The sequence below is a fragment of the Enterobacter asburiae genome, from assembly GCA_011754535.1.
GTDB classification, from domain to species: Bacteria; Pseudomonadota; Gammaproteobacteria; order Enterobacterales; family Enterobacteriaceae; genus Enterobacter; species Enterobacter cloacae_N.
Window position 1 is genome coordinate 1 of record JAAQVN010000002.1, and the last position, 111006, is coordinate 111006.

Here is a 111006-nt window from a genome sequence, read left to right on the forward strand (position 1 = left end):
AAGCGAACTCTGTCTAAACGGCAGAGTTCGCTTTTTCTTGTCGATGAGAATACCAGTTACGTCAACCTATCTTACCTTTAATGTATGAACCGACATGGGTTAACAAACACCTCATAGTCGTTTAGGCTTAAAGGGTGTTATCCATGATGAGGAATAACGCTTTCCTTATGCAACCAGCGAACAAGAACCTCACACCCGACAGGTACAGCCGGCTCCCCTTTCATAATGGGTTGATACCAAGGCTGTAACTCATGGTTACTCATCGCGGTAATAAGCAGCTTTTCGGGAGTGAGAGGCCTTCCGGCCCATAGGTAATACGCAGAAGCTATTACCACATAAAAAAACTAAAAATATCAACAACATGAATCGATAAATTTCAGGGGAAAGGTGATGATATCGCGCGCATCAATGCTTGACGACAGCCAGTATCCATAGGCCTCAGAGTGTATCTTCGCACTTTGCTCTACCGTAAACGGAGAAGAATTAATGACACCGTCTTGCCCCATCCGGCCATGATCTGTCAATAGTACAACGGGTAAAAGCTCCGAAACCGACTCCAGAATGTTGCGGATATAGTAACCATCCGTGCTGGTATAAAGCCCATTGCTATTCTCGCGCAGATGAAACACGATAAAGGGATGCCCCTGAAGGGCGCGAGTACTGGCGGGTCAAGTAGAGATTTCTTTCAGTCCCAGGCAGAACTTCCCCTGGCAGCGAGGAGCTGTACACCTCTCCTGATTTCGCTAGCTCAATATTCCCTACATTCGGTGTAATGGCCAACTGGCGGCGCAACTCAGCTACAGTGCGTGGTGTGCAGGGGGCTCCAATCAATGGACGCATGGACTGAACCGATTTATTAACATGCGTCAACAGGGAATCCAGCTGTTGTTGTGCACGGGCCATATTGTCATGCTGCTGATTTTTAACCCAATGAACCGTTTGCAGATAGAGAAAGGATGTTGTACCCGTCAGGCAAATGATAAATACGAGAATAGTCAGTGCAATGCGATACATCTGATGCTGGGGATGAGTTTTCATTGGCGGTCAAAGATATGTCTGGAATATAACAGGAAGTGTGGCAAATTCTTTAGAAATGTCCACATGCACTCATTTTCGACACATGCACTCCAAGAAATTTCTGCTCTATCTTTACTCCCCCGGTCATAGTAGCCTGCCCGATATTCATTCGAACAACCGGATGCAGGGGGCGAACAGACTATGCATATTACAGAATAATTAAGCTAAAGAAGAATGAGCGACTCACATTAATAATGGGCGTTTTTTCCTGGGGCAAGATCCGAAAAAACAAAGCCACCCTGATTTATTCATGAAAATTCCCTGACACTCTGAGCGGGCTAGTGATGTTTAGAATGCGCCAGGCCATAATAATCCATGATTTGTTTTAAATGTTGATGCACTACAGCAATCTTATTAACCCTTTATTTAATGCCCGGGGCTATGATCTATGATGAGTGCTGAATTATCGTATTTAACGTTACGGAAAACTGCACTATGTCGTTGTCGCCAGTAAAATTCATCTCCCGCCGCGCGGTACTGCTTTGTATCTTCGCGCTGGCCATTGCCACTGTTTTACTGGCGGTATTTCTGCATAAGCCAGCACAACCTGCCTACATTGTAGCTACGGTGCGCCTGGGCAGTATTGAAAATGCCGTACTGGCTACCGGTCGGCTGGACGCAGTTGAACGCGTCAATGTAGGCGCACAGGTTTCCGGCCAGGTAAAATCACTGAAAGTCAAAGTGGGTGACAAGGTGACCAAAGGACAATCTGTCGCCGACATTGATGACCTGCTCCAGCGTAACGACCTGCGGACTGCAGAAGCCAGTCTGAATGAGATCAAGGCCGATATGCTCGCAAAACAGGCACAGCTCAAACAGGCTGAATCGAAATACAAACGCCAGCGCAGGATGCTCAGTGAAGAGGCCAGCTCTCAGGAAGACTACGAGGATGCGGAAACGACGCTTGCCACCCTGCGGGCGCAGATGCAGTCGCTTAATGCCCGACTTGTACAGGCGCAAATCACCGTCGACAAAAAGAAAGTCGATTTGAGCTACACGCGCGTGGTTGCCCCGATGGACGGGATTGTCATTGCGGTTGTCACGCAGCAGGGCCAGACCGTAAATTCCACCCAGAGCGCACCCACCATCATCAAACTTGCCCGCCTTGATGTGATGACAATTAAGGCCCAGATATCTGAAGCTGACATCACGCGTGTCAGACCGGGCCAGAAAGCCTGGTTTACTATCTTCTCAGAGCCTGAACATCGTTACGATGCCACACTGCGTTCCGTTGAGCTGGCACCGGAATCGATAATGAAAGACGATTCACTGGCCAGCAACAGCACGTCCTCGGGGTCGGGAACGTCAAATGCATCCGTTTATTATAACGCGCTCCTCGATGTCCCAAACCCCGGTAACCGCCTGCGCATTGCCATGACCGCTCAGGTCTCAATGGTGCTTGGCGAAGCAAAAAACACCCTCCTGATACCTGTCCAGGCAGTGCATAAAACAGCGGATAAAAAATCGCAGGTTCAGGTGCTGACCCCGGACGGACATACTGAGGCGCGTGAAGTCAAAACCGGTATCACCAACAATGTTGATGTGCAGATCCTCTCCGGACTGAAGGCAGGTGAAACCGTTACGCTGTCTCAGCCAGAGGCCAAACCTGCCGAGGGAGTATTCTTCCTGTGAAGGCGGTCATTGAGCTAAAAGGTATCAGCCGGACCTATTCAAACGGCAATCAGTCCCTCAGCGTACTGAAAGATATCAACCTGACTATCAGGGCCGGTGAAATGGTCGCCATCATCGGAGCCTCTGGCTCCGGTAAATCAACGCTGATGAATATTATGGGCTGCCTTGATGTACCTGACAGCGGCGACTACATAATCGGTGGCCAGAATGCAGCGCAGCTGTCTGCTGACGCGCTGTCACAGATACGCCGCGAGCACATTGGCTTTATCTTTCAGCGGTATCATCTGATGCCCGACCTCAGCGCACTGGGTAACGTGGAAATCCCGGCCATTTATGCCAACCGCCCCCGCGTTCAGCGTCGTCTGCGGGCAGCCCAACTGCTGGCCCGACTGGGGCTGAAAGGGTGGGAGCACCACCGGCCAGGCCAACTGTCAGGTGGACAGCAGCAACGCGTCAGTATTGCCCGATCGCTTATCAACGGCGGGGAGATCATTCTGGCTGACGAACCCACCGGCGCGCTCGATTCGCAATCAGGCCAGGAAGTTCTGGCTATTCTCAGTGAGCTAAACCAGCGCGGCCATACCGTCGTTATCGTTACCCATGATATGAACGTCGCGAAACGTGCCCGGCGCGTCATTGAACTTCGGGACGGTGAAATCATTTCGGACAGCGGACAAAACCCGGGCACGGGGCAACCGTTGCCACAATCGCCCCGAGTGTTGCAGACAGGCTGGCAGACCCTCCTGGATCGCACCCGTGAGTCGCTGCATATGGCGCTGAAATCGATGAATGCGCACCGCCTGCGCACCGCATTAACAATGACCGGTATCATTTTCGGGATTGCCGCCGTTGTCACCGTTGTCGCGCTGGGGGAAGGGGCCAAACAGCGAACGCTGGAAAACATCAAAGGGCTGGGGACCAATGTGGTCAGTATTTTCCCGGGAAGCGATTTCTTCGATGATGCCGCCGACAAAATCCGCACACTGGTCCCCGCCGACGCGGATGCCCTTGCAAAGCAGAATTTTATCGAAAGTGTCACGCCGGAGATCTACGCTCAGGACACTATCCGCTTTCGCGGAAAATCAGCTACAGCCACCATCAACGGCGTCGGGCGGGACTATTTTCACGTGAACGGCATCGAGATTATTCAGGGTGCCACGTTTCGCGATGACGGTCATGCCCTGCAGGAAGTCATTATCAATGATAACGCCGTACACTCCCTTTTTGGCGATCCGGGTGCCGATGCGCTGGGTCAGATCGTTTTTCTCGGATCTGTTCCGGCCCGGGTGATTGGTGTGGCAAAAAGTAACCGTGATTATCCTCCTAACCGAATCGCAGTCTGGATGCCCTGGAGTACCGTCATGTACCGCATGGTGGGAAAACCGACATTGAGTAGCATCAGCGTTCGACTGCGGGACGACGTCACCAGTGAGGCCGCGGTCAGCGCCATTACGCAGTTGCTGAATCAGCGTCATGGGGTAAAAGATTTTATGCTGTTCAACCGTGACCAGTTCCGAAAATCGGTTGAACACACGTCCATGACACTCAGCCTGCTGATCCTGATGGTCGCCTCAATCGCCCTGATTATCGGTAGCCTGGGGGTTATGAATATCATGCTGGTTTCCGTGACGGAACGCACCCACGAGATTGGCGTACGCATGGCGGTGGGAGCGAGACGAAGCGACATTATGCAGCAGTTTATGACAGAGGCTGTGCTGGTCTGCCTGACCGGCGGTGCACTGGGTATTGCCCTGTCATTCATCACCGGCCCACTGTTCTCTCTGATGGGGGGCGACATGCTCAACGCCATCTGGTCATGGCAAGCCGCCACCATTGCATTTTTCTGTTCAACATTAATCGGCATGGTTTTCGGTTATCTCCCTGCCCGCAAGGCAGCAAGAATGGATCCGGTCGCTTCACTGGCCAGTGAGTAAATGATGAAATTATTACCTTTTCCCTTATGCCTCGCCGTACTCCTCTGTGCTGGCTGCGGCAATATGTTAAAAAGGGAGTATCAACGCCCGCTCATTCAGTATCCGGACCACTGGCAAACTGAAACAGTCGGTACTGCGCCAGCCCCCTTTAACTGGCTGGATTTCCGCGATCCCGCACTCAACAATTGGCTGCATCAGGTGATGACCAGAAATAACGATCTGGCCCGGGCGGTGCTGCGCGTCTATCATGCGCAACTTAATGCCGAACGAACCGGTATACTCGCGGCACCAGACCTCAATGCCAGACTGAACAGCGGAGCAGAGCACGAGTTATCCGGATCATCATCCTGGCAGAATAAAAGTGGCGCATCACTGGATACCCGATATGAGGTGGACCTGTGGGGTAAGCTTGCCCGGGCGCAGGATGCTGCAGAGTGGCTAAGCCAGGCAAGCGAACAGGATTTACGGGCAGCAAGGCTCACGTTGCTGGCAAACGCCAGCACGAACTACTGGCGAATTGGCTACCTCAATGAACAAATCAGCATAAGCCAGGGAAGTCTTGAATATGCAAAGAAAACGCGCCAGCTGGCCAGCGCCCGATTCCATGCGGGAAAAATATCGCCCCTAGATGTGGTTAATGCAGAGCAAAATGTCCTGAAACAGGAAGCTCGCCTGCTGACGCTGCAGCACCAGCGCCAGCAGGCGCTGAATGGGCAGACCGTACTGCTGGGTGCCCCGCCAGGGAAAACGGTTGTTGAACCGGAAAACCTGCCGCAAGGACCACTGCCGCAGATTGACAGTGGAATTCCGGCCAGCATCCTGAGCCGCAGACCTGACGTGAATGCAGCAGAGATGCGCCTGCGAGCGGCCCTGTCCGACATTGATGCCAGACGCACACAATATTATCCGTCTTTCACCCTGACAGGTACGCTGGGCACAAGCAGCAGCGCATTACTGGCTTTTCTGGGCAATCCCGTCGCCGGCATCGGCGCCAGTCTGACCCTACCCTTCCTGGAATGGCGAAAAATGAATGTGGACGTCAAAATTGCCCAAAACGACTACGAACAACGTGCCCTGGAATTTACGCAAACCCTTTATAAGGCGATGTCTGATGTGGACAACGCCCTGTCTCTACGCGCACAACTGATGGCTCAGGAAACGCATCTCCACACGACACTGGCGCTGGCTCGCAAGTCTGAACGGCTGAATGAGGTACGTTACCGCGAGGGGGCTGTCACCATCACTGACTGGCTGAATGCTCAGGAACAACGCCGACAGATGGAATCAGCGCTCAACGAAAATCGCTTTAAACAGTACCAGAATATGATGAGCATTTATTTAGAATTTGGTGGAGAGGGAAAATGTGGCTATCAGTGAAAATAATAGTGACAGGTTATGCCTCTTATTTTTGTTACTACTTTTCTGATAGTTTAATAAGAATAAATACGGTGAGAAAGAAAAAATATAAACGGTCATCAGAACCAAGCGTCATTGGGTGAAAATAATATAAGGCAAGATATCTTGATGAAGAATATATCAATATATGGTCAAACTCACTATATGCGGTTATCGATATCAGAATTTTTGTTTCATTTAAAAGAAGAGATTGAAATGGTTGAAAACCTTTCAATTTTCGCATTTGAAGGGGCCTGGGTAAACCTGAAAGAGTTTTTGACTTTGATACAATGCACCTCGAGGCGCATCCTCATAATAGCTAAAGAAGGAATAATTGATTTTCTTTCAGCCATTTTAAGGTCTGGTAAAATCAGTTATGTATGCATCAATACCGATCTAACTCATTTGAAACAAGAAATAAAACGCTTTATACAATGCCTAACACCTCACATTAATAATTGTCCAGTGACACCCGCACTGGTTTTGCAGCCCAGGGAATACTGCATAATATCGCTATATCTCCAAGGTAGATCAATCAGCTATATTTCTAAAGTTATGGGTAAACCTATCAAGCAAGTACATAATTTTAGGCTCCACGCAATGAGAAAAACTGGTGTTTTTTCTGATGCTGCTCTGGTAAATCACTGGTGTATTATTGTTCATTGGTTATATTTAAAACCAAACTGTATAGTATAGAGTAATACATGGAGTTTATCGGAGATCATGCTGTCAGGCAGCGTCAAGCTGAGACAGATGCTCACCAAAATGTAAGCGTAGTGGGTCAAGGATCTGAGTTCAACTATTTCATAGCGATAACGAACTTTATAATTACTAAATCTCCCACGAGATCAGAGATCATCATTTATTCCTTTATGGGGTCAGTTTGGATATCGAAAATTATTGTACTATAAGGGCTTCCCCGGCATATCAACGCCGGTGTTTATGGTTTCTGTCTGCTTTTCAGTAAAAATAAAGGGGAGAGACTGCGGTACTATAAACGGCCATAATGAATCGTTATCGATTCGGACCCTGATGAAAGACGCGCGTGAGGCTCTTGTTCGTTAAGCGGATACGTATATCCTGTACAATATTCAGATATACCTCACGGGGTCTAACCCTTTATCATCAACGAGTTGCAGGTCAGATGGTCATACTGTTGCTTCGTACTTTAGCTGGCTGAGTACAGTCTGAAATCATCACCGTAATGCAATGATGCCCAGCACAGCCTTGCATTTTTGGCGGCGATGGCCACAACAGTGCGCCAGTATCCTCTGCGTTCGACCAGTGAACAGACCCAACGACTGAATGAGTCAGTCCTTTTCTCAGCGCCAATCAGTACTGAACGAGCTCCCTGTACCAGAAGCGTTCGCAGATACGAATCACCGGCTTTTGTGATCCTGCCGAGCTTCGACTTTCCACCGCTGCTGTATTGTGATGGCGTCAGTCCCAGCCAGGCCGCCAGTTGCCGTCAATTTTTAAATCATGTGCATTACCGATACTGGCATCCAGTGCACAGGCCGTTAACTCCATTAGCCGCTGACTGCGGTGATCTGTTTTGGCCATGCGCGACAAAATTCGGTCATATTCAGCGATGTTAGCTTCAATGCGATCAGCGTGTTCCAGCAAATCATCAACACATTGGTGAACCTGAAGAGGTAAAGAGCTCTTCTGCCCAGAAACCATGTGGCGCAGGGCATCTGTACTTTGTGGCGCGATGACATCGAATTCAGATATCAATCCTCGTAATCGATTATACGTTGCTGTTTTTTCTTCGATAAAACCCTGACGGGTACGATGTCAACACTGCATGGCCTGCAGGCTTTCGTCCTTCACTGGTACAAACCGCATATGCGGACGACGAACAGCTTCACATATAGCCTGAGCATCCGCTGCATCATTTTTCCCTGATTTACCGGCCATGCGGTAAGGCGATACAAACTTTGCAGCCATAAGGCGCGGTTCATGGCCATACTGCCGAAATAACCTTGCCCAGTAGTGAACTCCGGAACATGACTCCCCCCCGATAACACAGGGCGGTAAACCAACAATCAGTCCGGGAAGAGCGGCACGGGTTACTCTGGATTTAACCAGAACGGTTTTGCCATTCTGGTCAACGCAGTGAACCGCGAACATATTTTTAGCAAGATCGATACCGACAGTAGTGATGGTCATAACGAATCCCTCCGGGGCTGTGTTTACCCCATGATTGCACAAGAGTTAATCAAGCTCATTTCCAGGGGAAGTCCATTCCATTCGTTAAGCTCGTTTTTTGAGCGAATACAAAAAGCTTGCCATGAGCATACAGTGATAAAACAGACAGAAGGTTCTTCGCGCATGGAAGCAAAAAATTCTCACTGGAACACGCGGATGTAAAATAAAAATCAAATCATACCCCTAGACGAAAAATACGGCATTTTTTCGTATACAAGAATTTTATAAACCTTGACGCCTGGGAATTTCTACTTTTTTGAGGCCCCGGATAGGCATTAGTGCATGAACAAGCTCTACAGGACCGATTGCAGTTTCCATTCCTGTTGTTCAGGCAAATTTTACCTGTTTATTGCAGAGCGAAATATGATGATAACGGGAGGCCTTGCAGTGCTGCACCTTTTGCTAGCTCAGAACAACCAGCCCGACAGTCTTTTCCTACTCTTTGCTGACGGTCATAGGAAATGCTTTTGTTTTCAGCTAATTTGGTTTGAAAAATGAAATGCTGGTCGGTAAAGATAAACGAAATTTAGTTGTAGGTATTGTGGATAAGGTCTTTGCAATGATTGCAGCTAATGTGGGCCAGTAAGGGACGGTGAAAAGTATTACCGCCCGTATTCGGGCGGTAATAATTGAGATTACTGCTGCTTCCAGAGTGCACTCTGACCTGGGGTGGTGCCCTGAGCAATCCACTGACTCGCTTTCCAGACTTTACCGTCATGGCTGACTATGTTGCCCATCTGATAAACCATGGTAGAGAGCCAGGCAACAGGTTTGGCGTTATTATGCAGTTTCCAGCTGTCACCTTTTCCCGGTTCGGCGGTAGTCCAGTAGCTCGCCATATAGTTTACGCCGTTCCAGCTCACGGTATTACCCGCGGTGTAGGTTTTACCTGCCACCCAGCTTTCATAGGTCCCGGTACCTGGTTCGTCTTTGTCCATGACTTTTAGCGCGGCGGTTCCACTGGCTTTACGTTCACCGCTGTCCAGCTCGGCAGTAACTTTTACCAGATAATCACCTGCGGCCAGGCCGCTTTTCACGCTACCACTCTGATCAATACCCGGGACTTCATTGCCTGCTTTGAGCAGTGACCAGCTATAGCTTACTTTTCCTTGACTGTAGTCAAAGTTCGCCTTAGCGGTAAATTTACCGCCTTTGTCAGAGGTAATTATTGTCGGACCAGTAGGTGCTACCTGCGGAGCCTGTACATTCACTTTCAGCGTCGCTTTACCGGTCGCACCGTTTGCGGTTTTGCCGGTAAGCTCGAAGGTAGCCGAGGTACCGCCAGGGACGCCACCCTTTACAGTAATCTGCGTTTTAGCCTGATTTGCCGGGCTGGCGGTAATGCGGCTGTCGCCAGCTACTCGAGTCCATTGCCAGGATACGCCTGCTTTATCGCTGCTGCCGGTCACTGCGTAGCTATAGCCACTATTGGTGGTGGCAATTGGAGCGATGGTGTAACGATCGAGGCTTATCGCTGGCGCCTCGGCATTTTTCACGATCTCAATGGCGTAGCCATGGCTTTTATCGCTAACGAAAACTTGGTTTTCGCGTGGCTTTTGTTCGTTAAAGCGGATGGTACCGTCAGTCTGCTGCTGACCGATTTGTAATTCGTTGCCGTGATTACGGTTCAGTTCACGACCCAGTTCAAGTACCCACTGATTGTTATTGATGTTCTGTGCCGTTATCTTCAGATACACATCGACCAGATTATCGCCGCGGGTACCGCCCATCAGGCGGAAGCGAACTTGTTCCCCAACGGCAGGTTGATGCGCCATGGTGATGAAGTCGCCTTTGCTTACCCAATCGCTCTCATCGCCGCCGCCTTCTTCCTCTCCGCCGCCATCCGGGATTTCTGAGCCGTCACGGGGTTTGATGTTGACATCGCTACAGTTATAAAAGCCTTCGCCCACGGCATCAATGCGCTGCCAACGCGTAAAGATAACCGCAGTACCGGTCCTGTCTTCAGGAATGGTCACGTTCACCGTATGGCGATCGCTTGAATCGCCTGAAGCGATATCGAAGCGTTTAAGTAGCTCCACGTCGTTCCAGCCCAGTGCTTTTTTGGTCGGGTCGACGTTTTTCTTGTTGATGTAAAACTCAATAAAGGACGGGGTGTGCTTCGCCGTGTAGTAGTAAGTCATGCCGACTTTACCTTGCGAATCTGGCTGGAGGGTAGTCTTAGTCCAGTCTGCGCGCGGTAAGTTGAAGCCTGCAAATCCGCTGTTGCTACCGCTGCAAAGCATGCCATCTTTAACATCACTCTTGTCCACGGTGTGTGGGGCAGTCGCAAAACCGGTGAAGCCGTTCCAGTTGTCGAAGGCTGCCTGCTTTGACGGGCTAGCATCCAGTGCTGCTTTACAGGCAGCACTTTTCATTGTGGCTGGGTTCCAATGACCGCCTTGCGTATGGCATTCCCACTGGCGTGCTTTTGGGTTTTCCATTGCGCCGTGACCGAACACTGAGCCGGAGAAGGTCGACATGGCCAGGCTGCCGATGACAGCCGCCAGAACTTTCTTCTGAGGTATTAACATGAACGTTTATCCTTGTTCAACGAACATTAATAATGAAGGGCACAAGGTACCGTTCTGCAGTTGAGTGGGGAATAAGACGACAGAATAAGTGTATGAGAAACTTCTTTTTCACAAAGGATCGATAACAGCAGCTTTAAGATGTTTTTTATGTTATGTAAGTGCTTGTTGAAAATCATATTTCTCATTAGTTGCACTAGTACATAAATTCAGGCAGGTCTTTGATTTCGCAGTGCTAAATGGCCTAGTGAGAGCGAAGCTGCAAGATGCGACATCTGACTTTTTTGAACTGGATCGGATCTGACGCTCAGTGGAACGAAAACTCACGTTAAGAGATTATGGTTGACGTTTAAGGTGGATAGGTGCGCCGGTTATATCCGGGAAAGCGCATGAACCGGTATCCGGTGGCTCTGACTGCTCCTTCCGGAGCAGGACCTTCATCATTTATAATTCCCGCCGTTGTGATAGAATCGACCGGATATGTAAAGCAGCTTTCCAGCTGTCAACCGATCTCGGTGTTAATCAAAATATACTATCCCTACAAGAGGTTATAATGAAAAATCTATCGGCTTTGTCAGTTGTCTGTGCTGCACTGTTTTTCACCGTTCCTGTGTATTCCATGGAGGTTTCCGCTGATACGATTCAGACCATTCAGGAATATAAGGGAAACGTCCGTATTGTTTTTAAGCCAGCCGAGGAATTTAATATTACTTCGAAAAAAACATCAAAAGTTAATGACACTACCGTCTTCTCCGGGAACGTTGTCATTACATTTAAGGAAACCACGCTGAAAACGGACTCTGTTACTGTGAAAAAACAGGCAGATGGTTCTTCGCTCCTGGAAGCGAAAAAATTCTCACTGGAACACGCGGATGTAAAATAAAAATCAAATCATAGCCTCTGACGAAAATTACGGGATTGCATTCAGGCCTTCATAATGAAAGCCTGAATGCAATCCCGGCTGTACGTCTGAAGAATCTCGCTCGTTATGCAGGAATGACTTCGGTGTTCAATATCGCCAGGATGGCTCCGCAGAAAAGGACCGCGATACTGGTTGCCTTTGTCCTTGCATGAGAGACGCTGGCGCTGGATGATGCACTGGACGTTCTGGATGCCATGCTGGCTGTTATCATCCGTGACGCCAGTAAGATTGGGCAGAAAAAACGGTTCTGTCGCATTAAGGCGAGGTCGGGTAATAATTGTGTTTTTTTGTGATATTACCTGACCATGACTTTGATCCGGAACGCCTTCAGACGCCTGCATTACCCCGTTGATCTCATCGCGCAGTGTGTCCGCTGGTATCTGGCGTATTAGCTGAGCCTGCGTAACCTCGAAGAAATGATGGCAGAGCGCGGCATCATCGTTGACCATTCCACCCTGCACCGGTGGGTTATCCGCATGGTCCCCTACTGGATAAGGTTTTTCGTCGTTATAAACGGCGTCCTGGCGGACGCTGGCGAATGGATGAAACCTACGTGAAGGTCAATGGCCGCTGGCATATCTGTACCGGGCCGTCGATAACAGGGGCCGCACTGTCGATTTTTATCTCTCTTCCCGTCGTAACAGCAAAGCTGCATACCGATTTCTGGGAAAGATATTAAACAACGTGAAAAAGCGGCAGATCCCGCGATTCATCAACACGGATAAAGTGCCCACCTATGGCCGTGCGCTGGCTTTGCTCAAACACGAAGGTCGATGCCCGGCTGAAGTTGAACACCGACAGATTAAGTACCGGAATAACATCATTGAATGTGATCATGGCAAACTGAAAAGGATAATCGGCGCCATACTGGGATTTAAATCCATGAAGACGGCTTACGCCACTATCAAAGGTATTGAGGTGATGCGTGCACTACGCAAAGGCCAGGCCTCAGCATTTTATTATGATGATCCCCTGGGCGAGATGCATCTGGTGAACCGAGTTTTTCAAATGTAATGCCTTTCAATAAGAAAAAGGCTACCTTATCGCTAACTTTGCAACAGTGCCATTCGCTACATGTAGGGCTAGGGGCTGCCACGGCCGTGGGAAAGCAGCAGCGAAATAACCAGCGGCAGCTCTGCTCATGACGGTGTCCAGATGTTTCTGCATGGCGGCAATGGAGTACCGCATGAGTCTGAACGCCATATGCCTGTCGGGACTGTTCTGGTACTCAATGAGCGTATAAATGTATCCCTCACCCTCTGTGGTCTTCAGAGAGTACAGCACGTCGGCAAAATAGGTCCGCAGGTTTTCCTCAATAAAGGAGCCAGATTCCAGCAGCAGGTGGTCAGGTCACACAGCTGCAGCAGCATCTGCGGGCAGATGCAGGGCCAGAAAATCCCGGGCGGTATCCGTATGTGTCAGGAAGGCTTTAAACAGCCTGTCCTGGGGAACCGGTGACTTCCCGCACTTTCCTTTTCTGCCTGACATGCCGCGTCTCCGTTGGTTTAAGTGTGCTCATCTGGCAGTATTATACCGGAGCTGAGGTCCCAAACTGGCGGGCAACGGCGCTGATACTTGCACCTGCTTTCAGGTGTTCAAGCGCTGCCTGCCGCTGTTCACGTTGTCAGTAAATGAGGGGGGTTGTAAGAGGGAAGCCGCCAAAATTTTGCGGTCTACCATTTTTAGTGATCTTTCGGAACCTCGATAACTCCATCAGCAATCCCCTGAGCCAGTCGCTCCATCCATTTCGCAAAGCGAAAATAGCCAGGTTATTGCTGGCAGATGTAGTCCATCTGCACCTTTGATGTACTGTCCATCACTCGCTTTATCGTCCATGTAGTCGCTGTTGGGAAAAAATGCCCTGTCCTGTTCCGTACAGACAGGGTGCCTTAGCAGCCAACACCGGAGAAATGTAATGGATAGCTATTTTAACTACACTAAAGTATAGCCGCAGGTTTTTTGCAGCCTGAAGGAAGCATCGCCCTGCATGGAGAAAAGTCGCAATTTCTCTTTCCGGGAGTCTGTGCATGCATCAACGTCCGACTGAGCCGTTCTTCTCTGTTCAGAAAAGAATTATCCTCTATTATATCGTACCAGGCAGGTACATCATTACGTAGCTTTTTTCACAGAAAGGCATGACACAGTCGTTTTGTTAATGCTCCCGCAACAAAACGCTTATCATTTATAATGTAATGAGAGTATTCATGAAAATTGACAAACTGGCGCTGGCACTTGCTACACTCGTAGCCAGCGGTGCTGCCTGGTCCCACGGCTATGTAATGGATCCCCCTACCCGTGCTTATCAGTGCAACCTTGGGAAAAACACGAACTGTGGAATGATTCAGTATGAACCACAAAGCACAGAGGCCACCAAAGGTTTCCCTGCACGCCAGGTGATCCTCAACGGAATCACCATGCCAGTGGTGAGAGACGGTCAAATAGCCAGTGCAGAACACTCCCCCAACGGTAAATCAAACGGTGAACTGGATGAGCAGAGCAGCAACCGTTGGGTAAAAAATCCAATCAAACCAGGCTATAACACCTTTAAGTGGAAGTTTACCGCTAACCACCCGGCTTCCAAATTCGAATATTTTATTACCAAAAATGACTGGAACCCCGACAAACCATTAACCCGTGACTCCTTCGAATCCACCCCGTTCTGTACCGTTGACGGAGGCGGCGTAATGGTGAATGGGACGGCTACACATGAATGTGAAGTACCTGCGCATAACGGTTATCAAATTATCCTGGGCGTATGGACCGTCGCCGATACCACCAATGCATTCTACAGCGTAATCGACGTAGACTTTGGCGGTGATAACAAACCGGGTGTAGAAGAACACCAAAAACCAGTGATTGGTCTGGCGCAGAACAGCTATGTATTTAAGCAAAAAGATGTTTCAGAAGGCTATACGCTGGATGCCTCCACAACGAAGCACGCCACGCATTATAAATGGGAAGTGATTGGGGATGACTCCGGCTTCCGGCTCAAGAAAAAAGCCGATGCAGAACCATATAAGATGCTGGAAGGTAACACACTGAGCGCCCCGCTGGCCTGGGTTGATGCGGGGCACACGGGGCACACGACTTATCGTCTCACTGTGACCAACGAATGGGGTGAAGCAAGCAAAGACATCAAGGTAGAGGTGCTCCCCGGCAAACCAGATGAATCCGGCAGCTGGAAAGAAGGTCAGAGCTATAAAATTGGTGACACTGTGACTTATAAAGGAAAAATGTACCGCTGTATCAACGGTCATACTTCAAGAGCACACTGGGCACCGGGTGACGCCGCGTCATTATGGTCTATAGAGTAAATCCTTGAAGATTATATTCCCCCGTCGCTTGCGGCGGGGTTATTTTTTTCAAGTGTTGCCTTAAAGCTACAAGCTCAACCAAACCATTCGATTTGCATAGCCATTTCGGGTCTGTTCATAATAGGGGTCAGTTTGGATATCGAAAATTATTGTACGTTAAGCTCGTTTTTTAAGCGAATACAAATGCTTGCCATGAGCAACTTATGTGACTCATAGCAAATCCCTTAACTTTTAAGGTCGTATACAATCCTGGCATCCAGGTGGATGTCCTCCAATACCAGGAGTACTTCCTGCTCCTGAAGAAGCAGAACTGACACTTAACCTCCATTTTTGATTTGGTTCTTTAGTCAAATCTTTTACGAAGCGAAGTCGATCGCCCGGAGAATCACCAGGGCTGGTGAGATAAACGTTGTTTATCGCTTTTCTGATATAGAAAGACTCATCCTTATCACCCGTTGGAATAAATTCATAAACATAGCTGATATAGCCATGTGGGTCTGAAGTGCATATATCCTTTTTCGTACTAACGGCGGGTTCATTGTACCAGCTAAGGCAGGCATGTGTATCATCAATCCTGGTATAAAAAGGGTAGACGGGACCGTCAACACGGTGGTCTTTCCTGCGTTCAAAGCTCCACCACAAACTCATTGTGTTGTATTTTTGCTGAACAGCAGCATAGGTTTTTCCCTCCTCGTCTTCGTATATAAAGCCCCCAAGGGTCATGACCATGCCGTTACTGACTGAGCTGATCACGAAGGGTCCATATTCCAGGACGGGCTGGCCGGGATAGCTGAGCGTGTCACTGAGCCCTGTGATTCCGGAGGCCTCTTTCCAGGAGCCAGAGACAGATTCGGTAGTCTGGTCAGGCAGGATCCGCATATGCAGGTAGTGGTCGGTTGAAAACACCCAGTAATCGTTGTCATAACCGGGGATTTTCCATGAAGCCGGGATTTTCTGCTGGTTCTTCAGTAAATTCCAGTCAGAGAGGGGTTTCCACTGGTCCAGAGGGGTGTCGGTGCGGTTGGAGTCGATGGCTATCTGCATGGGACGGTACCAGTCGCCGCTGAAAACCCAGTACGTGTTTTCCTGGTCCGGCAGGGGAATGAAAGTATCTACGTGCCTGACCTCGTTGAGGGAGTTCCAGTTTCTGAGGGGTTTCCAGTTTTGTCCGTTGGGTGCAGAATCGTTGTTGTTCTGGTCCAGGGCTATGTGGAGATACTGGTCGCCCGAGAAGACCCAGTACTGGTATTTGTTGGTTCCTTCCCGGTGAGGAAGCTGGAGGAACGCATCGATGTGTTTTTTATCCTTCAGGGTCTTCCAGTCCTGAGAAAATTTTCGCCAGCCGGTGAGCGGTTTTTCTTCGTTGCCATACTGACCCACTTCGACTTTGCGGTAATACTCACCAGAGAACACCCAGAACTGATTATCCTCCCCCGGAACGGGAAGTACCGCATCCAGATAGGGTTGTATACGTGCAGGAGTCAAAGCCGGAATGGTCATTGCTGACGGGTTACCCTCTGAGTCAGTTACAGGAGTATTTGTCGCGGCAGTTCCGGAACTGAGTGGCAGTAAACCAGAGATGAGGAGGAATGCTCCGCCGATAATCGTTGTGAGATATTCCCGAGATCGCAAGAATTCGAATATTTCATTTTTAAAGCGGCTTAAACAACATACTTTTATATGTGGTTCAGGGGTAATAACAGAAATGAGGAACTTCAGGCCCGGAATATTGCTTATCATTGTCACTCCTTAACAGTTATGTTGCCGGAAAATCAACTCTCAGAAATTAAGTCCCTGAATTTCATCCTATCAGCTATAAGGCGAGGGGAATGAGATGTGCAGCGCATTATTCAGAATGCCGCCAAGCGGCATGGAGGCGCCAGCGGATGTTAATCAGGGCGTTGAAGGTCAGTGGCGCCGTAGCCCGGCGCAGCCGGTTACAGCTATGACAGGTTCTGCCAATCCATTCCTTCGCCCTGTCAGACCAAAACCCGCTGGAAGCGATACATAAGCTTTTGTGCGGCGTCGGAGTGGTCTCGACAAGGCGTAGCCGCAGTCGGGGCGTATCTCCGCGTTAGCGGGCCGTCAGGGCCGCTTACGGGCGTGTACTCAAAACTTCCAGCGACACTACTTACAGCCATTCAAATGTTTAGTTACATCATCCAGCATTAAAAGCGATGTTATTCCGGCCCTTTGGGCCGGGGCGGCCTCGCTTTTCAGTGGTGTGTTCCGGCTCAGGTGTTGCCGCTGTGCACGGTGAGGTATTCAAAGTTTTTTGCATGTTGTAACTACTGGTGTCAGTGATGCCCGACGCGTAGCGGAGGGTGCTACTTCTGGTTTTTCCGAACCGGCGCGGACGAAAGTCCGCTGCAAGGGCGGGCATTATTACGTTGTGCACAGATTTTTCAGGGACAGATAACTGCCCTGATTCGTTTTCAGGGGATTAATAAAAGGAATTAAGACTATATTGCGGGTTTCCTGATATACGTTTGTTGATTCTGACCATTATCTGTTTGCGGATTTTTGTGGATATCGTGGCGGCCGGAGAGAAAATGCGACGGCTGAGTAGGGTTATGCGGCCGGATATGGCCAGAACTGACGTCAGGGCGGCGATCGGGAATGAAAATCGCGAACCGGAACCAGCGCCAGAAGCCCCGAAAGGGGCTTCTGGCGAAAGAAATCAGTTTTCAGGTTGTCGCTAGTGAGGCGGCGGGGCCGTCAGCGAGAGCTGGAGCTGATACAGGTGATCGACGGCCAGCTTCTGCAGGCGGTCGTCAGAACACCAGTAGAGTTCATCTGCCGGCATGGTTTTGCGCAGGAATTCCGCCATCTCGTGAATCTGCTGGTCTTTGGGCAGTCTGGCCAGTCTGTTGGCGCGCTTGCGCGCTGCGCCCTTCTCCCGACGATATCTGAGTGCTTCAAGCGTGCGCTGCGCGTACCAGCGCTTTCTCGCCGCATGCACTGAAATCTCCTCATCCTCACGGATAATGCCGTCCCGGATAAGCGCACGTCGCTCCTCACACTCCCTGAGTTTGCGGGTCTGCTGCTCAATCAGCTTGTCCATGTCCACGCCCAGGAGCTGCCAGCCCGTAAGAGTGATCCACACATATTTAGGCAGGCGCTTACGGGACTCTTTGTCCCAGGAAGTCTGTTCTGAAACACCAAGCACGCCGAAGCGCACTTGCTCGGCAATCAGATTTGAAAGGCGTGATACGGTGACTTCCGTGCCGGCAATGACATTCCCTTTTGCATCCTTTGGGCTGAGTTCTCTGGCCAGCCTGGAGATGCACATTCCGACCGTGTGCTTGCCTGCATCACAGAAGCTGATGAGCACCGGCCACAGCGCGTCGAGCAGACGCTGTTTTTCAGGCCTGAAGGCGTACCTTCGCCCCGCCTGCCGCCGCTTCTGGACATAAAACGGGTGAAGGGACATATGCATGCGCAAGTTGTATTCACCGGTTTCAGGCTCCTTCCGGACAAGACGGTTATAGGCGCGGCCCAGCTGCCCACCGAGCGCCTTATAGCGGGCAGGACGGAACCAGAGAGGATTTTCGCATTTAGGTTTGGTGGAATGCTCGCCGCGATGACGCCGTGTACGCTTCTTTTCCGGGGCTACCAGAAAAGAATCAACGTGTCCGTCATCAACGCCCTGCCAGAAATGGATTTGGTCTTCCGTATCAAGCTGACTCCAATGAAATGGGTTAGTATTTTTACTCACTATCCCCCCCAGCATTCGACACCAGTCGGGTTTCAATCAACGCGAGCGGAGACACACCCAAAAACTCAAATAAGCGTGGTGTAAAGGTGATTATTGAGTGAACATACTGAGTATTATTAAACTCTGACGGCGCGAGACAGGCTATAAACCCAAAATCTTCCTCAAGTGACTTGATGGCACGAACAGCACGCTCAATGGACAAATAGCCACTAGCCGACTTTCTGGCTAATCCACATTCAAGAGCCAGCTCAGTCACTGAACGAATCACTGTATTTGATAGCGGATCATAATAGAAGCACATGGCCTTCAGCAGAGCAGATATAGCTTTACGCCGGAGTACTGGAGGTTTGCGTTTACGTTTACCACTGGCACACGAAAACGCAGAGGCGATGTCGAATGCAAATCCTTCAGTGAAACCGTCCGTTTTCTGCATCAATTTTTTACAGAATGACGAGGTCTCTTTTCCCTCCGGAACATTAAACACCGGATCAGGGTTTTGCACTTGGAGATATTGTGATAGGGGTTCAGCCACACCTTCCCGCACTTATGTTGCACGGAAGGAGTAAATGGCACAGAAACGGGTATTGCAGTTTTCTGAGCATAAAACTATACTCCCTGCATAGAGCAACAGCTTCTATACAGTTTAAGTAGGCCCCGTTAATCTCCTGACCCGCCAAGATTAGAGAGATTATCGGGGTTTTTGCTTTTCTGGTTCCGGGTAGACACCTCATCAGAACCAGTTCCCTGCCACCTTACGGCGTGGCCAGCCAAAATTCTTCAGACGATCAGTAATCTAGCATTGAACATCAAAAAGTAAAGCCTTTACTTCAGCAGCCCCTGTTCACTAAGTTCCCGCTCGATGAGTTTTTCAATGAACTGGGCCTGAGTTATCCCTTCCTGATCACAGAGCGCAATCATGCGATCTTTAAGAGGGTTACGGATAAAGACTTTCACTTCTTTGTGTGTAATCCGCTTTCGGGCTACAGCCGCTAACTGCTTCTCAGAAGCAGTCATCGGATTACCTTTTCGGTAAGAACGCTTTTCTTTCGATGAGGAAGTTACTGCATTTTCGACCTGCGACATCTCTGCCTCCTCAAGGATCAAACTTGGATCGTTTGCAGAGGATACTACAGATATCTGAAATCAGCGACTTAACTTTACGCGTAAGTGTGAGCCATGTTGGCGCATGACTCACCTAGATGGATGTAGATTGCGGATCAAATGACGATGCGACTTAGTATGAAGAATGCCACTCAGTTCCTCCGTCCCAGCGTGACTGCCAGTGCTGAAGGTAGGTTTGTGCCACTTCCGGCACTTCATTAATAACCAGCACATTCTCGCTATTCCTCGATGCAGCAGAGCGAGTGTAGTTAAAGCTACCAGCCTCAACTGTATGATTATCAACAATAATGACTTTGTCATGCATGATGGCGTAGCGACCGTTGGTGCGCAGCGGAATTCCCGCGTTCACCACGACGTTCATCGCCGCCTGGCTGGCTTTACTCCGGTTGCTCTTTTCATCGATCACTATTCTTACGTCCACACCACGGCGCTTTGCCCGGACAAGCGCACTAACCACCTCCGGAGACGTAAATGAGTAGCCCATCAGCCGAATTTCCTGCTGTGCTGACTCAATCGTCTTAAGGACCAGCTGCAACGCGCTGCCTTCAGGTGAAAAGCCGACCTGAACGGAGGGTGCCGCTGCTGCGGGCTGAATACAGCTCAGCGAAAGGCATACCAGACCGGACACGGCCAGCTGGCGGAAGGTGAACTTACGCATTAAATAACCTCAGAATACTGTTCGGATGTGTTAACCAGAAACGCCGGAGACGGGGAAAACTTGCTTTTGCCCTTCTCCGGGGTTGGACAACTGAGCACGGCGAAGGCGTCAGTCTCTTTTAGCGGTATCAGGTGGCGAACGCCTGATTATTTTTTGGTATCGCCGGCAGCATGACTGATGGCCTGCTGCAGGGCCTCTGCGCTGGTGTATCCTGGGATAACCGTCACGTTATCAGCGCTGGCGCCGGCTGACGGGAGAACCACCAGGGCTGGAGTACCGCTGAAGCCCAGCTGCTGCGCAAGTGTGTTTATGCCATCCAGGGTTCCCTGAACATTTGGGGCTGTTTTCGCATCGAACTTCACGGCTTTTGCGGCCGCGCTGATATCAGCGTCGGTCAGCTTGCCCTCGTTGTGGCCGGTGGCGTAAATCGCGTTGTGATAGTTGAGGTAAGCATCGGCCCCCTTCTGCTTCCAGACCTGGAGCCCGGTTTTCGCCGCGCTGAGCGACGCCGGCCAGCGCTGGCCAAATATCGGGAATTCCTTGAACACAAAGCGCACGTTCGGGTTTGCTTTTATTACCTTTTCCAGCTCCGGCGCCAGGCGAGCACAGTAGATGCACTGGTAATCGAAAAACTCGACGACAGTGACTTTTGCGTCGGCCGGCCCATATGACGGCGTGCCTTTATCGTTCAGCAGCGCCGCCTGATTCTGAACCACGGCGGCCGTCATCGCCTGCTGCTGCTTCTCCTGCTGTTGAGCCTGCAGCTTCTGGCTGACCTCAACCAGCACTTCCGGATGAGCCAGCAGGTAGTCTTTCGCGATTTCACCAATGCGGGCTTCCTGCTCCGGGGTAAAGGCAGCGGCAGGTTTCTCTGCTGCCCCCGCCATGCCGGAGACCAGAAGGCCAGCGGCAAGCATGACTGAAAGGGTTTTATTCATGTTCATCCTGTGTTTTCCTCTTCTCTGTTGTTATCAGTTCGTATCGTGTGCGGGCGCGGGTGCTTCCCTGGCCGCCCTGCGCTGTCGTTTAGCATGCTCCTGAGCCCTGCGCTCCACGGCATACGCCGCCTCCTCCTCGCTCACCGGTGCGACCGGTTGTCCGGCAAGGTTTTTACGCCACGCGCCCACCGTCATGGCGCCCAGATACGCATCCGAGCGGGTGACTGCGGCAAGGCAGCGTTTCAGCGTCTTCACGGAAACCTCCAGCCCGCGCCGGCGAATGTCATTGACCATCGCCTCCCGGATGTTGACCGCCAGGAGCTGCGGCTGGCCGTCCGTAACGAGGGCCGGCCAGCAACGCTCCAGGAGCACGAGCGCGTCCGTCAGCGGCATAACCTTCCGGTAAACCGGTTCAAGTGCAGGCTTGCGCCTGGCCGCCCGCATGGCCTCCCGTTCCTGCGCCTGTCGCTCTGCCCACAGCCGCGCTTTTTCGGCTTTTCGGGCGGCCTTCTCATCTGCCTGCGCCTTTTTCGCGCTCTCATCCACCGCCTGCTTCCTGACCTTCCAGGCAGGAGTCGTGTTCACCACTACGGTCTTTTTACGCGTCACGGTTCTGAGCGGCTCACCCGCACTGCCTGCCTGTGGCATGCTGTTTTCATTTACATCCGACACTGGTTTTCGCCGCAGCGTCAACTTAGGGCGTTGTTCTGTCATATCCGATCCCTTAATCCCTCTCATACTCCAGATTACATCGCAATCAGTCCCAGCACTGCAAGGTGCACCGCGTAGAACAGCGGGAAAAACTCCTGTGGCCAGAAGCGCGGCACAAGACTGCAGGTCCGGCTCAGCACCGACAGGGTTATTCCGGGTATTACCAGCCCCGCAACGACAAAGGCGGCGCTGTCCGCGGCATTCAGCGCGAGTATCGCCAGCGCCAGACACAGCGCTAGCCCCGTGCGCGTGGTGCGCCGGCCCGTCATACAGACGCCGCAGGCCAGCATCAGCATGACTACCCCCGCCAGCCCGTAGCTTCCCGCTGAAAACGGCAGCCAGGCCAGAACCAGCATCAGGGACAGCGGCCACGCGCGCGGCCCGTGCTGCTGTATCAGCGCCAGCGCCTGTCCGCTGACCGCAAAGGCAAACAGGATATTGCCCAGGTCCGGGCGCAGCCCGGCCAGTATCCAGCCGCCCTGCGCCACACCCGCCCATATCCAGAGCCGGTTCAGGGCGCGCTGCTGAATCTGCGGATGGCGGGCGAGGTTCATGGCCCAGACCAGGCCAAAGAGCGGAAACGCTCCCCTACCGGCAAGACGCAGCCAGTCATTATCCAGTCCGCACAGCATGCTGATGTGGTCGGCCACCATCAGCAGCAGCGCCACGGTTTTGATAAGGTCGGTCTGGCCCGGCGTCCACACAAGCAGACGCTGCAGCCAGCAGTCGGCCACCACCACAAGAGGGAACAGCGGATGCTTTTCAGCACGCATATCAGTCGCCTCCCAGGGTCTTGTCACGCTCAAGGTCTCGCACCGTTTCGCGCTCCATCTGCTGCAGGCGGTCCCGCTGCACGTTCTCACGCACCACCTGAGACACCGCCTCATCCCGGCGGCGTTCTTCCGGCGCATCCGGCAGCGTGAGGGGAGATGCCGGCGTTTCTTTTATCCGCTCCATATCCCGCACCACATCCCGGACGGCAACGTCAGCCCCACCGGCCGGCCCGTCGCCGCTGCGGGCCATCTCGCGGACCGCCTCTTCAGCACGCTTATCCAGCTCCCGCTGCACCTCAGCCTCCCGGGCCTGCTGCGCCAGCACCTCCGGCGGAACCGTCTCTCCGGGCTGCGTACCGGTGCTGTCGGGCAGGCTGTCGGCCCAGACCCGACCGCCGGTAATGGCGCCGGGGTTCCACGGTCGCGCCTCGCCTTCGAGCCGCACCACCACGCCGCTCTGTGGATTCTCCCTCGCGAACCGCACGCCCTCTTCCATATCCCGCGCCAGCAGCGACTCACCGTTACGGCTGGCCTGCAGACCCGCAAACGCCGCGTCCCCGCTGCCCATCACCCGGCCTTCACCAGCGAGCCCCTTAAGCTGCCCGTCTCCGGAGGTCAGGGCGCTCAGCCAGACGCCCGCCTGCCTGCCGTTGCGGTCAAAAGCGGGCAGCGCCACGTGCGGCTGCGGGTATTTACGCCCCGGCGAGATAAATTTCGCCATCGAGCCCTCGGGCTGCAGCCCGGCCTGGCGCAGCGCGGCGCGACCGGCAGGCACCTCACCCAGCGCTTTAGCCGTCGCCGTCAGGCGGGCGGCATTCGCGACGACGCGGTCGCCACGCGGCTCGAGAATGTCATGCGCCGTACTTTTCGCCTGCGATTTTTCCATCGCGGCCACCCACTTATCCCGGTTGTCGGTATAAACCTGCGCGTGCTGCTTCATGCGGCTCAGCGCCACGTAGGCCGACTCGAAGCTCACCATCCGCTTACGCCCGCAGTCCGTGCCCTGCAGGGAGATGGAGAAGGGTTCGCTCGCACCCTGTGAGCCTTCAACGGTAACGGCATAGGCCAGGTCGATGTGCTGCTCTGCCTGCTCCGCTGACGGCGTAAGCGTGCGGGTCTGTTTTCCATCCGACAGCGTGACGCTGTCACCTTTTATCTCACTGACCGACCAGACGCTGTTGGCCACGAAGCCCCGCTCGTTGTCGCTTTTCGAAAAGCGCATCCGGTCACCTTCCGACACGGTGATGGTGTCCTGACGGTAGAGCGTGACGCCCTCTGTCGCCGCCTGCGCGGGCGACAGGCTGCGGGTGTTGCCCTGCGTATCCTTCAGCGTCACCAGGTGCGCCTCCCCGTCCAGCGCCTCAATGCTGTAATACGTGCTGTCCAGCAGAACCAGGCTGTCGCGGGACGCCTCCCACGTTGCCATGCGCCTCAGCTCCCCGTCGCGGATATTGGCTGGCGTAAGGACCGGCAGCGTGACCTCTTTTTCGCCCACCTCGCCGGCATCCTGACGGGCGTCATGAATCATGGCGTTCACCTGGCGGCGGTCGGCGTTCAGGGCGGTGATAACGATGGTCTGCGCCTGCGCCTCCGGCGTACGCCCCGTGTAGTCCTTCACGATGGCCTCCAGCAGCGTCGCGGGCTCCCCGCCGGGCAGCAGGCCACCGGCCGCCATGGCTTTCGCGATGGCCTCCTCCCGTTCGCGGCTGAACTCCATGACCGAGCTGTCCGGCTGCCAGGCATCCGCCCTGCGCGGCACCTGTGCCGGCGCCACGCGCTCAATGGTCGTCAGGGCGCTGCCGATATCGCGGTTAATCAGGCTGTAGACGGCAGGTTTAAGCTCCGGCGTCTGGCGGACAATCTCCTGCATCACCGCCACGTCAATGGCGCTGCGCTTCTGCAGCAGGCGGAAGGGCTGGCCCGGGGCAATGGACTGCAGCTGGTCGGTATCGCCGCTGGAGACCACGCGTCCCCCGCCCCCGGCAATCAGGCTGTACGCCTTCGCCATGTCGGCGTTACCGACCATCGAGCTTTCATCCACGAGAAACAGGACGTTGCTGAAGTCCGGTCGTTCGCCGCCGCGCAGCTGCTGCTGCGTGTCGTGAATAAAGGCCGCCAGCGTCTGCGTTTCGGGTACGCCCGCATCTCGCATCTCGCTCACCGCCCGGTGGGTGGGGGCCACGCCGATAACACGCGGCTGCTCCCGTTCCGGCAGCGTGCCGATGGCCGACATGACCGCCCGGAACTGAGTGGTCTTACCCACGCCCGCGTAGCCCTGCACCAGGGTAAAGCGGTCGGGGGATTCAAGTATCATGCGCGTGGCGTTCCGCTGCCCGTCGGTCAGGCCCGCCAGCTGCGCGTCCGGAACATTATCCATTAGCGGGGTGACGGCCTCCTTTCCCTCAAGGACGTGGCGGATAATGCTTTTTTCAGCGTTGTACGACTGGCGTGAGACCAGCAGCTGCAGGCCGTTTCCCGGCGATACCGGCACCGACAGCAGGGCGCCGCTGCGCACCTGCCGGTCCGCCTCCTTTTCGATGGCCTGCAGGCTGAGGCTGTCCTGCTCAAATTCTTTCGCGGCGGCCATCAGCTGCGGCTTCGTGAACGCCAGGCCGTTCCCCTCCAGCACCGGAATGGCCAGATGGATAGCCTGCTGCTCCGGCGTGTGCAGCCCGGCCTTCTGGTGCGCCAGGGCATCATCGAGCCTGTCATGCCCCGCCGCATCCTTAATCTGTTTGGACACGACGCTCCAGGCAGACTGACGCGACAGCTTCTCCGTCGTTTTCTGCGCCGTCTGCGCGGAATAGAGCCGCACCGCCCGGCCGCTGAGCGCCAGTTTGTTCAGCGTGGTGTTATCCAGCTCGCGCTGCGACAGCGAGGCAAAAACCGTGGCGCTGTCGCTCACCGGGCGGCCCGGCGACTCCACCCAGCCCTGCCCCACCTTCGCGGCGGTAAACGGGCTGTCGCCGGCGGGCAGGATCACGTCAGCCTTACGCCCGGGCAGGCTGACGACGAGCCCCGCCTCCCCGAGGGCCTTAACGGTCACCGTATCGCCTCCCTTGAGCCGCGTCCCCTGCGCCTGACCCAGCACCGCCAGGCGGTCGCCCTCGGCCACGTGCAGCATGCCGGTGCGGTACAGCGACCAGCTGCTGTTGAGTTCAGACAGGCGGGTCACCCGCGTCTCACCCTGGGCGTTACGCAGCGTCAGGCTGTTGTTGCGGCCCGTCACGCGGTCAATGACAAAGCGTTCCCGGCTACGCTCTTCGGCATTCCAGCGCTCCATGACCATCCCCTCCCGGTAGTGGTCGCGCACCTGCTGATGGCGGCTGTCGAGCCAGACCGGCTCCAGCGTGGTGATACTGACCTCCCGCTCGCCCAGCACCTTTTCCGCCTTAAGCGCCTCGCGGACAGCGCCTGCCAGCACGGCCTGCTCGCGCGGACCTGAGACCTGCGCCACGCTGTGTTCACCTGCGCGGACGCTTCGGGCAAAGTCAGCGGCCAGGCGGTCATACCGCTGCCGCCGGTCAGGCTCGCTGATAACCGAGACCTGCGTCTTCTCACCGCCCTGCCATGCGAGCGTGCTAACTCCCGCTTCCTTCATGACGGTGAGGGCGCTGCCGGTCCCGGTGCGCTGGCCGATGTCGGCTATCAGCAGCTGGACGTTATGGCGCAGCGCACCGTCGAGCAGCGTGAGCGTTTCTTTCAGGGTCAGCTTCTCCCCCTGGTCAACAATCAGCGTGCTGCCGGGCGTAAAGGCCATACCCTCCGTCAGCCCCCGCCTGTCGGTGATATGCTCGCCGCTGAGGCGCTCATCCTGCATAAGGGCGCTGCGCGAACGCCTGTCGGCGGCGATAATCTGCACGTCACGCCCCTGTTCGCGCGCCATCATCGTCAGTTCCGCCACGCGCTCACGCTGGCCGGCCGCCCCGCCCTGACCCGAAATGATCGCCACCGGCGGACGGTCCTGGGCCAGGACACTCACGGCATCGCTGTATGACCGGCTGCGGGGCACGCTTTTATCCGGAAAAATGTCGGCCTGCCCCGTCCGCTGTAAATCGCGGGTCATCGCCGACACCGACAGCTCATCCAGCACGTGGATGTTCGAGGTAAACAGCCCCTTCTCTTTATCCAGCGGGATGAGCTGCTCATTTTTTATCGCCGCATCAATGCCGTCACGCGCCATCTCCACCATGCCCGGCCGCGCGGGCAGCTGCCCGAGGGTGGTAGCCAGCAGTTCGGAATACGTGAACCGCGCCCGCCGGTCACTCAGCATCGCAATGGACTGTCCGACGCTGCTGTTAATATCAATGGCTTCAGGCGCCGTAACGGGAATATTCCCCTGCTCAACCCGCAGGTCTGCCGCCTCGCGGTAGGCTTTAATGTCAAACCCCGTCGCTTTCAGGGTCTGCATCCACTCGGCCATGCGCTGTTCGGGGTCAATCTTCTGCTTCGACTGGCGGGTGTCGAGCGCCGCCACGTCGCGGGACTTCAGGGACGCGTCATCCCCGACCGCCTCGCTGATGGTCCTGCTGCGGCTGGAATACGGCTCCGTCGGTACGCCCTTCAGCTCCCACATGCCGTGTTTGCCGACCGTCTCAGTCTCATAGCCCATCGCCGCGACGTCATCCTTCAGCGCGGCACGATACAGGCGGCCAAAGGCAATCTGGTTCGCGTAGATAACGAATCCCTCACGGCGTATCGTTTCGTCGACGTCCGGCATCAGCAGCCTCGCCAGCAGTGACTGGACGTGATACGGCGTGAAATACTGTCCGTTGCGGTCGTCGCCAAGCTCAAGCTCCATGAAGATCGCGCCGAGGAAGTCGTGGAATTTGGCCTCCAGTGCGCAGACCATCAGGCAGAAGAGCGTATGCAGGTTGCTGATATCGCTCTCGCTGTACTTCGCGCAGATTTTGCGGCTCTGCTCAATATTCTCCGGCGTTCTTATCCGCGCCACATCCAGCTCGCTGGCGGCCAGCGTGATAAAGTCGCTGAACACCTCCCAGCGGCGCAGGCTGCGGGCGGTATCCCTGAACACGCTGATAAACTGGCGGCGGGCCTGGTCGATTGTCATCATCCGGTGCGGTATCGGCTGCGCGTTCACGGTGGGCAATACGGGTTTAGCGGGTGTTACTGGTGCGGCCTCTTTCGTCTGGTCAAAAAAGCTGGCAAAACTGAGTTGAGACATAGTTCCTCCTTAAATGCCGCCCCGTAAGGAGCGGCTCCTCCGTCAGCTAAATGCCCGCTTCAGTTCGAGCGTGCGTAACACCTGCCCCCACTCACTCCCGCGCATGGCAGGAATACGAACGGCGCGCCCCTTCTTCCGGCAGTGCGCTATGTGACGGCCCAGCGCCCGCATTTCGGCGCTGATGTCGTCACGGTCGATATCACTGCGTTTAATACGCACCTGTTTTTTTACGGGTGCGTTTTCCGCCTCAAGCATCTGGACATACAGGGCGGTCGGTGTAACAATCGAAACTTCACTGAATTGCATTGGTTTGTTCCTTTTGGTGAAGGCCGGATTAATCGTTCCTAGGCGTCTAATCCGGCGGGTTAAGGCAGGCGAAAGCCTGCTTTTCTCATTTCTGGCGCTGCACTCCCTCCTTAACGCGTGCCAGAATCTCCGCGTGGTCAAGGTTGCTGTAGTCACGCATCCGGTAATAACGGATACCGATCCGCGCGTAGATTTCGGTCACATTGCCGCAGACCATTTCCGCCATCATGAAGGTTTCACACTCGCCGTCTTCACTGCTGCACCAGTTCATCGGGTACATCAGGCCCAGTGCATCATGGAAGGCGTGAACGTCGATTTCGACGGGCGCGGTCAGGTATGACTTTTCGCGGCTCAGCCAGTACGCGCGTTCGGCCTCACTGGTCGCGTAAATACCTGCTTCGGCACTGGATTCGGTCAGATTTAAGTGCATGGCTTATCTCCTTCTGGTTAATGGCGTTGATATTTCGCCGTGGTGGTTATTCGTCGAACGTGATGCCGGAAAAATGCGCCATCAGGTGCAGCATGTCGGCAATCTCGTCGACTTTCTGCTGAATGGCTGGCGTGGCTTTCAGGATGCGCGTGACAGCGGTTCTGAGTTCGCCCATATAGCGGTTTGCAGACTCGCCCAGCGCCGTTTTGTCCGTATTGCTCTGGTACTTCATCAGGGCTTTACTGACGTGGTTTTGCAGGGTATCAAGCTCGCTGAGCGCGCTTTTCTCCCATGCGTCGAAGCTGAACGTACTGTTCGTGTTGCTGTTGCTCATAATGTTTCTCCGTTGTGACTGGCGGCATCCCCTGCCGCCAGCCGGTTAAGTAATCAGTAATCCGCCGCCAGCTCGATCATCAGGTCAGCACATTCACCATCGGCACGTTCTTCTTCCGCAGTCGTCAGCATGTAACCCCGTTTCTCTGCCGCCCCCATAAACACAGGACGGTCTTTCAGTGGCAGTTCTGCCAGGTAGTGCATAGCCATACCCAGCAGACGGGACTCATAAATCTCGTAGTGCAGGCCACACCCCCGGTTAGCCTGTATTTCCATACGGGCCAGCACCACGTCCGCGCGAATAACATCGAACGGGTTACGGGAATGGATATTGCGCACAAAGCCATCAGTACGCAGGGACGAGGTTTTCACCCATCTTTCGGTAGATTCTTTGGTGGCGGTTTTGACGTTGACGTTTTGTGTGTTCATCCTGCTTTTCCTCCTGTCTGGTGGTTAATCCATCTCTCGGTGAGTTCCCTGGCGGCAAAGGGCAAAGGAGCAACGGCGGGGCGGCAGGAGAAGGGCGGAGACAAAAGTTTTTGCGATCCTTCGCAAAAACTTTTGGCGGAGTGCATTTCACCCTTCGGATGACGACACGGCGGTGCTACGACAACCCCTCCGCCCGGGGACTTAACGGGAGAGGGCTCGCCAGAGGTACGGGGAGAGGATGAACACACCCGACACGGCGGAACGACGGGGCGTCAGAGGACTGTCGGCAGTTTTACCGCCGACAGGGTGAAGCGGCGCGTCCGTTTACGGACGCAGCAAGCGCAGGGGTTGACGTTGCGTCAGGATGGATGCCCGGAGGGCGGAGACGGTTTACCGGCTCCGTTCACGACAGCCGTGTCCCGTCAGGGACGACGCCCGGATATTGCCGTAACGGTGATGCCAGCCAGTTCATTAGCCAGCCCCGCCAGCGTGTACCGTTTTTTATCCAGCACATCAGCCCGCAGCAGCAGGCTGTTTACCAGAAAGGTATCCAGTACCGGCATTCTGAGCAGACATTTAATCCGCTGTCCGCTGGCTGACTGAAGCAACAGCATCCAGTGGTCACAGACTTCGCCGGGGCTGGTCAGCATGAACCAGTGTCTGCCATGCGGTGGAACATACCGCAGGCTAACGGGCCATACGCCACCGTATTCAGTGTGATTCTCGGGTGAAACCACCCTGCCCTCCGGCAAAACCAACTCCCGCAGCACGGCCTGCGTCAGCACCTTACGAGAAGACCAGCCATCAGAGCGAAACTGCTCATAATCCTCCGGCGTCATGGCAACCAGCGCCGATAATGTCAGTCCTTTATTCAGAATCAGCCTCCTTTTATTGCTGCAGACTACGACTGCTCTCCGGCTCCTGCAGCCCTGAAGATTTCCAGGGGATAATAACAAAACTCACCGGTGAGACTTCCCTCGATAATAGTCCGGTCGCGCCGCAAGTTCCTGCCCGATGAGTTCATCAGCAAACAGCGGCGCAATTCTGTTAACACGACGCGCCAGATTCCGTCGGCGGGTGGCAGCCTTACGCTCGTCGGTCCAGCGTCTGATCTGTCTGTCACACAGAAAATCAATGCAGACAGCATATCCGGCTCCGGCAACCCACAGTGACATCACGGACTCAGGGGCGGGCTTCCCTGCCTCCACCACTTCTGACGCCAGTTCAGGCTCACCAGGACAGGGACCAGGACGCTTCCAGCGCAGTGAGTAACGCCACTTCATACCCGCCCCTGTATTGTCAGCTTGTTGGGTACCATCCAGCGCTCCAGCTGCCTGACAGACTCAGTGCTTTCCCTTGCCAGCGCATCCGTTTCAGCCATCACCATCCAGAAAGGCTGACTCTCCATCGTCCAGCGCTCCATTGGCTCCAGTGACGGGAAACGTTCGCTCCAGCGCCAGAACATCTCCTCCAGGTCGTACTGGCGCAGTTCAGTCCCCGACCAGCGCGCGCTCCAGCTGCCGACCGTTTCAGGCGTATGGAATGCCAGCTCTGTCTCCGCCTGCCCCGCCAACGCCTGGTAAGCCCGCTCACGCTGACACTGTTCCTTGTGGCGCTGGCGGGTGTATTTTTCATCCCGCAGCGCGGCCTGACAGCGAACCCGCTCGGTCTGCTGAAAGGCCACCTCCGGAAAGAGGCGCTGACCCGCACCAACGGGAAGCGGCAGCCAGCAACGCGTCCCGCGACTTTCAATCAGCGCATCGATGGCACTGAGCCAGCTGTCCCTGCAGCCCCGCAGCTCCCGCGCCGTCAGCACCGGCGCAAAATGATGGATTTCCCTGAGTGAGATGCGTGTGCTGCCCGTGAGTCGCCGGAAAAAGGCGCTGGCATACGGATACATCGTGGACACCGCGCCGCGCGACCGCCTGCGTTCAACCTCAGCGATAGCCTCCATCGCGGCGCGTCGCTCAGGGCTGAAGGGAACCAGTGACAGGTTTGCAGGTATCATGCCGCGCCCTCCGCTGCCAGAATACTGATGATGCTGGCCTGACTGTATCCGTCCGCATCGAGACGCGCAGTCAGGCTGACGGTGTGGCTGACAGGCTCCGGCTGGTAGCCGCTCAGGGTACGAATGACGGAGAACGGGCGACCGCTGGCGGGAACGAACACCACCATCCACGCCGGGCTGATGGCACCAGGACTGCACACCGCCAGATGGAAGTTGCCGTGTGAGGGCGTAAAGCGAATTTGCACAGGAAAGAACCCGCCGAATTCACTCCGGTATTCACCGTTCATGTCCCAGTTTTCAGGGCAGGACAGGTCACGCATGACGGCGTGGGTCAGTTCGCGGCGAAAGTCCTCGCCGCTGTCGCGCCAGTCCTCAAACTCATCACAGGACATCGTTTTCAGTACATCGGGGGTCAGAACAGTTTGCATAACTATCTCCTTATTGCCGCCCCGCAGGGCGGCTCTCCGTTATCAGGCGGCGTGTGCCGTGTTGGTGGTGTCGTTGTCAGTCCTGTCGGTATCTGAAACAGCGTCGTCAGCATCGGCCTTACCCGCTGGCTCAGACCCTTTCAGCCATGCCGGAACCCAGCGTTTATGCTGCATGAAGTGCTCCGCATGCGCTGCTGCATCGCCCTTCTTCATCTTCTCCGCGTCACCCGCAGCGCCCGTCAGCCCCGCCTCTTTCAGGGAGGCCACAATCTGCGGATGTTTCAGGCTGCCGAAGTAGTTGTCCTTCGTCGGCTGCCACCAGTCGCGCAGGTGGAAGCCGATTGCCGCCTCGACCGTATCGAGGGTACTGCGCGAGGTGTGCCCCATATCGCGGGTCTGTACCCCGTCAACGGAACAGGCCGTGCAGAAGGCCATCAGCGACATCAACACCCCGCCGTCAAGGGCAAAGAAGGTGGTGAAGTCCTTCTCCCACCCTTCCGGCAGCAGGGCTTTCAGCCTTGCCTGTTCGGTCATCAGGATGTTAAACGCTGCGCCATCCTTACCGGACGGGGCGTTCTCCGTCAGGCTGCCGTGGGACACGGTCAGGCTGATACGGAACGGGTGCGTCGTGGTCAGACAGCCTGAAAATACGCAGGTACACATGCGCCAGACCATCAGCGCCACCGCCTTTTCGGGCTGCTGCATCAGCGCCGCCTGGACTGCCAGCGTACGCTCGCAGGTCATTTTCGTGAGCAGCGGGACGCTGATCCCCTCTGCGGCGTCGGGCTGGCGTGAGGTGAACGACACCGTTACGCTGCTGGTTTCGGTTTCTTCCGTCATATCCGCTTTCAGGCGCACACCGCGCTGCACATACACCTGCCCTTCGTACAGGCTGACCATCACCCCCGCGCCTGACTTCATGTCGTCAGTCCACGCGCTGACTTCTCCCGCCGTCTGAATAGCGAGGATATCCGCTTCGATCGCATCCGACTCGTCGCAAACGCTGTCATATGTGTCGTACTGCTCCCGCAGCGCATCAAGACACTGCTGCTGCTCAAGGGTGTATACAGGCTCGGGTTCAACAGGCTGAGCGAACTCCTTACCGTCTTCGCCGTGGTACCAGATGCGGGCTGCGCGTCCGCGACCCCATGCCCAGCCCTCACGCTGCCGAATGTCCTGCGCGATACGCTCCAGCTTCTCCTGCACCAGACGCTCAACCAGCACGCTGTCTGCCGTGCCGTCGCCCTCGTCCTGGCTGAACAGATCTTCACGGACGTAACCCCCTGCCGCCTCATACGCTTCGCGCCCAATAAACCGGAATTTGGTGTTGTCGGTGCGCATCTCGGTTTCGGTAATGGCGCGTTTAATCAGGTGTGCGGGCGCGTTCGACCAGCTGGCCTTCACGCTTTCAAATACATCTACCTGACGGGCAGGATCGTCCTCGAGACAGAGCGCCTGACACTGCTCAACGGTCAGTTCGTCCTGCGCGAGCTTATCCATCAGTGACGGCGCCAGGTTTGCCAGCTTCAGCATGCGCTGCACGTGACGGGAGCCGAAGCCGAGCGCATCGCCAATCTGAGAGGGGGTTTTGCCCTGCTCTGCCAGCGTACGGAAACCTGCGATCTGCTCTGCCGGATGCATGGCGGCGCGCTGCTCGTTCTCAGCGATGGAGGCAAGGGCAGCAATGTCGTCTGAGACGCGTTTCACCATGACGGTATGATCGGCCGCAAGACGGTCTTCCTGCGCCAGCAGATTCAGGGCAGTCAGTCGGCGGCCACCTGCGGCCACGCCGGATTGTCCGTCCGCGAGGGTGTGAACAATCAGGTTCTGCAGCAGTCCGAGCGCTTCGATGGAGTCAGCCAGACCGCGAACGCTGTCCACGGAATACGGGATAGTGCGCACGTTCAGCGGGGATTTAGCGAGACTGGACAGCGGAACATACTCGATGACAGCGGCCTCAAGGGCGACCTTCAGGGCTTCTTCCTGCGCCTTCGTGATTTTTTTGCTGCTCGCTTTTTTGGGTGCTTTTGCTTTAATATCGGTTACTGACATAGTTAATACCTCTCTGATATTGATGGTTGTCCGGCCCTGCGGAGTTACCGCTCCGGCAGGGCACCTCTTTCTTACTGCGGCTTGCGGATACCGTAGTCCGCGATATAACGGTTGAGCCAGTACGTGCCGCCCGGCTCAAAGTTCCATGTGCGCCAGACCATCTCACCGTCCTTACGGACAACCAGGCGAAAATGCGCACCCTGATCGTCCTCAATTGCCACGTTGGTGTACTGCGCCGCAACGGCCTCAGCCTGTTCGCGGGTAAAGGTGTCGTCGGGTAAAACCGCCAGCGCCTCGCTCATGTTGCTCCTCCTTCTGAACCTGTTTTGCTTTTAAAAAACCATCACCCGTTGAGTTGCCGGGGCCGCGGTTTTGACGTTTTGCGGGGACCTGCTGAACGCCCCGATGGTTGTTACCTTCACCCGTTTGAGAGCCGTTCGCCGCAGGGGCGTAAACCAGCGCGGGTGATGGCGGATGTCCAGGGCGCGGTTTACCGCGTGCCATTTACCCTGGACAGCTGACAGCGGCTGTGCTTGTCTCAGCCCCGGCGAAAGGACTCAAAAGGGTGAAATGACCAGGAGAAAATGAGCAGGAACCCGCCGCAACGACGGAACGCGCGGGCGCGAAGCGGCGTTGCGCCTTACAGCCCGGCGTCTTTTGCCGGGGTGCAGAAAGCGCAGGATACGGCGCGTGAAGGGCGGCGTGACCGGAACGGTCGCAGCAAGCCTGCCGTTGACGTTGCGACAGAGGGATGAAAACCCGCTGCCCCGGAGGGGCCGGGCAGAGACAGCAATGCTGGCTCTGTGCGGAGCATGACAGCCCCGGTTCCCGCCAGGGAAGTCGCCCGCAGTCATATCGCTCAGGAAGAAAAGCCGACAGGAAATCGATATCAGCCAGTACGCCACCATCACCAACGGCAACGGCAACGGCAACGGCAACGGCAACGGCAACGCAGGCATTATCACCGGAACAGAAATAACGCCGACCAGCTGCAGCACACCGGTATTCATACCCTGACACCACAGGTACATCAGACAATGGCGCAGGCGCGGCGTACTTCGCCGGCAGGCAGCGCCTGCCAGGGTTTTGCGCGCAGGCTGACAGGCGGCTGAACCGCCTGCCGGGGAAAATCAGTTGCTGAAGACGTACCCATCATGGAATACATAACCGCTGCTGAACAGGTCACGCGCCCAGGCTTCAAAATCGAAATAGCTGCGCAGCGGCTCCGGCACCTCATTCAGCAGGCCGTTGTCCTCCACCATCTCCCGCGCGTAGTCTTCCTCGCTTTCCGCCTCGCCGCGGTATGCATCATCAAACGCGTCATAGTCACACTCGCTGGTATACTCCGCCCAGGCGATAAACGCGGCCTCCCTGCCCTCTTCTTCAGCCTGTTTGTACGCGGCGATAAAATCCCAGTCAATGGAGCTTTCAGAGACGAACTGCGACGGGATACCCTCCCAGTCCTGGAACATAAATTCTGCGTCCCATTCATCGGCGTGCAGCGCCTGACAGGCCTCGTAAAAATCCTCCCTGCCGTCAAACTCCGTCAGGTCAAACCATTTTCCGAAATGCTCCCGCAGTTGTACTTGTGATACGTGCCCACATAAACAGCCGGTGTGGTGGTCGTAGTGCGCATAAAATTCCTCCGTGGTCGATGTCGTCTGAGTTCCGGCTTACGCCGTGCCGACACGACAGCCCGACAGGGAGCGAAAAATGCAGGGGCGATGCATGAAGCCGCAGCGCCGGTAAACAGCGGAGAGGGTCTGGACGGTTAGCGAGCGAATATTGAGCAAGATAACGACGGGAAGAACCGCGACAGGCATTTAAACATACGGCGACCGGGTGAAGGCATCGACGTCAGTGAACCCTTGCATTTGCAGCGTTCGGGCTAAAGTAGAGGCACGGCGTAAGCCGCAGGCCGCACGAACGTCACTCACCGCGCGGCCGTAACGCCGTGGAGGTCGTGCCGGAACAGAGGAGCTGGCGACATCCTTTTACGTTGCAGGACCGGCAGGGCCAGGATTGCTCACGGCCCTGCGGCTGCATCAGATCCGTTCCATCAGCATTCTGACATCGTGCAGTGCCTGTTTGAGGGATTCAGGCATCGGGCGGCCCGCCTCCCATGCCTGCCCGATAAGATTTTCCAGATCGCCTTCCTGTCGCCGCAGTACGCGCATGAGCAGCACCGCGGGAACGCTCACCTCGCGTGCCACGGCCTCACGGTATCGTACCAGAAGGTCGCATACGCCAGAATTTGTAACGCCTTCCCTGCGGTATACAGCCATATCCGTATTGCCGGTTGTTTCCATCAGCCCCTGAATCTCGGTAGGTTCCGGCTTTACGTCAAGTTCGCCGCAGGCGACATAAAAAGCTTCTTCGGTCCAGACCAGCAGTACCAGCGGCTCGTCGGGGGTGAACATGTTTTCGAGCCGGGTGCAGAGTTCTTCGCGTGTTCCGTACATTTTGATTCTCCAGAGTCGTCTTCTGACGGGCGTTTCTGCCCGCCCGTGTCAATCTTTAAAGCTGGCGTCCAGCTCCAGCGCCTGCAGGTATGCTTCAAGATAAAGCGCATTGATGCGGCAAATTGTCTGGCGGGCCAGGCGCTCCGTCAGGTTCTCTGCGTCGTAGCGGTAGCGGGATTCAAGCGCATTGAGCGTGGCGCGCAGATCGCACATGCTGTTTGCCAGGGCGGCAACGTCGGCACGCAGCGCTTCGTTTCCGGCGTAGTTCGTCATGCGGCCTCCGGATACCAGCGGTCGTCATTTGCCGCCGGGGTCTGCATGGCGCGGCGTACCGCATCAAGGCGTTTCTGTCCCGCCTGGTGATACTGCTCCAGCAGTTCGATACCGATGTATCGGCGTCCGGCCTGTAATGCCGCAACGCAGGTCGAGCCGCTTCCGGCAAAGGGGTCGAGAACAATGGCGTTCGGGTGTGTAAAGCTCTCGATCAGCGGTTGCAGGCTGGTTACGGGTTTTTCGGTCGGGTGGTGCCGGTTGCCACTGTATTTCCAGCCCAGCACATCCGGCAGCGGGTTTTGCGGAAGGGTCGGACGGCCTTTTGCCAGCAGGTAGGCACATTCATGGCGGTAGCCAACATAAGCGGACTTCGATGTGTAGGTTTTGGTAAACACCAGGTGGCCGACAACGCTGAATCCGGCATGTTTCCAGGCGACCATAAAGCGATCGACGCGGTTCCAGCCGTAGAGGCTCACCATCAGCGCGTCTTTTTTCAGGACGCGGTACATCTCATTACATGCGGGCTGGAGCCATTCATCGGTTTTATCGCCGGCGATGGTACGCCCCTGACGGTCACGAAAACCAACCAGATATGGCGGGTCGGTCAGGATAAAATCGACAGCATTATCCGGAAATCCGGTCATGATATGGACGCAATTACCCAGGATAAATCGGGACATGATAGTTCTCCTTTCTCAAATGCGGCGCCAGTTACGCCGTGCCGATACGACAGCCGGATTAAAAGCGGAGAATGCAGGGGCGGTGCCGCAAGCCGCAGCGCAGTAAAAAAGCCCACGCTGGCTGGACGGTTTGACGGCGAAAATTGAGACGGAAAACGACGGGAAGACAGCGGGTAAAGCCTTTGAAATTAACTGCGACCGGGTGAGCAGTTGTGTTTACTGTCAATAGAAGAATAAAAAAACAGCATTGATCTAGTGGTTATTGAGTTGTATATTTAAACATGCTGGATATGAAAACAGTTAACTACTCGTAAAGGCGGGCTAATGGCTGAAGATTCAGAGTATTTTTCTAGTTTCATTGATATTGATAAGCGTCCTTCCTTCTCATCAGAGCATGAGATCAGTCCTGAAAACTTCCAAAAACTAATAGGTGAATACAAATTCACTGAAGATGTGAGTTGTCAGGTAAAAGCTTTAAATGGCATGTGCCATCAAAAACATAAAAGTGGTTGGTTAGGCGTTACCGCGGATGGTTTTGAAGTCCTGATTGGCGGGCATTGTGCAAGAAAATACTTCAAAGCTGATAAATCCTTTACCAATGAAAGAAAGCGGGTTCGCAAGCAGCTCGACAGAAAGAAAGCCCTTCATAAGCTAAAGGATTTTCGTGATAACGCTCTGATTATCAATGAAGAACTATCCCGTCTTCGCACTACTATCATTAATACAAGAGTCATTTTAGATCAGATACTTAAATCATTTCCAAATACAGTATTGTCATTCATCACTGATGCGCAGAAGACTCGCAACTGGGATATCAAAATTGATGTCCTGCACAAATTTAATGATGACAATAAACCCATATGGGTTACCAGTTCATTAGGCAATTTAAAGTCGCTACCTTATATGTATGAGGTCATTAGTTTAATGACCCGGGCAAAATCGCTCGCAGAAAAATTCTCCGAGGCCTGCAGCCTGAATCCAGAAGATGTATCAACACCAAAACTGAAACGGATCATTGAGACTCTCAACGACAAGGACGATCTAATCAAATCAGCCACATCTCTAAGCCAGGAAGTATCGCGATTCATTGATACAAGAAACCTAGAGCTACTTATCTTCGTTTGCAGAAACTATGAAGAGGAGTTCCTCGCAACCAGAGCAATTATAGCTATTACAGGTGCAAAAGTCTCAACTGATGGGCATGTCAACCTGCGACTACGGCGGATAAAGGAAAAAACTACAAAACTCTTTGACGGAAAACTGATTAGAAAGAATCAGATAGTCGAGAAATTCCAGCGTAGCAAGGCATTCACTAGTTGACGTCTAATACCATTCCTTTTACCAATGATGGGTGCCATTCGGCATCCGTTATGATTTGAACTCTGCCCACCTCCGCTCATCACGAAACATTGCATTCAGGATTGTAATAAATTTTCTGATACAGGCAGTTAAGGCAACTTTTTTGGGTTTACCGCGTGAAACCAGATTGGTGTAAAACCTTTTAATTTGAGGGTTGTAACGCACTGCTGAAAGCATCGCCATGTAAAGCATTGCCCTCACTCCTGACCGGCCACCCCAGATGGCTCTCTTCTCTCTTAGTGAACCACTGTCACGATCATAGGGGCATACTCCAACCAGAGCGAAAATTTGCCTGCGATTTAATTTTCCCAACTCCGGTAACTGCGTAAGAAGCACAGCCTGCGTAACAGGGCCAATACCTTTTACACTATCAAGTAATTTCCGCCTCATAGTCAGTTCTTCTGATTCCTTAAGCCTGGCTTTAATCTCAAGATCCAGTGCATTAATTTCTGCGTTCAACCACGCTATATGCTTTGCGATCCCTTGTTCAATAAATGGAGACGGTTTCTCCTGACAACGAGCCGCTTCCATCGTTCTGGTCTGCACCAGTTGTCGCCGGCGAGCCAGAATTAACGATAACTCCTGAAGTTCATTATCCTTAAGTGGACGTGCAACTGGCTGCATGCGCTTTCCTAACTCACAAATTGTTTTAGCGTCAATGGGATCACTTTTCGCTATTTTGCCCAATGCTCTGGCAAAGTTTTTCACTTGGCAGGGATTTACGACAGCAACTGCCAATCCTGCTTCAGTGAGCATAGATGCCAGAAGATAGTGATACTTACTTGTAGCCTCCATTGTCAACAACGGGTAAAAAGTGATCCACTTACCGTCACCACCAACGGTCTAATATTGATCCACCTTGTTTACTCAGGATTAGCTTCCGCTATAACCCGGCCTTTCGTTTCTGCTTCAGTCGATAGCTTTCTCCTTTTATCTGGACTACGTGTGAGTGATGTAAGATCCGGTCCAGCATCGCCGATGTCAGGGCTGCATCCCCGGCGAACGTCTGGTCCCACTGCCCGAACGGCAGGTTAGAGGTCAGGATCATCGCGCTCTTTTCGTAACGTTTGGCAATGACCTGGAAGAACAGCTTGGCTTCCTCCTGACTGAACGGCAGATAGCCTATTTCGTCGATGATGAGCAGTTTGGGGGCCATGACACCGCGATTGAGTGTCGTTTTGTAACGCCCCTGACGCTGGGAAGTCGACAGCTGTAACAGCAGATCCGCTGCGGTTGTGAAGCGAACCTTGATGCCCGCCCGTACTGCCTCGTAGCCCATGGCTATCGCCAGATGTGTTTTCCCCACGCCCGAGGAGCCCAGCAACACGATGTTTTCGTTACGTTCGATGAAGCTCAGGGAACGCAGCGACTGGAGCTGCTTCTGAGGTGCGCCGGTGGCGAAGGTGAAGTCATATTCCTCGAACGTCTTCACCGCCGGGAAGGCTGCCATCCGCGTGTACATCGCCTGTTTACGCTGATGCCGGGCCAGTTTCTCCTCATGTAACAGGTGCTCCAGGAAGTCCATGTAGCTCCATTCCTGATCCACTGCCTGTTGCGACAGCGCCGGCGCCGCGCCGATAAGGCTGTCCAGCTGGAGCTGTTCAGCAAGCACCATCAGCCGTTGATGTTGTATTTCGACCATCATGTGGCTCCTCTGCAGAACGTGTCATAGATGGACAGCGGATGATGCAACGGCTGCCTGTCGAAGGTCACCAGGCTTTCGTCAACCTGCACGTCAGACTGTTTTTTCTCCGGTGGCAGTGCCAGCATGGATTGCTGTTCCTCCACCCAGCGATTACAGGGCCGGGTCTGGATAGTTTCATGCTTCCGTTGATTCGCCACATCGTACAGCCAGCGCAGGCCGTAACGGTTTGCGGTTTCAACATCGACGGTGATCCCCATCGGGCGCAGGCGCGTCATTAACGGGATGTAGAAGCTGTTGCGGGTGTACTGCACCATTCTCTCCACCTTACCTTTAGTCTGTGCCCTGAAGGGGCGACATAGCCGGGGAGAGAAGCCCATCTCTTTGCCGAACTGCCACAGGGAAGGATGGAACCGGTGCTGTCCGGCCTGGTAAGCATCTCGCTGGAGCACTACCGTTTTCATATTGTCGTACAGAACTTCCCGCGGTACGCCACCGAAGAAGCTGAACGCATTGCGGTGACAGGATTCCAGCGTGTCGTAGCGCATGTTGTCGGTGAACTCGATGTAAAGCATTCTGCTGTATCCCAGAACAGCAACGAACACATGCAGGGGGGACTTACCGTTTTGCATGGTCCCCCAGTCAACCTGCATCTGCCGCCCGGGCTCGGTTTCGAAGCGAACGACCGGTTCTGCCTGTACGGGGAGTGTCTGCGAACGGATGAATTCCCTCAGGATAGTCAGACCTCCACGATAGCCCAGCTCCATGATTTCCCTGGCAATAACGGTAGCCGGGATTTTGTAGGGATGCGCGTCGCTGATCCGCTTACAGATATAATCGCGGTATTCATCGAGCAGTGATGATGCCGGGCGTGGGGAATACTGCGTTTTTTCAGATTTGGCTTTCAGGTGGCTGCGGACAGTATTGCGCGAAATACCCAGTTCTCTGGCGATGGCCCGGATACTCATTCCCCGCTTGTGCAGGACTTTAATTTCCATACGAATCTCAAAAGTGATCATAAGCTCCCCTGTATTCAGAGGAGCAGATTAACCCATGGATCAATTTTCAACCGTTGGGGTGGATCAGTTTTGCACCGTTGGTAACATCCATGACAACAAGCGAAACCGATAACTCCCTCAACGCTTCCAGCAATAACTGTATGCCTGTCGGTGTGTTTTCCAGATGAAGAAACTGGGATGTTGTATCAATGTGGACATCAAAGCTGTCTTTCGATACATCAATTCCGACTGTTGTAGTTTCTTTCATTTTTCAGTTCTCCCTACCTTGTAGATACGGGCTTACCCTTCAGCCCCGGCAATTGTTCGGGCTAATTCTGAAACTGACACTGCGCAAAAATACTCACCCTCGGGCTTTATATCCCTGGACACCGGTCACGCTGCAGCATCAGGAAAAACACATAGAGTGTATACCTCTATGTCAAACAAAACATACAAGGACACCGGCAGAGCGAACCCTTGCATTCGCAGCGTCCCGGCTACAGTAGCGGCACGGCGCCCACACGATGGCAGGAACCAGAAATACGGCCTATGTTCAGAGCTGAGGTGAACCCTGATTAGAGATCCACAGCGGAGAAACACAATGTGCGGTCGGTTTACGCAGTACAACTCCCGCGAGGAGTACCTTGCCTTTCTCGGAGAAGAAGCTGAACGGGATATTCCGTATGATCCGGAGCCCGTCGGCCGCTACAACGTTGCGCCCGGTACCCGGGTATTGCTGCTGAGTGAACGCCGCTCACAGCTGCATCTTGATCCTGCTCACTGGGGTTATGCCCCGGAGTGGTGGAACAAGCCCGCTCTCATCAACGCCCGAAGTGAAACTGCTGCCGGCAGCCGGATGTTCAGGCCACTCTGGGAGCACGGACGGGCCATTGTTTTTGCCGACGGCTGGTTCGAGTGGAAACAGCAAAACGGCAATGACTAGGAAGGATTCCTGATCGTCACGGCAGCTGCGGGTGAGGGACTGCTGGACATTCACGATCGGCGACCGCTCGTGTACTCACCGGCTGCTGCGCGTAAATGGCTCAGCGAAAACACAACCGGTAAAGAGGCGGAAGACATTGCCCGTGAGGGCAGTCTTCCCGCCGAAGATTTCACATGGCACCCCGTCAGCCGGGCAGTTGGCAATCCCGGTAACCAAGGCCGGAAACTTATTGATCCACTGACCTAGCAGACGCTGAGATACGCGGCATCCACTCACAGGGTTATGCACTGTTTCTGTGGATAACCACGTATGAAGCCATGCGGCAGGCAGTCTGTCAGTACGCTGAGCGTGCAGCTGAAAAGCTGCGCGGTGAGCGGCAGTTCTGCAGGCATATTGCCGTATTTGTGAAGACGTCACCGTTCGCGGTGAACGAACCGTATTACGGGAATGTGGCCAGTGAGAAGCTGATGAAAGTCGTGGACGGTATTAACCATTCAGGACTGGGAAAAGTGTGGTTCGCGGGTAGGGGGTTGCGCCTGAGTGGCAAATGAAGCGTGAGATGCTATCACCTGCTTATACGACACGCTGGGCAGATATTCCTGCAGCGAAACTGACTTGAAACATTGGCGATTTCACCTTGAAATTTTCAACATAAACCACATTATTACAATAGGTTAGGTGTGAAATCGCCGTGGCGAAGTTATTTACTCAAATTTCTATCAAGGACCTCGTTGATAGCTTTGTCCAGTTCATCCTGAACCACTTTTGACATACGGCTAAACTCATAAGTCAGCGTACGCCCTTTCACACGCTTGCGCGCGAACTTATCCTTTTCTTCAAAGGTCCAGAGTGCGGAAATTACTGACGTTTCCTTAGGAGGAGGAGCTATCAATGCCTGAGAGGCCTGAGAAATCAATTTCAGTATACTGGCTTTCTGTTCGTCTTCCGGTCGCTCGTAGTCACTCAAAATTGCATCATGCTGATCTGAGACAGACTTAATGAGCCCTTCAGACGTTAAGCCCTTTTCACTGAGTTTTTCATTAACCTCTAACAGAATTTTATAGTCACTAAACGACAGCTCAGACTGAACCGGGAACAGAGAAATCAATTCTTGCGGTACTGCTGCCGCCTGCAGTGCCCTGGTGACCTTAGCCTGGGATAACCCCTCCAGTTCAGCAATTTCCTTTTGATTGAATCCAGACTCTTTCAGAGCCATCAATCTTAAGCCGATCTCCCGAAGGTTATGCTCTTTAGCTGTCTGGATATCTTTAGCCAGCTGGCGAGCTTCATCAGCTGATAAAAGTTCATCGGTAACCATTACATCAAGGCCTGTACGGATATAAATCGCTGAGGCTCGCCGTCTCGAACCATCCAGTATCTCAATACTTTCACCTTGCTGAATGCCAATACAGGGGAAAAACTGCTGAAACTTAATCGTCTGGATAATAGATTTCAGGGACTCCCTGGTCAGAGCAAGTTGATCTCTTCCATTGGTTTCCTGGTTTACGAATGTCTTACTTTCAACGTCCGATGCTGGTACCCGAACAAACCTGAACGTTATCTTCCTGCCGGATTTTAGGGTAAATACCTGACTTCTTTGGGTGTCAGTCATCTCGACCATTGACGCTTGGGTATTTAACTGTCTGCCAATGGTTTTTCTTTTCTCATTCGACATCACACACCTCCGTTAGTACGAATGAACTCAATGCGATCAAATACGGCCTTCGCAAAGTCTTCCGCTGCTGATTTTGCGCTTTTAAGCGCCTCGGTGCTTCCATCATAGGTTGCTGGATTTGCGGAAATAACTGTGTCAAAAGTCTCCCCGCAGCGCTCGAAGCCATCCAGCCTCGGCAGAACCATGTCGAGCATATCGGCACCGAATACCTCTTTGGCCTGACTATGGCAAATTTTGTGATCAGACTTGTTCAGGATTTTAGACATAAAACCGACATTTCCGATGAGATTGCAGGTGTGTCCATCCTGTTCGATCGAATCAATAAGCGCAGGAAGGCTGGCTACAAACTTCAGGGAAGAATGAAAATCAACCGTTGCCGGTGGAAGAGGGGTCAACATCAGGTCTGCCGCTCCGATGCAGTTTTTCAGGAACGCATCGAGGTGAGGACCACTATCAAGGAAGATAAAGTCGTAGTCATACCGTAGCTTGTCGATAATGTTCTCTTTGAGCACTGCATGAATATTTTGCCCCGGCAGATGTTCCTCACACAATCCCTTCCAGCCTTCAGCAAGGAATGCATCGTCAATGGAAGCAGGAATAACATCAACGCCCGGGATAATTGACGGCACGATGAAATCGGACAGTAATTCTTCACGAGACACGTTCTGGAGCATGGCCTGAGCAGCCGTATTTTCAACCAGACCCACTGAATTCTCATGGCTCAGGAACATTGTCAGAGATGCCTGCGGATCGAAATCGATGGCAAGAATACGCAGGTCTTCGAACAGAAGCTGAGGATGAGCTCGAAAAGCATGGGATAATGAAGCGGTAGAAACTGTCTTGGAACCGCCACCTTTAAGGTTACATACAAAAATAGTGAAGGCTTTATCGAAGCGATCTCTGTACTTGGGGACTTTACGATGGAAATACAGATCGATGACGTTCTGAATCGTCATCGCGTACTTCATCGTATTGCCGGAAGGTTTCTTTTTAAAAATGTAGCCACTGGCTTCCATTTCGGCCACAGCATACTCAACACTCCCTTTGCTGAGCTTAGGCAGCTTATATAGGGCGGCTTTACTGTATTCCTGATAGAACTCGGTAAGCTTCAATTCCTCTTTTTGCAGGCGGATACTTTCGCTCAAGGATGTCAGAAGTTTACCTGCACGTGTGGCGACTTTCCGTAACTGCTCAATATTTTCCATCTTTCACCTCATGACGTTTTTTGTCATTTTGAACAAAAAACGTCATATTGCAAGAAAAAAATCATAGTATTTTGGTTTTGCTCTCAATCGTTGGGGTCGTGTTAAATTTTGTTGGCCCACAACGCAAACCGTGTGTCTGTTCAGAGCTTGCATCTGAGCAGGCAAGAGACAAAAGACTTGTTAACAGGTCTTTGCGGGTGTATTTTAGAGACTAGTTAAACGGTCTCAAAAGGTAATCTATGCCCAACATCATTCTCAGTGACACAAGCGCCAGTGTCAGCGAACTTAAGAAAAACCCAATGGCGACTGTCAGCTCCGGTGATGGCTACCCGGTTGCTATTCTTAACCGCAACCAGCCCGCCTTTTACTGTGTTCCGGCAGAGCTATACGAGAAAATGCTCGATGCCCTGGACGATCAGGAACTGGTTAAGCTTGTCGCCGAACGCAGCAACCAGCAGCTGCATGACGTGGACCTGGATAGTTATTTATGACGTATACGGTCAAATTCAGGGATGATGCGCTGAAAGAGTGGCTGAAGCTGGATACAGTCATTCAACAGCAATTTGCGAAAAAGCTAAAGAAGTGCAGTGAAAATCCGCATATCCCTTCAGCAAAACTGCGCGGGATAAAGGACTGCTACAAAATCAAACTTCGAGCGTCTGGCTTTCGTCTGGTCTATCAGGTGATTGACGATCAATTAATTATCGCTGTTGTAGCTGTAGGAAAACGTGAACGTAGTGACGTTTATAATCTTGCCAGTGAACGAATGAGATAATTATTCATTTTTATGTTTGGAGGTCATAATGGATTACCGTTCTCTTATGAAAAACTCATTCAGCGAAATGAGAAAGTACAGCAGTCAAACCGTTATGGTTACTCAGTCATTTACTTCCTTTGGTCGATATAAGCCTCGGCCAGCCTTTCAGGACTGGATTAAGCGCCTTAATAAAAATGATCGCTTGCCCCGAGGACGTTTCTTTGCTGGAAAAAAACCTGGTCGTCGCCTTGCGATTTTTGATGAAATTTAGTTTTCAGACAAAGCCGCGCCAGCGGCCTTTTTTCTGCCCCTCGTTTAATTCCTCCGCCAGCCTGGACATTCAGGTGATTCTGTCCAGCATTATGTTTGCCACTTTCATCCATTCGTCTCGGCCCTTCAGCAACGCACAAAAAATGCTATTCATCCTGGACATTTCGGCACTATCGGAAAAAGTGTCCTGAAAATATTTTGGTGATCGTATTTTATTTTGTTGACCCGCAGCGAAAACCGTGAGTCTGTTCAGAACTTGCTTCTGAGCAGGCGAAGGGTTGGACAAGCCCGGCGGGCGCGTCAGCCCGTCACATTGGGGTATGCTCCAGCAGTACCGACTTCCGTCTACTCTTCCCACCAGTTGTGACCAGATAAGAGATACCTTCAAATGCATAACCACTTAAATGTCACCAGAACATCTCGTCATTTCGTTATAGCTGTAGTACCAGTGTCTTGGCGCAGATATATCAGGACCATCAAACTGAAGATTAAAAAGAAAAGAGGGGACAGCCCCCCCCGGAACTGCCCTAAAGGAATTGCAATTCCATTCTCCACCAATGTTAGCATTTTTTGCCTGTGATACTATGACCGGGTCATTTTTCAGAGCATGGACTGATGAAAAAGAAAAATACTACGCCAACTCCCCTCGATGCGACATTCCGCCAGTTTCTGTCACAACCAGACATTGCCAGGGATTTTATGGAACTGCATCTGCCGACAGAGCTGCGTGCCATCTGCGATCTGAGCACGCTGAAATTGGAATCCGGCTCGTTCGTTGAGGATGATCTCCGGCAGTATTTCAGCGACGTTCTCTACAGCCTGAAAACTACAGCAGGTGACGGGTACATACATGTCCTCGTGGAATACCAGTCAACGCCGGACAAACATATGGCTTTCCGCCTGATACGCTATGCGGTGGCCGCCATGCAGCGCCATCTGGAGGCAGGGCATAAAAAGTTGCCACTGGTGGTACCGGTGCTGTTCTATACGGGTAAGCGCAGCCCGTATCCGTACTCTACCCGATGGCTGGATGAATTTGACGATCCGGCGCTGGCAGGCAAACTCTACAGCTGCGCTTTCCCGCTGGTAGACGTTACGGTCATTCCGGATGATGAAATCGCTGACCATCGTAGTATGGCCGCACTAACTTTACTGCAAAAGCATATTCACCAGCGGGACCTGGCAGAACTGGTTGACCGGCTGGCGCCCATCTTGCTGGCCGGATATCTGTCTTCATCACAGGTAATATCGCTGGTACACTATATAGTGCAGGCAGGCGAAACATCGGACGCCGAAGCCTTTGTACGCGAACTGGCACAGCGTGTGCCGCAACACGGAGACGCACTTATGACCATCGCACAACAGCTTGAACAAAAAGGCATCGAGAAGGGGATTCAGCTCGGTGAACAGCGCGGCATTGAAAAAGGCGAGCGCGAAGCCACACTTAAAATTGCCCGTACCATGCTGCAGAACGGCATTGACCGCAATACCGTCATGAAAATGACCGGTCTGACTGAAAACGATCTGGCCCAGATCCGTCACTAATCCCCCTCTCCTGACACTCCTTGTCCGGCCATTAGCGAATACTGGCGGGGCGGGGCAGGGAGGCACCAGACTCAGGCTCTGCCAGCCACAGCGATTAAATAGCTTCATTACCTCCGCTACGTTCCCCGTCAGACGCGCAGTTAGGGGACTTATCTGTCGGCCGCTGTCGTCAAAAGTGACATCAAGGTTGGCCCGTGAGAGATAAATGCCATTGACGCCCGCACTGAGCGGCAGGGCATTCCGGCCGGACCATTTCCACCAGGCAATGTGCAGCCAAAAAGTAAGTAGTGCTCGCCGCAGCCATGTGACCGAGCAACGCGAGCGAACTGGCGAGGAAGCGCAAGAGCGAGGGTGTTACAGAAGGCAATTACGCGCAGGAACTGAATACTTAGAAAACTATGGGAAATACCCCTGGTTTGGAGATATCCAGTTATCCACCGGATATTTTTAAAAGCATTTTTACTCTTTTTATTTCCTTTTTATCCATTTTATCCCTTTTAGAAACCCGCCAGACCACGCCAGCCGCACTTCTCAAGGCACCAGTATGGGAAACGCCTAAAGTTCTTCTGGGAAACACCTCGGGTTATTGTGGGGAACACCACAAGTAGCTATGGGGAACACCTCAACAAAGTATGGGAAACACCACATGTTACTATGGGAAATACCCCTAGTTCATCTGCAGTTCATATACCTGTTGATAACTTACTAATTCTTCTTGTGAATTTCGGTGCCTCATGCCAGTATGTGGGGGATTCAAAAACACCCACACGGTGAAGGCAATGACCACGGAAACCATTAAAAAGCCTGTCAATATCAGTCAGTCCAATGAGCTGACTGAGGCCGCTTACTATTTGCCTCTACAGGCAAAACGTGTGTTGTGGCTTTGCCTGATGCAGTGCTACCCGATGAAGGATGATCCCGATTCTGTCTCTCCGATATTCACCGTTACTGTGGCGGATTATCAGAAATTTTTTAAGGTCAGCGTGGATACTGCCTCAACTGACGTTAAAAAAGGTGTGACCGCACTGGCGGACAGCAGCGTGGTTTTTTACCCTAAAGAAGGGGAGTTTGAAGAGGTGAAACGTCCCTGGCTGGCTGAAGCAGGCCTGAAAAAAGGGCGGGGGAAATGGCAAATAGAGTTCAACTACAAGGTAATGCCGTACCTGATGGGACTGACTAACCAGTTCACAACATACTCCTTGTACGACTGTGGAAAAATTAACAGTGTACGGGTTATCCGCCTCTATGAAAGCCTTTGCCAGTACCGTTCAAGCGGCGTTTGGATCACTACTCAGGATTGGCTGTCTGAACGTTTCATGCTCCCGGAATCACAACGCAGTAACTTTGCTGAGATGAAACGCACCTTCATCAATCCAGCTCTGAAGAAAATCAACGCCAATACGCCTCTTAAAGCCGCGATGACGCAGAATGACGACGGCCGACTGGTATTCACTATCCTGGATTCAAAAAGCTAACTTGGGGTATTTCCCATATCAGCCCTGCCGACTGCTAAACTCTAGGTCATTCCCATAAACTGAACTTGGGGTATTTCCCATAATCATCCTCGGTTCAGTTGTTTTATCAACGCAACCGCATCTGATTCCGGCATAGCAAACTGCACCCGATGACGTGCTGCGACATCGAGCGCAAAAACCTTCGTGTAGACCTCCGGTGAGCTCACTGACTTGTGCCCCATCAGGCTCTGCAGTACCTTCAGCGGAATTCCGGCATACAGCATGTGCATGGCATAGCTGTGACGGAATGTGTGCGGTGTTACCGGCACGGAGAACGTCCCCCATATGCTGGATAACATCAAGTTATCTTCCTGTCACAGTCTTGGACGTTTGTGGTTTGTACTGGCTAGAAGTGCATCTTCAAATATCTTTTTTAATTGTGGTTTCTCATCAAAAGCACCGGCTGCTCCGGCTCTTTCCATTGCACTCTCAAGTGTTTCAATAGCGAAGGATTCCCCGTCAACTATATCCGTAGGCGGTAATATACTCTTTATTTTTCCACGAACAAGTTGATCATCTTCTATTGTTTCAGAACATCCATCAGGAGATATAGTCATCACGGTAGTGTCCCCCCAGGTGACAACAAAACGATTAACCATATGATCCACTTCTCCGGCACGCCCTCGTTTTTTAGAGCCTTTAATCCATAGATCGCTGAGCAAAAGTCCGTCAGTCATGCGGGACGCTCGGGTAAGAACAGTCGAGATGGCATCAAGAATCCTGGTTTCCCCGGGACCGATAAGTAGATGTTTAAGAGCAGCATTTCGCCATTTCAGTTCCGTATTATCAGTCATCATTGCTCCTCTATTCTATGTTTCTGCCATAATCGCGACGTTTCATTGCGTAACGCCTGAAAGCCTATAGGGCGTCAGCCGAGGAGGCCTGCTCGGTACAGTCCCCGCGCAGCGGGTCGAATCCCGCCGGGTACTCACTGACCAGCTGGCCATACACGCATTCTGGCGTATGGAAGTAATTTTCGTCCGCCCTGCATAAATCGCACATAATCTTTCCTCTACTTAGAAATCCCGCCCGCTGTTATGAATATTGCTCAGCGGAAAGGAAAAAGGGCCGTGAGAACATCGAACCCGTTTCGCCGAGAAGACGCCGGGTTAATAGCAGATATAAATCCATTTTCAGAGCACCTTTCGGCAGCCCCCAAAATCTCTCGCATGCCAAGAATCGATGCGCCAGCCATTTTCTAGCCTTTCCGGAATATCAATGCGACGGGCCAGTTCTTTTCCGTTCAGATCGACTATTAGCTGAACGTCAGGAGAATTACCATCAGGATTGCTGACGCCTGGTTCACGGAGATACCAGACGAATCTGCGACCGCTATCCATCAGCTCACGAAAAAGCTCCACTTCGTCCATTTCAGCCCTTTGCAATACCTTCCCAACAAATAGTCACAAATAGTAATTATGTCTCACAGCATAATTATCTGCGCAACCAGCCATTCATCACCTACCTTAATATTCCAGTGTTCATCTTTTATGTGAGTTAACGTCACGTTCCTGATAATAAGAAGCAATATAACCACGCAAGTAAATTACCGGATGGCCGATTCGTGGTGATCCTACTTTTTCGCTATTTATCAGTTTCCGGAAGTCTAACACCCACACGGAATAATCACACCGCCCTGTTCCGGTGGTGAGCAGGCGGTCACGGGGCCGGGGAAAGATAAAACATATAGCGTCATTATTAGCTGATAACACCGCTACATCTTGTGTTGGTGGGCCACTGCGCGCCAGTGGGGTTTGCGGAGATCCGGAACTACCTTTTTTCGGATCTCCGCAGAAAAAAAGACAGAAGTATATATATGTGTGACATATGCATATCACTGCCATCTGTATATGCCAACCATCTGCATATGCAAGAGATATACAACTGAACATAGTTAGCTTATACTTAGCCTATGCGCACATCCGGCACATTACCACCTTCGGAGAGGTCCGAACATCGGGAGAAACACGATGAGAACCGTATCAATATTTAAAAACGGCAACAACCGCGCCATCCGTCTGCCCCGCGATCTGGATTTTGAGGGGGTGAGCGAGCTGGAGATAGTCCGGGAAGGGGACAGCATCATCCTTCGCCCCGTCCGGCCGACCTGGGGTTCGTTCGCACAGCTCGAAAAAGCTGACCCGGACTTTATGGCGGATCGCGAGGACGTTGTCAGCGACGAAGGACGATTTAACCTGTGAACAAGACCTATATGCTGGACACCAACATCTGCTCGTTCATCATGCGCGAGCAGCCGGAAGCAGTCCTGAAGCGCCTGGAGCAGGCGGTGCTGCGTAACCAGCGCATCGTTGTCTCGGCCATCACCTACTCCGAGATGCGCTTCGGTGCCACCGGTCCGAAGGCCTCCCCGCGCCACATCCAGCTGGTTGACGCGTTCTGCGCCCGCCTCGATGCCATCCTGCCCTGGGACCGCGCCGCGGTGGATGCGACCACGGAGATTAAAGTGGCGCTGCGCCTCGCCGGGACGCCGATCGGCCCGAACGACACGGCGATTGCCGGACATGCCATCGCCGCCGGTGCCGTGCTAGTAACCAATAATGTAAGAGAGTTTGAGCGGGTATCAGGGTTAGTACTTGAAGACTGGGTGAAGTAACGTAGTCAGGCCGCCATCCGGCAGCCTGACAATTGTTAAGGGATTTTAATTATGTGGATTTCGAAGAACGGATGAGCACATAAACCCGCTTGATAACTAGGCAGGGATATGCACAAAAATCATTGGATAGTCTGTTATTCAAATGATAACTGTGCGTGACAATGAGCCCCCCGGAATTTTCATATAAAACTTTCCGCAGTACGGCATTTTGATGTATGGCAGCTTTAGATCGCTAATTGGTATGCCGTATATCGATAATTATATTAACCGCCAGCGAACATAATGTAGTTCCCACATGCAGGATAAAGTATTTCAGCCAGATTAAAGCTAATGGTTGGAAGGCTTAATAATCAATAGCAAGTCTGCTTCAAGAAAGCTAACTGACTTCAACCGCAACGTACCAAAATCAAAGAGTTGAAGCAGTGAGGTCGACTTGTGCTGCACGTTTTAGGACTTAAATAGGACGTAGTAAATAATAACGTAGCACGTTCAGTATAATATTACTGTAAGTTAACCGTTTTGCTGGCGATCACCTGACGGGTAACCCCCTCTCATTAGCTGGATGAATCACTGTCTTTTAGATTCGGTCGTCGATTTTCCTCTCTTAATTCAGCTGCGTGCCATTTCATGATAGCCAGATCGGCTGAGCCCCTTTCAATTAGATTTTTGTGTATCATGCGTAACAGCAATGATACGCGACGTTCTGTACGTTCCAAAGTATCCTGCGGGAGGCTGTAACACAAAGTGTACAGCTTACTATCTACTTTCGCGATATCAACAAATAACACAGGAATGAAGCTCCCTAGTATGCCGATATGCCTTAAAGATATACGAGCAAACCTCAATGCCATTCAGAGGTACTCCAAGGTTGATCAACATCAGAATGTTGTGGGTTCGAAAGATACCATAGCGATATCTATGCTTGGGTCCGTATTACCATCTTGCCCAACAACATTTCTAGCGCTTTATAGCCACGGTGGTTGCTTAACTTCTGAACCAGCAGGGCAGAGGCGTAAAAAACTCTCAGGGAAAACCCTGAGAGGGGCCATATGGCTAACACCAGGTAACTTTCCACTCAAACCTTGGTATAGTAAAACAAACAAAACTATACCAAGGTCTAGCAGCATTATAATCAAACGAAACGTTGATTATCAATAGATGGTGCGATATTCCTGATCTAAATCAATAAATTAAGCCATCCCTTACCCTTGGACCTCTCCAGCCTAATGCTGTCAGAAAAACAAAATGCGTTGCCAGGGATAAGGGGGAAGCGCATTAAGCTGTTGCCGAAAAGTCTTTTGCAGACCTGATAGAAAATCATGCTCAATGTCGTTGTGAGTCTTGGTAGGGTTTCTAAATGGAAAACCGCCAAAATTGTAGCGGAAAAGCTCTAAAGCATTACACTACCGCTGCGTCCTTGACACCAATTAGGCAACAGGTGTAACCCCACCAAAGCAGTCAGGCTTCGCGAAAACGAAATTTTCTGAGGGTAGAGTAAAAACCAGAACAGATGTTTATCTGATGGTGACGGATAGCATTATTGAAAAGCTGGAAGTGTGGTGTTAAGCCATGGGGGAGCAATAAAGTAGCGATATGTCGGCTCTGATGAGGTTAATGCTGCCGGGCCTGTTGCGAAGGGGGGATATTATCCGTGGAAAGCGCAGCGTTCTGAACTATTTACTACGACCCTTGATTAAAGCACGACTGTATTAACCACAAAAAACTGGTGGTTGGTATACTCACAGGTCATTATGATAACAAATATGGTGCTTTACTGAGTGATATTTCTACGCTCAGGCCTCACAGGCACATAATTTGCATAAATATCATCATCGGGGCTCAGGGTGAATATGGTAAAGTCGAATGTGTAGCGGTCTGTCAGACACAATCTGTAGGTGAATATAAGTTCAATTATAGTAAAGATGCTTATCATTGGTGCGCTTGGGTAGAAAATTGAGGCTCAGTGACCGATGAACATGTTTTGCCACACAGCATGTATGAATAAATCTGTTTAAATGAGTATAGGTAAGTCTATACGTGTATGTCAAAGAATGACTTAAGCAGCCCCATATCCCCGATCTTCAACAGCAAGTAAATTCTAAGCTCAAAAAAGAAAAAACTGATCCCATAACTTGCTATACCATGGCATAGTGTACCCACCTTTAGGTTGGAGGGGCGTGTTATGTTTTTTCACTGCATTAAAATAGTGGATTTTGGTCAATGCTTGTTTCTCATCATTTTTATCCTTATGAAATCCTCGATAAAAGACAAAGGTGTTTACTACGAAGTTGTAGTCACATGTCTGATTTATTTTATTGAAAGTCATATGATTGATCTACTATCTAGGATGAGTAATTCCTTCATATAACAGAGATTTATAATCCAATTTAGGAGATTGTTGCTCGTTGTAAGAATTAATTAGAAACGATTAATTTTATTGTCACAGTGGCAGATTCTGTCTATCACGGGCACAGGCTTACTCACCATAGCCCGACAAGCGAGAGTGATTTGCTCGAAGGTGGAACGGCTAATCAGAACACGGACACCATCAGGCTACAGTTATTTTAGCCTTGTCAGTATTGTTTTCCTGTCAAGGATTTGCAGAGGAAGTGTAAGCATATCGTCATAAAATAAATTACAACCGATTGCATTTACATTCTTGCTATACCAAGGCATAGTTAAATCTACTCTGTTTGACTGATCCTTGATCACCTCTCCTATGTGCAGGCGTGCAAGGAGAGGCTTTTTTTATGTGCTGTAATTAGATTCAGCATTCAGTTGTTGGCGCACAACAACCTGCAGGCGATTATCTGGTAAAAGTTACTGCCGAGCTGGACAACGGTGAACGGAAAGCCAATGGAACCGCCGCGCTGAAAGTCACGTAAAAAGATGAACCAGGTACTGGGATCTATTAAAGCTGGCTGACAGCACCTTTACTGAAGGCGCGGTAACGGTTGAGTGGGATCGGACCTGAGACTGGGTAACAGGGGCCCGTTCGGTTGCCTTCAAATTCAACATGCAGCTTGTTATCAAACAGTCCCCACAGCAACAGTACATGTTCTCCTGCCAGATCGGGATCCACTTCATATGCCGTTCCCTCCACCATTATTCTGGCATCAATACCCACTTTACGGCGTTCAGGCTCCCGGGCAAAATGACAGAACCGCTCCCAGCTGCACATTTCACGGATCCCTTCTTCAGGGAGGTTGAGCAGCCAGGCCTCCCGGCGTGAATGCGGCTGTGAGCGATGAGGCTGGTCATTGTAGTGAAGAATATATCGCAGCAGCCATTCATTAGCCTGCTGCTCAGTTTCCGGTTTATGAAAATGGTACAGTGTTTCATGAGCTTCCTTGACGGTGCGGAAGGGACGTTCCACTTTACCTTTCGAACGGGCGGTCACCCGTTCACCATCCTTCCCGGCGGGTAGATGCGTCTGCCAGTCCACGCCCAGAGACAGCATGACATCCTGGAATATGCGGTTTTTGGCCACAGGACCGTTGTCCAGGTAAAGCATTTTTGGCCTGCCCTGCAGGGGAAAAGCGGGATCGACTTTTGGTGCCATGGCGGCATAAAGGAATCGCAGGGCAGATTCTGCATCTTCACCATAAACACAGTGGTACTCCTGGTATGCAACACCACTACGGTCATCGACAACACTGAACAGCATCAGTGTGGGCTCACCTTTTGTAGGATCAATCCATTCGGGGGCATCAATATGTTTCAGGTCAGAGGGTGACATATCAAACTGCCAGCAATCATTACTGTGTTCGGCCTGAAAACGAACCGCTGGCGGCGGGCGATGTAACCGGGGCTGGTCCAGGTGCCAGCCGGAAAGCCAGCGATTAAAGGTGCTGCGGGTCAGGACACCTTTTGGAGCCTGAAAATGCCCCTGTTCAGTATCAACACCGTAATCCTCCAGTAATTCAATCGCCCGGCGGGTGGAAAGATGGCGGCCTTTTTTGTTGGTGGTGCGAAATTTAAGTGCAACGACCAGTTCACAGTAACGTTCCATATCCTTGCAGGGGAGTACCCGTGGCTGCCCATGGTCCTGCCGGTGAACCGGGCGGGGTTTTAGCAAATCATTGAGCGCCCGGTACACAGATGTGGTGGAGAGTCCATATAATGCAGAGACTGCAGCAATCTGCGATGCCCGTTCAGGGCTTTTGGGTGACAGACGTTCCAGCCGCTGGCGCAGCTGTAACAAAGCTTCAGCCGGAATGCTTTTACGCCATCCTGGTGGCATCCTGACCCGCCTTGTTCAGATAGTTATACAGCGTTGATTTGGAGATCACCATCATGTTGCAGATTTCCTCGATGGTATGATTACGCTCCTAGTGTAACTTCAGCACCAGCGCTTTCTTTGTGGGGCTGAGCAACGCAGGCCGTCCGCCCTGACGCCCCCGCTTGCGGGCAGCCGAAAGCCCGGCCGGCCTGCGTTCGCGTACCAGATTACGCTCAAGCTCGGCCAGCGCGCCAAAAAGGTGTAAAACCAGGCGGCCGCCGCTGGAAGTTGTGTCGATATTTTCCTGAAGACTGCGGATGCCCACCTGCAACCCGTCCAGCCGTTCGACCAGTTGCAGCAGATTTTTAAGGGAACGCTCAGACGATCCAGTCACCAGATAACGACAGTATCGCCGGGCCGGAGCGAACCTATCAGTCTGGCCAATCCTTCGCGTTCAGCCTGTGCACCAGTGACTTTATCTTCAAAAATACGTTCACAACCTGCCTGCGCCAGTGCATCACGCTGGAGATCGAGATGCTGGTCGTCAGTGGAAACCCGCGCGTATCCAATCAACATGGTCTGTATTCCAGTAAGCCATCAGATTTAAGTATAGATGGAAAGTGAATGATGGAATGAGAAAGTGTAATCCAGTAGTGCAGGTTACAGACCGATCATGAAAGCGGTTATCCCGGGTGCATAAAACGGTCGTTTACTGCACGCTCTGAAAAGTGATTTTTATTGATTGTGTGATATTTAACCAATACATTACCTTACTTAAATTATACGATGCCATCTATAGAGAAAGGAAACAGCTATGAAATTTGTTCTGAAGGGAATCCTGGCGGGGTTATTACTGTTCAGCCTTCACGCCGTATCTTCTGCCCTGCCACTGGAGAAACCGCGGCTCACTATTGCAGTTGGAGGGAAAAGCGTTTTATACAATCTGCCGCTGACGATTGCAGAGCGGAAAGGCTATTTTAAAGAGGCTGGTTTACAGGTTGATATTGCGGATTTCGCTGGCGGTGGGAAAGCGTTACAGGCACTGATTGGCGGAAGTGCTGATGTAGTCAGTGGAGCCTATGAGCATACAATTACCTTACAGAATAAAAATCAATATATTACCGCGTTTATAATGACCGGGCAGGCACCGCAAATTGTGGTAGCTGTGTCACGGAAAACCATGCCGTATTATCATCAGATTAGCGATCTGAAAGGTAAAAGAATCGGGATAAGCGCACCGGGATCCTCCACCAATATGGTGGCAAATGTAGTGCTTGCCCGGGCGGGGCTGAAACCGGGTGATGTTTCCTTCATTGGTGTCGGTACCACCGCTGGCGCAGTGGACGCTCTGCGTTCCGGACGTATTGATGCCATCGCCAATACGGAACCGGTTATCTCTCTGCTTGAGAAAAGTAACGACATTATTATTGTCGCTGATACACGTACAAAAGCCGGTACAGAAGCCATTTTTGGGGGACCAATGCCTGCTGGCTCACTGTACGCCAAAGAGTCATTTCTGAAGAACAATCCGGCAACGATTCAGGCATTAACAACAGCGATGCTGAAAGCATTACGCTGGCTGAACACCGCTTCTCCTGAAGAGGTCGCTGCTGTGGTACCCGAAAATTATCTTCTCGGGGATCCGACCCTTTATAAAATGGCTTTTACCAATATACGTCCTGCCATCTCCCGGGATGGTCTGTTTACACCAGTAGCCACAAAAACAGCATTACATGCCCTTTCGACGTTCGATCCGTCTATTCAGCCTGAGCATATCGATCTATTACGAACATGGACTAATCGTTACGCGATTGAGGCACAGCGCAATGAACAGGAATGACCCTTACAGTGAGACAGCAATGCAACTGCACGCTGTTTCATATTGTTATGGCCAGTCTCGTTCACAGACAGAAAGAACGGTACTGGCCGAAACCAGCCTGAAGATTTCAGCCGGAGAGTTTGTCTCTCTGGTCGGGCCAACAGGATGTGGTAAATCCACATTGTTGAAGCTTTGCGCTGGCTTGCTCGCGCCTTCTTCCGGTCATATTACGGTATTTGATAAACCGCTGGACGGTATTAATTCACACGCAGGCTATATGTTTCAGGATGAAGTATTACTGCCCTGGCTGACGGTTCTGGAAAATGTGGTGCTGGGATTGGGGTATCACGGGATGCCTGCGACTGAATCTGATTCATTGGGCAGGTCATGGTTAACCCGTGTGGGGTTAAGTGTTGTTGCAGATTATTATCCTTCGCAGCTGTCCGGAGGCATGCGTAAACGTGTGGCCTTGGCGCAAACCTTGATTCTTGATCCTGACATTATCCTGATGGATGAACCTTTTTCTTCGCTGGATATTCAAACCCGTCAGCTAATGGAAAATGAATTGCTCGCACTCTGGGAAAAAAAACGCAGTGCGGTACTGTTTATAACGCATGATCTAGACGAGGCCATTGCCTTGGCCGATCGTGTTATTGTCCTTACGGCCGGGCCAGGCACACACCCAATAGGCGAATTTTCAGTTCCCCTGGTCCGCCCACGTGATGTAACAGAAATTCGTACCCATCCAGAGTTTGTCGGACTACATAAGAATATCTGGAATGTACTTCGTGACGAAGTGCTGAAAAGTTACCAACATAATTTATCCCATCATGAGTAATAACAATTCCGAAATGAAACCAGCCTTGCTTGTGCTGGGTAAACTGTCTGTATTCTGCAGTGCGCTTGCCGTCTGGGAAGTGGTATCGTGGGATCCACAGCTGGCGTTTTTCTTTGGTGATCCTCAGCGTGTGGTTATCACCCTCTGGCAATGGTTTACTGAAGGTGAGGGAGCTCTGGACATCGCCTGGGGTGACCATGTTCTCTGGTCGTTACATTTCCCGGCGCAAATTTATCCTCATCTCATTATTACACTCGCTGAAACCTTGTTGGCATTTATCATTGGTACGGCGATGGGGATGGTGGCGGGACTTTTTCTGGGGATAAATCCGCTGTTATCTGCGATTTTCTCACCTTATATCAAAGCATTAAACTCGTTACCGCGTGTGATCCTCGCCCCCATCTTTGCTATGTGGTTTGGACTTGGTATCTGGTCAAAAGTGGCTTTTGCTATCACCCTGGTATTTTTTGTCGTCTTTTTTAACGTATGGCAGGGGGTCCGTGACGTAAACTCTGTTCTGTTGGACAATGTCCGTATGCTGGGAGCAAATAAACGCCAACAACTAATGACTATTTACCTTCCATCCGCCACATCATGGGTATTTTCAAGTTTGCATATGGCTATCGGCCTGGCTTTCGTCGGTTCAGTTGTGGGGGAATATTTAGGCTCTTACCGGGGAATTGGATATTTAATCCTTCAGGCGGAAGGAAGTTTTGATATCAACACCATCCTTGCCGGAACGTTGTTACTTACCCTGTTTGCTCTGTTATTAGACTCCGGAATTAATATTATTGAGTGCTATGCATTTAAATACAGGCAAGTTAAGTAATTTTATCGGATGTACAACATTTGCCAATGAAGCTGTTTCGGGGAATGAATTTTCATTTGCAGCTAATGTGGGTCGGTGGAAATGGAATGCAGGTCGATACGGATAAATGCAGGTTCATTTGCAGGTATTGTGGGTTTGAGACCATCGCTGGTTGCAGTTAGTGTGGGCTGAAAACGTGGGGTAAATGCAGGTCGGGACGATTTCAAATGCAGGTCACTACAGGTAGGGAAGGGGACTAAACTCCCCCGGCACGGCTCCCTTAAGGAATGGCAATTCCGTTCACTACAAATACTGACGGTCCTCCGGCTGTTGTAATATAAGGTCGTCATTTTTTCAGAGTCCAGGACCGATGAAGAAGAAACCCGGAACACCAACGCCCCATGACGCGACATTTCGCCAGTTCCTGGCGAACCCCGATGTGGCCCGCGACTTTATGCAGCTCCATCTTCCGGCGGAATTGCAGGCATTATGCGATTTGAGTACGCTGAAACTTGAACCCGGTACCTTCGTTGAGAATGACTTACGTCAGTATGCCAGCGACATTCTCTGGAGCATGAAAACCACCACCGGCGATGATGGGTACATCCATCTGCTTCTGGAGCACCAGAGTTCGGCCGATAAAAATATGGCCTTTCGCCAGCTCAGATATGCTGTCGCCGCCATGCAACGTCATCTTGAAGCTGGTCATAAAAAACTGCCGCTGGTCATCCCGGTACTGTTTTACCACGGCAGCCGGAGTCCGTATCCGTTCTCCACTAACTGGCTGGATTGTTTCAGTAACCCGGAGCAGGCTGGAAAGGTGTACACGAACGGCTTCCCGCTGGTTGATGTCACCGTCATCGATGATGATGAGATAATGAACCACCGACGGATGGCCGCACTGACCCTGCTGATGAAACATATCCGCCAGCGGGACATGATGGAACTACTGGACAGGCTGCCCCGGGTGATGGTGGAATGGATTTCCCCCGAACAGGTGCGCGTTCTGATAAACTATATGGTAAATGCAGGCGAAGCGCCTGCACCTGAATTTATGCGGGCGCTGGCAGAGCGTCTGCCGCAACACGAGGATGAACTGATGACCATCGCACAACAGCTTGAACAGATAGGCGTTGAAAAGGGCATCAAGCTTGGTGAACAACGCGGCATCGAGAAAGGCCGCCATGAAGGCAAACTCGAGGGCAAACTCGAGGGAAAACTGGAAGTTGCGCACACCATGCTGCAGAACGGCATTGACCGTAATACCGTCATGAAAATGACCGGTCTGACTGAAGACGACCTGGCGCAAATCCGCCACTAATAACCCTCTCCCGGCACTCCCTGTCTGACCATCAGCGTAAACTGGTGGGGCAGGGAGGCCCCATTCTCTGGCTCAGCCTGCCAGTCACAGCGGTTAAACAGCTTTACCACACCTGTCACGTTCCCCGTAAGACGCGCTGTCAGCGGATTTATCTGCCGCCCATCGTCGTCAAATGCCGCGTCGAGGTTAGTCCGCGAGAGATAACGCCACCATCCTGTCTGGCCAGCGCAAGCGCCACCAGTGCGCACCATGCCAGATGGCCCGATTTTTCTGTCAGCGTCATGTCTTCTCCAACGAATCAAAAAACTGAAGTAATTCATCCAGCATAATCAGCACACGACGGCCAGTCTTACGGGGCGCTTCATCCCGAGTGTCTGGATTGTCATCACTGGCCACCGGTCTGTTTGTTGCCTGAAAGCGCCGCCATCAGTGACTGGTTCTGACGCTTCAGGGCTTCAGCCTCACCACGCAGTGCCGCGACAGTTTCTTTCTCTCCCATCGTCTCCAGACGGGCATCATCACGCTGGTTTTCCAGTTGTGTGCAGCGATCAGTCAGACTGGCTATTTCACTGCTCATTCGCACCAGTTGCTCCGAGGAGGCTTTTTCCTACGATTCCAGCCTTACGGTGGGGGCACAGTGATTTCACAGGAAGCAGGGGCTACGGGAAGACCGGATGATTTTCGGGAGTTCTGCCGGTAAAGGCGTTTATCCAGGTTTTTTGCGTTGATTCGTGGCGGCAAAGGCCAGGACAGACCGGCCTTCCTGAAGCGAACAGCAACAATCGCACCATCCGCCTGCCCCGCGATCCGGATTGTCAGCGGTATATAAAGGAATAAAAGATGCCTCTGATCACGCGGCTTATGTTGCAAAACTTTAAAAAATTTCCGAAACTGGACCTACGCTTCACTAATAACCGTAACATTCTGGTTGGGAAAAATGATTCCGGTTCAGCACATTCTCCGGGGTTCTGTCGCATTAAGGGCAGCGGGTTGATATGCACCTCTCTTTAATCGTTCTTGAATGACTCAGAGGCGTCTGTTAAATCTGTGGCGATTCACGGATCGTATAGGTCCTCATTTGGAAAGCGACATCAATAGTACTGCAAGAAAACAAAGTTTTAGGAAAAAACCTAAGAAGCCAAACTAATTCTTCTCCGTGTTCATTTGATAAAATTGCTCCTTCTTATCCAAATAGAGTAGAGGACTTTCTGCATGTACTATGCAGGCATATTTTAAGTATGATAAAATAATTTCTTTTACCAATCCATTTAAAATATTAGAGATTCATCAAATTAGGAGTATTTGGAAATGTCCAAACCGTCAATAAAAGATATAGCTAAAATAGCCGGCGTAACGGATATAACGGTATCAAGAACATTTACATCCCCCGAAAAAGTAAAGAAAGATACAAGAGAAAAAATATTAAGAATTGCACAGGAACTAAATTACACTCCAAATTTATCGGCCAGGAGTATTCGTTCATCCAAAAGCAAAATCATTGGATTGATTGCTGATGACATATTCAACCCGATTTATGCTTTTATAATCAAAGAACTGAATGCTATTGCAGAGAGGGAAGGTTATTCTGTCATGATATTTAATACTAACGGCTGTTTTTTTTCAGAGGAGACTGCTGTTAAAACATTAATATCATATAATGCTGCTGGTGTTATTGTGTCTCCAATTAGCGACACCTTAACCAGTCAAGCGCATCTGGAAAAACTTATTGAATCAAATATTCAAGTCATTCAATTTGATCGTCAGTTTTCTGAAAGATTACCGGGGGTTTTCATTGATAGCAATTATGCGGGAGAGCTAGTCGGTTCTCGTGCTACAGGGAATACTCTTATCGTGGGCGGCCCTCGTAATTCAATAATTACCCGCCAACGAATTAACGGTATACTACAAAAATTACCGGAGAATGCTATCCCGACTGTTGTTTATTCTGATTATCATTTTGAGAAGTGCTGTGAAATATTAAAAGAATTTAATAAATGCAATCAGATTAGGTTTGACTGTATAATAGGTGTTACAGGATTGATTTCATTAGCAATTATATCTGAATTAAACGTGAATTATGATGACGCAAAGTTAATATCGATTGATGAAATACCATTATCCAACATTTATGGGCTGCATTGTACTCATGTCAATCATAATTATAAGGAATGGGCTCGTTTGGTTGCGGTAAATCTTTTTAACTCAATAAATAACAATGAGAATACATTTAGATTTTTTATAAGAGGTACTTTAAATGAAAAATAATTATAACTATCACGCAGTTATTGGGCAAGAGCGAAGATTTTCATTTTTAAAATATACTGTACAAATTACTGCAGGGTCATTGATACATACTGTGTATGTTTCCTTATGGCACCGTAGAAGCTAAGCTCGCCCACCTAAGGAACTATTAAGCATTTTCGTCTCAGAAGATTTAAAGCGAACGGAAGGAACATAACGACCTTTCTCATGTGCCTTGTGGTAGCAGAGCACGCAGGTGACTTAAGTGCATTCTTTTAGAAGAATTTAAGCGTGATCACATTTGTAAAAGATGTTGACGTCAACATTCCTGAGGTTTAAAAATGAAACGAACACATAGCCACTATCAATAGCGAGGATAACCCATGAATAACATTGTTGCTGAGAAGCTCTTCCTTAAGGAGAATGAAGGCGTACGTGTCACCTCCAATGATCTATGTGCAATTTTTCTTTTGAATGATTTTGAACTAAACTCGTTCATTTCTGCATTGAAGAGAGATATGTTGACACCCATCTATCAATCGACACCTGTTGAAGTTTTTTCTCCTTGTTCAGAAATATGGAATGTCGTCATATGTTTTCAAGGAACAGCCAGGAAAATAAGGTTCAATATGGAAAGAATAGAATCCTTGAATTAGTTATTTTGCCTCATGCTACTGCTTGTAGGTGGCGTGGTATGTGGCTTTCCTGGAAGGCACTCTAGAGACAGAGTGCCTGCTGGGATAAGGGATTTGTTTCTGTGTTTGCCCTGTTTTTCACATACCATCCGCAACTGCAGAGAATTGGATAAAGAGTAGCTAACGCAGCTATTGTCAGGAAATTCCATGCCGCTGGTATTCTTGCGGAAGGCATCTCGCGCGTCAGCAGCGACATTTCCAGTGCGGAAAACCCGCCCAGGTTGTTAACCAGCAGCGCTCTGGGGCTGTGTTTGTCGGTTGTGCTCATCAGCTTGTCTGCCATCAAGCTGACCAGCTCGCGCCCTGTCCGGAATTGCAGTGTCTCCACGCCCGGTTCACCATGGATCCCCATGCCCAAGTTGAATCCACGGGAAGTCTCAGGCGCAATATGCCAGATCCCATCCCCGTAATTATTCTTGCTATGTCTCGTTCCGTGGGCAAGGGCTGGGTGGTGATTTACTGCTCGATGCAGTATTGCGCTGTTATCGGGTGGCAGAAAATATAGGTGTCCGCACAATCATGGTTCATGCTCTGACACAAGAAGCCAAAGGTTGTTATCTTGATCATGGTTTTAAGGCATCGCAAACCCAGGAACGGACTTTGTTCCTCAAACTTCCATAATAGTAATAAAGAGAATGGGGCTCAGTGCTCACATAAATCATTGATTATAAATGATTACCGCCATGCATTTAACATAATCTTTGTTAAACGCACTTAAGGCATTGTATGCATGCGTATCGAACATAACATTTTAGATGTATCTATTCAGACCTGGATAATTATCGCTAAAAAGTTGAGTGGATGTTTTATTTTTTCTGGCTCGTGCTTAAAATCAACATCGTGGAATATAACACAGCCACAAGTGTTATAATTAATAGTGAGATTAAAGTAATTAGGATGTTTTGAGTTGATAAATTGTTATAACCTCTCGCCATTTTGTAAAGAAAAATGGCCATTTTCAATGAGAAGCCTATCAAAATGACCCGTGAAATAAAACCGGCCAAATCAACTATAATTGATAGACTTATTAAGTCATTCTTTTTCATAATATTTCAACTCCAAGCAAATTATTTTATGCAAGCTGCGTTCTACATCACGAGCTTAATGGCAATTTATTAACTTTACCACAATTAATTCCAATATCATTATAGTACATATGATACTGCTTGATACGAAAGAAAGCGCAAGAGTTACTGTATTCTCACATTAGTAAAGAAACATCTGAAATCTGAGCCAAGCCCAGAAATCGTGGGCACATCCTTAGAGAAGAACCCGTCGTTCAAAGTCTAGGGCATTGCGAGCCTCCTTTTAAATGCCAATGATACCGGCATATCTCATTCTTATCCATTTACTATCAACGATGTATGTACGGCAATATAGACAACGAAAAGCTGCTCCAGCCTCCCGCGGAGTCATTAACGGTGCATTGAAGACCCCAGACTACATCTGGCTCGATGGGCATAGATATATAAACGCCAAGGTGTGGAGCTGAGTCGCTCACTGCCTTCGGGCGGGGTGGATGCATATGGTAAAAAGAAAACCGGGCGTTTGTGGATATATGTTCGGGATGACCGCAACGCTTGGTCAGAGCAGGCATCGGCCATATGGTTCGCTTACAGCCCGGAAAGAACAGATATCCATCCGCAGAACCAAATACCAGCCCTGACATGCTATGTGGACTATGTCTGGGACGAAACAGACCCACGTCGATTAAAATGCTCCGCGGATGGTCAGTCTGAGTCGAAAATAGTTCCTGTTCATCGCTTCTGACCATGCTTGTGAGCGAAGAGCACTGTTGTACAGCCTATTCGGTATATACAAACTGAACAGCGTGGCCCAGAAGGCTACCTTCGCTATCTGCTTGACGTAATAGCCGGCTGGCCGGGCAATCGGAAACTGCTACACTGGCACATCACATTGCCAACTGAATAACACATCCACTTCAATACAGTTCTCGGTATACGCTTATTATTACTCGGAAGAGAACCATGAGAACCGTATCTATCCTTAATGCGATAGGAACCGACAAAGCAGTTTGAATTCTTAATTCATAAACGGGTAAATTATGTCGCAATCACCAAGCATTTCTTTTTCCATTATAATCATAATTTTCCCTGAGGATGTTGCAGCTGGGGCAATTTTTTCGGACATTTTCCAGCCTTCTTTGAAGGCATACATAACTGCTTTTCCTTGGGTTTTGTTACTGGATTTATCACCACTTAAAAATGTTGAAGTTGAATCGGTAGTATCTATAATTGCCACTCTTTGGCATTCTTGTGCGTATCCTAACGATGTAGACATCATGCCTACAACAATAACTATATTTTTTACTCTACTTAACATTAGCAAGACTTTTATTATTCGATTAATAGAAGATATGTCAATTTAACAGGAGTTTATCTTATATCCATCTATGCTGTCAGCACAATACAGTATTGTCGTCTTTACACAAATAGAAAATCCGCGCTAAAGTCACTCTATAGCGATCACTGTTTTGAAAGGATGAGACTCATGACGGCATACGGAACGGAGATTTTCTTCCTAAACGATGTAAACCTGCTAAGGAACCTTCTGGACATTATCGCTCGCCATCTTCCCATGCGTCTTGCAGACACTAGTCATGAGAGCTCTGACTGATCCTGCCGACAGTTACTGGAGAGCTATAGTGACATCGACCGCTTTCTCTTGTTAACCGTCGTTTTGACCAGCCGGGCAACTGATGCAAAGCCTCGCTGAACGTGCATTGCGTATTATCCGCGAACGTTACACTGATTTTGGGCCGGCTTGAGCCTGTGTGATGCTCGACAAGATTCATGGGCTGTTAGAAGCTGATAAAACAGGCTGGTTTAAGGATGCCCCACAAGTTACGGCCGTTGCGTGTACGTCAGCCGTATCCGCCTGAAGAACTCATCCCGATTAATGGCTGTGAGCATCACTGGTGTTTAATCTGGTAAATTTATCATGATAAGGGAGCTGTGTGGTGAGCACTTGTTTTGACGAGGCAAAATACTACGAATTCTTGTTTGCTTTGATTATAATTAAAACGGTTACGACATTACGGAATGTTAAGGTGCTGCTAAAAATTAGAGGAAAAACACATGGCAGCCAATCTTCTGATGTCACTTTTAACCCATTTAGTGATGTCACTTTTTCTGGCATAAAGGATCCATTCCTCAGGCCATGGAGACATCAGGATGCTTGTGACCATGTCAGATAAAGAACTCAGTCGGGTCGATGTCATTCAGTCAAACGGAGATTTGTTCGAATGTAAACCATGGCCGTATACGGGCTGGGGCGGCAACTCGTCAGTCCTGCATTATGAACCGGGATTGGCCTGAACTGGAAGGATGCATGGCATAGTAAATAAGCATAAACCATCATAGAATGATGGATTCAAACGGGCGAACTCTGTCGAAACGGCAGAGTTCGTTTTTTTCATATCGCTCGAAATACCGAGTATGGGAGCATAACTTAAATTTTTGTGCATGTGAGAAAATGACACCACTGCGTTTCTTCAAATCAAGACTTCATTTTAGCCCGCAAAAAGTTTTTATTTAGTAAATTACGCATACATATTTCAAAAACAACTAAATCATTATAAAAGTTGAAATGTATATTTTACGGTCGATGAACCAGATCTAACTCTATAGCCAGAATAATCGCGTGCTTAGCATTTTTTACACCAAGCTTTTTGACGACTTTACTCATATGGAATTTAATAGTGCTCACTGTGAGATTAAGTTTTCGGGCAATTTCCGGATAATTTTTCCCTGCACAATACCAATAAAGAATCTCATTCTCTCGTGCAGAAAGAATGAATTCATTATTTTGAGGGGGGAGTGGCTCATCAGCATAAATATGCATTACCATGTCATGAGCGTCAATTAAAATCCCTTGTATCTCGTTTCTGCAGTTTAGAGCTAGTTCATGTTGCTTGGGATTCAAAAATCTATTGATATATAAAGACAATAATACTAGGTTGTTGTTTGGGTCATGCAAAACAAAAGTTTGTCCGCTTAACACATCATGAGGTTTAATAGATTCAAAAATCCTACCTACAGGCCACCGCCCATTAATTTGCAAGCTGTTATCCCATACAAGAGGAGTTACTCTGTTTAATGCATTTATAATAATAGGGTCGACTGACTGATAACTATTTAGTAAGTAAACTTCTGTAAAATAGCCTGGCAAATTAGTTACGATAGTCATGCAATCCGTGTCACGTTTATTCATAATAGCGTAGCAATAGTGCATTTCGCCAAACTTGGATAACGCCCCCTCTAAATATTTTTTAATTACTTCGTTTTTTGTTGGATCTGAAAAGATTTTTTTCCTCACAAAACACCCCAAGCAATATTAACCACATAAAATAAGCAAATCATTACTCACCATTGTTATTATACACCAGCCCATCACCAGAGTAAAATCATCTTAAACATTTAAATAAATTTTTTGAAATGTTAGATACAATTTAGTTGAATAAAATTCATAGCGAAAGTTTTTACATGTCAGATAAACATGCCAAATATAATGTCAGGCCCAGTAGGATTTTTTTGTTTGCTTAAAAATGGGGGTGCAATGTAATTAATAGCAATTACACGCTACCCCTAACTTAAAAAACACAGGAAAATTCATCAGTTAAATAATACCAGCCGCATTGATTTTATTACATAGATAGTTAATTTTTATATATCACCCCCTCCAAATTGGATATAATAGAGGGAAGCCTTCTATATTTATGGGGGACCCAGCATCATAGTACCCATATCTTCTGAGTAAAGTTCTTGTAGCATAGGTGGTACATTCCGCATAACATGGCAAATTACCAGCATCCAATATTCTGTTCATTTCTCTGAATAGATCTGAAACAACACGCCCCCCTCTACAAGGCTTGGATACGGCAACTAAAAAAATATATATATGAGGCAGTTCATTAGGATGAAATATGTCTAATCCGTTCATAAATTTAGATATTAACTCATAACTTTCACCACACCCTTTTCGCAACTCCTTATCAATTATCATACGTTCATCTGCTGACATTTCAATGAATAGTGTATTGAAGTAAACCAAAGCCCCCGTAATTCCCTCTGTAACAATAACACCTCCGTTCTTTATAGCTAAGCGGGTATATAAATCGAAAAAAAAACGCATGCTATATTTTCTTTTCTCAAGATCGACATCAGTGAAAGCGTATTTTAATACTGGGTCATCGAAAAATTCACTTGTAAGCAAGTCAATTACTGAATTAATTTCACAATCTTTTACTGCCCTACATTTCATCTTAGTTTCCTTCTTCAACGAAAGCATCTTTCTCGTGCATCTTTTCAATAAATGAGTCGATTATAGAACGGGTAACATGTGGCATAACTACAATGTGCGCCAAATTATTTTTAACGCTCAAATGAAATTGTTGAGTTATTTTTTTATTAGGTCGACTAAAAAATACAACTATAGATTGCGGAGCTCTACAAACAAAAAAAGATGGATGTTTTGTTTTTATATTAATCATTTTTGAATAAGCATATTCAGCAAGTTTTTCGCAGTCAGCAGCAATTTTAGCCTGCATAATGGAAGGGGTGGTATTTATTTCATACCACATTAACATCGCTGAAAGCCCATTACGTGTCCCCCCCAGCGTGCTGTCTGCAGAATTAATATATTCAACATCGTCTGGATGTATCCTGAACTTCTCTTTACTCATGTATATTCCTGACGCAAACGGCGCGCCGAACCATTTATGAAAACTCATTACTATAGAATTTATGTAAGGTAATCGGAAATCAAATACCTGCCCATGAACTTTACTTATATTACATTGATATCCCATCTCAAGGTAGGAGAGATATGAGGCTCCTAAAGCCCCATCAATATGCATCCAAAAATTTGGAGTGGAATTTTCACTTGTTTCAATAGAAAAACCATTTTCCTCAAGAATTTTAGATATCTTCCCCCAAATATCTTGAATATTATCAAATGCTCCCCTGAATGTTGAACCGATGTTAAATACAAATATAGATTGATGCCCATGCTGAGAAAAAAACTCAACTAACTTAGATAATTTTTCAATTTCAATAGTGCCATATTTATTGACTGGAATAGCGTAAGGCCAACTCCCATCTTCTGTTACAGGACACATATTAGGGTAACAATTATTCCCCATTTCTTGGAAAGTTTTAAGTCCTAAAATATTTGTGCATTTTTTTATCGAATAATGAGATTCTTCAGAAAAAAAGACTACAGGATCCACGTTGTTTTTTTTCAAGCCATCTTCAAACTTTTTTAGTTTATAGAGATATTCACGCGCACTCCACAAAGCATACATATTACCTTCCGTAGCTCCCATAGATAAAACATACCCCCAAAATGATTCACTAGTCAAAGGAGTACGTGGCTTTGCATTCCACATCTTACCAAAGTGATTTAATACTTCTCGTTCAAGTTCGTGTGTATTAATTAATGTAGAAGCATTATCAAACGTGTCTCCAACATTATTTAAATGCACTGATAAAAATTGAGACATTAAGGAATAGTCAAATTTTTGATTTAAAGGATAACCTAAAGACGTACTTTTCTCTCTATGTGCGTTTGCAAAGATCTCCGTGATTTTCACAAGTGCGGCGTTACATTTCATTACGTACCCTCCAATTTATATTCATTTTGATGCTATACCGTAAAAGATGAAAAATGTAATGCATTAGGTATAAAATCATAAATATGTCAGTAACACTCTCGAGTAAATCATGACTTTTAAAGAACCAATAATATATTATTCATGATTATGAGGCGTTATGTCATAAGGTACATGGATATTCGCCAGTCCGTTACGAATTCAGCTGGTGTCTGGTAATCCAGCGATGAATGGGGACGGCACTCGTTATAATCCTGCCGCCAGTAATTAATCGTTTTCCGGGCATGAAGAATATCGCTTAACCAGTGTTCATTCAGACACTCATCGCGAAAGCGCCCTTTAAAACTCTCAATAACTCCGTTCTGCATTGGCTTACCTAGCTGGATAAGCCGTAGTTCCACACCATGCTTAAAGGCCTATTGATCGAGCGCGCGGCAGGTAAATTCCGGGCTCTGAGCGGTTCTTATTGTCGCCGGATAGCCCCTAAACAGCGCGATGCTGTCCAGAATGCGCTGACCTGAACGCCTGCGCTCCAGTACCAGGCCTGATAAATGCGCATCAGCTGCCGGACGTTGAGCCTCATAGCGGCAGGTCGAACCTGTAAGCCTGCAGGCACGACGTTGCGACAGACCGGTCGCATCACACATAAACTCAACGGCTTCCCGCTTCTGGCCTGTCGTCAGTACTTTCGCCCCAGAGCCACCTGAAGAGCCTCCTTATCCAGCATGGCTTCGGCAAGCGGGCGTTCTCCTCTTCAAGAGATTTAAGCCGCTTCACCTCAGGAAGGTCCATGCCACCAAACTTCTTGCGCCAGGTGTAGAAAGTGGCATCGGAAATGGCGTGCTTACGGCAGAGCTCACGGGCAGAAACTCCGGCTTCCGCTTCGCGAAGAATACTGATGAGCTGTTCGTCGGAAAAACGCTTCTTCATGGGATGCCCTCATGTGGCTTATGAAGACATTACTAACATCGGGGTGTGTTAATCAACGGGGAGCAGGTAACATTCACCATGGCTTTAAGGCATCACAAACCCGGGAGCGGACTTTGTTTCTCAAACTACCACAGTAGATATAAAGATTGAAAGGGCACACCTCATTCAGTTAACTAAAACTACGGCTCCCAAAGCTAAACAATGGTAAATATCAATGATGACAGTTCAGGATATAATCAAGAAAATTAGTGGTATTAGTGATGGTATTATGCTTGTTGCCCACGTTACCATTAGTTGCCAGGCAGGAATATTCCATTGAGTTAAAACACTCCACCACAATGTCACATCGGACGGGAATGTTCTATTAAGTAATAATAAACTGACCAACCCCCAAATTATCGCTGGTTTTAATGAGTTATTTGCCAAATCTGCTATCCTCCATTATTATTAGTAATGCTCTTAGGTACTTAACTGCACATTTATTATCTTTAAACCCAATTCATTTTACTTAAATCAGGAGTATGATAAACTGAAATAATTTTTAATTAAAAAAAGAATTATAAACCGTGGAACGGACAATTATGAGATGACGGGAAATATCCGTTGCGCCAAACATTATGATTTTTAGTTTCGCCTCCTGTCGGCCTTTTTTCGTGCGCTCCAGAATCCTTCTGCGTTCAGCCTGTGCCACAGCCGATAGGATAGTAAACCATGTGGCTGTTCCTGAAATTTCATTCTTACATTGTTATCGAACTTCGTATTTTATATGGATTAGGAATCTACTGTGCCGCTCCAATTTGGAGCGGCAGACCAGCCAAAACCTGAACACAAATAATTCGATTAACGATACAATTTATTCGGGGCATTTATAAACATTACCAGTTAGTGTGACATTTGTTTGCGCCAATGATCCTGAACTATCGTATATACTCCCTGTCTGCCCTGCACGCTGTGTAAGTAAGGAAACTACATTCCCTCCCATTCCTGCAGCTTGGTTTTTTAGATCATTTCTAGCACCAGTTTCAAGGTTACTATTTGAGGTCCATTCGCCTGTTAAAAAGTTACCTTGATTACCTGTAATTTCACCTAAGTACTTACATTCTTTTCCTGGTTCGTTATTGGTCAACCTTACTTTCTCAGCACCTGGTTGTAGACTATCTGCGCTACAACCGCCAAGCGCCAGCACTGCTAACAGGACAGAGATTTTTTTCATGTCTATTCCTTTTGTTTCAGAAGGAGTTGTGGGCAGAAATTGCAGCCAGCTAATAAATATCATCATAAACAACTAGGCATCTATAAAAATAAACATCATACTTTGCCTTGTTTAATTTGCTAAAATTACTAAACTATGAAAACATAAAACTCACCTCTCTTTTTAGTTATCCATTGCCTTATATTGTTCAAATAAATAATTTCCTTGATATGTGGTAGACAGGCTACTACTTCTATATTCTATTGTATATAGAATACTTTTATGATAAATGCCATAAAATTAACGAAAAATAGTTGGTGATTCTGGACAGAATCCAGAACTGTAGTAAAATTTTTGAACTCTATTAATTAAAATGTATCTTTGAAAAAGTAGACTATCTGCGGTACGCTCTGACGGACCTTTCATCCCGATTTTTCACGCAGCGCGCCGGAGGCTTTCCGGCCCGGACGGAACCCGACATGATCCTGATGCCCGACGACGAACCAGAGCTGAGTCTCCCCCCGGCGGTCCTTCCGCCCGGCGAGGAATTCCTGCCGGCCCTGTCCGGTGATAATGCTCCGGTCAGCCCGGCCCGGGCCTACCTGCTGTCCCTCAACTCCCCCCGCAGCCGGCAGACCATGGCCTCGTTCCTGAACATCGTTGCCGGCATGCTCGGCGCCGCATCCCTGGAGTCCTGCAGCTGGGGCAGCCTGCGGCGCCATCACGTGATGGCCGTGACCGAGCTGCTGCGCGACACCGGCCGGGCCACCGCCACGGTCAACACCTATCTTTCGGCACTCAAGGGGGTGGCGAAGGAAGCCTGGATGCTCCGACTGATGGACGTCGAGAGCTTCCAGCACATCCGGGCAGTGCGTAACCTGCGCGGCAGTCGTCTTCCGCGCGGCCGGGCCCTGCCACCGGAAGAGATCCGTTCACTGTTTGCTGCCTGCGAGGCCGATGATTCAAGTATCGGCATCCGCGATGCGGCTATGCTGGCCGTCATTCTAGGCTGTGGCCTGCGTCGCTCGGAGGCCGTAGGGCTGGATTTGAGTGACGTTGTCACCCATGAGCAGGCGCTCCGGGTGCTGGGCAAGGGAAACAAGGAGCGGCTGGCCTACATGCCGGCGGGCACCTGGCAACGGCTCAGGATGTGGATCGATGACGTGCGGGGGGAAAAAGACGGGCCGCTGTTCACCCGCATCCGGCGCTTTGACACCCTGACAAATGCCCGGCTGACCGACCAGGCGGTGTACCATGTCCTGCAGGTGCGTCAGCGTCAGGCGGGCATTGTGAAATGCGCGCCGCACGATTTAAGGCGAACCTTTGCCACAGCCATGCTGGATAACGGCGAGGATTTAATCACGGTAAAGGATGCGATGGGTCATGCCAGCGTCACCACCACCCAGCAGTACGATCGCCGCGGCGAAGCGCGCCTGCGCTCGGCCCGTGACCGTCTGGATCTGATATAAACTTAATAACATTTCAAGATGATATGTTTACAAAATGGTGTGCGAAGTTGCTCGCAGGCTGCGCGATTTTCTGAAATGGTGTTAAAGCGGAACTTTCGTTAAAGTAGGTCTGCCGGTTATCCTGCTTCCCCTTCTGAACCGGGGTGGTTTGGATATGCGGGATGGCCGGTCCTTTTTGTTCTTTCGCCGGTTACCAGATGTGATTTTGAGGGTTATGAAGCGTGAAAATCTTCTGCAACTTCAGAAAAGTAGCTGAGTAACCGGGAATCTCTCGCCGGCATACGTTCATGAGCCGGTGTTATAAGCCCCATCAGCAGAAAGCGTCCGCTATCCCACATGTGTTCTGTGTAAATGAGATAGTGATCTGAGGTACGGTTGTAATTCTCTTGTCTGGCACTCCAGGTTAGCTGGAAATGCAGGTTAACGTGAATATGCTGGACGTTAGCATCGACAGCGAATGGCGGGAAATCAAAAGGGACGTCCCTTCCAAGAAGATTCGACGGTGCGCCAGTTGATTTATACGTGATGAACTCTGCTTGTAACTGGCTCTCCAGCTCAGGGTAAGCGGCAAACGTGGGCTGGAAAAACGTATCCCACGTGACATGACTGTACTCAGCCGTTAACGCCATTTAGCCGCGGCCCTGTTGCCTGAATCCAGCAGGTGATTCATGGCCGAGAGGTTGATTCCAGAGTCACGCACTTCTGTGGTTCGTGTGATTTGATCAATCAAGCTAAGGTAGTTTTTGGTCGCAAGACTGACCATTTTAATGGCCTTAAAGAACGCAAACTCAACAGAATTCCTGTCATATGACTGAACGATGTTTTTTTCCGGCAACATCAGAACAAAGGACTCTGCGATACCTGCAACATGGATAGTATGATTTCTGATGTCGCTGGCGACTTTGATAGCGCCAGAGAAATCGCTGTCTGCATACCGGGCCAGCTCGATGCGACTTGAGCGTAACTCTTCAGCTACGTCATTAAGAGCAACGGTGAGCTCGCTGATATCAGTTTTGTTGACTCTGGAGCCCATTTCGTAAACCCGTTCAACAATCGTAGGCTGACACGCAACCGCTTTGGGTTGCGGCTGGAAACTGGCAAGAACCAGTGCCACTGCGGCCTGCAAGTGCTGGATTTTAAATTTCACAACGGGCTCCATAATCATCATCTCTCGACGAGGCGCTGCATTTTACTACTGAACTTAACTATATGCTAAAAAAAGTTGGTTGCATATGTGGCTGGCACAGCAAACAGAAAATTGAAATCCTCTATCTGGACGTGGCTTACCAGATTGCGGTCTGAAGCCTGTCAGCGATAACGGCTTCCGGGAAACCGTGATTGTGTTAGGAGTGGCTCCGCTAACGGGCATGACTATGATCTCCGGCGTTCCAGTGAGTCCCAGAGCCTCTGCCAGGTTACTGTTTTTCTCAAGGAGCGAGGTATTTTCTTCCTGCGCTAGCGTTGTCATTCCGGCTTTTGCCGCAACTTCCCGGATGTCTTAAGCTGTGAGTTTGCTCTCATTGTGGCCGGGCATTGCAGTAAGTTACATAGGCCTGCGGCCCTTTCTTTTTCCAGACCGTAAGCCCCGCAGATCCGCCTGAAATAAAGCTTCCCAGCGACCACTAAAGATTGGCCACTCCTTGAACACGTACCGGACGTCCGGCTGCGCTTTCATAACGTTCCCAGCTCCGGTGCGAAGCGGCTGCAGAATACGCACTCGATCACCGCGACCTTTGCATTTTCAGGCCCGTAAGCCGGTGTGTCCTGATAATGCAGTAGGCCGGCCCATTTCTCCATCACACTGAGTGCAAACATCTTTTGCTTACGTGCCTGCTGCTGTTCCTGCAGCTTATTACAGACCTTCACCAGAATCTCCGGATTGGGCACCAGATAGTCTGCAGCTATTTCGCCAATATGGGCTACCTGCTCCGGGCTGAATACAGGCTGAGGGGCTGAAGCGTGTACTGTTGAAATAAAGTCAATGTAAGTTGTAACATTAATGCTGCTATTTTGTTTGCTTTCATTGCCTGATTCTCATGGATAAATGAGGATGTGAGCGCAGACGATTATACTCCGCCATTTTGCGGATGGTGACCTGCTGCTCCAGCAGCAGTGCTCTGAGCCGGGCGTTTTCATCAGGGTATGAGGTATCCATAACCCTACTTTACAGCAGGTTATATGCGTATTCCAGGTCGTTCCGTCCGCTGCGGATGCTTCCAGTTAATGCCTTCCAGCAGCATGGACAGCTGCGCCGGCGTCAGGTGGACTTTACCGTCGCGGGTCACCGGCCAGACGAAACGCCCCTGTTCCAGCCGTTTGGTAAACAGGCACAGGCCGTCCCGGTCGGCCCACAGCACCTTTATCATGTCGCCGCGACGTCCCCGGAAGATGAACAGATGCCCGCTGAACGGGTCATCCCGTAACGTGTTCTGCCCCCTGGAAGCAAGACCATTGAAGCCGTTGCGCATGTCCGTCACGCCGGCAATCAGCCAGATGCGTGAGCCCGTTGGGAGAGATATCACTGGCATTCTCCCTGCATTTCCCGGATAAGCATCTACAGCAGCTCTGGCGTCAGCTTTCCACTGATACGCTACGTACCGACGGGCCGATATCCAGCTCGTGGCATACCGATCCGACCCCGTGTTCGTCGTGCAGGGCATCCACCAGGGGCGCTATTTTTTCTACAGACGGTCGAACTCCGCCTTCGCAAAATAAGTGGAAGCCTAGCGCAGGATATCGTTGCTGCGGCGCAGCTCGCGATTTTCGCGTTCCAGCTCCTTCAGTCGCTGGCGTTCAGTGGTGGTGAGTCCGCCATCACCGCCACCGGTATCTCGCTCATGCTGACGAAGCCAGATACGCTGGGTCTCCGGCGTACAGCCGATTTTGGGGGCCATTGTGAGTCATAGTCGTTCTGGCCTTCCAAACCATACGGACAGCCCACTGACGGCCCCCCGGAGAAAAACGTGTGGTTTTAGTCATCCTGTTACCTCTCTCTCTCAGGGAGTTTAGTCTCTAGGGGGGCCGGGGTGGTTCAGTGTGGACAGCAAGAATAAAAGAAGGTAAAAACAGCCCGGTCAGTATTAGAATTTTTGGAGCCAGCATCACTCCTCCACTGTTATTTATGGCCGTAGCTCCCCGCATACTGATTACCGGCTTATCCGGCATGGCAACCTGTTGCGCTGAGTTTGTCCTCACTCTGGGTCCGAAGTAATGATATGCGAAAACTGCCCGGAAACTCCCGATAATGGCAGGGGCAACTGACAGTCGCCAGTCAGAATTCTATCTGAGCGCCCAGTTCAATGACCCGGTTAGGGGGTATACGGAACAGTTCCGGAGCACGCAATGAATTGCGCTGAAGGGCCTGGAATATTCTACCTCGTATTCGCAGATACCAGGTACGCTTGCCCAGGACCAGCGTATCGCGAGACAGGAAAAATGACGTTTCACTCATGCTAAAACTCAGACCTTCTACGCCACATCGGTAAAGAATGTCCGTCATATCCGGAGTTTCACGCCAGCCATAGCGGGCAACCACCCGCCAGAAACTCGGAGATAGCTGCTCAATGGAGACACGTTTTACATTGTGTACATACGGGGCATCAGCGGTCGCGACAGTAAGCATTACAATACGTTCATGCAGTACCTTATTGTGCTTAAGATTGTGTAATAACACCAGTGGTAAGGCATAAGGCGTACGTTCCATCAACACAGCAGTACCGGATACGCGCTGCTGTGGTGTTGTTTCCAGCGAGTTTATTAACGCAGTGAATCCTTCCTGGTTATCACGCAGACGATGGATAAGCCGCGAACGTTCTGACTTCCAGGTCAGCATAAGCAACAGAATAATGAGTCCCAGCGCTACCGGAAGCCAGCCACCGGATACCAGCTTTATCAGATTGGCACCAAACAGGGGAATATCGATCACCAGCATGGCCAGCAACATGATGCCCCCCCAGTGTTGAGACCAGCCCCAGTTTTTTACCGCCACAATGCTCAGCAATATTGATGTCAACGCCATGGTCCCCGTGACGACAATTCCGTAGGCAGAGGCCAAATGGCTGGAATGCTTAAAACTGATGATAACAATCAGCACGGCTGCGTAGAGCAGCCAGTTCACTGTCGGGATATAAATCTGGCCGGATTCCTGATCTGAAGTATAGATAATTCGTATGGGAGGAAGATACCCCAGGCGAACCGCCTGACGGGTCAGTGAAAATACGCCGGAAATCACCGCCTGAGAGGCGATCACCGTCGCCAGGGTAGCAATTAACAATAAAGGGATAAGCGCCCATTGTGGAGCCAGCAGGAAGAACGGATTATCTATCGCAGCCGGGTCAACAAGCAACAGCGCCCCCTGTCCAAAATAATTCAGCACCAGGGAAGGTCCCACTAATGTAAACCAGGCAATCCGGATCGGTGTTTTACCAAAATGCCCCATATCGGCGTACAACGCTTCCGCGCCAGTTATTGACAGAACGGCCATACCCAGTGCAAAAAACGATACTGCTTTGTATTCGAAAAAGAAATTCACGGCCCAGTAAGGGTTCATCGCCTGCAGGATCTGCGGATGACGCAGTATCCCCCCAATTCCCAGTAATGCAAGCGTAAGAAACCAGAGTACCATCACCGGCGCAAACAGTTTGCCGACACTGCCGGTGCCATGTTTCTGAATGGCAAACAGGGCCGTCAGCACAATAAGCGCCAGCGGAATAATCATGTGATCCAGTGATGGGGCAATGATCTCCAGCCCTTCAATAGCAGAAAGTACCGAAATTGCCGGGGTGATCACCCCATCCCCATAGAAGAAGCTACCACCGACTAGGCCAAGAAATATGCTTGCCGGTATCCATCGTTTGTCCAGCTTCCGTACCGCCAGTGACATCAGTGTCAGAATACCGCCTTCGCCATCGTTGTCGGCACGCATAACAACGCAGATATACTTTATTGATACCACCAGTACCAGCAGCCAGAAGATAAGCGACAGAAAACCATAGATAGCGCTGTGGCTCAGGGAAATCCCTTTTTCGCTGGTCAGACACTCACGCAGGGTATACAGCGGACTGGTGCCTATATCACCATACACGACGCCAATAGCGGCCAGAGTTACCGACGATAATGGCTGTTTTTTTTCGTGCATAATCAGATTTCCGGAAAGAGTATTCTGGCAGTATAGATGCAGAAAAATATTTTTAGAAAAAAGTCCCCTCGCAATTGAAAAATGGAGGGGGCAATGGACACTATTTTCGGGGGATCCGAATCCACGCCAACTTACTATACCCGGGCACAGCTAGGCAATAATCTTGGCTCTGTCGAAAATATTCTACAAAATCGAAGGAGGGCCTTACTCTGGACGTAGTCAGGCTGCTAACGAATAAAACTGTTTCCAGGCCGGGGTATCTCCTGCGTCTTCCATCTATCCTTTTTTAAGCATTCGATGCACCTCAATTCCCGCAATCGTCGCTTCCGCAGATTCGAATGATTTAAACCCGAGCGTGGACTTCGTGATACGCTTAATGCCCCGATGGTCCTGCTCCACTAGGTTGTAACGGATCAGCGATGCGCATCTCTACAAAATCCCAGCGACCGTAATTGCCCGGGAAATCATGGAGCTGGGCTATTGTGTAGGGATGACTATCCTGAGAGAGTTCATCCGCAAACAGACCCTGCCAGCACAGGCAGAACCGGTCGTTCGCTTCGGAACCGAGCCCGGGCGGCAGATGCAGGTTGACTGGGGGACCATGCGAAACGGCAAATCACCGCTTCATGTGTTCGTTGCCGTTCTGGGATACAGCAGAATGCTGTACATCGAGTTCACTGACAGCTTCATCGAACGTAACGAAAACATCGTGTTACTGGGCCCCTCGGGTGTGGGAAAAACACATCTGGCGATAGCCATGGGTTACGAAGCAGTACGGGTCGGCATCAAGGTTCGCTTCACAACAGCAGCGGACCTGCTGTTACGGCTGTCAACTTCCCAGCGTCAGGGGCGTTACAAAACGACACTCAATCGCGGTGTAATGGCCCCAAAACTGCTCTTCATCGACGAAATAGGCTATCTGCCGTTCGGTCAGGAGGAAGCCAGGCTGTTATTCTAGGTCATCGCCAAACGTTACGAGAAGAACACGATGATCCTGACCTCTAACCTACCGTTCGGGCAGTGGGACCAGACGTTCGTCGGGGATGCAGCCCTGACATCGGCGATGCTGGACGGGATCTTACATCACTCACACGTAGTCCAGATAAAAGGAGAGAACTATCGGCTGAAGCAGAAACGAAATGCAGGGGTTATAGCGGAAGCTAATCCTGAGTAAACAAGGTGGATCAATATTAAACCGTTGGTGGTGACGGTAAGTGCATCACTTTTTACCCGTTGTTGACACTCGTGGTATCAATATGACATACGAAAAACTTAAGCTGGCGTTGATGACTGGATGCGATGTTTCATTTACGTTTGAACCTCATCTTTGTCTGCTGACTCAAAAAGAGGCAAAAAAACTAGTTGTGACAGGCCGTCGGTGCATTGAGAGCTATATGATTTATCAAAGCGACGACGATATTGAATGTATTGCTTTTTCCACACAACACTTAACAGTCGCTAACGATATCAGGCCTGTTCTGGAAATAAGTAAATACGTTATCAGAAACACAGATACACCAGATGTGAAGTTAACTAGTTATTTTTTATCGCCTCATGAATACTCTTTCTTAAGAGACCCTTTGACTTTTGAAGGGCAAGTCGGAACGAGTTTTAAATTTATTGTAAGTAATAAGGCACCATGACTGGCAGAGGGCTGTTGGGTACAGGAAACAGGCACTGGCGGAAACGATGATGGCATGTTACAAAATGCTCATCGGCCCTCGCTCTGCCTGAATTGCTGGTAGGTAAAGGAAATTCTGTCTATGCACTAACGCCTTCTGCCTGTCCTTTATGCATGCGGCACCCATATAGAAACTTGCAATCGCGAAAATTTGTGGAGTATTTTCAGAAACTTGACTCAAATCACCTACAGAATCAGACAAGGAGAATTGAAGTGAAAGTAATCACAACGGCAACCGCAAGTCTGTTGATGCTCATTAGCAGTGCTCACGCTGAAGGGCGCACGACCTCAGCGGACAGTCAAAATCTGACCGTCAGCTTCGGTCAGCCCACCATTAAGCAGGTGCTGCATTACCGTAAAATGTACGACAGAAAACCGTTCCCCGATGCCGAAATTTATTATTATGATAACGGCGTCTATAAAATCATTTCGCAGGGTGAAAACCACTATGGTGTTTACTCCATGCAAGGCAAATTCGATGATGAAACCTTCACAGTGCGTTTCATTTCGCTACCTTCCAGCGACTGGGGCAATAAAACTGCCTTTCATCAGTTAACCTTCGTTCAGGGAGAAAAACAAAACGTGTTTATTCAGAACGCGATTGTTGATACTGGCGAAGCCATTACCCAACAGAACGGCACTTATACTCAAGAAAAAAACACAGTGATTAATCCGGTTTCCACCAACTGGAAAAATAATTAATCCTCATGTGGCTGTCTGTCTCCACATTTCAATCAATGGAGATGGACAGTCGCTGACGTATTAAAAACAGCCCAACAAACGACCGTTTTATGCGCCCGGGATAACCACTTTCATGATCGGTCTGTAACCTGCACTACTGAACCGCCCCGGTTTTCCAGGAGAGTATTTTAGTTGGGAACTCAGGCTGCCAGATCCTTATTCCCGATGGAAGCATAATATGCCTGTTCGGCTTCTGCCGGTGGGACATGCCCCAGCCTTTCCAGCAGCCGGCGATTGTTGTACCAGTCCACCCACGCCAGCGTCGCCAGCTCTACTTCGGTGCGGTTTTTCCAGCTCTTACGGTGTATCACCTCCGCTTTATAAAGGCCGTTGATGCTCTCTGCCATTGCGTTGTCGTATGAGTCGCCCGTGCTGCCCGTTGATGCCAGCAGTTCTACGTCCTTAAGCCGCTGCGTGTACGCCAGCGACACATACTGCGAGCCTTTATCTGAGTGATGGATGGTTCCCGCAGGACGTCGGGCTCTGTCGAAAATATTCTACAAAATCGGAAGCAGCCTTATTCTGGACGTTATCAGGCTGCTAACGAATAAAACTGTTTCCAGGCTGGGTATTCCGGCGTTTTCCATCTGGCGTTTTTAAGCATTCTATGCAACTCAATTCCCGCAATCGTCGCTTCTGCTGAGCCAAATGATTTAAACCCGAGCGTGGACTTCGTGATGCGTTTAATACTCCGATGATCCTGTTCCACCAGGTTGTTCAGATATTTTATCCGCCTCACCTCAATCAACAAAGGCCAGAGTCCATAGAAAAACAGCAGGTTATTGATACGCTCCAGTGCGGCGGTGTTCACGCCTGATTTATCAAAATTGACTTTCTCCGGGAACCTACTGGAACCGATGGCTCTTTCGAAAAAACTCAGTACGGCTGGGCGGTCACGGGTTTCTGACAACATAAAATCAATCGTGGCACCGTCATTATCCACGGCCCGATAAAGGTAAACCCACTTGCCATTCACTTTGATATAGGTTTCATCCTTCTTCCAGCTCCGCCCCACGGGTTTCTTCCTTTTTCTGAAGATTTGCTCAAGCTGAGGGGCATAATGGACGCCCCATTTTTGCACGGTGGAATGGTCGACATCAGCCCCGCATTCCTCCAGTAGCTCTTCAATGTCACGATAACTAAGCGGATAGGCGAGCTTCCACCGTACGGCCATCAGAATGAGATCTCTGGGGAAGTGACGGCCTTTGAAGCTGAGCATTTTTCAACCTTAATATGGAGTTATCGTTCAATAGAATCACTTTACCTTTGTTTTTTCGACAGAACCCACAGGGATATCGTTGGTATACACTTTATCCGGCATAAGCATGTACTGGCGCTACAGCACGCTGACCGCGTCGTGCCAGCGTGGCCCCTCCATTAATGTGTTATCCAGGTAATGATCCCTTTAGTATATGAAGGGTTATGACAGCTGTCGATTTACCAGCTTTCAATGATACTTCATGCCGTCCCGGTGACGTGAACAGGGATGAAAATTTATCATCTGGCATATCGATAAATACATTTCCTTCAGAAGAGGTTGCTCCTGTTCTCTTTAAGAACTCTTCTTTAGATAAATCATCCCCCCATTGAGCGAAAACCTGACAATGTTCAGTTTTAATTGATGAATTATAGGTTAAAAGGTAAATGCTATTTTTATTTACACCAGGGAATGCACCATGAACTCCCATGCATGATGACCATAACCCGGACCATGTCTGACTGATATATTCAGGTTTGCTAACCAGTGCTTCATCCTCTAAATCCAGCGTTGCTGTCTGGCTTCCGCTAAACAATATCAGTTGTGTCTTCATTGTTTCAGCGTCAGTGACAGAAACAGCAGCAGTAATCTTTTCAGAAAAAGAGGTTCCAGCAAGCACAGGGTATTTATCTGCCAGTTTTTCCGGGACTGTCCAGTCGTATATTCCCGGGGTGGGCATTCCTGAATAAAAAGAAAAAATATCATTTTTTATATACCCCCAGGGCCCTCCTTCAAACGGGGTTGTAATACCAGTTGCAAAAACAGCATCGGCTCCTTCATGAAGGAATTCCGGTGATGAAAATTCTTTATAGAAGTTACTGAATAATAAGTTGTAATTCCCTTTTGGACTCAGCCTGGCTAGGTTTTTTTTGCTATACAATGTAGTACCTAAAGGTTCTCCGTCAGGTGCATATTCCACATAACCACCATCTATCTTTGTGGCGAAAGGCGTTCCCTTAAAATTTGGCCATTTTTTGATTACCGGGATAGCTTTTTCGCAATGATGGGTTTCAGCGTTACATTCAGATACAATGTATTCTCCGGCATATGAAATGTATGGGGTAAAACTAATCATGGTTGAGGAAAATACAACTTCTTTAAGTTTCATAACGCAATCCTATTTAGCAAGCATTTAAGAAATGAGCTGTCCGAGGCCGGAATAGAGTGAAAATAAATTTCACACCCCCCCGCAAACAGTAAGACCTAACATTCTTGTTAAGATGTGAAAATTTAAATCATGGATGCGAAATATATCGCCAGGCAAAATTACTCTGATAGCCGACAAGCAGCCGCATGAAATAAGTAAATTATAAATTGATTTATTTCTCATTTATTATATCTCTTTTGATTGGGGTTCACTTTTATGCCACGATTTTTAGTCGCCTGCTGGCCCAATAGGGGTGAAGCTGCAATATGACGGCATTCAGCCCCCTGAAACGGGCGTTACTCTCCCTGCCGGGAGAGCAACGCAGGGCATTTAATTTCCTGTCTGACAAAAGACTGCAGGCGTACAGCCCGTCACTTCGACATCACCATCACTGGCAACCCACAGCCGGTTACGGTACTGGCTGGCCAGCGGACTGACTGTCTGGCCACCATCAGCAGACACCTCCCCGAGCTTAATCACATCAGACTGCGCGTTTACTTTCCGGGCCACGTCCATCGCCCATGTGAAACGGTTCTTTGTATTCAGCCCGTCAACTTCAAGCGGAGACCTGGCTCCACTTTTTTTACTGAACAGCTCAAACACCATTTTTTCAGGCAGCACCGACTGTTCGCCGGTGACCAGGCTGGCCGGCAGTGCGCTGTCATCACGGTTGTTGAGACGCCATTTGTCGTCAGTTGCCTCAGACGGAAGGAATGCCAGCCGGACAGTGGCTCCCTGCCATTTTTCGCCTTCAGGCAGCCAGAAATGGTTGCGGTACGAACTGGCCAGTGGCGTAATGACCCCGTTTTCCATTTCTCCGGCTTTCAGTGCTCCGCCGCTGCGGTTAATGGCTTCCGCCAGGCGTAACGGCCAGGCAGTGATGCCCAGCATGTCCGGGTCAGCGGCAGGCAGTGTCAGGGCGCCGGAATCCAGGGAGGTACCGTCCGGGGTGTTCACCTGCCAGGTGATATGCCGGTGACTGTGAAGCGGTGTACCCTGCTCTTCCGGCAGGGTACCGCTGATGGCCAGCCCGGTGTCTGCATACTCTCCACTGGCTGTGTCCAGCGGCCAGGCAGAGAGCGTGTCCGAATAAAACGTATACATTACACCGTCATGAATTAGAGGCGGGAGACTGAATTCTGCTAACAAACTATTTCCAATAACATGACGAATACCAGAATCAGGGAAAACTATTTTTTTTCGTTGCCCTTTGGACGAAAAACCGATTACACCTTCCTCCCATGTTCCATACCCAATTTTTGTATTATGGTAAGCAAAATATCCCCAGCCGGTAGCAGAGTCGAAAGTGATGTCCCCAGCATTTCCAAGATTAAAAAAATGAAAATCCGCTTTTTCTGGCGTTATTTCAAATTTTACCTTGCCGGTATCCCGGTTATAAGCCACAACTTTTTGTGTCAGCATCTGATAAAACAGTTTTTTTTGTGGGTCGGATGTCAGCCCGCCCCAGAACTTAATTGATGTGTCACTTGTATTTGCAGGGAAGCTGACCGATGGAAAACCAGCATCAATAATGGTATCGGAGAAAGGCGTCATTTTATCCAGAACCCCAATACCATTTTCGTCCACATTCCAGCGGAAAACACAGCCCTGTGGCATTGCCAGCAGTGAGGCGGGTGTAATTTCTCCAGCAACGGATTGGTTATTGTCAGAACGAATAACATTACCATCCCTGGTATCCAGAATAGCCACAGCCCCTGACGTATGGTGGAGCAACTTTCCCTCTTCCTCGCTGAGGAGCAGATTATCATGTCTGCCAAAACCCTCCGGAATTGAGAGCCGGGCCTGCCAGAGCACATTGTCTGTTTTGTTATTCAGGTCCAGCGCAACCACTGTAACCTGCCCTGACGAATCGGGAATGGAGAGGTATGCGCGGGTAAAATCTTTGCTGTACACCACATTCATTTTTCCGATTTTAAATTCCAGGAGCTGTTCCCTGGATAATATTGGGCTGCTGAAAATATTCTCTGGCTGAAATTTATTTCCCGGATATGCCTGATAAAGCGCAATGTAACCAGTATTATCATCAGTATAACGAATAACCGGGAACAGTAATCTGCCATCCCCGGTTAAAACAATACCCGCCGCGTTGAGTCCCCAGGAGCCATATGCTCCCCACTGGCTTACCTGACCCGCTTTACTGACGGTATGCCCGTGGATACCACAACGGTTTTTTTTATCACTATCAAACTCCGAAGGACGACAATCTAGGCCGCCAATAGCATAAATACCGCCATCCGGTGCCGGGAGTAAACGGTCCGTAATGGTATCCAGCGTTGTCTCCCAGGCTTTTTCAGCATGAACAATTTCCTGTTCCGCAAATGCGGAAGCACATAATATAAAGCCAAGTCCTGTCATTATTAATCTGTGATAACATCTATTATTTTTAACGACCATAAATTACCCCTTGTATTAATTGAGGTTGATCTTAAACTACACCCCCCCCCTGAAATCTGAATTTTGCCTGATATTAATATATCCTCTGGCCATACTCATGATGGCGCCCTGCAGCATTAACAGTGGCGGGTTGCCGGAAAACAGGTCTGAATTGTTTTTTAATGAAGCACCACCGGAAAGTCCTGCTGGACAAGGATGCAACCTCCCCTTGCCTGCCACTGACAGCAGGCACTGTGGAAAAAATCCGGATGTGGTGCTACGTATCACCTCCTTTTTGCTGAGGGGCAATCAATTTCATTAGCATAAAATCATAAATATATCATTAGCGTCACTTTGTCATTTCTGTGTAATCTGGAACGAAATCTTTGTTGTGACTTTTATACAATCCGCAGTGACTTATCAAGTTATTACATACGAGCTAAATAAATGAAAAAAAAACAGTTACATTTAAATTTATTGTTAATTGCACTGGCTTACTTTGGGCTATCATCTTCCTCTTTTGCTGACTTGCAAAAAAAAGAAGATATAAAATTAGGCATGGATGTTGTCTGTGGCGTTAAACTCGTATCAGATGGTGATCTTTATGCAACAGGTTATAATTATAAAAATAAACAAACTCTGCTTTATAAAGTATTGCAACAAAATTTCACATTAATCCATGAGGGCACGATAGAAAGTCCGGATGGAGGTGAGGTGAGTTGTAGTTCAAAAATTATTCCCGGCAAGGAAGAAGACCTGTTTATACCTGTTAACTGGGTGATATATCATGGAGGCGGAAATGGTTATAGTTCTGCAGGCTATGTTTATCGTGTGAAATTCAAGAAAAATAAAAACGCTGTTGTGTTTAAGAAGGATGATATTCATTTTGATAAGGTTTTTTTAGGAAAGGACATAACGAAACTGTACGTAAGCTCTTATGCTACCTGGTCTATGGATCGTCACAGCACAAGTATTACAGAGATTAATCTCGATAATAACACAGTCTCATGGGAAAATGATTTTCGTCTTGCATCGCGAGGCAGTATTATCAGCCCTGACAACACCATGATTTACCTTATTGATGAACAAAAAGCGGATATTGTATCCTTGCCAGAAAGAAGAGTTATTGATGAGACGCCTCATTTTATTGATGGGTTTGCTCCTGGGATAGATAATTATGGTGACATTTATGGAACGAGATACGGCAATCTATTAACTATGGCTAAAATTCAGCCATTTACTTCTTCCCCCGATAAGCTGCTATGGCAAATGCCATATCCTCATTCTTTATTTGATGAAGGGGACGGTTACAAGAAATTAGTCCCTGGTTCCGATGGGGCAATTTATGTAGATGGTGTATCAAAAACTGAAGGTGCCGGAATTCTGGTTTTCGACCCGAAATCGAGTATTCAGAAAACGTTTATCCCCTTCCCGTCAGAAAACGTAGACGCTGCCCCCTATGCAGTATCTCCTGCTGTTTTTGATAAAAATACCGGGCAGGGTTACAGTTATTCCTATTCGCTAAAAGAGACTGAAAATGGCAGAGATCGTAGCTTTACCGTCTGGTCATTTTCTCCTGAAACGAAAGAAACGAATATTATTTCTACCTTTAATACAGGTGATTATTTCCCTCAGTTTTTTAATGTTATTAACAATAAACTATTTCTGTTTATAAAAGATACTCTCCATATCCTCCCGCTGGGCATAGCCAGTGGAGAGTATGCAGACACCGGGCTGGCCATCAGCGGTACCCTGCCGGAAGAGCAGGGTACACCGCTTCACAGTCACCGGCATATCACCTGGCAGGTGAACACCCCGGACGGTACCTCCCTGGATTCCGGCGCCCTGACACTGCCTGCCGCTGACCCGGACATGCTGGGCATCACTGCCTGGCCGTTACGCCTGGCGGAAGCCATTAACCGCAGCGGCGGAGCACTGAAAGCCGGAGAAATGGAAAACGGGGTCATTACGCCACTGGCCAGTTCGTACCGCAACCATTTCTGGCTGCCTGAAGGCGAAAAATGGCAGGGAGCCACTGTCCGGCTGGCATTCCTTCCGTCTGAGGCAACTGACGACAAATGGCGTCTCAACAACCGTGATGACAGCGCACTGCCGGCCAGCCTGGTCACCGGCGAACAGTCGGTGCTGCCTGAAAAAATGGTGTTTGAGCTGTTCAGTAAAAAAAGTGGAGCCAGGTCTCCGCTTGAAGTTGACGGGCTGAATACAAAGAACCGTTTCACATGGGCGATGGACGTGGCCCGGAAAGTAAACGCGCAGTCTGATGTGATTAAGCTCGGGGAGGTGTCTGCTGATGGTGGCCAGACAGTCAGTCCGCTGGCCAGCCAGTACCGTAACCGGCTGTGGGTTGCCAGTGATGGTGATGTCGAAGTGACGGGCTGTACGCCTGCAGTCTTTTGTCAGACAGGAAATTAAATGCCCTGCGTTGCTCTCCCGGCAGGGAGAGTAACGCCCGTTTCAGGGGGGCTGAATGCCGTCATATTGCAGCTTTGCTTCCATTGGGCCAAGAAAGTCGGACTCGAAAGAGGGAGAACTTTCGGTAAATTTCCTGCCAGCAATAGTGCCAGAGCTGCCGGGTCAATCCGTCAGACAGTACGGGGATGGGATTTGAGCCACAAAACACCGATATCGCTGGAGACAATGGTACATGTTACGAGGCTGGGTCGCTTACTATGGACGCTTTTATCGACATATTGCCAGACATGTCGATCTGTACCTTGCATCTTCACCGTGGTTTACTTTCAGCATCTCGGACTGATCTCATAAATATCAGTAAAATATCATAAAAACCGTGCGCGTCCCTTTGCTAACCATCTAAATTTGACGTTTGATTTTTAAGGTTCTCTTATGAAACGTAAAATGCCTGTTTTGCGTGCAACAGTCTTTATTTCTTTGGTCGCTGTACCTACGGTGCAATCGCAGTCTCTCAGCTTTTCTGATGATGAGGTAAAGAATAGTCCGGTTATTAAGCTGCTCTCTGGAGATAATGGCAATAACTATGCGTTAAGGGCGAAATGTGACGTTAATGGCAATGGTGCTCTGTTTGTGCAGGCTTTCAGTAACGATAATAGCAGTCGCTTACACTATGTGCAGATCGATACTGGGGCCTACATTCGAAGTCAGTCTGGGCAAGGGTGTTTTCCTGACTGGATGAAAAGTTATGATTTTCAGTTCATGCAGGGGCTGCTTTGGCTTAGCGCTCCGGTAAATATCTCAAAATCTGATGGTAATATCGAAACCCGGCTACACGTCTGGCAGATTCAGGCCGATGAGCATTCAACCACGGCCCATCTGATTTTTCAGACCGAACCTGAAGATATTGAAAAACTATATAAGGTTTTAGCAATAGCTCTGGATGGCATTAATAAAAAACTTTACCTGAGAGCCAGTACAGTTGAAGAGGAAAGTGGTGGCCAGTATCGAAAAGCAAAAGGAAAATTGTTCACGGGAGATCTTGTACTTCAGCACGAAAATTCCTTATCCACTCCACTCATGCTTTTCTCTCATTCCAGACCTGATATATCTGTCTCCTCTTTAGGGCTTTTTATCAATGCTGATTCTGCTAAAAAGGGCCCACACGTATTGGCTCTAAGCAGTTTTAATCCATTAGAAGCAATTTACTATGCGGAATATTTTAAATTGAATTCACAGGGACTCCTGAACCGAGAGAGTATCAACGGAAATGAGGATAATGAAAACGGGATAATGTTGCGGCCAGGTGGCTTAACCACACAAACGAGCCAGTATGATTATGATACCAGCCAGGGGTTGCTATACAGTCGAACCGACTTACCAGCTTTCGTCCAAATATCAGCCTGTAAGTTATTTACTCCTTTTGCGGCTGATTTTTGCACCTTTTCTGAAAAGATTTATACCAGTGATGCTGCGGGATTGTACTCGATTACTCATAACGATAATGAAGTCATCGCTTCAGGGGAAAAAAATATTTTCACTTTCACCTTAAGTCCCACCAGACAATTGCAACAAGCGTTTCATTTCGATCTCGATGAAGGCAACTTTCCCGGTATGATATTTAACGGTAAAAATTTACCGGCATTTTCGCATCCTGCGTCAAATGCTTTCTATCGGGCGTACTGGGACCGCAATAGCCGGAACATTAAAATAATAAAAATCAGTCGCGATGGTCACACCATAGATGAAGCGTTCTGGGTTGCACCAGAAGAAGTTAATCACGGTAAGTCAGGTGAAAACGACGATAGTCTGAAAGACTTGTTTGACAATAACACCAGGATGCAACTCAATCACAATACAATCATCCTGACGATAAAAAACCAGATATATTTGGTTCAGATCGAAGATAAGGAAACAACAAAGTCGTTAATTGCACTACAACAAATTGACGGAAAACTCATCCCGGAAAGGGAGCGTAAGCATCCTCATCGTATTAGCTGGGAAGTGTATGATAAAGACAACAATCGCGTTGATACAGCGTCGGGATATCTCGATATTGACGGTTCAGACCCAATGCTGCTGGACCCGTTCCGCTGGCCTATGCTGGTCAGCGAAGCTATTAATCGTCAGGGAGGCATGCTGAAGGCCGGCGTAAAACAGCAGAAAGGGGATAACATCGTCCCGGGTAAACCGGAGGCAAGTCAGTACCAGAACTGGCTGTGGCTGGCGGAAAATAAAGTGTCAGAAGGATATCATGTTTCACTGAGCGTCGACCTGCTGCAGGAAGCTCCGGCATCTGTCTGGTCCCTGAACTCCTTTGATGCTCAGCAGGCATTTGTCAGCGAGGAAGGAGATGATTTCAGTAAGAAGACCATCCACTTCACCGTTACCCGGGAGGGAGAAAAAACGCAGGAGTATATTTTTACCACCCGGGAGAAGGACCGTTTCATGGCGGTGATGGATATTGCCCGGCAGGTTAATAAGACCATCCCGGATGTTCAGTTGGGAGAGAAAGCGTCCGGTGACATTGTCACACCTCTTGCTTCCCAGTACCGCAATACAATCTGGGTAAAAACTGGTGCCAATGGAAAGCCGTCTGTTTCTGTTAAGTGGCGGGTTGAGTAACGGAACCAGACTACGTTGGGGTCTGACGCTCAGTGGAACGAAAACTCATGTTAAGTAAGTAGTAAGCATCTTCTACATGAGGCCGGAAAATGTAGAGTAAAATACTCCAATCTGCTACCGGCTAAAACTTGTTTCTCCAAGAGACTGTGGTATGGGCGGGTACAGCAAGAGGGAGATCCATCAGCCTGAAGACCGACAATTATCGTGAAGTAACGAAAGAACATGCAGCTTTCGATAACTGATTGAATGACGTTGATCCGGCTGAGTTCTTTATCTGACATAGTCACATGCATCCTGATGTCTCCATGGCTTGAGGATTGGATCCTTTATGCCAGATCTCACCCTCTACCGCATCAAGTAGCGATGCCGGACAAAGCGTATTCACGATCTCACCACCTGACTAAGGCGCGAATCCCATGGGCAGAATGTTATAGGCTGGCGCAAGACGATATGGATGACCATGCGCACTGACACATCATAAGCTAGACTACTAGTCTGATATGTATACGTTAATGATTCATGTCATAATTTTTGCGAATCAAACCAACATAAGGTTATTTATGAAAAAATTTATTATGATAGCACTTGTTGCTGCGGCTGTTTCTGGCTGTGCCCAACAATCATTCTCAGTAAACAAAGCAGCGACGTTCGTACCTCAGCAAGTCACGACACATCATTTCTTCGTCAGCGGCATTGGTCAATCTAAGCAAATTGATGCTGCTCAGATTTGCGGTGGTGCCGATAAAGTTGTTCGTACTGAAGTTCAGCAGACTTTTGTAAATGGATTACTTGGATTTATTACATTCGGTATCTATACCCCTCGTGAAGCAAGAGTTTATTGCGCGAAATAATCATTTGGTCAGCAGAGTAATTACTGCTGACCTTTTCTTTTCCCATTGTGATGGAGTGCAAGCTTCTGAAAACACGTCAGTCGGTTTTATAACCAAGAACCCTCATTACTGGTCTGCTCTTACTAGCACAGCAGATACATTCCAGAATATTTTGATCTTGATGAGCGAGTGCTGAACTTTATTAATCAGCGCTGAGGCAGCGCACAACAGGTTTGGCTAAGATGGACTTTTTGCTCAAACTGGATACTCTTATTTCTTGAAAAATCAGTAGTAAATGCTTGCAGGATGGGAGGCATGCGACTTTGGTGCATGGATACACCACAATTATAGCATAGCGGTCATGAATTTTCAGGATACAGACTCATGCCACACAAATATAACGCCGGAAAGCGCCATCATATACTCAAAGCCAGATTCACCGTCACCAACTGGTCTCAATACGAAAACGGTCTCAGGCAACGTGGCTATCTGACCCTCTGGATCTCTCCTGACGTCATTGCCGAGTGGAAGGCTACTCCCCGCGAGTTTCCCGGAGGCCAGCCTCGTTATTCTGACCTCGCCATTCAGGCCTGCCCGACGATACGTGCCGCTTACCGCATCCCCCTCCGACAGGCCGAATGCCTGATGCTGTCGGTTTTCAGGCTGATGGTTCTCCCTCTTGCCGTACCCGGCCATACCACGGTCAGCAAACGGGCTGCCGTTCTGCCTCCTCTCTCGCGTATTGTACAGTCCGGGGACATGGTAGACACTTACAACTGAGGCATAAGAACCCGTTTATGGAGTCACTTATGCCCTGGGATGCGAGAGATACCATGTCATTACGTACCGAGTTTGTACTGTTCGCCTCGCAGGACGGGGCGAACATCCGTTTCCTCTGCCGTCAGTTCGGCATTTCTCCTGCCACCGGCTACAAGTGGCTTCAGCGCTGGGCTGAGGAAGGTGCCTCCGGTCTTCAGGACCGCTCCCGCGCACCTCATCATTCCCCGAACCGCTCATCTGACGACATCACGGCCCTGCTGCGCATGGCGCATGGCCGTCATCAACGCTGGGGCGCCCGCAAGATTAAGCGCTGGCTTGAAGACCAGGGGCACCGTATGCCTGCCTTCAGCACCGTCCATAATCTGATGGCCCGTCACGGCCTGCTGCCGGGCGCATCACCGGGCGTTCCGGCTACGGGACGCTTCGAACATGACGCGCCGAACCGGCTCTGGCAGATGGATTTTAAGGGCCACTTTTCCTTTGGCGGTGGCCGCTGCCATCCGCTCACCCTGCTGGACGACCACTCCCGTTTTTCCCTGTGCCTGGCGCACTGTACCGATGAACGGCGCGAGACCGTGCAGCAGCAGCTGGTCAGCGCGTTTGAACGCTACGGCCTGCCGGACAGGATGACGATGGACAACGGCTCACCGTGGGGCGACACCACCGGCACCTGGACGGCGCTGGAGCTGTGGCTGATGCGCCACGGTATCCGGGTGGGGCACTCCCGGCCTTATCATCCGCAGACGCAGGGCAAGCTGGAGCGTTTTCACCGCAGCCTGAAGGCGGAAGTGCTGCAGGGAAAATGGTTCGCGGACAGCGGAGAGCTGCAGCGCGCTTTCGATCACTGGCGCACGGTGTACAACCTTGAACGCCCGCACGAGGCGCTGGATATGGCGGTACCGGCCTCGCGTTATCAGCCGTCTGCCCGGCAGTACAGCGGCAGCACGCCACCTGAATACGATGAAGGGGTGAAGGTCAGGAAAGTGGATGTCAGCGGAAAGCTGAGCATACAGGGTGTCAGTCTGAGCGCAGGCAAGGCGTTCAGGGGAGAACGGGTCGGGCTGAGGGAGACGCAGGATGACGGCTGCTATGAAGTGTGGTGGTACAGCACGAAAGTGGGGGTGATCGACCTGAAGAAAAAGTCGATCACCATGGGTAAAGGATGTTAAAAAGTGTTCACCATGTCCCCGGACCGTACACGTACACGTACACGTACATAACTTAGTTGCTGCAGTTGGCGCTCCAGTCGTTTTTCCTGCCGCGCCTTCATCAGCGCCGTTATCGCGACAGAGCTCCGGATTTTGACAAACCGTATCCCCTTACCCCAATCCTCCAATAAAATCGGTATTGCCCTTAAGTCAAGAGATACTGCGACATCATTGATATTAAAAATCCAGAATTACTCATCTTTGCATGTGAAAACTATGTAGATGAGTTCCTCGCGACCAGAGCAGTCCGGTGCAAGAGCAGAGGACGATGGGAGTGCAATTTTGTCGAGTAAAATACAAAACCACAAATATGATATCATTAATTCACATAAAAACTTGAAAAATCTCATGAAATCATCATTTTCTTTTAAGGGGGGGGTTATTTTAGCCAACTAAAAAAAACGAATAACTCCCGAAAAAAAAATATTGAATTATTAAAGCAGCCTGTTTTTTTTACATATCGACGATATTTAGCTATAAGAATCTTCTTTTATAGATTAAGGGCAGGAACATCGGTCACCCATTGTGGATGCCCAAATCCATTGAAACGCAATTCCTCCGGCCTGCAAAACCATGAGGTCAGAGGGGTAGCATAACGTACACAATTCGCGACTGAGATAACGAATCGACAAGGATCGTTACTATGATATTTAAAAATAGAGAGGACGCGCGTGCGTCTGAAAATAAGTTATTACAACGACTTTCCCGTTTTCTGATATTTACCGCTTTTATTTTTACTGTTAGCACTCTAAGTGCTAATAATACTGTGACTAATCTACCTACCGAGCAGCGGTACATTCTTTATTATAAAACACCCGCAGTAACGACGCAGGATATTAAAAAATATCTGGCTCCAGAACTTAAGGATTTACCAGCTCTGCAAAATGAGCTGGCGATACGCTATGGGCTTAAACTGACCGAATGGCTATTGCTGCCCGATGATAATGCCTACACTCGTCATTATCCCGCAGTAACGCTTAATTACATCGGTAAAGATGAAGACATCCTGAAATTCACGCTTGACAGAAAACTCTCACACACGCAATTACTCAGGCTTAACCATGCAGTTAAATCGCCAGCGCAACTAAAAGACCTGCGAGGTCAATGGGTAATTGTGCCAACTGAAAGGCCTAAATCTGTGTCAGAAGTACACAATGAACGCGCGTCGATGCTGACACAACAAGCGGCATCACTAGGAAAAAATATCCAAATGTCAGGGATGAATAACGCATTGCGTTCCGCGGCCAGTCAGCACCTTAATAACATACTTACCGCCGAAGTTGAATCCTGGCTTAATGGCAAGAACAGTAAAGCCCGTGTTACGCTGGATAGCGGGACCAGCAAACAGGGTCGGCCCTCTGTCGGCCTGGATTACCTATACCCTTTTGCTGTCTGGCCGAGTGATATTCTTTTTACTCAGTTGAGTGCCCACCGTAAAAACTCACGTGATATTGTCAACCTCGGGCTTGGCTGGCGTCATAATTCAACTCCCCAACTGATGACAGGCAGTAACGTCTTTGTTGATCATGATATAACACGTCATCACAACCGTCTGGGGCTGGGTCTGGAGTTGTGGACAGAGCAGTTCCGCAGTAGCCTGAACTACTACATTCCTCTGAGTGGCTGGCGTTCCTCATCCGATACCGTTTTTCTGGATGATTCTGATTATTTTTCACTTTATGAGCGCCCAGCACGTGGCTGGGACGTGAATGTCATTACAGCGTTATCACGCCATATTTCTGTCAACGCCAGCTGGTTTAAGTGGTACGGTGATAAGGTGGATGTGACCGGCAACCGTGATCAATCAAGTAAAAACCCCGGAGGCCTTACGCTTGGGATACGCTGGCAACCCGTCCCGTTACTGAGCAGCCTGGCCGAACATCGCCTTATTACCGATCAGGATGATGAAATTAGGATAGGCATACAGCTGACCTGGGAGTTTGGCCGCAAATTTTCAGAACTACTGGATCCGGCCAACGTTACTTTATCCCCTTCGTTATTGCAGTCACGCAACGAATTCGTAACCCGGAATAACGACATTGTTCTTGCTTACCAGCGGCGTAGTAAAGATACCCCCCTGCGCTTTGAGCCGGCGACAATGAGCGCGAAAGCTGGAAGTCCCCCCTTCACTCATACAGTACAGGGGGCATTTGGTACGGTTATCTATCACTCAGCACAGCCCGAACTGGCCAGCGTGGACGCCACCAATGGTATGGTCACGCCATTACGTCGTGGGCAAACCACGATTTATGCCACAGAACATCATCAGCGCACCGGCAAAGCACGTCGACAGACGAGCTATGCCCTAACCATCCAGCCAGGTGATGCACTGCCGGGCGCCACTGATGTCACAATCAGCGGAGAAATGGCCTTAGAGAATCAACTCACGGGCCATTACAGTTATCAGGACAATAATGGTGAGGATGAAGCCGTAGGTGGCTCAGTTGTTAGCTGGTACTACGAGGATGCTCCGGATGCCATACTCTCTTCGGAGAAAACGTATACGATTAGTGAACATGATGCAGAAAAGGTGCTGGTCTTCCGTGTTATCCCCAAAAATCGGGCAGGCATAACCGGCCAGCCAGTAGAAGCCCGAATCCAGGGCCTACGTCGCCCAACTGTGCAGGATGTTGATATTATCGGCCCGGTGATAGTCGGCCAGACTGTCAACGCCATCTGGACAGGTCATCGAGCACTTGACCCCACCGTAAACAACGGTGCCGATATTCGCTGGGTAACTGTGAATAATGCAGGTGATGAAAAACAGGTAGGGGAAGGTGCTACGCTTACTCTTACAGAAGAGATGCGTACTCAGGGAGCACTTGAAGTCCGGGTCACACCATTGAGTCCTGGTGGGCTAAAAGGTGAGGAAATATGCTCACCACGTTACACAATTCTGCCTGCAGAACCGTTCTTCAGCGAAATGCCGTCTGTCAGCCCCGCGGAAGGGCTTTCACCGGGCGACCTACTGACGCTTAATTACGGGTACGGATCTCACCCGGAGGTCAGCGAAGGAGAGAGTCGCTACAGCTGGTTCCGCGTTTCTCCTGATGGTGGTAACCGCCAGGAAATAGCAGGTCAGACGGCCCGCACCTACCGGTCCGTTGCGGAAGATGCAGGCTATGCCCTGACTGCCTGTGTTCAACTGGTGGATGCAAAAGGCACGGTTTCCACGACGACCGAGTGCAGTGCGCCGTCACAACCGATAGGCTCGCTGCCGGTTATCAGCAATGTTGATATCAACGGACTGAAGGTGGTGGGACAGACTGTCACCGCCAGCTGGCAGGCTGCCCGCAGTGACGTTCAATTCCAGGTACGCTGGTACACTGTCGCCGACACGAGTACAGAGACGCTGGTCGGCGAGGAAGCCACCCTGTTGCTCACACAGGAAATGATGCAAAGTGGCCAGCTCGAAGTTCGCGTCACGCCGCTGAATGAAAATACGGTGTCCGGGCAGGAGGTTATTTCACCACGTTACACAATTCTGCCTGCAGAACCGTTCTTCAGCGAAATGCCGTCTGTCAGCCCCGCGGAAGGGCTTTCACCGGGCGACCTACTGACGCTTAATTACGGGTACGGATCTCACCCGGAGGTCAGCGAAGGAGAGAGTCGCTACAGCTGGTTCCGCGTTTCTCCTGATGGTGGTAACCGCCAGGAAATAGCAGGTCAGACGGCCCGCACCTACCGGTCCGTTGCGGAAGATGCAGGCTATGCCCTGACTGCCTGTGTTCAACTGGTGGATGCAAAAGGCACGGTTTCCACGACGACCGAGTGCAGTGCGCCGTCACAACCGATAGGCTCGCTGCCGGTTATCAGCAATGTTGATATCAACGGACTGAAGGTGGTGGGACAGACTGTCACCGCCAGCTGGCAGGCTGCCCGCAGTGACGTTCAATTCCAGGTACGCTGGTACACTGTCGCCGACACGAGTACAGAGACGCTGGTCGGCGAGGAAGCCACCCTGTTGCTCACACAGGAAATGATGCAAAGTGGCCAGCTCGAAGTTCGCGTCACGCCGCTGAATGAAAATACGGTGTCCGGGCAGGAGGTTATTTCACCACGTTACACAATTCTGCCTGCAGAACCGTTCTTCAGCGAAATGCCGTCTGTCAGCCCCGCGGAAGGGCTTTCACCGGGCGACCTACTGACGCTTAATTACGGGTACGGATCTCACCCGGAGGTCAGCGAAGGAGAGAGTCGCTACAGCTGGTTCCGCGTTTCTCCTGATGGTGGTAACCGCCAGGAAATAGCAGGTCAGACGGCCCGCACCTACCGGTCCGTTGCGGAAGATGCAGGCTATGCCCTGACTGCCTGTGTTCAACTGGTGGATGCAAAAGGCACGGTTTCCACGACGACCGAGTGCAGTGCGCCGTCACAACCGATAGGCTCGCTGCCGGTTATCAGCAATGTTGATATCAACGGACTGAAGGTGGTGGGACAGACTGTCACCGCCAGCTGGCAGGCTGCCCGCAGTGACGTTCAATTCCAGGTACGCTGGTACACTGTCGCCGACACGAGTACAGAGACGCTGGTCGGCGAGGAAGCCACCCTGTTGCTCACACAGGAAATGATGCAAAGTGGCCAGCTCGAAGTTCGCGTCACGCCGCTGAATGAAAATACGGTGTCCGGGCAGGAGGTTATTTCACCACGTTACACAATTCTGCCTGCAGAACCGTTCTTCAGCGAAATGCCGTCTGTCAGCCCCGCGGAAGGGCTTTCACCGGGCGACCTACTGACGCTTAATTACGGGTACGGATCTCACCCGGAGGTCAGCGAAGGAGAGAGTCGCTACAGCTGGTTCCGCGTTTCTCCTGATGGTGGTAACCGCCAGGAAATAGCAGGTCAGACGGCCCGCACCTACCGGTCCGTTGCGGAAGATGCAGGCTATGCCCTGACTGCCTGTGTTCAACTGGTGGATGCAAAAGGCACGGTTTCCACGACGACCGAGTGCAGTGCGCCGTCACAACCGATAGGCTCGCTGCCGGTTATCAGCAATGTTGATATCAACGGACTGAAGGTGGTGGGACAGACTGTCACCGCCAGCTGGCAGGCTGCCCGCAGTGACGTTCAATTCCAGGTACGCTGGTACACTGTCGCCGACACGAGTACAGAGACGCTGGTCGGCGAGGAAGCCACCCTGTTGCTCACACAGGAAATGATGCAAAGTGGCCAGCTCGAAGTTCGCGTCACGCCGCTGAATGAAAATACGGTGTCCGGGCAGGAGGTTATTTCACCACGTTACACAATTCTGCCTGCAGAACCGTTCTTCAGCGAAATGCCGTCTGTCAGCCCCGCGGAAGGGCTTTCACCGGGCGACCTACTGACGCTTAATTACGGGTACGGATCTCACCCGGAGGTCAGCGAAGGAGAGAGTCGCTACAGCTGGTTCCGCGTTTCTCCTGATGGTGGTAACCGCCAGGAAATAGCAGGTCAGACGGCCCGCACCTACCGGTCCGTTGCGGAAGATGCAGGCTATGCCCTGACTGCCTGTGTTCAACTGGTGGATGCAAAAGGCACGGTTTCCACGACGACCGAGTGCAGTGCGCCGTCACAACCGATAGGCTCGCTGCCGGTTATCAGCAATGTTGATATCAACGGACTGAAGGTGGTGGGACAGACTGTCACCGCCAGCTGGCAGGCTGCCCGCAGTGACGTTCAATTCCAGGTACGCTGGTACACTGTCGCCGACACGAGTACAGAGACGCTGGTCGGCGAGGAAGCCACCCTGTTGCTCACACAGGAAATGATGCAAAGTGGCCAGCTCGAAGTTCGCGTCACGCCGCTGAATGAAAATACGGTGTCCGGGCAGGAGGTTATTTCACCACGTTACACAATTCTGCCTGCAGAACCGTTCTTCAGCGAAATGCCGTCTGTCAGCCCCGCGGAAGGGCTTTCACCGGGCGACCTACTGACGCTTAATTACGGGTACGGATCTCACCCGGAGGTCAGCGAAGGAGAGAGTCGCTACAGCTGGTTCCGCGTTTCTCCTGATGGTGGTAACCGCCAGGAAATAGCAGGTCAGACGGCCCGCACCTACCGGTCCGTTGCGGAAGATGCAGGCTATGCCCTGACTGCCTGTGTTCAACTGGTGGATGCAAAAGGCACGGTTTCCACGACGACCGAGTGCAGTGCGCCGTCACAACCGATAGGCTCGCTGCCGGTTATCAGCAATGTTGATATCAACGGACTGAAGGTGGTGGGACAGACTGTCACCGCCAGCTGGCAGGCTGCCCGCAGTGACGTTCAATTCCAGGTACGCTGGTACATCGTCGGCAATAATGGATTGGAAGATGTCGAAAGACTGGTAGGAGAACAGAACTCCCTGACGCTGACACGTGACATGAAAAACCGCGGCGGACTGGAAGCCCGCGTCACGCCACTGACTCCGGGGGGGATAGCGGGTCTGGAAGTCCGTTCACCGCGTTATGCTATTAAGCAGTCTGAAGCCTATTTCGTGGAGAGACCTACGCTGGCACCGCCTGACAGCCTTCGTCCCGGAACCACCGTGACTGTAAACTGGCGTTACGGTTCATATCTGAATATTCCGGAGGGCAATAGCCGGATTGAGTGGTATCGCGTTTATAAAGACGAGTTTGGCCGCCCGGAGAAAATAGAAGGGGAAACCGGACGGCAGTATACCCTGAAAACTGGGGACATAGATTACCGGATCTTCGCCCGAGTGACGCTGGTTGACCAGCAGAATACGGAGGGTGATGTTCACAGTACTGGCTGGAGTGCGATTACGCAGTCTGTATGGAAGCTGGAGCCTGGCGGTGATACCAGTGCAGACACTGATGAACACATTGAAATGTACGTCAGACTGACAGAGAGAGACAGCAATGCTGGCTTAATCGGTCAACCCGTTCGTCTGGAATATGACCAGGATGCCATCAGCGTTGTTACTTTCCCTAATCATGGCAGCACCGACGGCGATGGGTATCTTTACGTGCATCTATACCCGAAAAAGGCCGGGAGCGGACAGATTAAATTCAGTGCAGGAGGCGCCAAAACCAGCTGGGACTATCGGTTTATCCCTGAGGTCGAATTTAAGGTGACGATTCTTGAAAGAGAGAAAGACGGCGTGGGTATCTGGTATACCTGGAAAGCGAGAGCAACAAAAAATGGCAACGTGATGCCCAACCTGCCTATCTGCTTTGAAACCGGGGTTTTCCCGATGGGGGAAGGAGCCGGGGGAGTATACAGACACTATTCTGGCACTACTGATAGTAATGGTGAACTAACCGGAAAAGACTGGCTGAAACCCTTATTCGGTTTCTCAACGGTGAAGGTGCTGAAACGTAAAAACGACTGCGTCAATGAAGCTTGGTCGTCTGTGGATTATACCTACATGGATTAACCTGCGGGGATGCAAATCCAGCGATGTTGGCCGTAGGATACCTGATACGTAAAGGGGCCAGAGCACAATATGGCCTCCTTTTACCAAAAGACGACCTAAAAACGATAAGCCGCCAGAAACGCATACAGCGACCACTCGTGCCCATGAATGGCTATACACATGGGCTCCATGGTGGGTCGCTTCAGCCCGTCGGCCTCCGAAACTTCGTCAGCCCGAAGGGCTGATGGCAGTAAGCGTCCCGTTAAGGGCGTGAAGTAAGGATTATTTTACAGATGACAGGAGTATTTCATGAACCTAGTTGGATGCCAGTCGCCGATTTTGCTGATGACCAAGCTCAACCAGCTTTCCGGATTATGATAAACCACATCCCCTTAATGCGACAGAACCCTCACCAGCGTTTGCAACAATACCAGGGAGTGTTGTCCATGCCCTAAAATAAATGTTATACTGCACTTATCTATTACTGAAACGATAATGGACATTTCTAATGTCAAAATTAAAAACAATGATTATTTCTATAGGCATAATCTCCACATCTTTTGGATATGCCCAGGAGTGTCAAAGAGTGGTAATTATTGATACAGCCAATTCTACTTCAACATTTTTAATTGGTGATAAATACAGTAACAAAGCTCAGGGGAAAGCAGTTTATTATGCTTTCAAGGACGGTTGGAAAATGTCTGAAAAAATTGCCCCGTCAGCAACATCTTCAGGAAAGATAATGATCGTAATGGAAAAAGAAACGTCTGGGGACTGCGACATAATTGATCCATTTATGAATTAAGAATTCAAACTGCTCTGTCGTATTAAGGATAAATACTTAAGCTTACACCTAGAGCCGTATTGACGTGGATGTGTTATTCAATTGGCAGTGTGATGTCCCAGGGTAGCAGTTCTGTATGACTGGATACAAAGGTGACAGATCAGACCGGGAACACAGGGAAGACTTTTCTAGTCTATCCGGACCACACTCTGGGTTTTCCTGGACACATCCGTACCGGCCCCGTTCGCCGTGAAGGTATATTCCACCCTCGGGAGATCTGCCCCACCTCCGGCGCGCCGGATATACGCAGGCACTCCACCGCTGGAGTGCCGTAACACTGTTATCACTGGCGATGCTCTGGATCCAGCTAGGCCGTGATTTCATCCTCACCATCCGCCTTATTCAGGTGTTCAGCTACTTCTTCGTATACTCCTCAACGAAACATCGTAGAATCTTTATCATGATTGATTAAACTCGAAGCTAGCAGTAAATAAGATAAACGCATATCATAATTTTTTAAGCAGAAAGTATTCATTCATCCATTCCTTTCCTTATAAATAATTGCTGTTATATTTAATACCAATGAAATATGTGAAACCCTTATTTATAAGGGGTTGCAACTAGCTTAAAATAAACTTAATCTAATAATGATAAATTTATAACAACATTGTAATGAGAAAAAATCGGTAATTAAGAATAATCTTGTGGCGATATAAACCATCCCCATAAGGAACATCACTTATGATGATATTTCTTTAATCATATCATCTCAAATCTCAATATTTATCGAGAAAAACCCTTACTCACATGACTAAAATCTCATATCAACCAAGATTTTTCTTCGTCGCTTACCCCGTATATCTTGTATATAAATATGACAAAAAAATAAAAAATGTAAATTCCATTCATTAATCCAAAGGGACATTGTGAAAATTAATGCACTAACATTAGGGGTAACCTTAGCTTTATCTTCACCGCTATCTGCAAGTGTGGCTAATATGAATACTTCACCTTGGTGGGAAGAATTCAGCTCTAATCCAGGTTTTGTCGAAGCCCTTCCTCACATTGGCTACAGCCTCGACGCACTACGGCAGGATACCGAAAAAGGATTACAGGAATCCGCAGACAGTCGTACAGCCTTGTTCTGGCTAAAACGTACGATGGATATGTATCCCCCTGAAACGCCCGATCACTATAATATGCCTGTCGCACACCATGAAACAAAAGACTGGCCAAACGGGCATTATGCAACGATGGGCCGAGGTATATTCTACTTTACCCGTACATTCGGTGAAACTGGTCAGACTATAACGATCAATACTGGTAATATCCCTAAAGGTGCAAACTGCTATGCAGCAACGGGACGGGATTTTAGCAATAAAGATGAAATGTATCTGAACCAACTCCCCCTCACACCTAACAGTGATAACTATTATACCTTCAAACAATCAGGTATTTTGCTCTTAGGCTGTGGAGATCCTGATAAACAACAGAACGGACAGTTTGTTTCGCTTAAGGTCAGTGGAGGAGATAAAAGTAATCTGTTTATTTTAGGTCAGAGCACTCAAAGTGATTGGCAGGCAGCCAAAACGACAGCCAGCCGTGCAGGTTTCGCATTTCTTTATGACGGACACGCCAATACCGTTGTTCCCAATGAAATGGCTCAGCGCACTAAAGAAATTATCGGGAAAGAGTTGGGGTCGAACCTTCGTATTATTGCACTCTACGAAAAGATAAACGGCATGGATGGCTCCGACCCTCTATTCACCTCTTCCATGGGCTCTATGTTTGCAAACTATGATACTTGCTGCTATGCAGATTATCGTAATGGTTATGTGGGTATAGGATTTAGCTCTGACAAGCTACATAATGACTGGGGCGTTTGGCACGAATTCGGACATCAGTATGAACCAACCCGTGAAGCCCTGAATCTATTTTCTGAGATACAAGTTAACCGTTATTCAATAGAAGCCTGCCAGCTGTTTAAGGGTCATGAAGTACCCCTTAATAAGTGCCACTCTGATATTACTACAGAAGATGGAAACTGGGATAAGAAGGCAGTTGAAAACTTCCTGGCATCAAATGTTGAGTATCAAGACTACAGCGCTATTAAAGATCTCTTCAAGCAACTTAGTTTCTTCTCTCGTCTGCGCTTCTCATATGGAGAGAACTTTTTCCCAAAAGTCAATCAGGCTCGCTTAAAAGCCATTAAGGCTGCGCCAGGGAACAGTCTGGCGGATAAGACTAATTATCTTCTGGGGTCGAAAGAAAAGGTAATCGACTTTAGTGTAGTAGCCTATAGCCAAGCTGCGGGATATGATTTACGTCAATACTTCACAAAATGGGGATTAAACTTTAGTGCTTCTGCAGGACGAAAAGTGGCAGAAATGGAGTTACCTCAACCAGGTGAAGAACAGGTGCTGCAGATTAGTTTGAGCCGAGATAAAATCACGGCAGTTGCGACTTATAATACCAGCTTTGGATATAGCGTTACTGCAAGAAGTAATCAGGACGATGTGAGTTATCGCTGGAGGCGCATTGGTGGGGACGCCCGTATTTACACTAAAACCCAAGAAGGAGCCACGGTGGAAGTGGTTATTCCTAAAAATGTTGAGGCCGTAAGTACGCGTTTTGAAGTGACAGCCGAAAATCGAACGGGGGAGGATAAAAAGATTGTTGAGGTTCAGGCACTTTCGCCTGAGGTAAAAATAACGGGGCCTACGGAAACCGCGGCTCACGAATCTGTTCGGCTTAAAGCACAGGCCAACTTTGACCAGGCCACCTATGACTGGACTCTGAAGCGCAACGGGCAGAACATTTCTGGTGGCATTGATGCCAGCGGCCAGATTGCTAAAAACCTGCCTGGCGGTGATTACACTGCTGAGGTATCTGCCTGGAGTGATAAAGGCGGACGTAAAGCCTCGGCAGAATACAAAATTAAGGTAAAGGAACAGGCACAGAACAACGATCAGGCGTTTATTAATGCCCTGAGCCTGTCCATGCAGTCAACAGATAACGGCGACAGCGTTACCTTCAGTGGCAACGTGGCATCTTCATCTGCTGCAACCAGTACTCCTGGTTACGCGTGGACCCTGCCGGCAGGTGCCCAGGGGGGGAGTAACGGCCAGCCTCAGCAGAGTTTTACCGTGACCAAAAACAAACAGGTTCAGAACCTGAAGGTGAAAGTTAAGGTTACGGCAGGTAAAGAGATGCGTGAACTGGAGCGGGACATCACCGTACCAGCTAAAACTGAAACCGGTCAGTACCCACTGTATAAGCCCGGTACAGACTATAAGGCAGGTGATGTGGTGAAAAACAAAAACGGAGATTTGTTCGAATGTAAACCATGGCCATACACTGCATGGTGTGGCAGCTCGTCGGCCCTGCATTATGAACCAGGTATTGGACTGAACTGGAAGGATGCCTGGAATAGTAAATAAGGGTCAGTAATGCATCAATCCTCATGAAAATGATGGATTAATACGAGCGAACTCTGTCTAAACGGCAGAGTTCGTTTTTTCTTGTCGATGAGAATACCAGTTACGTCAACCTATCTTACCTTTAATGTAGGCCACCGAGCTGTAAATGCCTAGACTGGCCCCATAGATTACCAGACACTTTGCCTCTCTTAAAAGTCTTGGAGCTATGTTTAACACCAGTCCGAATAATAAGATGGTTGAGGTATTATCAGGACCTGAGCGGCGTCGGCGTCGTACTCCGCAGGAAAAAATTGCCATTTTTCAGCAGACCATGGAGCCGGGCATGACCGTGTCCCACGTTGCTCGTTTGCATGGCATTAATGCCAACCAGATCTTCAAATGGCGAAAACAGTATGAAGAGGGATCGCTGACTGCTGTTACTGCCGGTGAAGATGTCGTCCCGGCCTCCGAACTGGCTGCCGCCAATAAGCAAATCCGCGAACTCCTGCGACTTCTGGGTAAAAAGACGATGGAAGCAGAAATACTTAAAGAGGCCGTGAAGTTCGGCCGGGCAAAAAAATGGATTGCGCATGCGCCCTTGTTGCCTGGGGACGACGACTAACCGACGTCTGCCGGAGTATCGGTGTATCGCGTGCGCAACTGAGTATCAGGGTTCACCGCCCGTCTGACTGGCAGGAGTGCAGGCGGTAATCCCGTTTTGACGACAGCGCTGTGTTATCCCGAATAAGCACGGCGCTGGCTGATTTACCGACGTATGGTCATCGCCGTTTGTGGGTGTTGCTGCGACGGGAGTCAGGAGGGTCTGCCGGTGGTTAACGCAAAGCGGGTATACCGTATTATGCGAGCCCACCACCTGCTTCTTGAACGTAAACCTGCTGATCATCAGCGGAAGCGGGCACATAAAGGGCGGGTGGCGGTAGCTGAGAGCAACCGGCGCTGGTGCTCAGATGGCTTCGAGTTCCGCTGTGACAATGCCGAAAAGCTGCGGGTGACCTTCGCGCAGGACTGCTGTGACAGAGAGATAATCGACTGGGCAGCCAGTACCGGAGGCTATGACAAAGAAACGGTGCAGGATGTCATGTTGGGCGCGATAGAAAAACGCTTTGGAAGGGAGTTGCCCACAGAGTCTCTGGAATGGCTGACGGATAACGCTTCGGCGTACAGGGCGCATGAAACGCGGGCGTTCGCCCGGATGTTGGGACTGGAGCCGTGCACAACAGCAGTCCGTAGCCCGGAAAGCAACGGCATAGCAGAAAGCTTCGTGAAAACGATAAAGCGGAACTACATCAGCATCATGCCGAAACCGGACAGCCAGGCAGCGGCGATGAACCTGGCGGTGGCGTTCAGTCATTACAACGAACATCATCCGCACAGTGCGCTGGGATATCGCTCACCACAGGAATATAGACACAGGAAGTTATCGCAACCGTAAGAGAGGAAAAGTGTCTGGATATATAGGGTCAAATCCAAAACCAGAAATTGGGAAATGAAGGATGCATATTCTGTCAGAACATTTAAAGGTACTTGCTACTGCATCAACCCGAGAGGGCTACTTGTTCTTCTAAAAAAAACCGCTCACGGGATCAAAATGAGCGGATTAAAATGTAGACAACTTTTTAGAAGACTATTTTTATCAAAGCACGGATTTAGGAAGTTTATGAAACTAACAGTAGAGTAATGTCGCGATAACGCTATATCTCTGCCGTTAAATTCACTTTGCCATATCCTGTGATGTAAAGACATTAGTTTTATCTCATAATGATTGAGATAGTTCTTGTATGTAATTAACGGCACTATTCAATGAGTTAGGTGCAGCCCTCCATAATTCACAATAAGCCCCCTCCCCTCTCTTTGTTCTAATAAAAGGAAAGACATTTCTGCACATCTTTTGAACAAAAACTTAAAGTGCATCGGAAACATTTTGTTTATCTTTTTCACTGAATAACATTGGAGGTTATCTCGTGAAAAAATTATCTATTATTGCCCTTGCAACTCTGTCTGCAATTTATGGTACTCATGCGTTTGCGGTAGAAGTTACCCCAAATGAAAGTGGTAAAGTGGTTGCAGAGCAGCGTGGTTCTGCAGGAGAGGTAAGCCGCCACCGCGGCGATCGTCTAAAAACTAAGCTTCAGTGGAAATCCTGGAGCAACGATATGGAAGGGTTACATCCACACAGCCCGAAAAATTATCGTGTTTATAAAGTTGATTACACTAATCCTGGTGATATTTATCCTTCGTCTGGCAACAGCGATAGCCTGATTCTTAAAGATAGTGAAAACGGCTTTGCAGGAAATCTCGAAAAAAATGTGCCATTTCAGCATAACAGCAATAAAATCGTCGGTATGTACTATGATGAGTGGGCATACTGGGAGCGCTCTTTCACTGCTGATTTAGTACCTGCCAATAACCTGACTCATATTTTCTGGAGTTTCCTGGGCCTATGCGATTTTAACTCTACTCGCCCAGGTAACGTCACACTGCCGGTCACTGAAAATACTGGGCTGGTTGCTGAGGGCAACGAGCGTGGTCAGAAAATTCTTAAGGCAATGTGTGGTCAGGGCGACTTCCCAACAGAAAATGGCTCAACGGCCTGGCAGGGCAAAGATACACCGGCCAAACAGCAGGGTGATTTTAATGTCACTCGCTATGATCCGCAGGCATCCTACTACGGTCTGCAAGCGCTGGAAAAAATGAAGAAAGCGAATCCTAAGCTAAACGTGATGGTCTCTATCGGCGGTTGGTCGATGAGTTCGCCATTCCATGCGATGGTTGAAACCCAGGAAGGACGAACTATCTTTGTTAATTCCGTGATGGATTTTCTTAAAGAAAATCCATTTGTTGACGGTATAGACCTTGACTGGGAATTTGTCGGCTCCACTGGGCCGTCCGCGATCGGTGACCTGGCAACAGATGGTTATCAACAAGAACGCAGTCGCTACACCAAACTGGTGAAACAACTGCGCCAAGCGATGGACGCTAAGTACTCCGGTTCACAACGTAAGCAGTTAAGTGCGGCAGTCAGTGCTTCTCCTGCAAAACTTGCAGCGATTGATTTTAATAGTCTGAAAGATGACTTCGACTTTATTAACATCATGACCTATGACATGTATGGCGCCTTTGCCCGCAACCCAGGACATCAGGCTGCTGTATATGCCAAACCTATCGCCGGTACCTATTATCAACCGGGAAGCCAGAACAAAGTCAAAGATGAAGCGGGAAACATTATCATCGATGGCCAGGGGAACTCCATGACAGGTGAGCAAGCCCAACGAGGCTTCAGTACCGAAGGTGCAGTTAAAGCTATTCTCGATAACAACCCTGATTTCCCGTCAGAAAAATTGGTCGTTGGGGCGGCAGCTTACAGTCGTGGATGGCACAGCGTTAGCGTTAAGCCAGAACATGACAAACTCTTCTGGCACGGTATTGCCAACGGTGAAGCTGTCAGCCGTAAAGGACTTGGCAGCAACGGTAGCTATGAGCACGGTGTAACCGATTATCGTGAACTTTACGACACATTTATTAGTAAGAAGGTGGACACTTACTACGATAAGCAGGCTGAAGCGGCTTATATCTGGAAACCAATCAGCAGCGTGAACGGAAATCCAACTGCACAAGTTGAAACCTTCGACTCTCAGCGTTCTGTCATTGCAAAAGGTGACCTGGTTAAGAAGTACAAGCTGGGCGGTCTATTCGCATGGGCAGCATCCAATGATAATGGACTGATCCTGAACAGTATGAACGCGGCGGTTTGTAATAAACGCAGTAGTGGTGATTACTACAACTTTACTGAGCACTACAATGGTGTTGTCGACACCAAAGTACTGCAATCTCAGAATGATGTTCCGGTAAAAGTGGATGAAATCCTCTCTGGGGCACAGAATTATAATTTTGACGGTAAAGCATATTGCTCGGATGATATCGAAATCGACGCACCGGCCGTTACGCTCGACAGAACCAGCCTTAGCGTGGTTGCCACAACTAACACTGGCTTTGGTTATAAGGTGTCCGCTAACAGCAGTCAGGACGATGTTACATGGAAGTGGGAACTGGCTGAGGGCGATAAAAATATTTACCTGAAGTCTTACGACAAATCCACTGCAGAAATTGTAGTTCCCAAGCAAAATGAGAGCCACATTTCTGATATGTATGCAAAATTCAAAGTCTCTGCTACCAAGAATGGCAAAACGGGACATTCTTATGTGACCATTAACGTTGTTAAGCCCGCAGTGTCTATTACTGGCGATTCTCACATGTCTCCGGCTAACCCGGTAAAACTGACGGCCAGAGCCAACTTTGACCAGGCCACCTATGACTGGACTCTGAAGCGCAACGGGGAGAACGTTTCTGGTGGCATTGATGCCAGCGGCCAGATTGCTAAAAACCTGCCTGGCGGTGATTACACTGCTGAGGTGTTTGCAAGAAGTGATAAAGGCGGGCGTAAAGCCTCCGCAGAATACACCATTAAGGTAGAGGAACAGGCACAGAACAACGATCAGGCGTTTATTAATGCCCTGAGCCTGTCCATGCAGTCAACAGATAACGGCGACAGCGTTACCTTCAGTGGCAACGTGGCATCTTCATCTGCTGCAACCAGTACTCCTGGTTACGCGTGGACCCTGCCGGCAGGTGCCCAGGGGGGGAGTAACGGCCAGCCTCAGCAGAGTTTTACCGTGACCAAAAACAAACAGGTTCAGAACCTGAAGGTGAAAGTTAAGGTTACGGCAGGTAAAGAGATGCGTGAACTGGAGCGGGACATCACCGTACCAGCTAAAACTGAAACCGGTCAGTACCCACTGTATAAGCCCGGTACAGACTATAAGGCAGGTGATGTGGTGAAAAACAAAAACGGAGATTTGTTCGAATGTAAACCATGGCCATACACTGCATGGTGTGGCAGCTCGTCGGCCCTGCATTATGAACCAGGTATTGGACTGAACTGGAAGGATGCCTGGAATAGTAAATAAGGGTCAGTAATGCATCAATCCTCATGAAAATGATGGATTAATAC

General features: G+C 50.0%; 79 protein-coding genes, 23 pseudogenes and 1 other annotated feature. Of the genes and pseudogenes, 41 read left to right on the top strand and 61 right to left on the bottom strand.

What is annotated here, in order from left to right; all coding sequences use genetic code 11:
* Window positions 1-606 precede the first annotated feature (606 nt).
* Complete coding sequence (locus HBM95_22935) at window positions 607-1014, bottom strand: hypothetical protein (GenBank protein ID NIH45750.1); 408 nt, start codon at window positions 1012-1014, stop codon at window positions 607-609.
* 498 nt (window positions 1015-1512) lie between these two features.
* On the opposite strand from HBM95_22935, the gene HBM95_22940 reads away from it, so the two are divergent.
* The 4 genes from HBM95_22940 (at window position 1513) to HBM95_22955 (ending at window position 6734) form a co-directional block, all read left to right on the top strand.
* Window positions 1513-2709: an efflux RND transporter periplasmic adaptor subunit gene (locus HBM95_22940; protein ID NIH45751.1), complete on the top strand. Its 1197-nt coding sequence runs from the start codon at window positions 1513-1515 to the stop codon at window positions 2707-2709.
* Window positions 2706-4643 (top strand): MacB family efflux pump subunit, encoded by a 1938-nt coding sequence (gene macB / locus HBM95_22945; GenBank protein NIH45752.1) that lies wholly within the window; start codon window positions 2706-2708, stop codon window positions 4641-4643. The genes HBM95_22940 and macB overlap by 4 nt, the downstream gene beginning before the upstream one ends.
* A 3-nt stretch (window positions 4644-4646) precedes the next feature.
* On the top strand, window positions 4647-6020 hold the full coding sequence (locus HBM95_22950; protein ID NIH45753.1) for an efflux transporter outer membrane subunit: 1374 nt from the start codon (window positions 4647-4649) through the stop codon (window positions 6018-6020).
* Window positions 6021-6167: 147 nt separating this feature from the next.
* Window positions 6168-6734 carry a hypothetical protein gene (locus tag HBM95_22955; protein ID NIH45754.1) on the top strand — a complete coding sequence of 189 codons (567 nt, stop codon included), beginning with the start codon at window positions 6168-6170 and terminating at the stop codon, window positions 6732-6734.
* Window positions 6735-7206: 472 nt separating this feature from the next.
* Here the strand turns inward: HBM95_22955 and HBM95_22960 are convergent.
* Window positions 7207-8210: pseudogene (locus HBM95_22960) on the bottom strand (IS110 family transposase).
* Between the two features lie 674 nt (window positions 8211-8884).
* Window positions 8885-10780 (bottom strand): hypothetical protein, encoded by a 1896-nt coding sequence (locus tag HBM95_22965; protein NIH45755.1) that lies wholly within the window; start codon window positions 10778-10780, stop codon window positions 8885-8887.
* A 550-nt stretch (window positions 10781-11330) separates the two neighbouring features.
* On the opposite strand from HBM95_22965, the gene HBM95_22970 reads away from it, so the two are divergent.
* The 3 genes and pseudogenes from HBM95_22970 (at window position 11331) to HBM95_22980 (ending at window position 12713) form a co-directional block, all read left to right on the top strand.
* Entirely contained in the window at window positions 11331-11660 is a 330-nt protein-coding gene (locus HBM95_22970) for a hypothetical protein (protein ID NIH45756.1), read from the top strand.
* 44 nt (window positions 11661-11704) lie between these two features.
* Window positions 11705-11944, top strand: a pseudogene (locus HBM95_22975) (hypothetical protein).
* Between the two features lie 60 nt (window positions 11945-12004).
* A pseudogene (locus HBM95_22980) lies at window positions 12005-12713 on the top strand (IS6 family transposase).
* Window positions 12714-12784: 71 nt separating this feature from the next.
* Here the strand turns inward: HBM95_22980 and HBM95_22985 are convergent.
* Window positions 12785-13187: pseudogene (locus tag HBM95_22985) on the bottom strand (Rpn family recombination-promoting nuclease/putative transposase).
* A 716-nt stretch (window positions 13188-13903) separates the two neighbouring features.
* Here HBM95_22985 and HBM95_22990 point away from each other — a divergent pair.
* Entirely contained in the window at window positions 13904-15013 is a 1110-nt protein-coding gene (locus HBM95_22990) for a hypothetical protein (GenBank protein ID NIH45757.1), read from the top strand.
* Window positions 15014-15244: 231 nt separating this feature from the next.
* Here HBM95_22990 and HBM95_22995 read toward each other — a convergent pair whose 3' ends face one another.
* From HBM95_22995 to HBM95_23090, 20 genes and pseudogenes are all read right to left on the bottom strand, one after another.
* Window positions 15245-16753 carry a hypothetical protein gene (locus tag HBM95_22995; protein NIH45758.1) on the bottom strand — a complete coding sequence of 503 codons (1509 nt, stop codon included), beginning with the start codon at window positions 16751-16753 and terminating at the stop codon, window positions 15245-15247.
* 958 nt (window positions 16754-17711) lie between these two features.
* Window positions 17712-18731: a replication initiation protein gene (locus tag HBM95_23000; protein NIH45759.1), complete on the bottom strand. Its 1020-nt coding sequence runs from the start codon at window positions 18729-18731 to the stop codon at window positions 17712-17714.
* On the bottom strand, window positions 18724-19263 hold the full coding sequence (locus HBM95_23005) for a replication protein (GenBank protein NIH45760.1): 540 nt from the start codon (window positions 19261-19263) through the stop codon (window positions 18724-18726). The genes HBM95_23000 and HBM95_23005 overlap by 8 nt, the downstream gene beginning before the upstream one ends.
* Window positions 19256-19333 (bottom strand): RepA leader peptide Tap, encoded by a 78-nt coding sequence (gene tap / locus HBM95_23010; protein NIH45761.1) that lies wholly within the window; start codon window positions 19331-19333, stop codon window positions 19256-19258. Before tap ends, HBM95_23005 begins: the two co-directional genes overlap by 8 nt.
* A 220-nt stretch (window positions 19334-19553) precedes the next feature.
* Entirely contained in the window at window positions 19554-19814 is a 261-nt protein-coding gene (locus tag HBM95_23015) for a replication regulatory protein RepA (GenBank protein ID NIH45762.1), read from the bottom strand.
* 151 nt (window positions 19815-19965) lie between these two features.
* Complete coding sequence (locus HBM95_23020) at window positions 19966-20511, bottom strand: phospholipase D family protein (GenBank protein ID NIH45763.1); 546 nt, start codon at window positions 20509-20511, stop codon at window positions 19966-19968.
* Between the two features lie 146 nt (window positions 20512-20657).
* The gene (locus HBM95_23025; GenBank protein ID NIH45764.1) at window positions 20658-21449 is read right to left on the bottom strand and encodes a DsbA family protein; all 792 of its coding nucleotides are present in this window, start codon (window positions 21447-21449) and stop codon (window positions 20658-20660) included.
* Window positions 21442-22163, bottom strand: a pseudogene (locus tag HBM95_23030) (fertility inhibition protein FinO). Before HBM95_23030 ends, HBM95_23025 begins: the two are co-directional and overlap by 8 nt.
* A gap of 32 nt (window positions 22164-22195) precedes the next feature.
* Window positions 22196-22933: a type-F conjugative transfer system pilin acetylase TraX gene (traX, locus tag HBM95_23035; GenBank protein NIH45765.1), complete on the bottom strand. Its 738-nt coding sequence runs from the start codon at window positions 22931-22933 to the stop codon at window positions 22196-22198.
* A 1-nt stretch (window position 22934) separates the two neighbouring features.
* Complete coding sequence (traI, locus tag HBM95_23040) at window positions 22935-28118, bottom strand: conjugative transfer relaxase/helicase TraI (GenBank protein ID NIH45766.1); 5184 nt, start codon at window positions 28116-28118, stop codon at window positions 22935-22937.
* A 42-nt stretch (window positions 28119-28160) separates the two neighbouring features.
* On the bottom strand, window positions 28161-28424 hold the full coding sequence (locus tag HBM95_23045) for a hypothetical protein (GenBank protein NIH45767.1): 264 nt from the start codon (window positions 28422-28424) through the stop codon (window positions 28161-28163).
* Window positions 28425-28509: 85 nt separating this feature from the next.
* On the bottom strand, window positions 28510-28854 hold the full coding sequence (locus HBM95_23050; protein ID NIH45768.1) for a hypothetical protein: 345 nt from the start codon (window positions 28852-28854) through the stop codon (window positions 28510-28512).
* Window positions 28855-28900: 46 nt separating this feature from the next.
* A complete protein-coding gene (locus HBM95_23055) occupies window positions 28901-29188 on the bottom strand; it encodes a hypothetical protein (GenBank protein NIH45769.1) in 288 nt (95 codons plus the stop codon).
* Between the two features lie 53 nt (window positions 29189-29241).
* Window positions 29242-29616 carry a hypothetical protein gene (locus HBM95_23060; GenBank protein NIH45770.1) on the bottom strand — a complete coding sequence of 125 codons (375 nt, stop codon included), beginning with the start codon at window positions 29614-29616 and terminating at the stop codon, window positions 29242-29244.
* A 422-nt stretch (window positions 29617-30038) separates the two neighbouring features.
* Window positions 30039-30455, bottom strand: a complete 417-nt coding sequence (locus tag HBM95_23065) for a hypothetical protein (GenBank protein NIH45771.1) — start codon at window positions 30453-30455, stop codon at window positions 30039-30041.
* Window positions 30456-30575: 120 nt separating this feature from the next.
* Window positions 30576-30899 carry a theronine dehydrogenase gene (locus tag HBM95_23070; protein ID NIH45772.1) on the bottom strand — a complete coding sequence of 108 codons (324 nt, stop codon included), beginning with the start codon at window positions 30897-30899 and terminating at the stop codon, window positions 30576-30578.
* Window positions 30896-31624 (bottom strand): plasmid SOS inhibition protein A, encoded by a 729-nt coding sequence (locus HBM95_23075; protein ID NIH45773.1) that lies wholly within the window; start codon window positions 31622-31624, stop codon window positions 30896-30898. The genes HBM95_23070 and HBM95_23075 overlap by 4 nt, the downstream gene beginning before the upstream one ends.
* A complete protein-coding gene (gene psiB, locus HBM95_23080) occupies window positions 31621-32052 on the bottom strand; it encodes a conjugation system SOS inhibitor PsiB (GenBank protein ID NIH45774.1) in 432 nt (143 codons plus the stop codon). The genes HBM95_23075 and psiB overlap by 4 nt, the downstream gene beginning before the upstream one ends.
* Before the next feature lie 42 nt (window positions 32053-32094).
* A complete protein-coding gene (locus tag HBM95_23085; protein ID NIH45775.1) occupies window positions 32095-34104 on the bottom strand; it encodes a ParB/RepB/Spo0J family partition protein in 2010 nt (669 codons plus the stop codon).
* A 71-nt stretch (window positions 34105-34175) separates the two neighbouring features.
* Complete coding sequence (locus tag HBM95_23090; protein NIH45776.1) at window positions 34176-34406, bottom strand: DUF905 domain-containing protein; 231 nt, start codon at window positions 34404-34406, stop codon at window positions 34176-34178.
* 282 nt (window positions 34407-34688) lie between these two features.
* On the opposite strand from HBM95_23090, the gene HBM95_23095 reads away from it, so the two are divergent.
* A complete protein-coding gene (locus HBM95_23095; protein ID NIH45777.1) occupies window positions 34689-34859 on the top strand; it encodes a hypothetical protein in 171 nt (56 codons plus the stop codon).
* Window positions 34860-35234: 375 nt separating this feature from the next.
* Here HBM95_23095 and HBM95_23100 read toward each other — a convergent pair.
* The 4 genes and pseudogenes from HBM95_23100 to HBM95_23115 all read right to left on the bottom strand — a co-directional run bounded on the left by HBM95_23100 (window position 35235) and on the right by HBM95_23115 (window position 37519).
* A pseudogene (locus HBM95_23100) lies at window positions 35235-35740 on the bottom strand (antirestriction protein ArdA).
* Between the two features lie 409 nt (window positions 35741-36149).
* Complete coding sequence (locus HBM95_23105) at window positions 36150-36566, bottom strand: DUF1380 family protein (protein ID NIH45778.1); 417 nt, start codon at window positions 36564-36566, stop codon at window positions 36150-36152.
* Between the two features lie 48 nt (window positions 36567-36614).
* The gene (locus HBM95_23110; GenBank protein NIH45779.1) at window positions 36615-36839 is read right to left on the bottom strand and encodes a hypothetical protein; all 225 of its coding nucleotides are present in this window, start codon (window positions 36837-36839) and stop codon (window positions 36615-36617) included.
* Window positions 36836-37519 carry a DNA methylase gene (locus tag HBM95_23115; protein ID NIH45780.1) on the bottom strand — a complete coding sequence of 228 codons (684 nt, stop codon included), beginning with the start codon at window positions 37517-37519 and terminating at the stop codon, window positions 36836-36838. Before HBM95_23115 ends, HBM95_23110 begins: the two co-directional genes overlap by 4 nt.
* 324 nt (window positions 37520-37843) lie before the next feature.
* Here HBM95_23115 and HBM95_23120 point away from each other — a divergent pair, with 324 nt between their 5' ends.
* Window positions 37844-38839: a hypothetical protein gene (locus HBM95_23120; GenBank protein ID NIH45781.1), complete on the top strand. Its 996-nt coding sequence runs from the start codon at window positions 37844-37846 to the stop codon at window positions 38837-38839.
* 48 nt (window positions 38840-38887) lie between these two features.
* On the opposite strand, the gene HBM95_23125 is transcribed toward HBM95_23120, so the two are convergent.
* The 4 genes and pseudogenes from HBM95_23125 to HBM95_23140 all read right to left on the bottom strand — a co-directional run bounded on the left by HBM95_23125 (window position 38888) and on the right by HBM95_23140 (window position 41786).
* Window positions 38888-39673, bottom strand: a complete 786-nt coding sequence (locus tag HBM95_23125) for an IS110 family transposase (protein NIH45782.1) — start codon at window positions 39671-39673, stop codon at window positions 38888-38890.
* A gap of 68 nt (window positions 39674-39741) precedes the next feature.
* Window positions 39742-40523, bottom strand: a pseudogene (locus HBM95_23130) (AAA family ATPase).
* Window positions 40520-41539, bottom strand: coding sequence for an IS21 family transposase (locus HBM95_23135; GenBank protein ID NIH45783.1), 1020 nt, complete (start codon window positions 41537-41539; stop codon window positions 40520-40522). Before HBM95_23135 ends, HBM95_23130 begins: the two are co-directional and overlap by 4 nt.
* Before the next feature lie 46 nt (window positions 41540-41585).
* The gene (locus HBM95_23140; protein NIH45784.1) at window positions 41586-41786 is read right to left on the bottom strand and encodes an IS110 family transposase; all 201 of its coding nucleotides are present in this window, start codon (window positions 41784-41786) and stop codon (window positions 41586-41588) included.
* Window positions 41787-42119: 333 nt separating this feature from the next.
* Between HBM95_23140 and HBM95_23145 the strand changes: the two are divergent.
* Window positions 42120-42707, top strand: a pseudogene (locus HBM95_23145) (DNA breaking-rejoining protein).
* Between the two features lie 53 nt (window positions 42708-42760).
* A pseudogene (locus HBM95_23150) lies at window positions 42761-42931 on the top strand (DNA polymerase V subunit UmuC).
* A gap of 230 nt (window positions 42932-43161) precedes the next feature.
* Here HBM95_23150 and HBM95_23155 read toward each other — a convergent pair.
* A complete protein-coding gene (locus HBM95_23155) occupies window positions 43162-44136 on the bottom strand; it encodes a ParB/RepB/Spo0J family partition protein (GenBank protein NIH45785.1) in 975 nt (324 codons plus the stop codon).
* On the bottom strand, window positions 44136-45341 hold the full coding sequence (locus HBM95_23160; GenBank protein NIH45786.1) for a ParA family protein: 1206 nt from the start codon (window positions 45339-45341) through the stop codon (window positions 44136-44138). Before HBM95_23160 ends, HBM95_23155 begins: the two co-directional genes overlap by 1 nt.
* Before the next feature lie 239 nt (window positions 45342-45580).
* Here HBM95_23160 and HBM95_23165 point away from each other — a divergent pair, with 239 nt between their 5' ends.
* The 5 genes from HBM95_23165 to HBM95_23185 all read left to right on the top strand — a co-directional run bounded on the left by HBM95_23165 (window position 45581) and on the right by HBM95_23185 (window position 49388).
* The gene (locus HBM95_23165) at window positions 45581-45832 is read left to right on the top strand and encodes a type II toxin-antitoxin system Phd/YefM family antitoxin (GenBank protein ID NIH45787.1); all 252 of its coding nucleotides are present in this window, start codon (window positions 45581-45583) and stop codon (window positions 45830-45832) included.
* Entirely contained in the window at window positions 45829-46116 is a 288-nt protein-coding gene (locus tag HBM95_23170; protein NIH45788.1) for a type II toxin-antitoxin system RelE/ParE family toxin, read from the top strand. Before HBM95_23165 ends, HBM95_23170 begins: the two co-directional genes overlap by 4 nt.
* Window positions 46117-46144: 28 nt before the next feature.
* Window positions 46145-46369, top strand: coding sequence for a hypothetical protein (locus HBM95_23175; protein ID NIH45789.1), 225 nt, complete (start codon window positions 46145-46147; stop codon window positions 46367-46369).
* Window positions 46370-46983: 614 nt separating this feature from the next.
* The gene (locus HBM95_23180; protein ID NIH45790.1) at window positions 46984-47913 is read left to right on the top strand and encodes an Rpn family recombination-promoting nuclease/putative transposase; all 930 of its coding nucleotides are present in this window, start codon (window positions 46984-46986) and stop codon (window positions 47911-47913) included.
* Window positions 47914-48692: 779 nt separating this feature from the next.
* Entirely contained in the window at window positions 48693-49388 is a 696-nt protein-coding gene (locus tag HBM95_23185) for a replication initiation protein (protein ID NIH45791.1), read from the top strand.
* A gap of 83 nt (window positions 49389-49471) precedes the next feature.
* Here the strand turns inward: HBM95_23185 and HBM95_23190 are convergent.
* From HBM95_23190 to HBM95_23205, 4 genes and pseudogenes are all read right to left on the bottom strand, one after another.
* Window positions 49472-49705: pseudogene (locus HBM95_23190) on the bottom strand (phage integrase family protein).
* Between the two features lie 36 nt (window positions 49706-49741).
* The gene (locus tag HBM95_23195; protein ID NIH45792.1) at window positions 49742-50224 is read right to left on the bottom strand and encodes a hypothetical protein; all 483 of its coding nucleotides are present in this window, start codon (window positions 50222-50224) and stop codon (window positions 49742-49744) included.
* A 61-nt stretch (window positions 50225-50285) separates the two neighbouring features.
* Complete coding sequence (locus HBM95_23200) at window positions 50286-50429, bottom strand: hypothetical protein (protein NIH45793.1); 144 nt, start codon at window positions 50427-50429, stop codon at window positions 50286-50288.
* A gap of 33 nt (window positions 50430-50462) precedes the next feature.
* Window positions 50463-50797: pseudogene (locus tag HBM95_23205) on the bottom strand (hypothetical protein).
* Between the two features lie 600 nt (window positions 50798-51397).
* Here HBM95_23205 and HBM95_23210 point away from each other — a divergent pair.
* Together HBM95_23210 and HBM95_23215 are read left to right on the top strand one after the other, a co-directional pair.
* The gene (locus HBM95_23210) at window positions 51398-51628 is read left to right on the top strand and encodes an AbrB/MazE/SpoVT family DNA-binding domain-containing protein (GenBank protein NIH45794.1); all 231 of its coding nucleotides are present in this window, start codon (window positions 51398-51400) and stop codon (window positions 51626-51628) included.
* Window positions 51625-52041 (top strand): type II toxin-antitoxin system VapC family toxin, encoded by a 417-nt coding sequence (locus HBM95_23215; protein ID NIH45795.1) that lies wholly within the window; start codon window positions 51625-51627, stop codon window positions 52039-52041. Before HBM95_23210 ends, HBM95_23215 begins: the two co-directional genes overlap by 4 nt.
* Before the next feature lie 2929 nt (window positions 52042-54970).
* Here HBM95_23215 and HBM95_23220 read toward each other — a convergent pair.
* Together HBM95_23220 and HBM95_23225 are read right to left on the bottom strand one after the other, a co-directional pair.
* A pseudogene (locus tag HBM95_23220) lies at window positions 54971-56284 on the bottom strand (transposase family protein).
* Window positions 56265-56839 (bottom strand): annotated as a pseudogene (locus HBM95_23225) (recombinase family protein). Before HBM95_23225 ends, HBM95_23220 begins: the two co-directional pseudogenes overlap by 20 nt.
* Window positions 56840-57077: 238 nt before the next feature.
* Between HBM95_23225 and HBM95_23230 the strand changes: the two are divergent.
* The 4 genes from HBM95_23230 to HBM95_23245 all read left to right on the top strand — a co-directional run bounded on the left by HBM95_23230 (window position 57078) and on the right by HBM95_23245 (window position 61049).
* Complete coding sequence (locus tag HBM95_23230; protein ID NIH45796.1) at window positions 57078-58103, top strand: ABC transporter substrate-binding protein; 1026 nt, start codon at window positions 57078-57080, stop codon at window positions 58101-58103.
* A 19-nt stretch (window positions 58104-58122) separates the two neighbouring features.
* Window positions 58123-58920 carry an ABC transporter ATP-binding protein gene (locus tag HBM95_23235; protein ID NIH45797.1) on the top strand — a complete coding sequence of 266 codons (798 nt, stop codon included), beginning with the start codon at window positions 58123-58125 and terminating at the stop codon, window positions 58918-58920.
* Entirely contained in the window at window positions 58913-59749 is an 837-nt protein-coding gene (locus HBM95_23240; GenBank protein ID NIH45798.1) for an ABC transporter permease, read from the top strand. Before HBM95_23235 ends, HBM95_23240 begins: the two co-directional genes overlap by 8 nt.
* Window positions 59750-60098: 349 nt before the next feature.
* Complete coding sequence (locus HBM95_23245; GenBank protein ID NIH45799.1) at window positions 60099-61049, top strand: Rpn family recombination-promoting nuclease/putative transposase; 951 nt, start codon at window positions 60099-60101, stop codon at window positions 61047-61049.
* 385 nt (window positions 61050-61434) lie between these two features.
* Here HBM95_23245 and HBM95_23250 read toward each other — a convergent pair.
* Window positions 61435-61671, bottom strand: a pseudogene (locus HBM95_23250) (hypothetical protein).
* A 686-nt stretch (window positions 61672-62357) separates the two neighbouring features.
* On the opposite strand from HBM95_23250, the gene HBM95_23255 reads away from it, so the two are divergent.
* Entirely contained in the window at window positions 62358-63314 is a 957-nt protein-coding gene (locus HBM95_23255; protein NIH45800.1) for a LacI family transcriptional regulator, read from the top strand.
* Window positions 63315-63673: 359 nt separating this feature from the next.
* Entirely contained in the window at window positions 63674-63946 is a 273-nt protein-coding gene (locus HBM95_23260; protein ID NIH45801.1) for a DUF1883 domain-containing protein, read from the top strand.
* A gap of 61 nt (window positions 63947-64007) precedes the next feature.
* Here the strand turns inward: HBM95_23260 and HBM95_23265 are convergent, their stop codons facing one another.
* A complete protein-coding gene (locus HBM95_23265; protein ID NIH45802.1) occupies window positions 64008-64337 on the bottom strand; it encodes a dihydroxyacetone kinase subunit DhaK in 330 nt (109 codons plus the stop codon).
* Window positions 64338-64346: 9 nt separating this feature from the next.
* Here HBM95_23265 and HBM95_23270 point away from each other — a divergent pair.
* Window positions 64347-64606: pseudogene (locus tag HBM95_23270) on the top strand (GNAT family N-acetyltransferase).
* Window positions 64607-66028: 1422 nt separating this feature from the next.
* Here HBM95_23270 and HBM95_23275 read toward each other — a convergent pair.
* From HBM95_23275 to HBM95_23305, 7 genes and pseudogenes are all read right to left on the bottom strand, one after another.
* The gene (locus HBM95_23275) at window positions 66029-66328 is read right to left on the bottom strand and encodes a hypothetical protein (protein ID NIH45803.1); all 300 of its coding nucleotides are present in this window, start codon (window positions 66326-66328) and stop codon (window positions 66029-66031) included.
* Between the two features lie 1275 nt (window positions 66329-67603).
* The gene (locus tag HBM95_23280; GenBank protein ID NIH45804.1) at window positions 67604-68323 is read right to left on the bottom strand and encodes a LuxR family transcriptional regulator; all 720 of its coding nucleotides are present in this window, start codon (window positions 68321-68323) and stop codon (window positions 67604-67606) included.
* A gap of 354 nt (window positions 68324-68677) precedes the next feature.
* A complete protein-coding gene (locus HBM95_23285; GenBank protein NIH45805.1) occupies window positions 68678-69268 on the bottom strand; it encodes an N-acetyltransferase in 591 nt (196 codons plus the stop codon).
* A 1-nt stretch (window position 69269) separates the two neighbouring features.
* Window positions 69270-70619, bottom strand: coding sequence for a pyridoxal-dependent decarboxylase (locus HBM95_23290; GenBank protein NIH45806.1), 1350 nt, complete (start codon window positions 70617-70619; stop codon window positions 69270-69272).
* Window positions 70620-70774: 155 nt separating this feature from the next.
* A pseudogene (locus HBM95_23295) lies at window positions 70775-71546 on the bottom strand (transposase).
* Between the two features lie 541 nt (window positions 71547-72087).
* Window positions 72088-72252: pseudogene (locus HBM95_23300) on the bottom strand (recombinase family protein).
* A gap of 147 nt (window positions 72253-72399) precedes the next feature.
* A complete protein-coding gene (locus HBM95_23305) occupies window positions 72400-72759 on the bottom strand; it encodes a DUF4156 domain-containing protein (GenBank protein ID NIH45807.1) in 360 nt (119 codons plus the stop codon).
* A 458-nt stretch (window positions 72760-73217) separates the two neighbouring features.
* Between HBM95_23305 and HBM95_23310 the strand changes: the two genes are divergently transcribed.
* Window positions 73218-74207 carry a tyrosine-type recombinase/integrase gene (locus HBM95_23310; GenBank protein NIH45808.1) on the top strand — a complete coding sequence of 330 codons (990 nt, stop codon included), beginning with the start codon at window positions 73218-73220 and terminating at the stop codon, window positions 74205-74207.
* A gap of 212 nt (window positions 74208-74419) precedes the next feature.
* Here HBM95_23310 and HBM95_23315 read toward each other — a convergent pair whose 3' ends face one another.
* The 7 genes and pseudogenes from HBM95_23315 to HBM95_23345 all read right to left on the bottom strand — a co-directional run bounded on the left by HBM95_23315 (window position 74420) and on the right by HBM95_23345 (window position 79743).
* Window positions 74420-74836 carry a hypothetical protein gene (locus tag HBM95_23315; GenBank protein ID NIH45809.1) on the bottom strand — a complete coding sequence of 139 codons (417 nt, stop codon included), beginning with the start codon at window positions 74834-74836 and terminating at the stop codon, window positions 74420-74422.
* On the bottom strand, window positions 74827-75375 hold the full coding sequence (locus HBM95_23320; GenBank protein NIH45810.1) for a hypothetical protein: 549 nt from the start codon (window positions 75373-75375) through the stop codon (window positions 74827-74829). Before HBM95_23320 ends, HBM95_23315 begins: the two co-directional genes overlap by 10 nt.
* Window positions 75376-75490: 115 nt before the next feature.
* Window positions 75491-76231: pseudogene (locus HBM95_23325) on the bottom strand (thioredoxin domain-containing protein).
* A 150-nt stretch (window positions 76232-76381) separates the two neighbouring features.
* Window positions 76382-76729: an IS66 family insertion sequence element accessory protein TnpB gene (tnpB, locus tag HBM95_23330; GenBank protein ID NIH45811.1), complete on the bottom strand. Its 348-nt coding sequence runs from the start codon at window positions 76727-76729 to the stop codon at window positions 76382-76384.
* 76 nt (window positions 76730-76805) lie between these two features.
* Window positions 76806-77186 (bottom strand): annotated as a pseudogene (locus tag HBM95_23335) (IS3 family transposase).
* Window positions 76809-76925, bottom strand: a sequence feature (AL1L pseudoknot). Its footprint overlaps the pseudogene before it by 117 nt.
* A 292-nt stretch (window positions 77187-77478) precedes the next feature.
* Complete coding sequence (gene kup / locus HBM95_23340) at window positions 77479-79344, bottom strand: low affinity potassium transporter Kup (GenBank protein NIH45812.1); 1866 nt, start codon at window positions 79342-79344, stop codon at window positions 77479-77481.
* Between the two features lie 276 nt (window positions 79345-79620).
* Entirely contained in the window at window positions 79621-79743 is a 123-nt protein-coding gene (locus HBM95_23345; GenBank protein NIH45813.1) for a DDE-type integrase/transposase/recombinase, read from the bottom strand.
* A gap of 10 nt (window positions 79744-79753) precedes the next feature.
* On the opposite strand from HBM95_23345, the pseudogene HBM95_23350 reads away from it, so the two are divergent.
* The 4 genes and pseudogenes from HBM95_23350 to HBM95_23365 all read left to right on the top strand — a co-directional run bounded on the left by HBM95_23350 (window position 79754) and on the right by HBM95_23365 (window position 81727).
* A pseudogene (locus HBM95_23350) lies at window positions 79754-80029 on the top strand (transposase).
* Between the two features lie 72 nt (window positions 80030-80101).
* A pseudogene (locus tag HBM95_23355) lies at window positions 80102-80518 on the top strand (ATP-binding protein).
* An 82-nt stretch (window positions 80519-80600) separates the two neighbouring features.
* Window positions 80601-80987, top strand: a complete 387-nt coding sequence (locus HBM95_23360) for a hypothetical protein (GenBank protein NIH45814.1) — start codon at window positions 80601-80603, stop codon at window positions 80985-80987.
* Between the two features lie 251 nt (window positions 80988-81238).
* Window positions 81239-81727, top strand: coding sequence for a hypothetical protein (locus tag HBM95_23365; protein NIH45815.1), 489 nt, complete (start codon window positions 81239-81241; stop codon window positions 81725-81727).
* A gap of 179 nt (window positions 81728-81906) precedes the next feature.
* On the opposite strand, the pseudogene HBM95_23370 reads toward HBM95_23365, so the two are convergent.
* The 4 genes and pseudogenes from HBM95_23370 to HBM95_23385 all read right to left on the bottom strand — a co-directional run bounded on the left by HBM95_23370 (window position 81907) and on the right by HBM95_23385 (window position 86586).
* A pseudogene (locus HBM95_23370) lies at window positions 81907-82248 on the bottom strand (transposase).
* 50 nt (window positions 82249-82298) lie between these two features.
* A complete protein-coding gene (locus HBM95_23375; GenBank protein NIH45816.1) occupies window positions 82299-82985 on the bottom strand; it encodes an IS6 family transposase in 687 nt (228 codons plus the stop codon).
* 166 nt (window positions 82986-83151) lie between these two features.
* Complete coding sequence (locus tag HBM95_23380; protein NIH45817.1) at window positions 83152-84132, bottom strand: hypothetical protein; 981 nt, start codon at window positions 84130-84132, stop codon at window positions 83152-83154.
* A 369-nt stretch (window positions 84133-84501) separates the two neighbouring features.
* Window positions 84502-86586: a hypothetical protein gene (locus HBM95_23385; GenBank protein ID NIH45818.1), complete on the bottom strand. Its 2085-nt coding sequence runs from the start codon at window positions 86584-86586 to the stop codon at window positions 84502-84504.
* Window positions 86587-87012: 426 nt separating this feature from the next.
* Between HBM95_23385 and HBM95_23390 the strand changes: the two genes are divergently transcribed.
* The 7 genes from HBM95_23390 (at window position 87013) to HBM95_23420 (ending at window position 102579) form a co-directional block, all read left to right on the top strand.
* Window positions 87013-88998 (top strand): hypothetical protein, encoded by a 1986-nt coding sequence (locus tag HBM95_23390; GenBank protein NIH45819.1) that lies wholly within the window; start codon window positions 87013-87015, stop codon window positions 88996-88998.
* A gap of 432 nt (window positions 88999-89430) precedes the next feature.
* Window positions 89431-91620, top strand: coding sequence for a hypothetical protein (locus HBM95_23395; GenBank protein NIH45820.1), 2190 nt, complete (start codon window positions 89431-89433; stop codon window positions 91618-91620).
* Between the two features lie 560 nt (window positions 91621-92180).
* Window positions 92181-92471 (top strand): lipoprotein bor, encoded by a 291-nt coding sequence (locus HBM95_23400; protein ID NIH45821.1) that lies wholly within the window; start codon window positions 92181-92183, stop codon window positions 92469-92471.
* A gap of 363 nt (window positions 92472-92834) precedes the next feature.
* Entirely contained in the window at window positions 92835-93230 is a 396-nt protein-coding gene (locus HBM95_23405; GenBank protein ID NIH45822.1) for a hypothetical protein, read from the top strand.
* Between the two features lie 17 nt (window positions 93231-93247).
* Window positions 93248-94399 (top strand): IS481 family transposase, encoded by a 1152-nt coding sequence (locus HBM95_23410; protein NIH45823.1) that lies wholly within the window; start codon window positions 93248-93250, stop codon window positions 94397-94399.
* A gap of 682 nt (window positions 94400-95081) precedes the next feature.
* Window positions 95082-101795 (top strand): hypothetical protein, encoded by a 6714-nt coding sequence (locus HBM95_23415; GenBank protein ID NIH45824.1) that lies wholly within the window; start codon window positions 95082-95084, stop codon window positions 101793-101795.
* A 487-nt stretch (window positions 101796-102282) separates the two neighbouring features.
* Complete coding sequence (locus HBM95_23420) at window positions 102283-102579, top strand: hypothetical protein (protein ID NIH45825.1); 297 nt, start codon at window positions 102283-102285, stop codon at window positions 102577-102579.
* Window positions 102580-102991: 412 nt separating this feature from the next.
* On the opposite strand, the gene HBM95_23425 is transcribed toward HBM95_23420, so the two are convergent.
* Window positions 102992-103093, bottom strand: a complete 102-nt coding sequence (locus HBM95_23425; GenBank protein ID NIH45826.1) for a hypothetical protein — start codon at window positions 103091-103093, stop codon at window positions 102992-102994.
* Window positions 103094-103484: 391 nt separating this feature from the next.
* Between HBM95_23425 and HBM95_23430 the strand changes: the two genes are divergently transcribed.
* The 3 genes and pseudogenes from HBM95_23430 (at window position 103485) to HBM95_23440 (ending at window position 110962) form a co-directional block, all read left to right on the top strand.
* On the top strand, window positions 103485-105998 hold the full coding sequence (locus tag HBM95_23430; GenBank protein NIH45827.1) for a hypothetical protein: 2514 nt from the start codon (window positions 103485-103487) through the stop codon (window positions 105996-105998).
* A gap of 232 nt (window positions 105999-106230) precedes the next feature.
* A pseudogene (locus HBM95_23435) lies at window positions 106231-107430 on the top strand (IS3 family transposase).
* 529 nt (window positions 107431-107959) lie between these two features.
* Complete coding sequence (locus tag HBM95_23440) at window positions 107960-110962, top strand: hypothetical protein (protein NIH45828.1); 3003 nt, start codon at window positions 107960-107962, stop codon at window positions 110960-110962.
* The last annotated feature ends 44 nt before the right edge of the window (window positions 110963-111006 follow it).

Coding starts and splice junctions, on each gene's coding strand:
- HBM95_22935 (NIH45750.1), bottom strand. CDS start 1,014: ATGTATCGCATTGCACTGACTATTCTCGTATTTATCATTTGCCTGACG.
- HBM95_22940 (NIH45751.1), top strand. CDS start 1,513: ATGTCGTTGTCGCCAGTAAAATTCATCTCCCGCCGCGCGGTACTGCTT.
- HBM95_22950 (NIH45753.1), top strand. CDS start 4,647: ATGAAATTATTACCTTTTCCCTTATGCCTCGCCGTACTCCTCTGTGCT.
- HBM95_22955 (NIH45754.1), top strand. CDS start 6,168: ATGAAGAATATATCAATATATGGTCAAACTCACTATATGCGGTTATCG.
- HBM95_22965 (NIH45755.1), bottom strand. CDS start 10,780: ATGTTAATACCTCAGAAGAAAGTTCTGGCGGCTGTCATCGGCAGCCTG.
- HBM95_22970 (NIH45756.1), top strand. CDS start 11,331: ATGAAAAATCTATCGGCTTTGTCAGTTGTCTGTGCTGCACTGTTTTTC.
- HBM95_22990 (NIH45757.1), top strand. CDS start 13,904: ATGAAAATTGACAAACTGGCGCTGGCACTTGCTACACTCGTAGCCAGC.
- HBM95_22995 (NIH45758.1), bottom strand. CDS start 16,753: ATGATAAGCAATATTCCGGGCCTGAAGTTCCTCATTTCTGTTATTACC.
- tap (NIH45761.1), bottom strand. CDS start 19,333: ATGCTCAGAAAACTGCAATACCCGTTTCTGTGCCATTTACTCCTTCCG.
- HBM95_23015 (NIH45762.1), bottom strand. CDS start 19,814: ATGTCGCAGGTCGAAAATGCAGTAACTTCCTCATCGAAAGAAAAGCGT.
- HBM95_23020 (NIH45763.1), bottom strand. CDS start 20,511: ATGCGTAAGTTCACCTTCCGCCAGCTGGCCGTGTCCGGTCTGGTATGC.
- HBM95_23025 (NIH45764.1), bottom strand. CDS start 21,449: ATGAATAAAACCCTTTCAGTCATGCTTGCCGCTGGCCTTCTGGTCTCC.
- traX (NIH45765.1), bottom strand. CDS start 22,933: ATGCGTGCTGAAAAGCATCCGCTGTTCCCTCTTGTGGTGGTGGCCGAC.
- traI (NIH45766.1), bottom strand. CDS start 28,118: ATGTCTCAACTCAGTTTTGCCAGCTTTTTTGACCAGACGAAAGAGGCC.
- HBM95_23045 (NIH45767.1), bottom strand. CDS start 28,424: ATGCAATTCAGTGAAGTTTCGATTGTTACACCGACCGCCCTGTATGTC.
- HBM95_23050 (NIH45768.1), bottom strand. CDS start 28,854: ATGCACTTAAATCTGACCGAATCCAGTGCCGAAGCAGGTATTTACGCG.
- HBM95_23055 (NIH45769.1), bottom strand. CDS start 29,188: ATGAGCAACAGCAACACGAACAGTACGTTCAGCTTCGACGCATGGGAG.
- HBM95_23060 (NIH45770.1), bottom strand. CDS start 29,616: ATGAACACACAAAACGTCAACGTCAAAACCGCCACCAAAGAATCTACC.
- HBM95_23065 (NIH45771.1), bottom strand. CDS start 30,455: ATGACGCCGGAGGATTATGAGCAGTTTCGCTCTGATGGCTGGTCTTCT.
- HBM95_23070 (NIH45772.1), bottom strand. CDS start 30,899: ATGAAGTGGCGTTACTCACTGCGCTGGAAGCGTCCTGGTCCCTGTCCT.
- HBM95_23075 (NIH45773.1), bottom strand. CDS start 31,624: ATGATACCTGCAAACCTGTCACTGGTTCCCTTCAGCCCTGAGCGACGC.
- psiB (NIH45774.1), bottom strand. CDS start 32,052: ATGCAAACTGTTCTGACCCCCGATGTACTGAAAACGATGTCCTGTGAT.
- HBM95_23085 (NIH45775.1), bottom strand. CDS start 34,104: ATGTCAGTAACCGATATTAAAGCAAAAGCACCCAAAAAAGCGAGCAGC.
- HBM95_23090 (NIH45776.1), bottom strand. CDS start 34,406: ATGAGCGAGGCGCTGGCGGTTTTACCCGACGACACCTTTACCCGCGAA.
- HBM95_23095 (NIH45777.1), top strand. CDS start 34,689: ATGAGCAGGAACCCGCCGCAACGACGGAACGCGCGGGCGCGAAGCGGC.
- HBM95_23105 (NIH45778.1), bottom strand. CDS start 36,566: ATGTACGGAACACGCGAAGAACTCTGCACCCGGCTCGAAAACATGTTC.
- HBM95_23110 (NIH45779.1), bottom strand. CDS start 36,839: ATGACGAACTACGCCGGAAACGAAGCGCTGCGTGCCGACGTTGCCGCC.
- HBM95_23115 (NIH45780.1), bottom strand. CDS start 37,519: ATGTCCCGATTTATCCTGGGTAATTGCGTCCATATCATGACCGGATTT.
- HBM95_23120 (NIH45781.1), top strand. CDS start 37,844: ATGGCTGAAGATTCAGAGTATTTTTCTAGTTTCATTGATATTGATAAG.
- HBM95_23125 (NIH45782.1), bottom strand. CDS start 39,673: ATGGAGGCTACAAGTAAGTATCACTATCTTCTGGCATCTATGCTCACT.
- HBM95_23135 (NIH45783.1), bottom strand. CDS start 41,539: ATGATCACTTTTGAGATTCGTATGGAAATTAAAGTCCTGCACAAGCGG.
- HBM95_23140 (NIH45784.1), bottom strand. CDS start 41,786: ATGAAAGAAACTACAACAGTCGGAATTGATGTATCGAAAGACAGCTTT.
- HBM95_23155 (NIH45785.1), bottom strand. CDS start 44,136: ATGTCGAATGAGAAAAGAAAAACCATTGGCAGACAGTTAAATACCCAA.
- HBM95_23160 (NIH45786.1), bottom strand. CDS start 45,341: ATGGAAAATATTGAGCAGTTACGGAAAGTCGCCACACGTGCAGGTAAA.
- HBM95_23165 (NIH45787.1), top strand. CDS start 45,581: ATGCCCAACATCATTCTCAGTGACACAAGCGCCAGTGTCAGCGAACTT.
- HBM95_23170 (NIH45788.1), top strand. CDS start 45,829: ATGACGTATACGGTCAAATTCAGGGATGATGCGCTGAAAGAGTGGCTG.
- HBM95_23175 (NIH45789.1), top strand. CDS start 46,145: ATGGATTACCGTTCTCTTATGAAAAACTCATTCAGCGAAATGAGAAAG.
- HBM95_23180 (NIH45790.1), top strand. CDS start 46,984: ATGAAAAAGAAAAATACTACGCCAACTCCCCTCGATGCGACATTCCGC.
- HBM95_23185 (NIH45791.1), top strand. CDS start 48,693: ATGACCACGGAAACCATTAAAAAGCCTGTCAATATCAGTCAGTCCAAT.
- HBM95_23195 (NIH45792.1), bottom strand. CDS start 50,224: ATGATGACTGATAATACGGAACTGAAATGGCGAAATGCTGCTCTTAAA.
- HBM95_23200 (NIH45793.1), bottom strand. CDS start 50,429: ATGTGCGATTTATGCAGGGCGGACGAAAATTACTTCCATACGCCAGAA.
- HBM95_23210 (NIH45794.1), top strand. CDS start 51,398: ATGAGAACCGTATCAATATTTAAAAACGGCAACAACCGCGCCATCCGT.
- HBM95_23230 (NIH45796.1), top strand. CDS start 57,078: ATGAAATTTGTTCTGAAGGGAATCCTGGCGGGGTTATTACTGTTCAGC.
- HBM95_23235 (NIH45797.1), top strand. CDS start 58,123: ATGCAACTGCACGCTGTTTCATATTGTTATGGCCAGTCTCGTTCACAG.
- HBM95_23240 (NIH45798.1), top strand. CDS start 58,913: ATGAGTAATAACAATTCCGAAATGAAACCAGCCTTGCTTGTGCTGGGT.
- HBM95_23245 (NIH45799.1), top strand. CDS start 60,099: ATGAAGAAGAAACCCGGAACACCAACGCCCCATGACGCGACATTTCGC.
- HBM95_23255 (NIH45800.1), top strand. CDS start 62,358: ATGTCCAAACCGTCAATAAAAGATATAGCTAAAATAGCCGGCGTAACG.
- HBM95_23260 (NIH45801.1), top strand. CDS start 63,674: ATGAATAACATTGTTGCTGAGAAGCTCTTCCTTAAGGAGAATGAAGGC.
- HBM95_23265 (NIH45802.1), bottom strand. CDS start 64,337: ATGGGGATCCATGGTGAACCGGGCGTGGAGACACTGCAATTCCGGACA.
- HBM95_23275 (NIH45803.1), bottom strand. CDS start 66,328: ATGTTAAGTAGAGTAAAAAATATAGTTATTGTTGTAGGCATGATGTCT.
- HBM95_23285 (NIH45805.1), bottom strand. CDS start 69,268: ATGAAATGTAGGGCAGTAAAAGATTGTGAAATTAATTCAGTAATTGAC.
- HBM95_23290 (NIH45806.1), bottom strand. CDS start 70,619: ATGAAATGTAACGCCGCACTTGTGAAAATCACGGAGATCTTTGCAAAC.
- HBM95_23305 (NIH45807.1), bottom strand. CDS start 72,759: ATGAAAAAAATCTCTGTCCTGTTAGCAGTGCTGGCGCTTGGCGGTTGT.
- HBM95_23310 (NIH45808.1), top strand. CDS start 73,218: ATGATCCTGATGCCCGACGACGAACCAGAGCTGAGTCTCCCCCCGGCG.
- HBM95_23315 (NIH45809.1), bottom strand. CDS start 74,836: ATGGCGTTAACGGCTGAGTACAGTCATGTCACGTGGGATACGTTTTTC.
- HBM95_23320 (NIH45810.1), bottom strand. CDS start 75,375: ATGATGATTATGGAGCCCGTTGTGAAATTTAAAATCCAGCACTTGCAG.
- kup (NIH45812.1), bottom strand. CDS start 79,344: ATGCACGAAAAAAAACAGCCATTATCGTCGGTAACTCTGGCCGCTATT.
- HBM95_23360 (NIH45814.1), top strand. CDS start 80,601: ATGACATACGAAAAACTTAAGCTGGCGTTGATGACTGGATGCGATGTT.
- HBM95_23375 (NIH45816.1), bottom strand. CDS start 82,985: ATGCTCAGCTTCAAAGGCCGTCACTTCCCCAGAGATCTCATTCTGATG.
- HBM95_23380 (NIH45817.1), bottom strand. CDS start 84,132: ATGAAACTTAAAGAAGTTGTATTTTCCTCAACCATGATTAGTTTTACC.
- HBM95_23385 (NIH45818.1), bottom strand. CDS start 86,586: ATGGTCGTTAAAAATAATAGATGTTATCACAGATTAATAATGACAGGA.
- HBM95_23390 (NIH45819.1), top strand. CDS start 87,013: ATGAAAAAAAAACAGTTACATTTAAATTTATTGTTAATTGCACTGGCT.
- HBM95_23395 (NIH45820.1), top strand. CDS start 89,431: ATGAAACGTAAAATGCCTGTTTTGCGTGCAACAGTCTTTATTTCTTTG.
- HBM95_23400 (NIH45821.1), top strand. CDS start 92,181: ATGAAAAAATTTATTATGATAGCACTTGTTGCTGCGGCTGTTTCTGGC.
- HBM95_23405 (NIH45822.1), top strand. CDS start 92,835: ATGCCACACAAATATAACGCCGGAAAGCGCCATCATATACTCAAAGCC.
- HBM95_23410 (NIH45823.1), top strand. CDS start 93,248: ATGGAGTCACTTATGCCCTGGGATGCGAGAGATACCATGTCATTACGT.
- HBM95_23415 (NIH45824.1), top strand. CDS start 95,082: ATGATATTTAAAAATAGAGAGGACGCGCGTGCGTCTGAAAATAAGTTA.
- HBM95_23420 (NIH45825.1), top strand. CDS start 102,283: ATGTCAAAATTAAAAACAATGATTATTTCTATAGGCATAATCTCCACA.
- HBM95_23425 (NIH45826.1), bottom strand. CDS start 103,093: ATGAATACTTTCTGCTTAAAAAATTATGATATGCGTTTATCTTATTTA.